This window comes from Vibrio sp. Vb0937, assembly GCF_033338855.1.
On sequence record NZ_JAWOTK010000001.1, the window covers coordinates 171,233 to 286,575 of the forward strand.

Annotated in this window: 87 protein-coding genes (2 of these 87 running past the window's edge); 43 read left to right on the forward strand and 44 right to left on the reverse strand. The window is 46.1% G+C overall.

The window, feature by feature from the left end; genetic code table 11:
• From R7P67_RS00835 to R7P67_RS00850, 4 genes are all read right to left on the reverse strand, one after another.
• Positions 1-448 carry the 5' portion of a lipocalin-like domain-containing protein gene (locus tag R7P67_RS00835; RefSeq protein WP_262653164.1) on the reverse strand. Its footprint begins 662 nt before the window's first position, so only the first 448 of its 1,110 coding nucleotides appear in the window; the start codon lies at positions 446-448; the stop codon falls past the left edge of the window.
• Positions 448-2,958 carry an ABC transporter permease gene (locus R7P67_RS00840; RefSeq protein ID WP_262653303.1) on the reverse strand — a complete coding sequence of 837 codons (2,511 nt, stop codon included), beginning with the start codon at positions 2,956-2,958 and terminating at the stop codon, positions 448-450. Before R7P67_RS00840 ends, R7P67_RS00835 begins: the two co-directional genes overlap by 1 nt.
• A complete protein-coding gene (locus tag R7P67_RS00845) occupies positions 2,945-3,655 on the reverse strand; it encodes an ABC transporter ATP-binding protein (RefSeq protein WP_154204082.1) in 711 nt (236 codons plus the stop codon). The genes R7P67_RS00840 and R7P67_RS00845 overlap by 14 nt, the downstream gene beginning before the upstream one ends.
• Before the next feature lie 226 nt (positions 3,656-3,881).
• Positions 3,882-4,127, reverse strand: a complete 246-nt coding sequence (locus R7P67_RS00850; RefSeq protein WP_005374689.1) for a DUF3297 family protein — start codon at positions 4,125-4,127, stop codon at positions 3,882-3,884.
• Between the two features lie 267 nt (positions 4,128-4,394).
• On the opposite strand from R7P67_RS00850, the gene R7P67_RS00855 reads away from it, so the two are divergent.
• From R7P67_RS00855 to R7P67_RS00875, 5 genes are read left to right on the forward strand one after another with little or no spacing between them, the layout of a single operon-like run.
• Positions 4,395-5,567: a glycosyltransferase gene (locus R7P67_RS00855; protein ID WP_239945510.1), complete on the forward strand. Its 1,173-nt coding sequence runs from the start codon at positions 4,395-4,397 to the stop codon at positions 5,565-5,567.
• A gap of 8 nt (positions 5,568-5,575) precedes the next feature.
• Positions 5,576-6,526, forward strand: a complete 951-nt coding sequence (locus tag R7P67_RS00860; protein ID WP_130545676.1) for a glycosyltransferase family 2 protein — start codon at positions 5,576-5,578, stop codon at positions 6,524-6,526.
• Positions 6,513-6,890: a GtrA family protein gene (locus tag R7P67_RS00865; protein ID WP_167415812.1), complete on the forward strand. Its 378-nt coding sequence runs from the start codon at positions 6,513-6,515 to the stop codon at positions 6,888-6,890. Before R7P67_RS00860 ends, R7P67_RS00865 begins: the two co-directional genes overlap by 14 nt.
• Positions 6,891-6,903: 13 nt before the next feature.
• A complete protein-coding gene (locus tag R7P67_RS00870; RefSeq protein ID WP_154204080.1) occupies positions 6,904-7,620 on the forward strand; it encodes a class I SAM-dependent methyltransferase in 717 nt (238 codons plus the stop codon).
• Positions 7,617-9,266: a glycosyltransferase family 39 protein gene (locus tag R7P67_RS00875; RefSeq protein WP_262653167.1), complete on the forward strand. Its 1,650-nt coding sequence runs from the start codon at positions 7,617-7,619 to the stop codon at positions 9,264-9,266. Before R7P67_RS00870 ends, R7P67_RS00875 begins: the two co-directional genes overlap by 4 nt.
• Positions 9,267-9,295: 29 nt before the next feature.
• Here R7P67_RS00875 and R7P67_RS00880 read toward each other — a convergent pair whose 3' ends face one another.
• The gene (locus tag R7P67_RS00880) at positions 9,296-11,287 is read right to left on the reverse strand and encodes a U32 family peptidase (RefSeq protein WP_239938460.1); all 1,992 of its coding nucleotides are present in this window, start codon (positions 11,285-11,287) and stop codon (positions 9,296-9,298) included.
• Positions 11,288-11,514: 227 nt separating this feature from the next.
• Between R7P67_RS00880 and R7P67_RS00885 the strand changes: the two genes are divergently transcribed.
• Positions 11,515-11,961, forward strand: a complete 447-nt coding sequence (locus tag R7P67_RS00885; RefSeq protein WP_023584460.1) for a DUF302 domain-containing protein — start codon at positions 11,515-11,517, stop codon at positions 11,959-11,961.
• A gap of 95 nt (positions 11,962-12,056) precedes the next feature.
• On the opposite strand, the gene ptsG is transcribed toward R7P67_RS00885, so the two are convergent.
• On the reverse strand, positions 12,057-13,499 hold the full coding sequence (gene ptsG / locus R7P67_RS00890) for a glucose-specific PTS transporter subunit IIBC (protein ID WP_025500127.1): 1,443 nt from the start codon (positions 13,497-13,499) through the stop codon (positions 12,057-12,059).
• 265 nt (positions 13,500-13,764) lie between these two features.
• Between ptsG and R7P67_RS00895 the strand changes: the two genes are divergently transcribed.
• From R7P67_RS00895 to R7P67_RS00905, 3 genes are read left to right on the forward strand one after another with little or no spacing between them, the layout of a single operon-like run.
• The gene (locus R7P67_RS00895; protein ID WP_005383484.1) at positions 13,765-14,472 is read left to right on the forward strand and encodes a response regulator; all 708 of its coding nucleotides are present in this window, start codon (positions 13,765-13,767) and stop codon (positions 14,470-14,472) included.
• The gene (locus R7P67_RS00900; protein WP_262653171.1) at positions 14,462-15,892 is read left to right on the forward strand and encodes a HAMP domain-containing histidine kinase; all 1,431 of its coding nucleotides are present in this window, start codon (positions 14,462-14,464) and stop codon (positions 15,890-15,892) included. Before R7P67_RS00895 ends, R7P67_RS00900 begins: the two co-directional genes overlap by 11 nt.
• Positions 15,893-15,894: 2 nt before the next feature.
• Positions 15,895-17,139, forward strand: coding sequence for an ABC transporter substrate-binding protein (locus tag R7P67_RS00905; RefSeq protein ID WP_057620153.1), 1,245 nt, complete (start codon positions 15,895-15,897; stop codon positions 17,137-17,139).
• Between the two features lie 73 nt (positions 17,140-17,212).
• On the opposite strand, the gene R7P67_RS00910 is transcribed toward R7P67_RS00905, so the two are convergent.
• From R7P67_RS00910 to R7P67_RS00930, 5 genes are read right to left on the reverse strand one after another with little or no spacing between them, the layout of a single operon-like run.
• Positions 17,213-18,415, reverse strand: coding sequence for a type III PLP-dependent enzyme (locus R7P67_RS00910; RefSeq protein WP_262653175.1), 1,203 nt, complete (start codon positions 18,413-18,415; stop codon positions 17,213-17,215).
• The gene (locus R7P67_RS00915) at positions 18,408-20,237 is read right to left on the reverse strand and encodes an IucA/IucC family protein (RefSeq protein WP_262653178.1); all 1,830 of its coding nucleotides are present in this window, start codon (positions 20,235-20,237) and stop codon (positions 18,408-18,410) included. Before R7P67_RS00915 ends, R7P67_RS00910 begins: the two co-directional genes overlap by 8 nt.
• Positions 20,209-21,414: an MFS transporter gene (locus R7P67_RS00920; protein ID WP_262653180.1), complete on the reverse strand. Its 1,206-nt coding sequence runs from the start codon at positions 21,412-21,414 to the stop codon at positions 20,209-20,211. The genes R7P67_RS00915 and R7P67_RS00920 overlap by 29 nt, the downstream gene beginning before the upstream one ends.
• Positions 21,415-21,420: 6 nt before the next feature.
• The gene (locus R7P67_RS00925; RefSeq protein WP_262653182.1) at positions 21,421-23,253 is read right to left on the reverse strand and encodes an IucA/IucC family protein; all 1,833 of its coding nucleotides are present in this window, start codon (positions 23,251-23,253) and stop codon (positions 21,421-21,423) included.
• A complete protein-coding gene (locus R7P67_RS00930; RefSeq protein ID WP_005374706.1) occupies positions 23,250-24,461 on the reverse strand; it encodes an acetyl-CoA carboxylase biotin carboxylase subunit family protein in 1,212 nt (403 codons plus the stop codon). The genes R7P67_RS00925 and R7P67_RS00930 overlap by 4 nt, the downstream gene beginning before the upstream one ends.
• A 250-nt stretch (positions 24,462-24,711) precedes the next feature.
• Between R7P67_RS00930 and R7P67_RS00935 the strand changes: the two genes are divergently transcribed.
• From R7P67_RS00935 to fecE, 6 genes are all read left to right on the forward strand, one after another.
• Entirely contained in the window at positions 24,712-26,748 is a 2,037-nt protein-coding gene (locus R7P67_RS00935) for a TonB-dependent receptor (protein ID WP_025768678.1), read from the forward strand.
• Between the two features lie 120 nt (positions 26,749-26,868).
• Positions 26,869-29,007 carry a TonB-dependent siderophore vibrioferrin receptor PvuA gene (pvuA, locus tag R7P67_RS00940; RefSeq protein ID WP_085569432.1) on the forward strand — a complete coding sequence of 713 codons (2,139 nt, stop codon included), beginning with the start codon at positions 26,869-26,871 and terminating at the stop codon, positions 29,005-29,007.
• Positions 29,008-29,107: 100 nt separating this feature from the next.
• Positions 29,108-30,031 (forward strand): Fe(3+) dicitrate ABC transporter substrate-binding protein FecB, encoded by a 924-nt coding sequence (locus R7P67_RS00945; RefSeq protein ID WP_085569431.1) that lies wholly within the window; start codon positions 29,108-29,110, stop codon positions 30,029-30,031.
• Positions 30,032-30,105: 74 nt separating this feature from the next.
• Positions 30,106-31,065, forward strand: a complete 960-nt coding sequence (locus R7P67_RS00950) for a FecCD family ABC transporter permease (RefSeq protein WP_411912803.1) — start codon at positions 30,106-30,108, stop codon at positions 31,063-31,065.
• The gene (locus R7P67_RS00955) at positions 31,062-32,033 is read left to right on the forward strand and encodes a FecCD family ABC transporter permease (RefSeq protein ID WP_262653186.1); all 972 of its coding nucleotides are present in this window, start codon (positions 31,062-31,064) and stop codon (positions 32,031-32,033) included. Before R7P67_RS00950 ends, R7P67_RS00955 begins: the two co-directional genes overlap by 4 nt.
• Before the next feature lie 2 nt (positions 32,034-32,035).
• The gene (gene fecE, locus R7P67_RS00960; protein WP_262653190.1) at positions 32,036-32,800 is read left to right on the forward strand and encodes a Fe(3+) dicitrate ABC transporter ATP-binding protein FecE; all 765 of its coding nucleotides are present in this window, start codon (positions 32,036-32,038) and stop codon (positions 32,798-32,800) included.
• 117 nt (positions 32,801-32,917) lie between these two features.
• On the opposite strand, the gene R7P67_RS00965 is transcribed toward fecE, so the two are convergent.
• The gene (locus tag R7P67_RS00965) at positions 32,918-34,804 is read right to left on the reverse strand and encodes a methyl-accepting chemotaxis protein (protein WP_262653192.1); all 1,887 of its coding nucleotides are present in this window, start codon (positions 34,802-34,804) and stop codon (positions 32,918-32,920) included.
• Between the two features lie 364 nt (positions 34,805-35,168).
• Between R7P67_RS00965 and R7P67_RS00970 the strand changes: the two genes are divergently transcribed.
• Complete coding sequence (locus R7P67_RS00970) at positions 35,169-37,919, forward strand: M16 family metallopeptidase (RefSeq protein WP_262653194.1); 2,751 nt, start codon at positions 35,169-35,171, stop codon at positions 37,917-37,919.
• Between the two features lie 86 nt (positions 37,920-38,005).
• Here R7P67_RS00970 and R7P67_RS00975 read toward each other — a convergent pair whose 3' ends face one another.
• Positions 38,006-38,458, reverse strand: coding sequence for a polymer-forming cytoskeletal protein (locus R7P67_RS00975; protein WP_080276973.1), 453 nt, complete (start codon positions 38,456-38,458; stop codon positions 38,006-38,008).
• Positions 38,362-39,315, reverse strand: coding sequence for a M23 family metallopeptidase (locus R7P67_RS00980; protein ID WP_005374721.1), 954 nt, complete (start codon positions 39,313-39,315; stop codon positions 38,362-38,364). The genes R7P67_RS00975 and R7P67_RS00980 overlap by 97 nt, the downstream gene beginning before the upstream one ends.
• 427 nt (positions 39,316-39,742) lie before the next feature.
• Between R7P67_RS00980 and R7P67_RS00985 the strand changes: the two genes are divergently transcribed.
• Positions 39,743-41,497, forward strand: a complete 1,755-nt coding sequence (locus R7P67_RS00985) for a hypothetical protein (RefSeq protein WP_262653196.1) — start codon at positions 39,743-39,745, stop codon at positions 41,495-41,497.
• A gap of 81 nt (positions 41,498-41,578) precedes the next feature.
• Here the strand turns inward: R7P67_RS00985 and R7P67_RS00990 are convergent, their stop codons facing one another.
• The 12 genes from R7P67_RS00990 to R7P67_RS01045 all read right to left on the reverse strand — a co-directional run bounded on the left by R7P67_RS00990 (position 41,579) and on the right by R7P67_RS01045 (position 54,784).
• On the reverse strand, positions 41,579-42,223 hold the full coding sequence (locus R7P67_RS00990; RefSeq protein ID WP_137282971.1) for an START domain-containing protein: 645 nt from the start codon (positions 42,221-42,223) through the stop codon (positions 41,579-41,581).
• A 77-nt stretch (positions 42,224-42,300) separates the two neighbouring features.
• Positions 42,301-43,485 carry a multidrug effflux MFS transporter gene (locus R7P67_RS00995; protein WP_262653199.1) on the reverse strand — a complete coding sequence of 395 codons (1,185 nt, stop codon included), beginning with the start codon at positions 43,483-43,485 and terminating at the stop codon, positions 42,301-42,303.
• Entirely contained in the window at positions 43,482-44,126 is a 645-nt protein-coding gene (locus R7P67_RS01000; RefSeq protein ID WP_053350170.1) for a recombinase family protein, read from the reverse strand. Before R7P67_RS01000 ends, R7P67_RS00995 begins: the two co-directional genes overlap by 4 nt.
• 144 nt (positions 44,127-44,270) lie before the next feature.
• Positions 44,271-45,278 carry a LacI family DNA-binding transcriptional regulator gene (locus tag R7P67_RS01005; protein WP_005374731.1) on the reverse strand — a complete coding sequence of 336 codons (1,008 nt, stop codon included), beginning with the start codon at positions 45,276-45,278 and terminating at the stop codon, positions 44,271-44,273.
• A gap of 216 nt (positions 45,279-45,494) precedes the next feature.
• Positions 45,495-47,228 carry a sodium:solute symporter family transporter gene (locus R7P67_RS01010; RefSeq protein WP_213906962.1) on the reverse strand — a complete coding sequence of 578 codons (1,734 nt, stop codon included), beginning with the start codon at positions 47,226-47,228 and terminating at the stop codon, positions 45,495-45,497.
• Positions 47,221-48,216, reverse strand: a complete 996-nt coding sequence (locus R7P67_RS01015) for an ester cyclase (protein WP_262653202.1) — start codon at positions 48,214-48,216, stop codon at positions 47,221-47,223. Before R7P67_RS01015 ends, R7P67_RS01010 begins: the two co-directional genes overlap by 8 nt.
• Before the next feature lie 49 nt (positions 48,217-48,265).
• On the reverse strand, positions 48,266-49,240 hold the full coding sequence (locus R7P67_RS01020) for an ester cyclase (protein ID WP_262653204.1): 975 nt from the start codon (positions 49,238-49,240) through the stop codon (positions 48,266-48,268).
• A gap of 525 nt (positions 49,241-49,765) precedes the next feature.
• On the reverse strand, positions 49,766-51,046 hold the full coding sequence (locus tag R7P67_RS01025) for a TRAP transporter large permease (RefSeq protein WP_262653206.1): 1,281 nt from the start codon (positions 51,044-51,046) through the stop codon (positions 49,766-49,768).
• Complete coding sequence (locus R7P67_RS01030) at positions 51,043-51,606, reverse strand: TRAP transporter small permease (protein WP_005383430.1); 564 nt, start codon at positions 51,604-51,606, stop codon at positions 51,043-51,045. The genes R7P67_RS01025 and R7P67_RS01030 overlap by 4 nt, the downstream gene beginning before the upstream one ends.
• A 58-nt stretch (positions 51,607-51,664) precedes the next feature.
• Complete coding sequence (locus R7P67_RS01035; protein ID WP_213867924.1) at positions 51,665-52,660, reverse strand: TRAP transporter substrate-binding protein; 996 nt, start codon at positions 52,658-52,660, stop codon at positions 51,665-51,667.
• Between the two features lie 267 nt (positions 52,661-52,927).
• A complete protein-coding gene (locus tag R7P67_RS01040; RefSeq protein ID WP_262653210.1) occupies positions 52,928-53,884 on the reverse strand; it encodes a LacI family DNA-binding transcriptional regulator in 957 nt (318 codons plus the stop codon).
• A 150-nt stretch (positions 53,885-54,034) separates the two neighbouring features.
• Complete coding sequence (locus R7P67_RS01045; RefSeq protein ID WP_262653212.1) at positions 54,035-54,784, reverse strand: HpcH/HpaI aldolase family protein; 750 nt, start codon at positions 54,782-54,784, stop codon at positions 54,035-54,037.
• Positions 54,785-55,073: 289 nt separating this feature from the next.
• Here R7P67_RS01045 and hisD point away from each other — a divergent pair, with 289 nt between their 5' ends.
• The 4 genes from hisD to R7P67_RS01065 are packed head-to-tail and all read left to right on the forward strand — an operon-like array spanning position 55,074 to position 58,869.
• Positions 55,074-56,366, forward strand: a complete 1,293-nt coding sequence (gene hisD, locus R7P67_RS01050) for a histidinol dehydrogenase (RefSeq protein WP_005374756.1) — start codon at positions 55,074-55,076, stop codon at positions 56,364-56,366.
• 1 nt (position 56,367) lies between these two features.
• Entirely contained in the window at positions 56,368-57,102 is a 735-nt protein-coding gene (locus R7P67_RS01055; RefSeq protein WP_213871301.1) for an SDR family NAD(P)-dependent oxidoreductase, read from the forward strand.
• A 47-nt stretch (positions 57,103-57,149) separates the two neighbouring features.
• Positions 57,150-58,154 (forward strand): cupin, encoded by a 1,005-nt coding sequence (locus R7P67_RS01060; RefSeq protein ID WP_005374765.1) that lies wholly within the window; start codon positions 57,150-57,152, stop codon positions 58,152-58,154.
• 1 nt (position 58,155) lies between these two features.
• On the forward strand, positions 58,156-58,869 hold the full coding sequence (locus R7P67_RS01065) for an alpha/beta fold hydrolase (protein WP_213871300.1): 714 nt from the start codon (positions 58,156-58,158) through the stop codon (positions 58,867-58,869).
• Positions 58,870-58,938: 69 nt separating this feature from the next.
• Here R7P67_RS01065 and R7P67_RS01070 read toward each other — a convergent pair whose 3' ends face one another.
• The 3 genes from R7P67_RS01070 to R7P67_RS01080 all read right to left on the reverse strand — a co-directional run bounded on the left by R7P67_RS01070 (position 58,939) and on the right by R7P67_RS01080 (position 62,615).
• The gene (locus tag R7P67_RS01070; RefSeq protein ID WP_213871370.1) at positions 58,939-60,024 is read right to left on the reverse strand and encodes a porin; all 1,086 of its coding nucleotides are present in this window, start codon (positions 60,022-60,024) and stop codon (positions 58,939-58,941) included.
• A gap of 177 nt (positions 60,025-60,201) precedes the next feature.
• Positions 60,202-61,218 (reverse strand): nuclear transport factor 2 family protein, encoded by a 1,017-nt coding sequence (locus R7P67_RS01075; protein WP_262653215.1) that lies wholly within the window; start codon positions 61,216-61,218, stop codon positions 60,202-60,204.
• Positions 61,219-61,319: 101 nt separating this feature from the next.
• Positions 61,320-62,615, reverse strand: coding sequence for an MFS transporter (locus tag R7P67_RS01080; protein ID WP_053307975.1), 1,296 nt, complete (start codon positions 62,613-62,615; stop codon positions 61,320-61,322).
• A gap of 339 nt (positions 62,616-62,954) precedes the next feature.
• Between R7P67_RS01080 and R7P67_RS01085 the strand changes: the two genes are divergently transcribed.
• On the forward strand, positions 62,955-64,496 hold the full coding sequence (locus tag R7P67_RS01085) for a sodium:solute symporter (protein ID WP_182038112.1): 1,542 nt from the start codon (positions 62,955-62,957) through the stop codon (positions 64,494-64,496).
• A gap of 11 nt (positions 64,497-64,507) precedes the next feature.
• Positions 64,508-65,878, forward strand: coding sequence for an L-serine ammonia-lyase (locus tag R7P67_RS01090; RefSeq protein ID WP_045484172.1), 1,371 nt, complete (start codon positions 64,508-64,510; stop codon positions 65,876-65,878).
• Positions 65,879-65,955: 77 nt separating this feature from the next.
• On the opposite strand, the gene glgX is transcribed toward R7P67_RS01090, so the two are convergent.
• Positions 65,956-67,947 carry a glycogen debranching protein GlgX gene (glgX, locus tag R7P67_RS01095; protein ID WP_213885242.1) on the reverse strand — a complete coding sequence of 664 codons (1,992 nt, stop codon included), beginning with the start codon at positions 67,945-67,947 and terminating at the stop codon, positions 65,956-65,958.
• A gap of 446 nt (positions 67,948-68,393) precedes the next feature.
• On the opposite strand from glgX, the gene R7P67_RS01100 reads away from it, so the two are divergent.
• The 5 genes from R7P67_RS01100 (at position 68,394) to R7P67_RS01120 (ending at position 75,080) form a co-directional block, all read left to right on the forward strand.
• On the forward strand, positions 68,394-69,665 hold the full coding sequence (locus tag R7P67_RS01100; RefSeq protein WP_005374784.1) for a maltoporin: 1,272 nt from the start codon (positions 68,394-68,396) through the stop codon (positions 69,663-69,665).
• Between the two features lie 100 nt (positions 69,666-69,765).
• Positions 69,766-70,575, forward strand: coding sequence for a MalM family protein (locus R7P67_RS01105; RefSeq protein ID WP_005374786.1), 810 nt, complete (start codon positions 69,766-69,768; stop codon positions 70,573-70,575).
• Between the two features lie 316 nt (positions 70,576-70,891).
• On the forward strand, positions 70,892-71,398 hold the full coding sequence (locus R7P67_RS01110) for a hypothetical protein (protein ID WP_005374788.1): 507 nt from the start codon (positions 70,892-70,894) through the stop codon (positions 71,396-71,398).
• Between the two features lie 120 nt (positions 71,399-71,518).
• The gene (locus tag R7P67_RS01115) at positions 71,519-73,132 is read left to right on the forward strand and encodes an alpha-amylase family glycosyl hydrolase (RefSeq protein ID WP_262653218.1); all 1,614 of its coding nucleotides are present in this window, start codon (positions 71,519-71,521) and stop codon (positions 73,130-73,132) included.
• Positions 73,133-73,463: 331 nt separating this feature from the next.
• On the forward strand, positions 73,464-75,080 hold the full coding sequence (locus R7P67_RS01120) for an endonuclease (protein ID WP_213897494.1): 1,617 nt from the start codon (positions 73,464-73,466) through the stop codon (positions 75,078-75,080).
• A 99-nt stretch (positions 75,081-75,179) separates the two neighbouring features.
• Here R7P67_RS01120 and pulA read toward each other — a convergent pair whose 3' ends face one another.
• Complete coding sequence (gene pulA / locus R7P67_RS01125) at positions 75,180-79,169, reverse strand: pullulanase-type alpha-1,6-glucosidase (RefSeq protein WP_239938921.1); 3,990 nt, start codon at positions 79,167-79,169, stop codon at positions 75,180-75,182.
• Positions 79,170-79,715: 546 nt separating this feature from the next.
• Between pulA and R7P67_RS01130 the strand changes: the two genes are divergently transcribed.
• From R7P67_RS01130 to pdxY, 6 genes are all read left to right on the forward strand, one after another.
• Entirely contained in the window at positions 79,716-80,912 is a 1,197-nt protein-coding gene (locus R7P67_RS01130; protein ID WP_213873745.1) for a tetratricopeptide repeat protein, read from the forward strand.
• Positions 80,913-81,450: 538 nt separating this feature from the next.
• The gene (locus R7P67_RS01135; RefSeq protein ID WP_005374797.1) at positions 81,451-81,897 is read left to right on the forward strand and encodes a helix-turn-helix transcriptional regulator; all 447 of its coding nucleotides are present in this window, start codon (positions 81,451-81,453) and stop codon (positions 81,895-81,897) included.
• Positions 81,898-82,307: 410 nt separating this feature from the next.
• The gene (gene speF / locus R7P67_RS01140) at positions 82,308-84,488 is read left to right on the forward strand and encodes an ornithine decarboxylase SpeF (RefSeq protein WP_011106546.1); all 2,181 of its coding nucleotides are present in this window, start codon (positions 82,308-82,310) and stop codon (positions 84,486-84,488) included.
• Between the two features lie 61 nt (positions 84,489-84,549).
• Positions 84,550-85,860 (forward strand): putrescine-ornithine antiporter, encoded by a 1,311-nt coding sequence (gene potE / locus R7P67_RS01145; protein WP_005374814.1) that lies wholly within the window; start codon positions 84,550-84,552, stop codon positions 85,858-85,860.
• A gap of 147 nt (positions 85,861-86,007) precedes the next feature.
• A complete protein-coding gene (locus R7P67_RS01150) occupies positions 86,008-86,196 on the forward strand; it encodes an AbrB/MazE/SpoVT family DNA-binding domain-containing protein (RefSeq protein ID WP_005458312.1) in 189 nt (62 codons plus the stop codon).
• Between the two features lie 101 nt (positions 86,197-86,297).
• On the forward strand, positions 86,298-87,167 hold the full coding sequence (pdxY, locus tag R7P67_RS01155; protein WP_213962302.1) for a pyridoxal kinase PdxY: 870 nt from the start codon (positions 86,298-86,300) through the stop codon (positions 87,165-87,167).
• Positions 87,168-87,232: 65 nt separating this feature from the next.
• On the opposite strand, the gene sstT is transcribed toward pdxY, so the two are convergent.
• The 7 genes from sstT to malT form a co-directional block, all read right to left on the reverse strand.
• On the reverse strand, positions 87,233-88,450 hold the full coding sequence (sstT, locus tag R7P67_RS01160; RefSeq protein ID WP_005374821.1) for a serine/threonine transporter SstT: 1,218 nt from the start codon (positions 88,448-88,450) through the stop codon (positions 87,233-87,235).
• Between the two features lie 356 nt (positions 88,451-88,806).
• Positions 88,807-89,883 carry a ribosome small subunit-dependent GTPase A gene (gene rsgA, locus R7P67_RS01165; protein ID WP_262653224.1) on the reverse strand — a complete coding sequence of 359 codons (1,077 nt, stop codon included), beginning with the start codon at positions 89,881-89,883 and terminating at the stop codon, positions 88,807-88,809.
• Positions 89,884-90,158: 275 nt separating this feature from the next.
• Positions 90,159-90,467, reverse strand: coding sequence for a PTS transporter subunit EIIB (locus R7P67_RS01170; RefSeq protein ID WP_262653226.1), 309 nt, complete (start codon positions 90,465-90,467; stop codon positions 90,159-90,161).
• Positions 90,457-91,071: an SCO family protein gene (locus R7P67_RS01175; RefSeq protein ID WP_042522188.1), complete on the reverse strand. Its 615-nt coding sequence runs from the start codon at positions 91,069-91,071 to the stop codon at positions 90,457-90,459. The genes R7P67_RS01170 and R7P67_RS01175 overlap by 11 nt, the downstream gene beginning before the upstream one ends.
• A gap of 9 nt (positions 91,072-91,080) precedes the next feature.
• Positions 91,081-91,506, reverse strand: coding sequence for a hypothetical protein (locus R7P67_RS01180; RefSeq protein ID WP_025768641.1), 426 nt, complete (start codon positions 91,504-91,506; stop codon positions 91,081-91,083).
• A 243-nt stretch (positions 91,507-91,749) separates the two neighbouring features.
• Positions 91,750-92,667 (reverse strand): DUF368 domain-containing protein, encoded by a 918-nt coding sequence (locus R7P67_RS01185; RefSeq protein WP_170893936.1) that lies wholly within the window; start codon positions 92,665-92,667, stop codon positions 91,750-91,752.
• 578 nt (positions 92,668-93,245) lie between these two features.
• Positions 93,246-95,954 (reverse strand): HTH-type transcriptional regulator MalT, encoded by a 2,709-nt coding sequence (malT, locus tag R7P67_RS01190; protein WP_318085850.1) that lies wholly within the window; start codon positions 95,952-95,954, stop codon positions 93,246-93,248.
• A 734-nt stretch (positions 95,955-96,688) separates the two neighbouring features.
• On the opposite strand from malT, the gene R7P67_RS01195 reads away from it, so the two are divergent.
• The 5 genes from R7P67_RS01195 (at position 96,689) to R7P67_RS01215 (ending at position 106,986) form a co-directional block, all read left to right on the forward strand.
• Positions 96,689-99,142: a glycogen/starch/alpha-glucan phosphorylase gene (locus R7P67_RS01195; protein ID WP_005374836.1), complete on the forward strand. Its 2,454-nt coding sequence runs from the start codon at positions 96,689-96,691 to the stop codon at positions 99,140-99,142.
• Positions 99,143-99,259: 117 nt separating this feature from the next.
• Positions 99,260-101,440, forward strand: a complete 2,181-nt coding sequence (gene malQ / locus R7P67_RS01200) for a 4-alpha-glucanotransferase (RefSeq protein WP_104980199.1) — start codon at positions 99,260-99,262, stop codon at positions 101,438-101,440.
• Positions 101,441-101,723: 283 nt separating this feature from the next.
• Positions 101,724-103,916 (forward strand): 1,4-alpha-glucan branching protein GlgB, encoded by a 2,193-nt coding sequence (glgB, locus tag R7P67_RS01205; RefSeq protein WP_250155487.1) that lies wholly within the window; start codon positions 101,724-101,726, stop codon positions 103,914-103,916.
• Between the two features lie 151 nt (positions 103,917-104,067).
• Entirely contained in the window at positions 104,068-104,745 is a 678-nt protein-coding gene (gene mtgA, locus R7P67_RS01210; RefSeq protein WP_062855380.1) for a monofunctional biosynthetic peptidoglycan transglycosylase, read from the forward strand.
• Between the two features lie 180 nt (positions 104,746-104,925).
• The gene (locus tag R7P67_RS01215; RefSeq protein ID WP_262653232.1) at positions 104,926-106,986 is read left to right on the forward strand and encodes an alpha-amylase; all 2,061 of its coding nucleotides are present in this window, start codon (positions 104,926-104,928) and stop codon (positions 106,984-106,986) included.
• 67 nt (positions 106,987-107,053) lie between these two features.
• On the opposite strand, the gene R7P67_RS01220 is transcribed toward R7P67_RS01215, so the two are convergent.
• Together R7P67_RS01220 and R7P67_RS01225 are read right to left on the reverse strand one after the other, a co-directional pair.
• Positions 107,054-107,770 (reverse strand): DsbA family protein, encoded by a 717-nt coding sequence (locus tag R7P67_RS01220; protein ID WP_005384623.1) that lies wholly within the window; start codon positions 107,768-107,770, stop codon positions 107,054-107,056.
• Positions 107,771-107,866: 96 nt separating this feature from the next.
• Positions 107,867-108,154, reverse strand: coding sequence for a hypothetical protein (locus R7P67_RS01225; protein ID WP_049872671.1), 288 nt, complete (start codon positions 108,152-108,154; stop codon positions 107,867-107,869).
• Positions 108,155-108,602: 448 nt separating this feature from the next.
• Here R7P67_RS01225 and R7P67_RS01230 point away from each other — a divergent pair, with 448 nt between their 5' ends.
• From R7P67_RS01230 to R7P67_RS01245, 4 genes are all read left to right on the forward strand, one after another.
• A complete protein-coding gene (locus R7P67_RS01230) occupies positions 108,603-109,340 on the forward strand; it encodes a nucleoside recognition domain-containing protein (RefSeq protein ID WP_005374846.1) in 738 nt (245 codons plus the stop codon).
• Positions 109,340-109,807 carry a YjiG family protein gene (locus tag R7P67_RS01235; RefSeq protein WP_053303905.1) on the forward strand — a complete coding sequence of 156 codons (468 nt, stop codon included), beginning with the start codon at positions 109,340-109,342 and terminating at the stop codon, positions 109,805-109,807. Before R7P67_RS01230 ends, R7P67_RS01235 begins: the two co-directional genes overlap by 1 nt.
• Positions 109,808-109,816: 9 nt before the next feature.
• A complete protein-coding gene (locus tag R7P67_RS01240; RefSeq protein ID WP_024702187.1) occupies positions 109,817-110,941 on the forward strand; it encodes a M20 family metallopeptidase in 1,125 nt (374 codons plus the stop codon).
• A gap of 211 nt (positions 110,942-111,152) precedes the next feature.
• Positions 111,153-111,527 (forward strand): YkvA family protein, encoded by a 375-nt coding sequence (locus R7P67_RS01245; RefSeq protein WP_262637806.1) that lies wholly within the window; start codon positions 111,153-111,155, stop codon positions 111,525-111,527.
• Positions 111,528-111,536: 9 nt separating this feature from the next.
• Here R7P67_RS01245 and R7P67_RS01250 read toward each other — a convergent pair whose 3' ends face one another.
• From R7P67_RS01250 to R7P67_RS01265, 4 genes are all read right to left on the reverse strand, one after another.
• Complete coding sequence (locus R7P67_RS01250) at positions 111,537-112,730, reverse strand: lipase family protein (protein WP_064354965.1); 1,194 nt, start codon at positions 112,728-112,730, stop codon at positions 111,537-111,539.
• Positions 112,730-113,203, reverse strand: a complete 474-nt coding sequence (locus tag R7P67_RS01255; RefSeq protein ID WP_232284613.1) for a DUF6795 domain-containing protein — start codon at positions 113,201-113,203, stop codon at positions 112,730-112,732. The genes R7P67_RS01250 and R7P67_RS01255 overlap by 1 nt, the downstream gene beginning before the upstream one ends.
• Positions 113,204-113,606: 403 nt before the next feature.
• The gene (locus tag R7P67_RS01260) at positions 113,607-114,911 is read right to left on the reverse strand and encodes a dicarboxylate/amino acid:cation symporter (RefSeq protein WP_064354964.1); all 1,305 of its coding nucleotides are present in this window, start codon (positions 114,909-114,911) and stop codon (positions 113,607-113,609) included.
• A gap of 389 nt (positions 114,912-115,300) precedes the next feature.
• Positions 115,301-115,343, reverse strand: the final stretch of a protein-coding gene (locus R7P67_RS01265; protein ID WP_167415841.1) for a DUF1835 domain-containing protein. Its footprint extends 1,223 nt past the window's final position; 43 of the gene's 1,266 nt are visible here — the last part of the coding sequence; its start codon lies off the right edge, out of view; it ends in the stop codon at positions 115,301-115,303.

Consider the following 115,343-nt stretch of genomic DNA (forward strand, 5'->3'; position numbering starts at 1 on the left):
CCCGAAATGGTGAAGAATCAACGCCGGCGAGAGAGGCTTGATCGCGCGACCATTTTTCATCGGCGTAGTGTTTGTCTGCGGTCGTCACTGCGCTGTGCGCCATGTAGATTTGCTGAGTTTGCCATTCGGTTTTCTTTACGTCATCTTCGTCCGTTGGCGGCGCAGCAGCAAAGCGAAATTGTGTCCACTGGACGCCAAGTGGAGTGCCATCTTCATCAATTAAGTTAGCGGTTAAGTACCACCATTCATGACGAAAGTTTGGGTGCGCTTGATGATCGGCAGGAAAGGTGAGTTCCACCCCTTTTTCTACGGGTGTGAATAGTTTGGTCTCGCTTTGCGTATCTCCGCTTCCCAGCAACGTGCCCATATTTTGTTGTTGGGGATCTTCACAACCGAACAGGAACAGACTGCTCATGAATAGAGTAAGTGTGCTTGCTATTCGAACCATCACAATACCTCGCTTTGCAAACTGGAAACGACAGGCTTGCTGACCAATCGCCACAGCGGAATCAAGGTTGCGATCACTGCCACTAAGATGGTGATCGCCGCAATGCTCAGCGCGTCACTCCAATTCCACAGATAATTTAAGCTCCAACCAAAAGCTCGTAAGGTGACGATGTCTGTCAGCACGTAACCCACCATGGCTCCGAGGGGCAGGGCGATAACCAGAGTAAAACTGACCAGAGCAACGATCTGTCCGACTACCATGGTCATTAATTTACGACGACTAACGCCAAGTGCGTACAGCCTTGCAATGGCGGCTTTGCGCGCGTCGAGCAACATGAAGCAAGCACTGAACAAGCCAATCACTGCGACCATCAACGTCACGCCGTTGAGTGCGCGTGTAATGGCGAAGGTCTGCGAGAATATATCAAACGCGATGGATTTGATTTGCGCCTGATCGTAGAGCTGACTTGGATGCAGATTCAGTTGCTCGCGCAGTTGGTCGTATACGATTTGTGGGTCTCCTGATACTTTAATGCCAAGGCTTGTTGGCAGGTCGGTAAAGCCACTCTCTTGCCATAACTTTGGTGCTAATAACACTTCACCGTTGGGTGAGCCGTAATCGTGAAATATCGCCCCCACAAGCAGGTTCTTATTTGGAACAGCATCAAGTGTGAGCTCGCTACCCAGTGATAAACCCAGTTTGACCGCGGTTGGTTCACTGATGGCGACTGACTCACCTTGGTAAAAACGCTGCCAGAAGTTCTCCAAATGCGATTTGAACACCATGGTTTGCTCTAAGGTGTCTTTGTCTTTGGTGCCAAGTAAAATCGGTAAGCCTTGCAGGTTATCGTCGACGTAGTATTGCTTGTAGACGGTCTCAACATTGTCGAACTGTCCTAATGCGCGCTCTACATCTGCGATTTCCCCTTGGGCAGGGCTGACGTAAATATCGGCGTGCAACCTTTGTTCTAACCACTGTTTTAGGGTGGATTCAAAGCTGCCCACTAAGGTGTTCATCCCCATATTGGCTGTAACAGCGAGTAGCAGTGCCATCATGGCGAGAGAAAGCGGAGAAATCAGCTCGCGCAACTCAGCAAACAGATACTGCATCAAACCGGAAGTGGTGCGCTTTTCACACCAATTGGCTAAGACGCTGAGTGTTTTAGGTAGATACAAAGGAATCGACACCACAAGCACGCCGAGCCACGCCATGGTAAAGCGATGATGCTCACTCAGCCATAACCCTGCGAGTGCGAGAGCCGTCAACGCAGCACCTATCACGAACAATTGGTTTTCGTTAGAGGCTTCCGGCGCTTGATAAAATCCGCCATGAGAGGAAAGCGGCTGGCGCACTCGCTGTTTAAAGTGCTGCCAACATGCCAATAGGGTTGCGGTTAACGTGAGTAGCAGGGCTTGCGCCCACCATTGCCACTGCCAAGTGCCGGGCAGCAGTGTCGCGCCATAAAGTTGTTCTAGAGTCAGTGCCACGGTCGGATGTAACCAGTGGCTAAGCTGCATGCCCAATACAAAACCGAGGGAAGCGCCGATGGTAACGAGAATAGTGAGTTCAACTAACAGCGCAGAGAACACAATGCTCGGCGCAACACCCGCTTGTTGAATTTGCACTAACAGCCGATTGCGTTTAAGCAAGCTGTACTTTACGCCGTTGTAAGCGATGAACAGCCCGACTAAAAACGCGAGTAAGCTCATTGCCGTGAGGTTGAGGTGAAAGCTGTCGGTCAGCGAACCAAGGTCGGTACTTTGATTATTGGCAATCCATTGTCCTTGCTCACCAATAAGGTTCTGCCAATTTGCTTGCGTGTCTTTATTCCCTTTATCACCCGAATGGAAAACCGCAATGTAACTGAGCTGTCCTTGTTTATTGAGCAGTTGCTGGGCAAAGCCAATGTCCATCAACATTCGGCTACCTAACTGCCATTCGTCAGGTAGCACCACCACTTGGGTTGGAATGTCGTCCAGAGTTAGGGTTTCTACCTCTCCTAAGTTTTGATGTTGAGATTGGCTCATCATCACGATTGGCTTGCCGGCTAAAAGCTCAGGCAAAGGTAAAGCACTATCGAACAAAGACACGTTCTGTTCACTATCTGATGAATAGCGAGAACGTGAAGAGATAGCGGCAATCAACTCGCTACCTTGTACTGACCAGCGTCGACCTTGTTCGTCTCTCACTCGCCCTTCGATTACAGGTAGCGCTGCACTGAGTCCGTTTTGTCTAAGGGTGAAGTAGAGCGATTCAGGCAGGTAGTTTTGCCCTGCTGGTGGAATAATTACGTTCTGAGCTTGTGCGCTGAGCTGCTCGGTAGACTCAGCATAACTGCGCTTGGCATTGAGGTTGATGGCTTGCACCGCAACAAACAAGGTCACGGCCAGCACTATACCGATCAGAATTGCGGCGGCTTGCAGTGGCGCCTGCCGATAGTGCGCTGCAAACAGATTCAGGGCGAGTCGAGTATGAGTGAATCTGTTGTTTGATGGCTTAGTTTGCTTCATGGTGAAGCTCATGTTTGTTTACTTGATGGCTGTTCTGTAGCTGACTGTTATCCAATCGCAGCCGTGCTTTCATAAATTCAGCGCATTCATGGCTGTGGGTCACCAAGAGCACGGCGGTATTGCCTTGGGTGGTGATTTCACTCAGCAGTTTCATCACTTCTAACCCTGCTTTTTGGTCAAGGTTACCTGTGGGTTCATCAGCAAGTAGCAGTTTAGGTTTGTGTGCTAAGGCGCGCGCAATAGCGACTCGTTGTTGTTGACCACCGGAAAGGGCAGAAACATGTCTATCGAGCAGTTGGCTGATGCCCAGAGTCTCGACCAAATAATCGCACCAGTCGTTCCATTTCTGCTGATTCAAATGCAGAGGGAAGGCGATGTTTTGCTGCACGTTGAGCGGCGTTAATAGATTGAATTGCTGAAAGATAACACCGAGTTTTTGGTGTCGAAATTGGCTCCATTGTGGGTCTTTCCAAGCCGCTGTGTTATCGCCATCTAACCACAACTCACCTTCGGAAAGTGGCTCAAAGCCAGCGATGACATTGAGTAAAGTACTTTTGCCGCTACCACTTGCGCCCGTTAGCGCAACACTCGCTCCTGTGTTCAACGTAAAGTCGACGCCTTCTAACACGCGATGTGTTTCTTTGCCATCAACAAAGCTTTTGCTGGCGTGTTTGAGTGTGACAAGTGGGCTTTCCATTTCCTCTCCCTGTATTCAAAAGGTGTCGTTTCTTTTGGCAATCACTATTGCAGTTAGTTCTCTAGAAATTTTAGACAACAATTAGATAAAAACAGCGATTTACATCGATTTCTTAATAACTTGTACTGAAAAGAGGAGGGAATAGATTAAACGAGGAAGGTATATGACAAGCATTAAAAAAGCCCGAGTCAAACTCGAGCTTTCAAATACATTCAGCATGGTCAGCTTACACGTAGTACGCTTCAACTTCGCCTTTAAGCTTGATTAGCATTGGGTTACCGAAACGGTCTTTTGCTTTAGGAGAAGCAATTTTTACCCAACCTTCGCTGATGCAGTATTCTTCTACGTCAGTACGCTCTTGACCGTTGATACGAATACCGATTTGGTGCTCGAAGCATTCTTTGATGAAGAATGGGCTACGTGGGTTACCCGCTAGGCGATCTGGTAGAGCTGGTTTAGCTGTATCTGTCATTTTGTTTGACCTTGAAGTCATTAAAAAAAGTGCGTCATTGTAGTCAGTGCAAGGCGAGTGTTCAAGGATTGTGACTGGTTTTTAATGGACTGAACTGCAATAAAGCCCTAATTTTTATCTATCTCCTTTTGCTCTTTCGGTGAGTCCTTTTAAAATTAATTCAATCATTGTCTTTTTATCATTTTGATTCTCTTACTAGTAAACAGTTTCTCAGGTTCTCGTTGTTTATACTATGGTTATTAGGTGCGATAAGTATTAGGAAAACAAATGGAACTTGTGATCTTAGCTATCGCTAGATTTCGAAGTGATCAAAAAGAAGCAATGAGTAAAAACTTCGTCAATTTAGCGCAGTGCTTAACTGAGAATGGACATCATGTTGTCACTGTTACTCCAACTGAGTTTCGTTCTCATATTAAGGTTGAACAACATACCTTTCGTAATGAGAGTCGATATGAATCTCTGTTTGAGGGGCTGATGAATCTTATTTACTTATGTAGAGAGCTCAACAGGCTGATCGAGAAAACCAACAGTGCGAAGGTTAACCTACATATTGCTACGCCTATAGAACTATTGGTGGTTTTTTTCTTTTTAAAATCTCGATATCAAAAGCAGACGACTTTATCCATTTGGCAGTCATATTTGACCTTAGACGAGGTCCGTAATAACAAGCATTATTTTTTTCGGAATTGGTTTAAGTATTTACATTTATTGCTATTTAATTCGTTTATCAGTGCGCCTTTATACAAGCGTTTGTTAGACAATTTTTGTCAAGCGATTGTGCACAGTAACTACCAGAAATTTCAGTTATCTTCTCTGTCTCATTTGCCAGTCTATTTCATTCAAAATGGGGTTTTTTCTGAGCACTTTTCGCGACCCATTCCTGCAAAGAAGACACAAAGAATGTCTTTACTTTATATCGGGCATTCTAAGCCATCAAAAGGCGTTGACGCTTTAATTGAATTGGCTGCAATACTAAAGAAGCGAGAATGTATCGATTTTGATCTAACGCTCTGTCTCAGTGGCTTCGGCGACCAAGCAAATATAGAGAAACTTGTTTCTAAACATGAGCTACATCACCAAATAGAGTTTAAAGAGAGCATTGATATTTCAGTTGAGATGGCGAGTGCAGATTTGTTGGTTTTACCACTAAGGACATGTGTCGGAACGAGCCTAACACCTAACCTAATCGTGGAGGCGGTATCTTGCGGATTACCGATTGCGATTCCGGATTTCGAGCAATTATCGGATGTCATTCAATTCGGTTCTAATGCCATTGAAATTGATCTGGATGATTTAGAAGCGAGTGCAAGTGCGATAGAGAACGGTTTTAAGTTGGGTCAACTTGACCAGATGTCTAGAAATCAAATAGAGCAGTTTAAAGTTCGTTATACGTTAGAAAGTTTTGTGTCTGGCTATGCGCAAACACTCGGCCTTGGGTAGGAGGGAGTATGGATAAAATTAGCTTTATCGCTCCGTGTTTTAATGAAGAGTCTGTCATCGAGGAGTATTACTCGCGTTTGTGCGAAATTGCTAAGCAATACGATCAGTATTTGTTTGAGTTTGTTGTAGTTAATGATGCTAGTGTTGATAAAAGTGCAGTAATTTTAGACAAGCTGGCTATGGCGGATGAACGATTAGTGATCGTGCATCTTGCTGCGAATGTTGGGCAGCAAACCGCTTTGTTTGCTGGAATCGAAGCTGCAACTGGAGATATTAATATTACCATTGATATCGATCTTCAAGATCCCCCAGAAGTTATTACACAGTTCTTGGAAGAGATCGATAAAGGCTTTGATATCGTCCATGCCCAACGCTTGTCGAGAAGAAATGAAACCGCTTTTAAGCTAATTAGTGCAAAATTGTTTTACCGCTTTTTATCCCTTACTTCTCCCGCTAATTTAATTGAAGATTGCGGTGATTTTCGAGCATTTACTAAGCCAGTTAGAGAGGCCATTTCATGTTACCGAGAGAAGCACAAATACTTGAGGGGTATTTTTGCCATTATCGGATTTAATCAAACCATTATTCAATATGAACGTGATGGTAGACATGCAGGAGAAACGAAGTATTCACTTACTAAGATGTTTGCTTTAGCGTCAGACGCGGTACTTAATTTTTCCCGCTTTCCTATTCAACTGATGTTTGTTATCTCAACATTGATGTGGTCACTTGGCTTGTTATATCTCACCAAAGCACTAGTAAGTAAGTTCGTTTTTGGCACAACTGTCGATGGTTGGACATCAATCATCTTTTTCCAAGTCTTTTTCTCAGGGATTTTATTGTTCTTTATTGCCTTAATCGGCTCTTACGTCGGGCGAATTTTCGAGCAAGGTCAAGACCGACCCGATTACATTATTCGTTACACAAGGAATATAAAGAGTAGCGATGAAGATAGTTAAGTTTGGTTCAGTGGGTATCATGAATACTCTGGTCAGTTACCTCGTTTTTTGTGTTCTTATTTATTTTGATGTCTATTATTTGACATCTTCTGTTTTGTCTTTTTTAGTGGGTTCTGCCTTTAGTTACATCATGAACTCAATATATACGTTTTCTGTTTGTACAAATGTAAGAAGCTTTTTTAAATTCATCACCATAACGGCAGGATCATTGTTCTTGAGTGTTTTGCTGCTTTATATCTTTAAAAGTATTGTAGGCATTCATGTTCTCATTTCGCAGATTTTGGTCGTGTTGATTCGTTTCCCAATTGTATATCTATTAATGAAACGCATCATCTTTAATCAAGCTCATTTGTTTCAGCGCTGAAAAGAGGTGACTTATGAAAACGAATCGGCAAGAAAAACAAGATTTCTACAGTGATTCTGAAACGGTGAAAAAGTATGAAGATCTACGTTTTTCAAATGTTGGTGGACAATTTGTACATCAGTCTGAAGTGTCTTTGTTTTCACAGTTTCTTAATATCTGCTCCTTGCAAGAGTCAATTCTAGATATACCCTGTGGCACGGGAAGAATGCTTCCAACTATTAAGGCGTCTGGCTTTAAAAAAGTTTATGCGGCAGATTACTCTGATGAGATGCTCGCAGTTTGTTACGAGAACCCTTTGTTCCAAAAAACACATTTTTCTAAACAAGACATCTATTCAACGACATATCCAGAGCAGCAGTTTTCAGTAGTATTATCTAGTCGTTTTCTGTTTCATTGCGATGATCAAGATCGGTTGTTTTCGGAGTTTGAACGGGTAATTGCACCAGAAGGATATCTTATTTTTGATAGCCTAAGGTGGTCTCCGCGAACTTGGACCCGACTTTTTTCTGAACAGCTAGGAGGAGATGTTTACACCAATAGCACATCTAGTATTTACAAGTTGGCAGATGCACACGGTTTCGAGGTTATAGACTCTCAAGTGATCCTGCTCTTTCCTAGCTTTGTCTATAACTTTATTCCAGGCATTTTAATGCGCCCGTTGATATGGCTTGAGTCAATTTGGCCGAGTTTACTCAAAACGAAACAAGTTTGGATACTTAAGAAGCGATGAGTGAAGCAAGAGTTAGATGGCTACTTGGGATTAACTTAAGTCTGTTATTCGGTTTTTATGTTTACATCATATTCAATCTCGCGCTCGTTAATGATGATTACATGGCGCTTTATACCACATGGTTAATGAGCGTTGGGAAACGGCCGAATCTTGACTTCAATGTTGATAGCTATACTTTGCTTTTTGATTGGATGACGCCAGTTTACTTTTTCTTTGGCGAACGATTCGAGCTTATTTACGTTTTTCGTTCGTTTTTTGTTTTGTTTTTGTTGGCGATAGGTTGGCAAGTCTATGTGCTTCTTCGCCAAATATTTACAGTCAATATTGCACTCACTACATTGTTATTGCTCTTTGCCTCTTCTGCGATGGTGATGCGTGGCATTGACCTTCGTCCTGACCTCGTTATTCTTTTTCTTTGGTTACAAATAATCATTGTGTTGTATGTGTGCCCAGGAAGTGATGCTCATAAATTGTTTTGGGTGGGGTTATTATTCGGGCTTGCGATACTCTTCAAATTTAAGGCGATTTTGATTGGCGTAGTGATTGGGCTCTTCGGGCTTATTCGGCTAATTCAAAAGCGCTCCGTACGTGACTTTGTCTTGGATGTCAGTGCGCTTTTGTTAGGCATTATCTCTTGCGTAGCTTTGTTTGTTGCGACCGTTGGAATCTCTTCACTTGAACTGTTTTTGTACACGACGTTTGATTTATTTCTGTATTCGACATCGCATGTTAGTGACGCAAACTCTCTGAAGGTTGATGTACTGATACAGTACTTTTTACATGATATTGTTTATTGGCTGTTTGCTCTCATAGGAGTGGGAATATGTGTCGATAAGTGGAAAGTACTGTCGTTTAAGCAAGCTCAGTTTTTGATAGCTTTGGTTATATTAGCTGTGTTGTCGGTTTTGGCTAACCCCCACTATCATGCATATAACTTGGTCACACTTTACCCTATACTTGCGGTATTTGTTGCGTTCTCAATCCAGTACGTTGTTTCATCTACTCGGGAGTGGTCGAAAGGGACGGTCGTCACTTGTATCGTACTATTCTTGATTGTGATTGCTCGTATCCTCCACTATCCGGTACAACATAATAATCAGCACCAAGTCGCCCTACAAACATTCATAGAAAGGCACACGCAAGTTGACGACGCTGTCTTTGCCTATGAAGGAATAGGTCTTTTTCGTCCATCTACTTATCATTGGCGAACATCTGCCATCAAGATAGACAACTACTATCGGGGTCAGTATGACGTTTGGCAGGAAATTCGTGCAGTAAAGCCGATACTCATCGTCGAAAGTTATCGAATTCCTGATTGGTTATTAGAGGAGGACCGTGATGCTCTTCGGCAACACTATGTATCTATTGCTCCGTTTATTCTGACTCTTGGGTTAAAAACACAATCTAGTGTTCGAGGCGATTTACTGCGCTCGGGTTGGTACGTGCTTGAGAGTGATCGCTTGAACCGTTGCTTTATTGATGGTGTTGGTGTGTCTGTCGGAGAGAAGATATGGCTCAACTCCGGAGCGTATACACTGATGTCCCAAGATGGTACTTGTACTCTTCATTGGTATTTTTCTCACCTTGGCATTGAGGCGCTCAGGCAAAGCAATCCTGAGAGTTCCCCCTATTTGTTTGGCCCTTAGCAAAAGTTGTAGAACCTAGTTTTGTTCCCCTATAACCCCTTCAAATACTGCGCGTTGGCTGTTGGTTGAATCATGGCATTCAGCGTTTGGACGGTTTGTTCGCTGTGTTCTTCAAGTAGAGCTAAGAACGCGTCAATCAACTCAGGTTTGCTTGCTGAGACTTTCGTTTCGGTCTGGATATCACGCAGATCGATCAACACATCGGTAAATAATTGAGGCAGATCGTGCAGCACTTGCAGGTTTAAGACGTTGTGTTCGCTGTAGATCGAATTGTGGCTGCCTTTCTGTTTTTGCACCACGTAAGGATTGTCTTTTAAGTTGATGATAGACGTGCGTTTATCACAGCGTTTCAAACAACCTTTGTTGACCTTCACCTTACGGCATCCTTCGGTTTGTTGGAACAAACATTGGCGGCTCGTGAGTAGGGTATTTGGATGATAAATGCTGTAGAAGCTGCGCATGTTTTTCGGACGCTTTATGTGACGCATCTGCTTCATATTCAGCTCGTTAGAAACAAACGCGCCACTTGCCGCGAACTCGTCTTGAAGGCATTTAAACGCGTATGAGTTCACCGTGTTCATTTGTGGGCCTGCCACCCAGCCTAAGCCGAGCTCTTTTGCGAGCATGCCGACGCCTGAGTTGTTGGTGATCAACAATTCAGGTTGGATGGTTTCCAAAAATACACGAGCGGATTGGTAGTCTTCGCCAATCAAAATGGCAGGGAACCAAGGTTTGAGCATTGGGTTGGCTTGGAACAATTCAATCATCGCGCTCAGTTCACCAGACAATCCCATTGGCAATTGATAGTAAACATCAATGTCGTGGTATTCGCACAGCATGGCTTCTTGTGCTGACGAGATCAGAACCGATAATTTTGGCGCACCTTGGCGAGGTTCTGGTTGAGGTAACGCTGGCAGAGTTGGCACATCAATCGACCCTTTCAAGCTGCTGCCGGATACTTGTGTTGAAGTGACATCGAACGACTTAGTTTGCTCTGCCACTTTCTCAATGATCGCGGTTTTGTCATCGTAGAGTTTCTTTTTCACCGCTTGTACATCATCAGCAGACTGGCATTGGTAAACCTTCGAAAAATGCTTTACAGCATGGTCGCGCGGGTTGTCGATGTACATCGCCTTGCCGAAATCACCTTGCAAAAATGCGTTGGAGAAATCACGGTTGAACACCGTGTATAACTCTGTGGTGTCTTCAGAGAGTTCCAAACCCTCGCACAAGCGATCAATCTGTTTACGCCAGTTATCGACCACGGTATAGACGTAGTGCGATTTCTTGATTCGTCCTTCCACTTTTAAGGAATACACACCCGCATCAGCAAGCGCTTCTAAATCGCTAAATGCGGAGTTGTCTTTCATATTGAGTGGGTAGTTGTTGCCTGTTTTGGTCGTTTCGTACTGTTCGCGACAAGGTTGGCTACAGCGTCCACGGTTACCTGATGCGCCATTGCGAGCTGAACTGATGTAGCAAATTCCGGAGAATCCGATGCAGTATGAGCCGTGGACAAACACTTCCATCATTACGTTGTGCTCGCGACCAAATTGCGCCAGATGTTTTATTTCATCGATGTTAAGTTCGCGAGATAAGTTTACTCGGCTTGCGGTGAGCTGGTTGAGAAAGAGGATTTGGCCTTCGTTATGCGTGTTCAGTTGCGTTGACGCGTGCACATCCAAATCGGGAAAGTGATGTTTGAGAATATAGGTCAGACCGAGATCTTGCACGATCACGCCATCGATTTTGGTGGTGTTCAGTTGGCTGAGTAAGCGAACAATCGCCGGAATTTCACTTTCTAAAATCAGCACATTCAATGTTAGGAAAATCTTACAGCTGTGCTGATGAGCCAACGTTAACACGCCATTTAAGTTATCTAAGGTGAGGTTGGTCGCTCGGTTACGAGCATTGAAGCGGTCGAGCCCACAGTAAATTGCATCGGCGCCAGCGGCAATGGCGGCTTTGATGGAATCTAAATCACCACCGGGTGCTAATAACTCAAATTGATCGCGTGTCACTACTTTTCTCTTTCTTACTAAAATAGGCTGCAAATGTTACGTATTTCACGCTTTTGATGCTCAGCTAGTTAATGCTTTATTAATCTGAATCAATTAATCCGTGTTACACGGTCGACTTTTGAGTGGGTAGAGTGCAATTCGCGATAGCGGAATCTGACTTCTATAGTTTTCCTACACTTGGTTTTTCTATATCTAGTTTTCGACTCAGAGAGAGGAAGGGACGACAAATGAAAAAAGTAATCATCGGGTTGGTCGTGGCGTTGACGTCATTAAGTGCGTTGGCTGGTGAGGGCGTGGTAACCGTTGCGAGCACGCATTCAGCAAAAGATACGGCGGATAAATTTGTCGCTATCGCGCAAGAAAAAGGGTTGAACGTCTTTGCGCGCATTAACCATCAAGAGAACGCAGTGAAAGTCGATATGACGTTGCGACCAACTGAAGTTATCGTGTTTGGGAACCCTAAAGTGGGCACACCACTGATGATCTGTGCGCAGGAGGTGGCGCTCGATTTACCCCAAAAAGTGTTGGTGTATGAAGATGCTGAAGGTAAAACGTGGTTAGCTTACAACGATCCGATGTATTTAAAACAGCGCCATCATATTGAAGGCTGCGACGAGGTATTGAACAAAATCAGCGGCGTGCTGGGCAATTTAACCAACGCGGCGGCGAAGTAGGGTTGGTTATTGGCTTCGCTTTTTTAACTCCGAAAACGAAAAAGCCAACCTCACAAGGAGGTTGGCAAATCTTACCTATATTGGGGGAGGTAAGATCAGGAGGTGGCGAGTACGCTGTGCACTTCTGACTTAATTGAGTCAGACTGCGTGCCGAAAATCGCTTGTAAACTGTCGCCAATCACTAACACATCTCGCGCGCCAAGTGCTTTTAGCTTAGCAACATCAACGTTAGCGATGTCTTTCACCGAGACACGCAGACGAGTGATACACGCATCGACTGACTTAATATTGGCTTTGCCGCCCAATGCAGCGACTACATCCACCGCAATTTCATCAGGCTGTCCGGCAATCTTCACTTCTGCAATGTCGGTTTCACGACCCGGCGTTTTCAGATCCAACTTCACAATTAGGAAGCGGAACAAGCCATAGTACAGCGTCGCCCAGATTGGACCGATGATGATGAACATCCACGCGTTGGTCGACATTGGGTAGTAAAGGAAGAACTGGATCGCGCCGTGCGCAAAGTCAGTACTGTGTTTGATTTCCAAAAACGCGGTGATCGCAAACGCAATACCGGTGAGGAAAATATGGATCACGTACAGCACTGGCGCGACGAATAGGAAGGTAAATTCGATTGGCTCTGTGATACCAGTCAACCAAGAGGTCAACGCCGCAGACATCATCAAACCGCCGACGATTTTCTTACGCTCAGGAGACGCGCAGTGGTAAATCGCCAGTGCCGCTGCTGGTAGTGCCCACATGGAGTACATAAAGCCACCAGACAGATAACCTGCGGTTTTATCGCCCGCGAAGAAGCGAGTGAGCTCACCGGTAAACTCTTTGCCGGTTTCTGGGTCTACATAGCTGCCGACTTCAAAGAAGAACGGCGCATTCCAGATGTGGTGCAAACCAACCGGGAGTAATGAACGTTCGCCCGCGCCGTAAACCGCCCACGCGAGTACAGGGTTTTGGTACGCTGCCCAATGAGAGAATGCATCAAGAAGTTGTCCGACAGGTGGCCATGCAAACGCGAGAATCGCACCAACGACGATCGCCGATAAACCGGTGACAATGGGCACAAATCGCTTACCCGCGAAGAAGCCCAAATACTCCGGCAGTTTGATGTTGTAGAAGCGGTTGTACATGATTGCCGCGACCGCACCGATAAAGATGCCGCCAAACACCCCGGTTTGCAGCGTCTCAACGCCCATGATGGTGGCGTCAGTTTCTAAGCCGCGCAAGCCAGTCACGATACCGAGCGATGCGTTCATAATAATTAGGCCAACTAAGCCAGCGAGCGCAGCGGCACCGTCATTGCCTTTTGATAACCCGAGCGCTACACCGACCGCAAACATCAACTGCATGTTGCCGAACACGCCTTCACCGGCGGCGAGCATCACTTTGTTGACCGCGTCTGGAATAAACGCAAACCCCGCGTTACCAATACCCAGCATCAAGCCGGCCACCGGTAACACCGCCACAGGCAGCATCAACGACCGCCCTATTTTTTGTAGTTGTCCAAATATACTTGCAAACATGGTTTCCTCCTGACGAATGCCAGTGTTGTAGGACCTGATTCCTTCAGGTCATGTTGTTTCACGTTAGGTCAGGATGATCATAGCGAGCAAGGCGGCGCCTAAGGTTACAAAAGGCAATCAGTTTGTAAGTGGCCGCTTACAAATCTCTTACACCGAGAAGTGAAAATTGTAATCGGCTCGATTGTGCATGGGCGTTTAAGAATGCATCATATTGGCCAGCGCCAAACTCAGGGGCAGACACAGGGACGGACACAGGGGAAATAGGATGGAAAACAAGCAGATACTGGTCGTCGATGACAACCTCGACCTTCGCGAAGCGTTGTCAGATTACCTTGGCCGCGCTGGGTTTGAAGTGCTTTGCGCAGAAAACGGCGGCGTGATGTGGCAACTGCTCAACGATCACCATCCTGATTTAATCATCCTCGATATTATGATGCCCGGTGAAGACGGCTTTACCCTGTGCCAGAAACTGCGCAAAAACTCCGATATCCCGATCATCATGCTGACCGCCGTCACTGAAGAAGCCGACCGAGTCGCAGGGCTAGAAATGGGCGCTGACGACTACATCACCAAATCATTCAGTCCGCGTGAACTGCTCGCACGCATCAAAACCATTCTGAGACGCAGCCAATCGACCGCCAATAGCAAACTGACGCGTAAAGTGCGTTTTGATGATTGGTTATTAGATACCGTAACCCGGCAACTGACCCACGTTGCTAGCCGCGAGGTTAAGCAACTGAGTGGCGCGGATTTGTCGCTGCTCGGTTTGTTCGTCAACCACGCGCAATCAATATTGTCTCGCGATGACATTGCGCGCGAGATCTGGGGACGCGATGCCGACCCGTTTGAACGCGGTATTGACGTGCAGATCAGCCGCTTGCGTCATCACCTTGAAGATAAAGATCGTTCGCTGATCCTAACAGTGCGCAACAAAGGCTACATGCTGACCACGGACGTGCATTATGAGAATTAAACGCTGGACGGGATCACTGGTCGTTCGCACCAGTGTGTTCTTGTTGCTGGTGATCATTTTGGCACAGGTATTATCCGGGATTATCTGGTATCAACACGCCAGCGAACGCGATAAAGAAGGCCTGACCACCACAGTCAAAAGCTTAGCATTGAGCGCTTCTTCCACCATCGCTTTCTTTCAAACCCTCCCTTCGGAATATCGCCACTTGGTGCTCAATCAACTACGCAACATGGGTGGTACGCGCTTTTTCGTCTCACTCAACAATCACCAGATTGACGTCGACCCACTGCCAGAGAGCGAGCGCAAAACGTTGGTCATCAACCAAGTTCGCGAGGTATTAGAAAGCGAGCTGAGCGGCATTCCTAATATCGAGGTGGAGTTCACCCAGCGCGACAAACTCAAAGTGTTCAACAACGAGCTACCTATCGACGAACTACCGCTATTGTGGGCGCATTATTCGCTTTCGTTTGGTGACCTCAATCCGCCTATTCTGGTGATGCAGGTCGAAGTCGCGCAGAACGAATGGTTTTATCTCGCGGCGGTGCTACCCGCGCCTTACATCAACCTAGAGACTAACTATTTTGAGCTGCGCCAATGGCTGACGCTATTGGTGTCCGCGCTAATGCTGTTGCTGTGTACCTGGTTTATCGTTCGCAAAGAAATTCAACCCATTCGAGAGCTGGCAAAAGCCGCAACCCTGATGTCGAGCCGATTAGACGTGCCCGAAGTCTCTGAACGCGGCAGTAACGAACTGAAAGCGGCGGTACGTGCGTTTAACAAAATGAACCGACGCATCGACAGCCACATTAAAGACCGCGAGATGCTGTTCAGTGCCATTTCACACGATCTGAAAACGCCGATTGCTTGCCTAAAACTACGGGCGGAAATGCTGGATGACGACGCCGACCGAGAACGCTTTATCCGCCTGAGTAACGACCTAGATTTGATGGTCAAAGGCGCATTGCAATGCATTAAAGAGACCGATATCCACGAGGAAATCGAGCCGATCAATTTCACCCAACTGATTCAGCACATTTCCGCCAATATCGCCGATGCGCCGGACACGATTCACATCCACGGTGAAATCCGCACCCACTTTGCTGGTAAACCGTTAGCGATTAAGCGCTGCATTCAGAATCTGGTCGATAACGCGCTCAAATACGGCCATCAAGCGGACATTACGCTGAGTGAAAGCCCAGAGTCGATCCAGATTGAAATTGAAGATCACGGTGACGGTGTTGACGATTTATTACTTGAAAAGCTCTGCCAGCCATACTTCCGCGCTAGCAACTATAAAGAAGGCAGTGGGCTGGGGTTAACCATTTCACAGAGTATTGCAAAGGCTCATGGCGGCAACTTGTTGCTGAGCCATTCTCAGTTTGGCGGCCTCTGCGCCACACTGACTTTCCCGAGAGACTGACTATGAACAAACTGGCATTCTTGTTCCCACTGTTGCTCACCCCTTGCGTCGCTCACGCTGAGTCGCCACAAGGGGTAGAGTTTTTACATTGGTGGACTTCTGACGGCGAACAGCAAGCGCTGCAAACACTCAAAGCTCAGCTAAAACGGCACGATATTGAGCTGCTGCAAAGCCCGGTGCTAGGCGGTGGTGGCGACAGCGCAATGACGGTACTGCAAGCTCGCGCGCTGGCGGGCAATCCACCGAGCTTCGCGCAAATCGAAGGGCCAAGTATTAAGGCGTGGGATGCCATCGGTATTTTGCACAACGTCAACGCGGTTGCCGATGAGCAGCGCTGGGACGAAGTGCTCTACCCGCTGTCTATTGAAATCAACAAAACACAAAACGGCTATATCGCCCTGCCACTTACGCTGCACCGTTTGAACTGGTTGTGGGTCAACCACAAACTGCTTAAACAACTGAATCTGTCAGCGCCGAAAAACTGGCAAGAGATGTTCGCTGCCATGGAGCTTGCGAAGCAAAATGGCATTGTACCGATCGCGGTCGGTGAGCAGCCGTGGCAAGTCGCCCAACTTTTCGAGAACTTAGTGATCTCCACTGGCGGCGTTGAGTTCTACACCAATGCAATGGTTAAACTAGAACGCGACAGCATCGACAGCGACACCCTGCGCCAAGCGCTGACGCAATTTCGCCGCCTGAGCTTGTTGATAGACAACCAATTACCCGACAGTAAGTGGGATACGGCGACCCAAGCGCTAGCCGACGGTCAAGCGCTGTTTCAAATCGGCGGAGATTGGATTTTGGGTGAGCTGCTCGCCAATCAAGTCTCAGTCCCGCAAGAGGTCGGCTGTTACCCAACGCCGGACAGCGATGGTGTATTCCTCTACAACATGGACAGCTTGGTGTTTATGTCGAGCAAGTCGTTTTCTGCCGAGGCGGCTCAGCAAACCGCAAGCGCGCTGGCAGATGTCGAGTTTCAAGCTAAGTTCAATAAGGTAAAAGGCTCGATTCCGGTACGTACCGATATCGACATCAGCGATTTTAATCCGTGTCAGGTCCAGTCATATCAAGACTTTCACTACGGCGTTAAACACAACCTCGCTGTGCCGAGTATGATTGATTCGATGGCGGTCAATCCGGTTGCCCAGCAAGCGATAAACTCGGAAATTTTCCGCTTTTACCGCAATCCCAAGATGGAACCCGACGAGCTGATAAAACGCATTATTGCTATTTCGCAAAGCGGTTAATGGCAATGAATTTGTGCCGAGTGGAATAAAAAAGCCCCAATGATTGGGGCTTGAGTAAAGCGAAGTATGCCGTTTAGAAATAGTGGAAGATCGGCGGTTCATGCATCAAGAAGTTTTGATGGGAGATGTTCCACGCATAGGCGCCCGCTAAGGTAAACACAACATAATCACCAATATCGACGTGGGCGACGTGTTGATTGCGTGCCAGCACATCTTTGGGCGTACAAAGCTGGCCGACAAAGGTCGCTTGTGCATGCTGAATTGGGTGAGAAATCTCATGGTGTTGCTCGCTTTTCAGGATGACGAATGGATGATCATGGCTCTGCGCTGCTGGCGTGCGGAAATGGTGGGTTCCTCCGCGTGCGATGACAAAGTTTTCGCCAAGATTTTGCTTAATATCCAGCACTTCCATCACGTAATAACCGCATGCCGCCGTGATGAAACGTCCGCATTCAAAACGCAGTGTCCAATCTTGCACTTGCTCTTTGGCGATGAGGAATTCCAACTTGTCGCAAAACTCCATCCACGGAAAGTGTTGCTCAGGGTTTTGGTAGTTAATCCCCATGCCTCCGCCTAAGTTGATCATCAGCTCACCGAGTTCAAACTCTTGTTGCCACGCTTTCACGACTTGGAAATAGCGCTGCATTAACGCTAAGTGACGTTCAACATCGAGCTGATGCGACATCAAGTGAAAATGGAAGCCTTTGAGTGACACTTGCGGGAAATCGCGCAGCAACATCAAAGCATTGCTCAGTTCGGACTCGTCAAAACCAAAAGGGGTCGGCTTGCCGCCCATCGCTAACTTGCTGAGCGTGATGTCGCCGATATCAATGTTCATACGCAAAAAGATCGAAGCAGGGCGGTTGAGGCGCTCGGTTAGTGCTCCAATGCGTTGTAGCTCGGTGAGGCTTTCGACGTGAATTGCATCGACATCAAGCTCAATCGCTTGTTGCAATTCACTTGGCATTTTTCCTGGGCCACCGAAGATCAATGGCTTATCGAGTTGTTGCTGGTGGAGGTGTGTCAACTCCCCGCCAGATGCCGCTTCAAAACCATCGACATACGGCGCGAGCGTTTTAAGAATCGGGCCCGATGGATTGGCTTTGGCCGCGTAAAATAGCTCGACATTTTTCGGCAAAACGTGACGCAGTTGTTTGATGTGTTCTTCTAAGGCGTTTAGGTCATACAAGTACGCGCACAAAGGTTGATTTTGCTGCTGTGCGAGCGTGTGAACTTGTTGGCTAACGCGTGTCGGTAGAGAGAGGGAATTAGACATGTTGCGCTCCTTTTTCGTGTTGCTGCCAAGGCGCGGCGACTTGGGTATAGCCCGACTCTTTATCGGCTTTTTGCATCAAGCGCGTGGTGAAATTATTTTTGCTTGGGAAGTGACCGCCATTCAGCAACGCTTCTAGTTCCGGCTGTTTTCCACTCACTGATTGCCAACGCACAATGGCACTTTGCACCGCATTCCACAGCGTTTGCTCTAGTGGCTCATCATCTTCTGCGATGAAGAAAATCGCTTCGCTGATGTTGTTGATAAAGGTGCAGTATCCGATGCGATTCCAGCCTTGTTCGCGACTGTAGTAAACCGATTGTCGCGCGCGTTCAGACAAATCAGTTAATGTTTCTGCTGGCCAGAACTCCGGCAGTAATTTAGTGCCTTCCAAATCACGAATCCAAACACAACACGGCATCTCTTGCTCAAAGCCAATCAAGGTGTTTTGCAAATGCGGCTCAAACGCCACCCCGTGTTTGAAGTAGTAATTAAACACGCCCGGAATTAGGCAATGCAAATAGCGTTCAAACCACAGTGTCGCGATGTCGGAATAGCGATTTTGCGTAGTACGCGCTTTGTTTTTAAGGCGTTGAGCAATGCAACTGTTGCCGTTTTTGTCGTAAGCAAACAGAGCGCCTGCGAGGGTTGGTTTTAAGATGTCGACTTCGCTCAGCGAGAAATTTTCGCGATACAAAATCCCAAACGATTCGCGCGCTTTGGTGTTGTCATCCCAATTGCGCTCAGCGACACTTTCTAGATTCAACGTGGTGGCGTAAGGCTCCGTCATCACCTTAAATACGGGGTTGTGCAGCTGTTCGTTTTCTCTAATTGGTTTAAGAATCGACGTGATCTGCACGGCGCTGTCGAGTTCGTACCACGCGTTTTTGCGCACGCAATTGGTTAATCGTACGTTGATGGAGAATTTCGAAAACCAGTCCATGTCTGGGTGGTAGAGGGTACGAACTGAAGAGGTTGGCTGCATCTTTTCACCACCTAACCCCAGTGGCGTGATCTTGCCTTGTTCAATGGCACGCTTCACGCTTGGGTTGCTCAAAATGGTGTAGCTTTCCCAAGGATGGCAAGGGTAGAGGGTCTTCCCATTGTTGGTGGCGTGTTGTGGCGCGAGCTGTTGTAGCATGCGCTGCGCAGGGTTAGCTTCTCCGTCAGAACTCAGCACATCAAGTAAGGACGTATCCACTTCAAACCAGTACAACGGGACTTGCGCGCCGACTTCTGGAGAAAACGCCAAGAGATCATCCATGGTGACGCCCGAACGACTTTTCGGGGTCGGATGGAAAGTATGCCCCCAAATCAGAGATTGTTCCGAAGCGATAAACTCGTTGTGATGCGATTTGGCCGCGACGTTGAGAAACTGCTCGGTAACCAGCACGCTATTTTCCAGTTGTTCGATCAGCTCATGGTTAAATGGGATCGCCAACACCTGCTTGAGATAGTTAAGCAAAAGCGTAAGAGTTTGCGTGGCATCCAATTTCGCCCAACCAGATCCCGGCATTTTCGCCCAAGGCAGTTCTGCCAATTTGATTTTGCCCAGTTTGCTCGCGTAGTGAATCGGCAAAACCAACACGCCATTTTGTTGAGACAGATGAACGGCTACCCGTTGTTTGGCGGAATAGTTGCGTTTTAACGTTTGGGGTAGCGATGTCGATTGGTAGTGCCATTCCACTTGTTGATTCGGTAGCGCAAATTCACGTAAGTAACAATTAAGAACACCCATTATCGTGTTGAGTTGGGCCTTCTCGCGATTGAGCTGCACATCATGCGCGCACAACTCGCTAGTCTGAGAGGATTGAGTTTGTAACATGTTGATTTCCAAATTTTGAATGGAGAACCAGCGCGATCAAGGTGATTACGCTGACTATCGCAGAAAGTAAGAAAGGAACCTCAAGTAGCCCCAAGCTAGAAATGAAAGAAGCGCAAAATCCCGCTGCCACGCCACCCCATTTGGACATGGCATCAAAGCGAGAAAATACTTTGCCACTGAGTTTGCGATCCAGATTGCTCGCAAGATGCTGATGCAATCCGTGATAACAACACACCATCGCGATGCCGAAGATAATTCTCGCAGCAATGAGTGCGATTTCGGACGCAATCAAATGCAAGACAGAGCTCACGGCAAGCAATGCAAACCCGAGCCACAACGTGCGCAGCGGTTGATGGCGATTCAGCCCATCTGACAACACGTGGATTTTGCCTGCCAGCAACAGATAGACGCCATGCGGCAGTGCGTACAAAAAACCGATCCATGCGTGGTTAGTGATGCCATATTGCTGCACAAACGGCGAGAAATAAGGAAAGGTCACCACCATGGAAAACGCAAACCCGAACTGAGCAAAGAAGATCCAACGAATGCCATGCATTGCGTTTTTCTGTGCAACCGGTTTTTCTTGCTGAGATTCTGAGTTTGGCTTTTCGAGGTTTCGTTCGGCAGGTTTATCCACTGGCAGTGTTAGCGTGATGCCCATAGCAATTAAAGGCAAAACGCATAACCAAAGGTACGCGTTGAGCGGGTTGGTCTCTGACAAGCTCCAGCCGAGCCCAATGGGCGCAACGATCAGCGCCAAGCGAGCAGATAGTTGGGTTTTATTGAGTGACTTGCCGAGTGTTTTGGCTTCTTTAATTTGACTAGATAAGTAGCTGTTCGAGGCGGCCATGGTGCCGCCAAAGGTTCCTTGAACAATAAGACCAAACACAAACATGGCGAGGTTGTCTGCCAAGCCGCACAGCGCAAACCCTGCTGCAAGGCCAAGTTGTGCACGCAAGAGTGAGCGGCGGCGACCGTAGCGATCGGCAAAGTTGCCCCAAAATCGCGCCGCCAACGCAGTACAAAACGTGGGTAGGATAAACAATACCCCTGCCCAGTCCGCATCAATGCTTGCGCCTAACGTTGGCAACACGACGGGTAGAAATAGCGGCATACCTAACGCGGCAAACGCAGCGATAAAGTGGCACAACAACACACTGTAGATGAGTTTGGTCATAATCGTTTAACGTACGCTTTTTTTGATGGCTTCTAAGTAGGCGCGTTGCGCTTCTTCGCTAGAAAGCAGCAAGAAGTTCGGAGCCGACAAACCATAGAACTTATTGATGTCGCTCGCGCCGGAGGCTTCTTTCGAGAGCAAACTGCCAGAGCTCAACAAGTACTTGGCGTACAAATCAGGTGCTTCTTGCAGTAACTCGCGTGCCAGTTTTGTCTCTAACCCTTCGCCTTCCAATCGGTTGAGTTGCTCTGCAATGCTTTTGGCCACGATGGCGTAAAGCGATGCTGAAGAGGCAATGCACTTCGCTGCCATAGCTTCTACAATCGCTGCAATATCCAGTTGTAATGTGATGGTGGTAAACATCTGACCGAGCGCCAATTCATTGTCGACTTTGATGCGTTGGTCGAGCAGTTCATCACAATCCACGGGAGTTGTTCCTGCGCCGTGTTTTTGGGCAGCATGCTCTGTTGCAAAGTGGAAGCGCTCTGGCCAAATTCGCGCTGCGTCGTTGTCTTTCATCGCGAGCGTCATTTTGCCCTGTTGATCAAATGCAACGATGGCGTTTTGCTGGTTGGACTCCAATGCGATGCCATAACGCAGCCACAAGGTAAGGTGTACTTGGCATAATAGGTCGACGTAATCTTTGAACCACGCCAGCGTATCTTGTTGATAGTACTGCTCCGCCAAATGTTCTAAGAACAAGCGACCATCAGGCATTGGGCTAGCCAGTGCTGCAACCGGAACTAACGCTTTGTCTTCGCAATGAGTAAGTGGGTACTCACGTACGATGTACGCGAAGGTTTTATCCTCGCCGACGTGTCCACCGTGCTTTTCGTTGCAATGGAACAAGCGACTGTTTAAGTCGGCGTCCGTTTGTTCAAGGTGGCTGAGTAGGCGTTCAAACCAGTGGCCGTCATACAGTGTTGAAGGCTTGATTAAGCGAATGTTTTTCGTGCCTAGCGATCGCATGATCAGCGGAACTTTGATGTGAATATGCGGCGCGTCGTTGACTACCACAGTACGAACGGAAAGCGTTGGCGTCACGTCTAGGTACGTAAACGGCGCTTCTATCATGCCTTCGGGTAAGGCTTCTAAAGAGCGAAGGGTGAGCGGATGCGCAGGGAACAGTACGTGGCTCAGTGCAAAATCAGCAGGAAGCCCCACTTGCTCCATCGTCGGCCAGCAATCAGGTTGTTCGCTGGTTAATGTCACCAGTGATTTTTCAATCGCAATCCAATGCAGAGCAAAGCTTTGTGCGAACTCGGGCGCGTACTTAGCAAGGTCTTCATCGCTCAGACCAAACTTCGCACGCGCAGTTGGATAGTACGGGTGGTCAAGGTAAGAAGCGATCTGGTCGGCAAGCAGCAGTTTTTGATGCCAAGAGCCAAGCTTGGATATTGGTTGAGAAATGTGGTCTGCGTGATGATGAAACGCTTGGTCACACAGCGCTTTGTGTTTCTCTGCACATTCCAGCTCTTGAAGATACCCCGCCAACAATTCGTGAGAGCTCTCATGCGCCAGTGCCGTTAGTAGCGCAATCCACTCTTTGTAATGCTGTTGATGCTCGACTTGGCCATTTTTCTCCACCCACCAACCTGGTGGTGTTTCGTCATTGGCGTGACCGTAGCGCCAGTGCTGCATGTAATACGTTGGCGCAACAGGTAAATACAACGTGAAATCAGAGTTGGCAAATATCAGCCAGACTTGCTCGTCTTGAGGAACAATTACCCCTTTTGGCGCGTCTCTACTGAACTTGGCCTTCGACAAAATGCCAAACATGTCTTCGCGCAAGCAAGTGTCGATCAATCGTTGCGTTAGATACAAAGCGTTGTCATTCATGCTGCCACCTCACGAGTCGGAGCGAGATCGAAATTGCTAAGCGCGTTCTGCAGCGCTTGGTCGAGGTTTCGCCCTGATGGTGAGACAATCGAAATTCGGGCGAGATAATCCTTATTGGAATAACTCTGTTGGAAGTGTTCTCCAGCGGTTTTTAGTACCTGTTGCTGGGTGATGATATCGTCATCGTGTTGGATGAACGACGTCGAACCTCCGTCAATCACACCACTGTGTCCCGCAACTACGTAGTGCACGTGCGCTGACCCATGAATTTGGTAATCGCCGTCCAATCTTCGACCCAGATGCAGACCCAAAATCGTGCTAAACCAGCCGAAGTGAGCGAGATTGTTGAGCAAGAATTCGCGGCCATCTCCAATACTGCGGTAGTTAATTTCCACCAGAACCGGGCCGTTTTCCGTGATGATAAATTCGCTGTGGCAAACTCCAAAACCAACGCCGAACGCTTTCAGTTGAGCCAAGCAAGCTTCTCGGTGAGCAATGCCGTTTGGTCCGTTCCAGTCTGCGGCGGTTTCGATAAAGTAAGGCGGCTCAGAGAGCGACACATCAAAACCGCCCACGGCGATAAGTTGGTTACCGTCTCCTAAAGTTTCGAGCGTAACCAACGGTCCTTGAAGAAACTGCTCCACCAGAATGGCGGCGTTTGGGTGCTTTTGCCAAAACGCCTCGCAGTAAGCATCGAGCTCGCTTTGGGAGTCACAGCGCTGTACATCTAAACTTGCCACGCCTTCTTTGGGTTTTGCTACGACAGGGAAGGCCATGCCTAATGCCGCATTCGAATGGCGGTGCAGCAAACAGCTTTGTGTGTTGGGTAGGGCTTTTTCATTTAACACTTGTCGAGTTAAGTGTTTGTTTTTGGCCTTTAACGTGACAGACCAATCTTTGGATGGGAGGCCAAAAAATTGCGCGCAGATGGCGGTGGAAGTTTGTAAGTGATCACTATTGCTAAAAATAGCGTCTGGCTTTAATTCATGCTCCGTGATGGTTTCGATGAGTTCTAATGGGTTGAAGACATCACATTCTAGAATGGTATCCGGATTAAAGTGACTATCACGACTCGCCAGCTCTAAATGGCTGAGCTTATGGTCGGTGATAAGAACGACGTGAAGGTCCATCGCTTTAGCTGCAGGCACGAAGCCGTGAGTGACTGCATCGTTAACGACATGACTTACGATAATCATCGTAGATTTCATGAGCTTTCCTAATTTTCTAACATTTTCTTCTAACGTTGATAAAGTCGCTCACGGTCGTCTTCCAATGTGCCTCTCGCGAGACGGAGGGCAGAAGTTTTAGTATTTATTGTTATGATGTTTGGTTTTTTTTGTTGTTAGTTGTGTTTTTAGGGTAAATAAATATAGAGCATAAAATTAATATTGCAAATAGAAATAATATTTGTTCTTATTTCCATCCGTTGGCTTTATAACAACTAAACGGAATTATGGAATGAATAAATTATTGACCCTGACCCCCTTGGCGGTCGCGATTGGTTCTTCACTAGTAGCACCAAGCGCAGTGGCTTCAGAAGAGACGAACTCAACCTCATCAGCAACTGAAACGATTCAAGTCTTCGGGCATCAGTACGAAGGTTATGCTGAACACATGCCTCAATCAGGCACCAAAACCGATGTGGAATGGCTTGATGTGCCACAAGCGGTATCCGTAGTAACGAAAACAGAAATGCAAGACCGAGGCGCGGTGCGCTTAGTGGATGCGCTAGATGGGGTAGCCGGGGTCAATAACACCTTGGGCGAAGGCAGCCGCGATCAGTTCATGATACGTGGTTTTGATTCACTCAACGATATGTACCGTGATGGCTTGCGAGATGACGGTACGTTGCAGTCTTACCGCAGCTTAGCGAACGTTGAACGCGTTGAAATTGTGAAAGGCCCTGCGGGTGCTTTGTATGGCCGTGGTTCGGCTGGGGGCATCATCAACTTGGTGACGAAACGCGCTAACGGTGAGAATTTTACTCACGTAAACGGTAGTGTAGGCAGCAACAACCAGTATGTTGGTCAGGTCGACAGCTCAATGGCGTTTACAGATAAGGTCAACGGGCGTATTAACTTGGAATACCGTCAAGCCGACTCGTACGTTGATCATGTTGATTCAAACGATTTCTTCATTGCACCGACCATTCGTGTGTTACCAGCGGAAGGTCACACCATTGATATTGACGTGGAATACGCCCATCAAGAACTAGTGCCGTATCGTGGTGTGCCATCAAAAAATGGCAAGCCAGTTGATTTGCCAGTAAGCACTTACTTTGGCGGCACAAACGACTATCAGGAGTCAGACAGTCTCCGTATTGCGGTGGATTACGAATGGCGTCTGAATGATCAATGGGTATGGAACAACCGAGCGGCGTTCAACCATATCGAACTTGAGCAAAAAGGCACGCGTCAGGGCAAAGTGACGGGTAATGAAGTGTCTCAAACCGTTAACAACTTTGGTTACGATCCACGTACTACGACCACTTTACAATCTGAGTTGGTTTGGGAAACCAGGGACAATCAATTGATGGTGGGTGCAGATTTCAACCAGATCGATATCGACCTAACGTTGGCAAGTGACAAAACGCTTCCTCCGCAAAATATCTACGACCCAGTCGTTGGTCCAACGCCTGATCCGGGCTTTAAGCCATTTCGTGACAATACCACCACCACGACAGGTTTGTATGTGCAAGACGTCTATACGTGGGGTGACCTTTCTTTGATCGGTAACGTGCGTTACGACTCGATGGAACTCGAACAACAAAAAGCGGGCTCAGATAAGGAAAAATTGGATGATGACAAAGTCAGCTACCGTGCTGGTTTGGTATACCGCATCAATTCCGACACATCCGTATACGCCAGTTTAGCGCGCTCTTGGCAGTTACCGTACGCTGGTATCTACATCAATCCAAAATTGGCGGAATTCTTCCACACCGACTTAAAAGAGGTGGGTGCGAAAGCGTACCTTTTGGATAACGCATTAATGTTGAATGCGGCACTGTTCCAGATTGATCAAGAGCAACCACAAACTAACGTGGACGGCGATGTGATCGATAAAATTGAAGTGCGTCACCAAGGTATTGAATTAGAGGCTCGCGGTCAAATCACCAAACAGTGGGACATCTCTGTGGGTTACAGCTACTTAGATGCGGAAGACAAAGCCACAGGCAAAAAGCCTAACGATGTATCAGACCACTTGTTCTCTCTTTGGAGCACTTACCAATTGGATGACAACTGGCGTTTAGGCGGTGGTGTGAAGTACGTGGGCGACCGTTACGCAGGTAACGACGAAGCCGTCGCACTTGGCGATTACACAACGGTGGATTTGATGGCGGCGTACACCACTGGTCGTCACAAAATCCAAGCGAACGCTTACAACATTTTGGATGAGAAATACATTCTTGGCGCAACAAACGGCACGTCTGGCTTAAACCAGATTGGCTATGGCGCACCAGCCGAGTTCATGCTCAGCTACGGATATCAGTTCTAGGCTTTTTGTGCGTAGTTAGCGCCTGTTAGCCGATTTTTGCCTCATATTGAGGATGTTTAGCCCCGAGAGCCTACGGGATATATTCTGCCCGAGGCTCAATTTCTCGCAAAGGAGATCTTAATGTCTTACCAGAATTTGGATGGTAAAGTGCGTGTACGTGCTGGTTTGTCTACCACTTACAGTGTGCTTGCGATTGCAATCGCTTCTGCCACATCCATGAGCGCGGTTGCCGCTCCTGCTAAAAAAGAACAAACTACCGCGATGGAAACCGTCGTTGTCACTGGTAGCGTGATTGGTAAATCTGAAATTGAAGACGTCAAAGAGTACCCAGGTGCTCGTACCGTCATTACCCGCGATCAAATCGAGAAAACCGCCGCAGGCTCGATTGATAACGCGCTACAGCGCGTGCCGGGTATTAAAGTTCAGGATGAAAGCGGAACGGGCGTATTGCCTAACATTTCCGTACGTGGTTTGAAAGCAAGCCGTAGTGGTCATGCTCAGTTCTTGATGGATGGTGTACCGCTAACACTTGCGCCATATGGTCACACTGGTCAGTCTATCTTCCCAGCAACACTGTCGATGCTTGATCGTATTGACATTGTACGCGGTGGTGCTGCAGTACAGTACGGCCCAAACAACGTCGGTGGTGTGATCAACTTAGTGACCAAACCGATTCCACACACGTGGCAAACTGAAATCAGTAACCGCCTTACCGTGTTTGATGGCGGTGATGCGCCGCTGAATGATTTTTACCTACGCACGGGCGGCTGGTTAAGCGACACATTTGCACTACAGTTGGAAGGTAACTTCCTAAAAGGTGAAAGCTTCCGTGAAAATTCCGATACGGACGTGAAGAACTTCCAAGCCAAAGCACAGTGGCTACTGAGTGACACTCAAGAGATTCAAGCATTCCTGCAACGTTACGATGCTGAAACGCAAATGCCGGGCGCACTTTCGCCACAAGATTACGAGCAAGATCGTCACCAATCGAAACGTCCTTACGATGATTATGAAGGTAAGTCGACGCGCTGGAGTGTTAAGTACATCCACGATTTGCCATTTGCCGACAGTGCTGAGCTAGAAGTGCTAACGTTTGGCCATAAGTCAGAGCGTCTTTTCAAGTGGGGCTTTAACAGCGCGGGTGGCCATTGGGCGGATCCGGCTCTGCCAGCGACGGACGTTCGTACCTCTCCACGTGAATTTACCGTGTATGGTATAGAGCCAAAAATGGCGATGTACTTTGGCGAAGGTAAATCCGTTACTCAAAACTGGATCGTGGGTACCCGTTATGTTAACGAAGACATCGACTACAAACTCACTCAGACTCCAATCGCCGGTGGTGCAACCAGCGTTCCGCGTGATTGGCATTTAGATACGGACGCGTTTGCTGGATACGTTAGCAACGAAATTGGTTTGTTCAATGATACATTGAAGGTAACGCCTGGGTTGCGTGTTGAGTCGGTTCGAATGACGTTTACCGATCGTGGTAAAAAACAAACAGCAGACAACACCGTGACGGAATGGTTGCCAGGTTTGACGGTGGCATACAACTTAACTGATCAGTGGGTGACGTATGCGAACGCGCAAAAATCACTTCGTGCGCCACAAATTGCCTACATCCGAGGCTTGGGTGAAGAAGGTAGCGAACTGGCTTGGAACTACGAAGTCGGCGCGCGTTACACCCAAGATGCGACCAGCTTTAACGCTGCACTTTATCGCATCGACTTTGAAGATCAATTGCAATGGCAAAGCTCAACGCAGACTTTCGATAACATCGGAAAAACACTTCACCAAGGCATAGAGCTTTCTGCTCGTTATGTGCCTGAAGTTCTACCTGCACTGAGTTTAGGCGCAAGCTACAATTATCTAGACGCTACGCTTGAAGAAGAAGGCGCGAATAAAGGTAATCAACTGCCTTACACCTCTAAGCATCAGCTTGGTTGGGATGCAACTTACGCATTTTACGGCATGGACACCACGCTATCGGGCTTCTACTTCAGTGATTCGTATACCGATAACGCCAACACCAGTGCCGAAGATGCAACAGGCGCAACGGGTAAAGTACCATCTTACATGGTGTGGAACTTCAACTTGGGGACGGATTTATACAAAGACGACAAAGGCAAGTTACGCATGAATGTTGCGGTGAACAACTTGTTTGACGAGGAGTATTACTTCCGCGGGATTGATACCAGCCCAGTTGGTCGGTACCCAGCTCCGGGACGCTCTTATACACTGGATCTGAACTATCAGTTTTAAGCGTTTCGTTCACCGAGTTTGAAAAGAAAAGTCGCCAATTTACCTTGGCGACTTTGCCGATCTTAGGTACTGGAAAACTCTTAGCACTGGAAAAAGCAAGATGAAAAATAAAAAACAATTTACGATCAAACACTTTTCAACCGTTTTGCTGATGCTACTGAGCTCAGCTTTGATGTCATTTAGCGCATTTTCTCAGGTGCGCAGCGTGCAAGATGAGCAAGGCACTTTTGAGCTAGAAGCGATACCTCAACGTATTGTGGTTTTAGAATTTTCGTTTGTCGATGCATTAGCGGCAGTCGATGTCTCACCGGTAGGCGTCGCCGATGACAACGATGCCACACGAGTCATTTCTGCTGTTCGTGCCAAGGTTGAGCCTTGGCAATCGGTCGGCATGCGCTCGCAACCGAGTTTAGAGGCGATTGCGGTGCTCAAGCCGGATTTGATCATTGCTGATGCAGAACGTCATCGTGCGATTTATCAAGATTTGCAGCGAATTGCGCCAACTTTGCTGTTAAAAAGCCGTGGTGAGACATATCAAGAAAATCTTGAATCCGCACACAAAATCGGCGTGGCAATTGGCAAACAAGCGAAAATGACACAACGAATTGAGCAGCACAAACAGACAATGGCGGAGTTCAAACAGCATTTTGCGACACAAGAAACCATTCAGTTTGGTGTGGTTTCTGACAAAGGGATGTGGCTGCATAGCCCGGTTTCTTACGCTGGGGGCGTTTTGAGTACGCTGGGCATCCAAAGCCCGCTGGCTCCATCTGAGCAAAAAGCGTATATCCCAACCAGTTTCGAACTTTTACTAAAAACCAACCCTGATTGGTTACTAGTTGGACTTTACTCTCAACCAAATATTGTGGATGAGTGGCGCAAAAACCCATTATTTAAGCTGCTAACCGCTGCGAAAAAACAGCAACTTGTTGAGGTATCTCCTGAACTGTGGTCGTTAAATCGCGGCATGTTGGCTGCGGAAGAAATTGCCCGCAATCTTGAAGCGTTATTGGAGCGCTCATGAGTTCGGCGATAAGCTCGGAAAGCGCGTCTTCGGTTAGCAAATCGCATTGGAAAGCGAGCTTGTTTGTCTGTGCTATGGCGTTGTGTACGCTCTCAGGCTATGCAGCCTCAATGATTGGCTGGTCCAACTTTTCTTTGAGCGTTAATGATCTGACAAGCTATTGGTTTGCGTTTGATGAGGGCAATATGCTGCATCAAATCCTCGCGACGCTGCGTGCGCCTCGTGCCTATGCTGGGTTATTAATTGGCGCTTCGCTTGCGGTATCCGGAGTGCTGATGCAAGGATTAACTCGTAACCCTTTGGCGTCGCCATCCATTCTCGGCATTAATGCTGGTGCGGCTTGTTTTATGGCCTTGGCGTCCATCGGCGTACCATTCTTTAGTCAATTGAACCCAATCATCAACGCAGTACTCGGCGCGCTACTAAGTGGTGGTGCGGTCATGTTGTTGGGTGGTTTTTTCTCCGCGCGTTCTCACCCATTGCGTTTAGTGCTAGCGGGCATTGCCATCAGTGCACTGCTGATAGGGTTAACTCGTGCGTCGGTAATTTTGGCGGATGACATGGCTTACAGCGTGTTGCATTGGTTAACGGGTTCACTCTCTGCGGTAGATTCTGAGCAGTTGCAGCAACTGTGGCCTTTTGCGACTTTAGGTTTGGTGCTCGCCATGGGCTTAGCGCGAAACTTAAATTTACTCGCGTTGGGGGACGAAGTTGCTGTTGGGCTAGGTGGTAACATTCGTCTTACTCGATTTATCAGTGGTTTAGCGGTTGTGCTGTTGGCAGGAACTAGCGTAGCGATTGCTGGGCCAATTGGCTTTGTCGGGTTGTTAGTGCCGCACTTGGTACGCCCGATTGTTGGTCACAACTATCACATTCTCATTCCGGTTTCCGCCTTGTGTGGCGCGGCATTGGTGACGTGGTCAGATGCTTTATCACGAGCGATTGCCTTTCCGGCTGAAACGCCAGTGGGCGTGATTACCGCGCTGTTGGGCACACCTTGCTTTATCGCGATTGCAATGAGGAAATCATCATGATGAATCAAACCAAACTGTTTGCATTAGTTGGATTGTTGCTGATTGCGTCTTCTCTCACGCTGTTTGTTGGCGCGGCGAACATGTCGGCTCAACAGGTTTTTGCATTACTGTTTTCTTTCTCTGAATCGGACTTTGTGATTCACCAATATCGATTACCGAGAATGTTGCTCGCCATTGGCGTGGGCGCTGGGTTGGGGCTGTCAGGCGTTTTAGTTCAAGGCGTCATCCGTAATCCACTTGCCTCACCAGATTTAATGGGGATAAGCGCCGGAGCAGGACTGGCGGCTACCGCTTGTTTGGTGCTGTATCCGAATGCGCCAGTGGCAATGTTGCCGATGGTCGCCATGGCGGGAGGCTTGCTTGCTGCTGGCTTTATTGCTGTGCTGGCTTACTGGTCGAAACCAACACCAGCACGTTTGGCGCTGATTGGTGTTGCTGTCAGCGCATTTTTAGCCAGCGGTATCGATTTTCTTCTGATTGTGCACCCTATCGAAATCAACACGGCGATGGTATGGCTAACCGGCAGTTTGTGGGGACGAAACTGGCAACAAGTGCCGTTTATTTGGAGTGCTTTATTGCTGCTACTACCATTGGCGTTTTGGCTGGCTTGGCGGCTAGATGTGATGGGACTGGGAGAAGAAAGCGCCACTACACTTGGCACGAAACCAAGACAGATCCAAATTATTGCGTTGATTGCTGCCGTGCTATTGGCGAGTATCAGTGTGTCTGTGGCAGGCACGATCAGCTTTGTTGGCCTGCTTGCGCCGCATCTTGCGCGTTTGCTGTTTGGCCACAACCACAAGTTGTTGACTCCAGCCGCTGCAACCCTTGGCGCTTTGTTGGTGATTTGCGCCGATGGTTTAGCGAGAGGCTTACAGCCGCCAATTGAGCTACCAGCGGGAGTGCTGACATCTGTTATTGGCGCACCATATTTCATTTTTCTTTTGTATCGTTATAGAGGTTGGTAAGCATGTTACGAACGCAGAACTTATCCGTCGCGTACGGCAAACAGACCATCATTCCAGATCTCTCTTTGTCGATTCCTCAAGGTAAAATTACCGCACTAGTTGGTCCAAATGGTTGCGGTAAATCGACACTATTAAAAACCTTGGTACGCATCAATAAACCCGCTTCTGGCCAAGTGTTGTATGACGACAAACCACTAAGCAGCTACGGTGATAAACGCTTGGCGCGTTCGTTGTCTTTGCTGCCGCAGATTCTTGTCAGTCCTGAAGGTATTACCGTCAGAAAACTGGTCGAATATGGCCGCTCGCCTTATCTCTCTCATTGGGGCAGGTTAAGTCAACAAGACAAAGCCTTGGTCGAGCAAGCAATGCAAGATACTGGCGTGATTGAGTTTGCTGACAAGCCAGTTGAATCGTTGTCTGGCGGTCAAAGGCAAAGAGCGTGGATTGCGATGGTAATGGCGCAAGATACCGACGTAGTGATGCTTGATGAGCCAACCACTTACTTGGATCTCTCTCACCAAGTTGAGCTGATGAAACTCATGAGGCAGATGAACGACAAAGGCAAAACAGTGGTCGTAGTGCTGCACGATCTAAACCAAGCGTGCCGTTACTGCGATCATTTGGTGGTGTTGGAAAAAGGTCAGTTAGTCACGCAGGGAACACCGCAAGAGGTAATGACAGAAGGCATGTTGTCATCGGTGTTTGATATACAAGCGAGAGTATTTAATGACCCAATCTCAGGCACGCCGATGTGTGTGGCGGTGTAGGTTTACGTCTTTGGAAAGCTATCTGCAATAAAAACGTCGATCCATAAAAACAAACCCCGCTAGTAACAAAGTTGCTAGCGGGGTTTGTTGTTTTTAAGAGCGTCCTTAATGTGGCGTTTAAGCCAGTTTAAACGTCGCCACTTTCGAGTTGAGATCCTCAGCTTGCGATTTCAGCTCAGCAGATTGATTCATCGATTCTTCGGCACCAACTACCAAGTGATCGGTCACATCTTTAATGGACGTGACATTTTGCGTGATTTCATTGGTTACGTGCGTTTGCTCTTCGGCGGCGGTCGCGATTTGCGTTGCCATATCGCTGATCAGCGCAACGGCCGCGTTGATTTCATCCAGAGCCAGTGCTGCGCGATCTGCATCTTCCACCGAACCTTGCGCGAGCTGAGAGCTTGTATCCATGATGGTCACAGCGCGTTGTGTGGTTTGCTGCAAGGTCTCGATCGTCGAGCGAATCTCTTCGGTTGAGGTGTGTGTGCGTTGTGATAGCACGCGAACCTCGTCTGCAACAACGGCAAAACCGCGACCTTGTTCACCTGCACGCGCCGCTTCAATCGCCGCATTCAGAGCCAGTAAGTTGGTTTGTTCTGCGATGTCTCGAATCGTTGATAGTACGGTTGAGATGTCTTGCGCGTGCTGGTTGAGCTCGCCGATGACAACGCTCGCTTGGTTGACTTCAGAAGACAAATTGTTGATGGATGACTTGGAGTTGACCACTAACTCATGACCATTTTGTGTGCTCGCTGAAGAGTCTTGAGCGGCTTTAGCCGTCTGCTCTGCATGTGCTGCAATCTCTTGCGTTGCTGATGCCATTTCAGTCACAGCGGTCGCCACCATAGTGATTTCTTGTTGCTGATGGTTCAGATCGGAAACCGATTGATTCGCGCGATTCGTGCTCAGCTCCGATTGTTGGCTCAGTTCTTCCGCTTGGTGACGAATATGACCAATAAGCTGCTGTAAACTTTCAACAAACTGGTTGAAGTTTTCAGCCAGTTCACCAACTTCGTCACGGTTTTCTACTTTGATGCGTTGAGTCAGATCGCCGCTACCGTTGGCGATTTGCGCAAGCGCATTCGAAACATTGTAGAGCGGACGGAACAAGATGTTACATAGCAGGTTAAACAAAGCCACACAGATAACGACGACGATAGTGGTTGCGATGATTTGATCCCAAACTGCATCGTAAAGTGGGGCAACCAACGAGTTTTGATCTAACACTGTGACCGTTGTGAGTTTGGTACCCTCTATGTGGCGCGCGTAAATCACATATTCGATGCCGTTAATAGAGACGCGACGTTCTGTACCTGAACGTGCGGCTGACGTAATGTCGTTGTTGTTGAGGCCTAGCTTGCTAACCGGTTGATTCAGCAGTTTACCGTTGTTATGAGTGAAAATATTGCCCTGTTCATTGGCAATAAACATATAACCTTCACCCGGTAGGATCACTTGGTTGAGGCTGTTCAGGATATCACCGATCTCTACGTCAGCACCCAGAACGACGGTTTGACCATGCAATTGCAGGGCTTTACCGAGCGACACCACATTCGCACCAGTTGCAGCAGCAACGGTCGGATTATCCATAAAGACTTTCGATGGATTGGCAATGGCGTTGGTGTACCAGCCCCACTTGCGAGGATCGTTATTACCTGGTGGCAAAACCACCCCATTAGCGTTGTCTTGTGACCCGTCCGGGTAAGCGAGGAAAACGTTATCGAACGCGCCAGAGTCTCGGACTTGTTTCAAATGTGTAACCAGAGAACGTTTCTCTGAATCAGAAGAGAGTGAAGTCAGTGCGCGCTCTTTAGAGAGTAGCCAGTCCTTTACGTATTGATTGTAAGATGCGCTAGTGCTTTCTAGTCGCTGTGCGACTTCGACATCGAGCCTATTTAATGAATCTCGAAAAGACAGCCCCTCTACCAGCACTCCCCCTAGAATGATGGCGGCACTGGCAGAGATTGCCAGTTTGTTTTTTAATGATAGATTTTTGAACATAAAGCGAATAATAGATCTTTGAATAATAGTTGTTGTGTTTTTATTCTCATCAGTGCTCTCTGCGCTGTTGAATATGCAGCAGAAAGTCAGATTCGAATCTGTTCAATAATTATATTTTATTGCTCAAAATAAATACTGACTCCATGTCGCGAATTTGAGTTTTACATCAAATAAGCAAAAGGATTTGGGACGATATTATTTATGTATTTGTAAAGTAAGGATTTGTCGATTTTTGTAAATGAGAATTCATTTCAATAAATGGTGATCTTTATCACATTTGCGTATTTGATAATCCATTAAAAATGTGAAGGTTATAGCACCGGATATATATTGATTAGCTTAATCATTGTTATGGGCAATCGTTATGCGCAGTATATTGTTAGTCCCCGCGTTATTAGTGTCAGGGTGTGCTCTGATACAACAGTCGACGCCGATTCAACCTGACGCCAACTGGCACGTGGACCAGTTATCGAACGGTATGAAATACCATCTTTATCCAACAGAAGACCAAGAAGTCTCGGTCCGTTTGGTGATGAATATCGGCTCATTCCAAGAAACATCCTCTCAAAAGGGTTACGCTCACTTTGTTGAGCATATGGCGTTTAATGGTAGTGAGCATTTTACCGGTAACGACGTTGTCAAACTTTTCGAGCAATCTGGTGGTAGCTTTGGCGCTGATATCAACGCTTTTACCAGTTATCAGCAAACGTCTTACCAACTTGACCTTGCGAATAATACGAAGCTAGAAGATGCCCTGAAGTGGATGAGAGATATCGGTAACGGGCTTGAGTTTGCTCCTGAGCAAGTAGAGAAAGAAAAAGGGGTGATTCTCGGTGAATGGCGACGTGCTAATCCGGATGATAAGTCCTTTTCTATGCATGCTTACCAAGCCTCGATTGAAGGCACTATGTATGGTGAGCATGACCCAATTGGTACTCGCGAAGCGATTCAAAACGCTTCCTCGAGTAAGTTAAAGGCGTTTTACGACAAGTGGTACCAGCCACAAAATGCCGAGTTGATTGTGACCGGTAATATCGACATAGATTCACTGTCCAAGATTATCAAAAGCAAGTTCTCGAACTGGGAAAGTACCTCGGATACGGTAATAGAGAAGCGCCGTGATATTCGAGTGAACAACGAAAACAGAATCTTGCCAAGTAACACGATGGAATCACCAAGTCTTCATTTAGTGATTGAGCGTGGTCTAAGTGGCGGTACGACGATTGAGCAACAACATGAAGTGTGGCGTGATGAAGTCGCAACACAACTCATTCAACAGCGTTTGATCCGTGTACTCAGTGATGCCGCTGAACCTTTTCAATACGCTTATGCAGAGCCCTATTACTCTAACTATCAGCGTATGATGTCGGCAGGGATTTCGTTTGCACCAGATCGCCGCGAACAAATGCACCAGACTTTCATTCGTACCTTGGCGTCGTTGAGAGATTATGGTGCGACTCAATCCGAGTTAGATAGCGTTATGTCAAATTGGCAAGGTGAACTTGCAAATATTGATTCAGATTGGAGTCAGCGTAAGCCAAACAGTTACGCAGAAGCACGTGTTTTTCAAATTGGACAAGACAGTGTCAGCCAATCAAAAGAGAATTATGCCCAGAGTTTGGCAGAATTCATCAACAACGAGAATTTAGAGAGCATTAACACACAATTGGATGCCTTGTTATCTCAGCAGCCAAGCTTTTTTATTGGTTTGGGGAAAAGCGAAACGTCAGAACAGTTCAATGGTGTATTTGCCGCTCTAAACAGTGCCTATCTTCAAACTGGCGAAAAACCGTTAGAGATGTATGACAAAGTGGATGGATTCTTAAAGCCTACCCAGGAAGGCAGCATCACGAGCATGCGTCAGGAAGCGGGTGGTTTTCAAGTCTATACGCTATCAAACGGTGTCGAAGTGTGGTTCCAAAAAGATACTAAAGCGGGTGGTCGAGCGTATATTTACTATGCGAGCCAAGGTGGTAAAGCCGCTGTTGATCCGACGTTGTATGCCGCTTATGAAATCGCAGCAACAACGGCAATACGCAGTGGGTTAGGGGCATTTTCTGGTTCAGAGCTAGATAGCTACTTACGCAAAAACAACATTGCGCTTGGCGCGATGCTTGATGCGACCAGTCACGGAGCGCAAATTACGGCGCCAAATACGCACCTAACCGATGCTTTGAATGGACTATACAACCTAGCGACGGAGATTAAAGTCGACGAGCACCAGATGGCGGCAGCGAAGCAAGAGTTTAAACAGCAGAGCGGCGCTTTTTTTGAATCACCGATGGGAAAACTGATTCAAAAAGCAAACGGCAATTCTTATTTGCCGGGGAGTCGTCATCGTATAGTGTCCAGTGATGATGTTGAACAAGTGACTTCCGAGCAGATACTAGCGGTGCATGAGCAACTTTTCAAAACCAATGATGGTTTTAAGATGGTTATTGTTGCAAACGTAGAGCCGGAAGAAATTACACCACTTTTGCGTAAGTATGTGGCCTCTATCGAAATGAAACCTAGTCGTTCGATTGATTATCGCGTTGCGTTTAACCCGGAAGTGCCGGAGCGAACTGTGGTTGCGGATGGGCATGAACCTTCATCGTTGTATGTAATGCGTTTGACTAATACGAGCGATTACCAACGTACGGCAAGAGACACGGTTATCGAAGATATTTTGCAACGTATTAGTAATGCGCGTGTTTTGGATATTGTGCGAGAAGAGTCTAGCCTTGATTACAGCCCGAGCATTTACACCATGACACAAGATCGCGAACCCATCTCTGATTGGCTCTTGGAGTCTCAAGTCGAGCCCGAAGACGTGGCTCTTTTAGAGAGTAAACTGGGCAAAGTGTTTGATGATTTAGCGTCAAATATTACCCAAGAAGAAGTGGATACGGCCGCGAAACAACTGGCAGTCGCGATGCAAGGATTGGATGATAACCCAGCACAGAGATCATGGGCATATACTCGTTATTTGGTGCATGATTACGGCGTCGATGTGTTACTTGACGTTGAGAAAGTGGCTAAAAGTGTGACGTTAGATGAAGTGAAAGCGCATGCAAAATCAGCTTTTGGCCCACAAGCAAAACGCTCGGTGATGGTTTTAAATCCGGCCGAATAATCACGTAGTTTCTGACGAAAATCGTGGCAATAGTAATAAAAAGACGGCGTGAAAGCCGTCTTTTTTAAGCACTTTAATCAAAGCTTTTATGCTGATTTACGCGAAAGTCGCTTTTCATTGTTGGTGTTGTTTTCTTTTGTGATCGCACTGTCTTGAGCCTTACCCTTTAACGTTACCACTTCCTTTTCAGGTAATTCGGCTGCTTCACCAAAGAATTTGCCACCAGGTTCAATGCTGAGGTTATTGCTCCAGATCCTACCGCTTACGCGTCCCTTGGCAAGCACTTGAATGTGTTCTGCGTGACAGTTTCCGTCCATCATGCCGTTAATGATCAGCTGTTTAGCGTAAATTTCACCGTTTACTCGCCCGCTTTCTGCGACAACGAGAGTGCCTTCCACGTTAATTTGACCATCGACGATGCCATCAATCTGGACATCGTTTTCTACTTTGAGTTCTCCGCTAAGAGAACAGCCTTTGGCGATGAGAGTTGAAGCTGCTGAGCTACTCGTTGTTCCACTGTTTTGATTAAAGATTCCCATCGTATTCTTCGCTCCTTAGTAAAAATGTCTTCGAAATCATTAAGGCTCCAATCGACAAATGGTTTCGGATTCAGTGCTCGCCCAACAAATCGCACCTCGTAATGCAGGTGAGGGCCAGAAGAGAGCCCACTGTTGCCGGAAATTGCAATCAGCTGCCCTTTTTTGACGAACTGACCACTTTTTACTTTGAACGCTTTCAAGTGCGAATAAGAACTCGAAAAACCGAAAGAATGTTGTAGCCTGAGGAAGTTACCAGAGCCTTTATTACTGCGGCGGGTGACTTCCACTACCCCATCGGCAGGGGCATAAATTTTGGTGCCGATATTTACGGCAAAATCGAGCCCACGATGCATCTTGGCAACTTTTGTCACCGGATGGATACGCTTACCGAATCCGGAAGATAGTCGTACGTTGCCGACTGGAGAGCCACTTGGTATTTGGTTTAATAACACCATGCGAACGTTTGAGGTTATCGCTGCTGCATCGAGCCTAGCATCCAAGTTATTTGTCGAGGTATGTTCTCCAACCCCAAGCACTTTCTCTAATTCACCCAAACGTTCCGAAACAAGTTGTACCCGTTCTTCCCGTTCTGAAAGGTCATTTTCTAGCTCTGATTTAAGTGTTTTCAGTGTGCTGAGCTCTTCACCCATGGTGCGTGAATGCTCTGTCAATTCAGCTTGTTTTAACGCTGCATTATCAACGCGAGTGTACAAGTGATGAATTAAGATTACGGTCGCGGCCAGAGCAACAACAAAAAAAACGAAAAACGTTTTTATGTTGCGTTGCATCCTTTTACTGAAGTACCAATGTCTTGAGCCATTGATAGTTGATATAGAGATCGTCAACTGGTCTTTCATCGTCTTCTATTGCTCGTATTTGGTATACGTCTCGTCACTGAGTTAGTAGGAATGTAAGGAAAACGAGTAGGGACCGCCAGAGGCAAATTGGAAAGAAGTGTCAGGTCGTGAGGCGTTTTCAGATATTAGATAAAAGACTCAATAAAGATTTAATATTCTGCTGATTTTGGTCGTAATTACTCCAAATCGCTTCATTTAACTGAATATTATGATTTTTAAGGCGGTTATCCGAGAAATTGGATTGTGAATATTGCCAATAGCATCCGCACGCAATTCAACTTACTTCACGGTTTGCCTTATAAATGTTGGATAATTTATCAAACCGACATTCATTACATCGATAACTTGTTTATGATAGCGGTTGATATAAAGCACTATTCATTGGCTTTAAACCTAAGCGTTACATTTCGTTTAGGAACACATAACTATGACAACGGAGTTGGTCGTGAAAAAACTACTATTGGCTACAGCAGTGGTCGCAGCAGCAGGGGGCGCTGGCTACCTGTACCAAAACAATACTACCGCGAGTGATGCAGGCTCACTGTTAACGCAAGTTCCTGCAGATTCACTTATGGTGACGTATCAGACAGAACCTTTTAACCATTATAAATACATGAACGCATTCGGTACGGCGAATCAAGGCTCGATTGCAGAACTTTTTGCCGATGAACCACTGTCTCCACAACAGCAGTTTGCAGTTAACTTATTCGATGGGTACCTAGAGAGTGCTGCGTCGCCAGAAACATTAAAAGCTTATTTGGGCACCGGGGAAAACATTAATCCTGTGTTGTACACAATTGGTATGGTACCGGTGTACAAAGTGGATATTGAAGACCCTGCCGCGTTATGGAAAACACTGGATCATGAAGAGCAGATGAGCGGCGCTAAGCATGAGTTGGTTAAGCTTGGTGACGTCGAGTATCGTCGTTACGAGATGACTGATTCAATTGACCCGCAGGACGGTATTGGCTTGGTTGTAGCCGTGGTTGATAACGTGCTTACGTTAACGGTTGATGTTCCGCAACTGGGCGTTCAAAACCCGATTAAAATGGCATTAGGGCTTGAAGCACCAAGTCAAAATATTGCTGACAGTGGACGCCTTGAGGCGTTGCAAGCCAAATACGGTGAAAACAACAACTCTTTTGGTTACTTTGATCATCGCGAAGTGATTAAAGGTTTGACGACGAAAGATGGCAATATGTTTGCTCGTCAAATCAGCACGTTGGATGCAATAGATCCTGAACCAACTATTGAGGAAATGCGTTCACCAGCCTGCCATACTGAGCTCACTCAAGTTGCAGAAAACTGGCCTCAGTCCGTCGCGTTTGCAGAATACAAGATGAAAGGCGATCAGGCGTTCATTAAAGGTTCTTTTGTTGTTGAGTCCAACAATAAAGTGATTCTAGATGCGCTCAAGTCGATTCGTGGTGTATTGGCAGAGTCTAAAAGTGATAAGAGTTTCTTTAGTATGGCGCTTGGTTTAGACATTAATACGCTAGCGCCATCGATTGGTCAGATTTGGGCTGACTTGACTCAGCCTCAATACCAATGCTCTTTATTGACACAAATGCAGCAAGAGATGGGCGGCCAGAATCCAGCAGCCGCTGTAAGCATGGGGTCAGGCATGGTTAATGGCCTTAAAGGGTTAAGCCTGCAAATGTTTGATATCAAAGTAGATACTAATGCTCAGCATGGTGAAGTATTTAGCCAGCTAGATGGTATGTTGTCTCTTTCTGCCAATGATCCAATGATGCTTATTCAAACTGCGCAAATGTTCGTTCCTGAACTTGCTCAATTGCAAATTCAACCGGATAACCAACCTGTTAATGTCAGTGAGCTATTAGAAATGCATACTGGCATGAAGGTGGACGTGTTTGCTCGTCTAAACGAAAACCATTTCACCCTTTACAGTGGTGATAGTGCTGCGGAAGCAAGCAAAGAAGTGATGGCGCAATCACTTTCTCCAAATGGCTTGTTCAGCTTTGATTTTGATTCAGAGCGTATTTTGGAAGTGTTAGAGAGTGCGTCGTCAATCACTGGGGAGCCGGTTCCGGATGATGTTGTCAAAAGCTTACAAGGCGAGCTTGTTGGTGGTATGACGATGGACGTGACAGACCAAGGTATTGGTTTTGAGTTTGATTACCGTGGTGCAACTAAATCTGTAACGGTTGCACAGCAGTAACACGTTGCGTAGAAAAAGGCGGCGCAATGCCGCCTTTTGTTATTATGTACCGTATTAAAAAGCGAGTGGGAAGAACGACGCTTACTCATCTATTTGAGGATGAGAGTATTGCTGATATTCAGGTAACTCTTTTCTTAAGTTACTAAATGTCGCCCATGCACTTTCTTTTGAAAGTTTGTTGATCAGCCAGTTTGGCAATAGACCTCCGGGATCAGCAAACGCCTTGTATTCCACGAGTGTTGTATCGTTTGTGAGTTTTTGTAACTCCCAAGTCGCATCAACCGAGCGAATTCGAACATAACCATTTTGTTCAGCAAGATATGAGTCAGGTGCGCTTTTGATTTCTATCGTGAATCCCAGCTCATCGACCCAGTACTTTGAGTAGGTGACCATATCCCGATTTTTGGCAGGCCATGGCGCTTTAAACTGGGTGTAAACGATGTTCTCGGTGGCCGATATTTGATTTAAAACCCGGCTATGACTGGCATTGTCAATCCAGTTCGGGATATTGTCACTGTCTTCCAGTAGCGTTAAAAATGCACCATAGCTGGTGGGTGTGAACATCCGGGCACGGATCTCAACTAAACCGTCACTATGTTCTCGGGAGTAAATTGTGATTCCATTCTTGTCACTCTCGAACTGCCAGTTCTCGTTGGCGCTCGCATCAGTACCAGCGGATATCAATGTGGCGAGTGTTAAGGCGCCAATTCTTAAATGCAACATCATGTTAGTATCCGCCAACTTTTCCTAAATTTAAGTTTATACGATTTGTCGTAACTATAAGGACAATAGTATGTTTTTTGTTATCGTTCTGAAGGTTGCTCTGCACTGAAGCCACGTTGAATGTTGGTGAAGGTAAGCGATGCAAATATTACGATAACGATCGCTAGATGCCATGCTTGACTCAATCCAAGCTGTACCAGAGTTAAGCTGACCAATGAGGAGACGACCATTTGTCCACCACCAGACATTGCCGCTGCGGCACCTGCTTGCTTTTTATAAGGTTGCATTACCATCGCTTGTGCACAAGGTAGGGCAATACCATTCCCCAAGATCATTAATAGCTGTCCTAGCATCAGAAATAGAGGCTCAACAGGACAGAAAAATAACCATATTGCGGCAGCGAGGTGAAGAAATGGGGTGCAGAGCAGCATTTTTTTATTGCCAATAATTGGCCTTACTCGGTTACAAATCGTGGTACCACATAACATACCCAAAGCGGGAATGAGCGCCCACATCGCGTATTGAGCGGAGGTCATGCCAATTTGATCTTGCATGATAAATGGCATCACAGAGACTGTCGTAATCATTAAGCTGAAGTTTAACCAACTGATACTGGTGAAACTCATAAAGTAACGAGACGTAAGTAAGCTCTTGTATTGGAGTAACATTTTTCGGGGTGACGGAATGACAGAACGTTTTGTGATGGTTTCTGTGAACTTAAAGGCGATGATTACCCAAGCCAGCGAGACATAGCCCAACAGAGAAATAAACACCATACTCCAACCGAAGTGGAAGTTGATAAAGCCGCCAATCACAGGTGCAATAAGTGGCGTGATTGAAGCCGCCATGGCGATGTAAGACATTGCCACTGGGAGTTCATCCCCGCTAAATCTATCTCGAGTCGACGCCCTCGCGAGTACCGCGCAGCATCCTGTACCTAACCCTTGTAAAAAGCGCCCCATCACCATCCCTGTAAATGTGTCACTGAAGAAAATAATCATCAGCAGACCAGACATCGCGATGAGTAAACCGGTAAGTAATACTCTTTTTCGTCCTAAAGCATCTGACACTGGCCCGTAGATAAATTGAGAGGGGCCAAAGCCGAGCAAATAAATACTCACAAGTAGTTGAGCTTGGTCGAGGGAGATGGAAAAGTCTTTTGCTATCCATGGCAAAGAGGGCATGACTAGCCCCATGCTCAACTGGCCAACGCTAATAATAAGACAGGCGAGTAGTATAGTATGAAAGTTGATTGGGCGACTCATGACTGGTCTCCATTCAAACAACCTTTTTGGCGTCGTGATCTTAAGCCGCCTTCGTCATCCACTTCATTTAGCTTTGCTTTGACCCGCTTCACAGTCGATAGACTGACTTCGCATTTCTCTGCTACGTTTTGCAATGTGTAGCCTTCTAGCAGTAACGTTGCGATCTGTTGGTGTTTGGTTTTGTTTGCGGGGCGGCCGCGAAACTTCTGTTTCCATAATTCTGGCTGCTCTTTAATGGCCTGTCGCCCTTGCTCTGCGGCAAACAGGCGATGTTCAGTCTGCACTTTCCCATATCCAGATAACACTGTGAGTAGTGTTTGAGTTTGAACAGAACCTGGCTCAAAAGTTAGTGATTCACATACGGTTTTCAATGTTACCCCTTTATCGAGTAGCATTTTTATCGTGTTCAATGCTTGACTAAAGTCGCGACCAAATGCGGTCAGCCACCAGAGCACAATCGTATCCCCAGCTCTGACGGAATCGAGCAGTCGTAAGAATGCCTCTCTCTCGGTTGGAGGCATGCAACCACGAACCTTATCCTCAAAATGCTGAGCTTCGGGCGCAAAAGCTTTTAGAGTATTAAGGTGCTCTTGGTAAGCTCGATTTTTTGGCGAATAACGAGTGTAAAGATACGTGGTCATAAGGATTATGAGCCTCTTTTTTTGGTTCATATAGTGTGATGGCTCATAAATATACATGGGTTCATTAATGCTTACAACACTAAATGAGCCGTTTGGGTGTCAGAGGCAAATAAAAAAGCCAACCGAATGGCTGGCTATAGCTATTTAAGCTTTTGTTGTCTGGCGCTCGATTAACTTCACTGGCACCATCATTTTTACTAGGCTGCCGTTTTTCGTATTAATTTGATCAACAATGATCTTCACGCACTCGCGAGCGAGGCGACGGAAATCCTGGCGGAATGTGGTTAGTTGATAGCTCAACCATTCTGTCTGAGGAATATTATCAAAGCCAATGACTTGTAAGTCCTGAGGAATGCTCAACCCGCATTCTATACGGGCGATATCCATGACCGCCATAGCAAGGTTATCGGTTGCACAGAACACCGCTTCAGGCCGATTTTTGTCTGCCAGTATGGCACGGACTTTATCAAGTGAGCTCGCGTAGTCATAACTGGCTTCAATGATGCGTGGCGTCTTGCCGGTTAGGTCTTCAAATTCAGAGCAGAAGCCGCTTTGGCGTTCGTCATTCGTAAAGGTTGGCACTTCTCCCGTCAAATAAACCGCGTTCTTCACGCCACTTTTGTGCAGAAGTTGCGCGGCTTGTTGGCCTGCTTCGTAGTTGTCACTGATAACGTAGCTACTCCTAGTACCTTCAACAACTCGTGCGTATTGAACAATTGGGATATTAAACTCTTCACATTCTTCATAAAGGGACTTATTGAAGGTTGCGGAAGCGGCAATGACACCATCGACGCGATACTGGAAGATATTTGGGATTGAGTGGCCCTCTTCTTCATCCACTTGCCATGGAATCAATACGGCAGAATAACCTTTTTTCTGTAACTCACTGGAAATTAATTGCAGTGTTTTCATATGGATAGGGTAATCCGCATCAGGAAACACTAAACCTATCAATTTCGATTCGTTTGTGGTCAGGCTACGTGCAAAGGCGTTAGGGCGGTAGTTAAGGGCTTTAGCCGCTTCAAAGACTTTTTGCTTGGTCTTTTCGGATACTGAGCTACCCGGAACAAACACGCGCGATACAGTAGATTGAGAGACGCCTGCCATCTTTGCCACATCTTTTGATGTGACTACGTGTTTAATTGATTTCATGAATAAAACTTAGTTGCCAGTAATTGAGGTCATAAGACTAGCATAAATAGGTACGTATTCATAAATGTTCTAACGGGTATCCTAAGTAGAATAATGGCTTTGGAGTATTAAAAAGCAAAATGTGGGTTAACCCATTCGATTTGCTTTGAGCTAGCACTAGATCTAGAGCGTAGATACTGTCCGTTTGTTAGACGTACAGTATCTACGTAAAGAACATTAATTTGCTTGTTTGACTGCAACTTTACGTTTCGGGGAGAGGAGTGAATACCCCATGTATCCGATGCAAGCGGTAGCGACAAGAATAGAGCAGCCACGCATAAAGTTAATCAGCATAGGAGCGTTGTCGGTAAACGCGTTGATCCCCCAAAGCATCACGAGAGAGAATACAAACATCACTAGTAAGCCATAACATGGAGCATCGATTTTGCCGGGAACGACATACCAACCATCTTCCTTGATTGGTTTATTTAGACGAGCATATTCCGCTTGCTGGCCTTTCACTGTGTAAAGATGCATTTCATCTTGTTTACCCGTCAGGAGAAGGCTAGCAATGTAAGCGACAACGGCATTCACAAGGACGCCAATCACGCAATACCAAGGCCACGCAATATCGGTCGCAACGGCTACATACCAGATCACCAAGAAGCTAGCAGCAACGCCAATTAACAAGCCTTTTTCCGTAATGTGTTTTGAGTAGAAACCAAGGACGAACATACAGAAGCTCGCACCGACAAAGTAAGAGCCTGCCTTACTCAGCACTTCCAGTACCGAGCCTGTGCTGGTGGCAAACATGATCGCTGGAATGATGACCAAAATCGCCCACGCCACCGTGAAGAAACGCGATACCTTTAAGTAATGCTCTTCCGACTCGTTTTGCTTGTAGAAGCGTTTGTAAAAGTCAGCCACAGAAACGGTCGCCATTGAGTTAAATGCGGAATCGAGACTCGACATACTTGCCGCCAGAATCGCAGCGGCAATGATGCCCATCAAGCCTGGCATTCCATATTCACTCGCATAATGAAGAATGATGGTGTTGCCGTTTTCGAACTCTTTACCGTCGTAATAAGCGTTGAACAGGACGCCAAGCAAGATAAAGACAAAGTAAATAAAGAAGGCCACGTAGCCCATCATCAGCATTGCCTTTTTCGCATCGCCCATGTTTTTCGCGGCCATACATCGTTGGACCATCATCTGGTTACCGCCATACACGGTGGTGTGGAACATCGTCATTGCGATAACACCAGCCCATACCGTCGTTACTTGGCTTAGGTCAAAACTTGTCTGTAGGGCATCGGTCATTCCTTTCGCTTTGAGTTCTGCCATGACCTCCGTCATTGGAGCAGGCATGCCATTCCAAACGGCTTCAATGATGATGAATGCGCCAATAAATAAGATTACTGCTTGAATCACATCGGTCCAAATGACAGCCGCGATACCGCCCATTACGGTGTAGATAAGGGCAATTGCAGTGACGATCATGATGCAGTACATCACGTCGATACCAGTAATGAACTCTAAAATCATTGCTGTCGCGTAGAGTACGGCTGCCGAGCTCAACGCTTGTTTGATAAGGAAGATAAACGACAAAGTCAGTCTTGAAGCCTTACCGAAGCGTCGTTCTTGATACTCGTAGATGGAGGTTAAACCGCTGTTGTAGAAAAACGGCATAAACACAGCCACGATGAAGAAGATCACCAGCGGATAATTGAGGTGAATCGCGATAACCGACAGGCCTTCTTTGTAAGACCAAGCTGGCCCGCCAAGGAACGACATGGCACTCACGTAAGTACAAACGACAGAAATACCGATCGCCCACCAAGGGATGCTCTTATCACCCAAGGCGAATTGGCTAGCTGAAGTGACTCGCTTTCCAATTACCGCCCCCAGTACTAGCGTGAGGGCGATGTATCCCCCAAGGATGCTCCAGTTAAGTGCGCCAAACTCATGCATAATTAGGTCCTTCTAACTGTTCTTTCATTTGTGCAAACACGTCATAGCCAAGTTGCAGTAGGATATGAACGATGTCGATCGCCACCCAGTTTTCCTTCAGTAAATCGCCTTCGCGTCGCCAAATGTCCATAACGCGAAGTTCGATGTGTTTTCCTGTCGGGGCGAGACCGAGCCAGCCACTGTGACCAGTGTGAGTACCATGCATATGTGGCCAACCACCTGTGGATACGTAGTCATTTTTGGCCAAAAAATTGACCTCAATATCGACACTTCGGTCAGGGAACGCAAACACGAAAGGGGCTTGGTGGTGGTTACGGAAACCTTTGATACCGCGCGTAGTACCAATACCAGCAGGGCCGTACCACATGAAGTCATTGTGCCAGTAGTTTTCAAGATCCATCGAGAAAAGATCTTTGCCATCAAAACGACCCAAGCAAGACAGCATATCTTCAACCAGCTGGGCGCTCTTTTCACTTTCTTCCAAAGACACAACAGAATGTTGGATACCATTAGAAGTCGCAGGAGAAGGGACCAACCCATCGTGGCCTAAGCTCTTTCTAAGAGGGTTGCTTCCAGCTTGATTCATCGCATCGATGAAGTCTGGAATCATGTATGATTCGGTGATTTGTTCGTTCTCCACACACACCATTTCGGTGTAACGTAAGTAGAGTGTTTTCCCTGTTGCTGGGATGCCAAACAGTGGCTGTTCAAACGTACCGATAAAGTAACCAGTAGAGTTGTACCAAGTGCGGCCTTCGTATTCGCCGTGCATCACAATCATTGGTCGGCGCTCGGCATCAGGTAAAGCATTAACAAGTGGTGAGAGGAAAGATTCGTGGGTTGCATCTGGGCCATTAAGATCGTTCACAGGGTGCGCCACGCACCATTTTACGTCAGGGTTCAAAGTTTGCAGAGCGGCCTGTTTTTGCTCGATGTCTGCGGCTTTGAAGTAGTTCTGGTAGAACTGTTCGATGATGTTGAGTGACATGTTGCTTCCTTACTGTCTGTGATTTTAATAAATAGTGTTTAGTCAACCGTTAGCCTTGCTGAAGCAGGATTTGCTTCCAGATTGCGGTCTCGTCAAACAAAGTGAATTCGCGACGAAGACCCCAAGGGCCAAACTCAGCGTGGCTGATCCCCATGATGTAAACTTCTTTTCCTGAAGGCTTACCAAACATCCCATATCCCTCATGCTTACCGTGCAAAGACCATCGAATTGCCGCGCGTGGTGACATCATGTCGTCATCTCGGCCAATACGATGGTGAACGGTAAATTGAGCATTTGGGAAAGACGAACGAAGTGCCATCCAAAAATGATCGACTTCCGAGTGTGATAGGGCAGTTTGACCTCCAGTGTATTCGCCGATGCAAGCGCGGTCGTACTCTTTCGGTACTATAGAGAACTCGGCATTCATAAGGCTTCTGAGAATTGCTTCATAGCGCTGACCATATTCGTTGTCGTTGCCTACGCCCAAATAAGGTCCAGGAATGTCGACTTCAGGTGTGAACGGAAATGGGCTTGATTCCACGCCACCTTCAAATTCGATTTGTTGGCGTGCAAACTCTTCTGACATCATACCCAGTTGTTTCGCGATATCGGCTTGATCGCGAACCAACCATTCGTCATTGATTTGGTTATTGATAGCGTGGCAATCTGCGATAATACGGAAACGAAGTTTGCGGTTCGAGGCTTGCCCGTAGAAGCCGTTGCCACTGTGTGTTGCAGTAGAGATGATTCGATGAGAAGAAAGCATGCCTTGTTCCGGGGTGCCTGACCAAATGACGTCTTCGCCATATAGCGTGCGATCGGGAAACTCGGCCAGTGTCGCCATTGTTGCACTGATCACCCCTTCGTTTCCTTGAACGATAGAGAGTGGAGTACGCACAACAATGTCGGGAGAGTAGTAGTGTTCTAAGGTGTTTAAACCTCGGTCTTCCCAAATCTCTTTTGTGATACCAAGAATGTAGTCGGGAAAATCACGCCACTTTTCATCGAAGCCAACCATGGCCATAAATCACCTCCGTAATTGAATAATTATGTTTTAATTTTGTTTTTGATTACGTATTCAAAATATATCATGTTGCCATTTTGTCAACGGATTGTTTTTCGATTGTTTAAATAGCGTGCTGATGATCAGGTTTTTAACAATTGAGCGGAAAATAAACTAAAAAAGTACAGGCGAGATGGAAGCTATCTCTTATCGAGACGTGTTAATAAGAAAGGAGGTCAAAGTTTTTTGTATGAATTTTCTAATATATTATTGTTTTTTAATCGTTTAATTTATTTTGCTCTGTTTGAATGGAACCAAATGATTAAGCCAAAACTGATAATCGTGCAGCTCAAGGCTCCCAAATGGACTTTATCGCTAATATTCAGCTATTTTGGTGTCAATTATCCTAATATCTTTCAGTTTTTCCTTTTGCATACGAATGCTTAAAGGGTTTTTTATTAAATCGGAAGTAGATAACGAATAAGCCACTAGAAAGGTGTTTATCTAGTGGCTATAACAGTCATAAGCGTCCTATGAGTGCAACGATCAGGATAAAAGCGCAGGTAATGATAGCGAGATGGCAGGGATGAAGGTAATCAACATCAAGGCCACTATCATTGCTCCAATCCAGCCCATAATGGCTTTAGAGAGCGACTCTATCGGTACTTTGCCTACCTGACTTGCCATAAACAGGTTGGCACCCAGAGGAGGCGTAACAAAGCCAATGGCCAAGTTCACGATCATCACGATCCCAAAATGAACGGGGTCCATGCCGAGTGCTGACGTAATGGGTAACAGAATTGGCGTGAGAATAACAATGGCTGCCAGCGTTTCCATAAAGGTACCGACAAGCAACAACAGGACATTGATGCAAAGCAGTATCAGAAGTTTGTTTTCAGTAATCGATAGAATGAACTGAGCAATCTCGGCCGGTAGACGTTCTAGGGTCAATATGCGGCCAAACGTCACGGACGCACCCACAATGACGAGTACTGCGCCAACTAGCAGTGACGACTCTAGAATGATTTTCACAACTTGCGCTGGTTTGAGCTCTTTATAAACAAACATGCCAAAGAATAAGCCATAGAGCACACCAATGGCGGCTGATTCGGTAGGTGTGAAGATACCGGAATAGATACCGCCGAGAATGATCACGGGGAGTAGCATTGCCCAACTGGCTTCTTTTAGCGCATCAAGACGCTCTGCCCAGGTCGCTTTGTGCTCGTTACCTGTGTAGCCCCGCAATTTTGAGACAATTAGACAATAGCCGATCAATACCATACCGACGACCAAGCCAGGAATGATGCCCGCCATGAACATCTTAGTTACCGAGACTTCAGCTGTGATCGCGTAGACGATCATCACCACAGAGGGTGGAATAATGACGCCAATTCCGCCGGAAGAGGCTATCAAGGCACCGGCAAAGCTGCGGTCGTAGCCTTTCTTCACCATCGAGGGAATCATCGTCAGGCCGATAGCGGCAACAGTGGCAGACCCCGTACCAGAGATGGAAGCGAAGAACATGCACGCCACAATGGCGACGATGCCAAGCCCACCAGTAAAGTGGCCAAAGAAGACCTCCGCCACGTGTAATAATCGTTTTGAGATCCCTCCTTGGCTCATAAGGTTACCTGCCAAGGTAAATAGAACGACGGCGAGGAGAGGGAAAGAGTCGAGCCCTGTTACCATTCCTTGGACTAAAAACTCGATGTTAAGAAACGGCAGACTGAGTATCGCGACCATACTGGCTGCCGCCAGAGCAATACCGACCGGAACGCCAATGAGCAGAAGCAGACCAAAGCTGCTAAACAAAAGTGCAGACGTCATGCGTTAAACTCCAATAGTCGGTTAGAAGTACGGTACTTTGCTTTGATATGGCGATAGCGTTGGCGAGAAAAGCGAACTCGTTCATTGCTGGTGGAGCACGCGTTCACACGTTGATAAATGCTTGTCACTAGGCGCGCGCAGCTTAATAGTGCGCAAACTAAAACAGAGGCATACAAACACGCAATAGGAATTTCCATTGCGGGTGCAATCTGACCGAGTTGCAGGCTGCGATTGATCACCTTAAATCCAAACCAGGCGACAGTGGCACTAAAGGCAAGGTAGATAAGATCAGAAACAATCAAACTGAATTGCGTCCAATTGCCCGGAAGTTTATCGATGAACACACGAATGCGGATGTGTCGATCATCTCGGATACAATAGCTGATGCTCAGGTACATCGCCCATACGAATAAATAACGTGCCAGCTCTTCAGCCCACGCGATCGTTGCGTCAAATAGGCGTAGTGTGATTTGCAAGCACAGTAAAGTTGTCATCGTCGAGATCGCGATAACGATAAGGGTAGGTTCTAGGTATTTGTCTAGTAAGCGAAACCACTTCATGTTCACCTCCAAAACGAGAAAGCACGACCTGTTGCCAGATCGTGCAAAAGAGTGGGAGTTATAAGCGTTCTATCTCGGCAATCACGTTGTCAAACAAGTCTTCACCTGTCTTGCTACGCAGATCTTGGTACACGGCTGCATTCATTTTTTCTTTCATGATGCTGCGTACCTCGTCTGGGACGATGTTAACCGTCATGCCTTTTGCTTCGAGCTCTTTGATTACTTCTTGGTTTTGCTTAGCGGCGAGCTCACGCTGTTTTGCGATGGTTTCTTTGCTTACTTCACTGATCAGCGCTTGTTGTGCGGCCGGCAGTGAATCCCAAAACGATTTGTTCATGAATAACACGTAGTTGGTGTATATATGGTTAGTTAAAGAGAGGTACTTTTGTGCCTCGTAAAAACGTTCGGCATAAATAGAGTAGATAGCACTTTCTTGAGCGTTAATCAGGCCTTGTTGTAACGAGGTGAAAATTTCTCCCCAAGACAGAGGTGTTGGCGCAGTACCAATAGATTTCCACGCGCTTATTTGAGTGGGGTTAGATGCCGAGCGAATCTTTAGCCCTTTCAGGTCCTCAATACTATCAATTGGCTGTTTGTTGTTGGTCACGCTACGAAAGCCGACCTCCATAAAGCCAAGTCCATGAAAGCCTTTTGATTCCATAGCATTCAACAATGGTTGTCCGATCTTCTCACTGTCGAGCGCTTTGTGTGCTTGCTCTTCGCTATCAAAAAGGTAGAACACGTCGAGCACGTTAAACTCTGGGACGTAGGGAGAGAGTAAAACTGACGCACCAAACGTCATTTGTAAGTTGCCTTGCTGTACTAGTTCAGTCGTCTCACGCACATCGCCTAGTTGTCTTGCCGGATAGATTTCAACTTCTATCTCACCGTTTGAGCGAGCTTCCACTTCTTGTTCGAAATAGAGCATTGCTTTGTGTACGGGAGAGGTTTCTTGACTGTCATGAGCAAGACGAATAACACTGGTTGCAAACGTATTCATACTGCTAAATGCAAGCCCCAGTGCGGTAAGTGAAGTAAGGATTACTTTCTTCATCGTTCTTCCTTGTTTCTGGTATGACCTGCCATTGGCATTCGTCGGCAAGTCACACAACTTTTTATGTTTTTATAAATTAGTTGAGCAATTCATATCCATTTTGCATACGAATCCAAAATAAAACATTAAAGTAACAAGTCAATAACAAGATTGATGAATTGATGAGGAGTTAAATAACGATTGGTGAAAATTTAATCGTGATCACAGAAAATGCCTTACTCGAAAGCAAGGCATTTTGTTTATGAAGAATGAATAAAAATGGATTTATTAAATGGTGCTACTACGTTCGATCAAGGTGCCTTGCTCGAAAAGGTATTCGCCAGTTGCATCCAGGTTGCCGTTGATTCGATTCATCAAATCTTCAACCGCTCGTTTAACAATTTTGTCGACTGGTTGAGCAATGGTGGTCAAATCATAGCTCGGCCATGCAGACATCGGAATGTTATCTACACCCATCACAGAGAAGTCTTGGGGGATCTTTGCTCCGGCTTGTCGCAAGCCATCCATCACACCCATGGCGAGGATGTCGTTTGCACAAAAAATTGCATCGGGTTTACTGGTATGTGACAAGATTTCTTTCGCCGCTTCTAGGCCAGCTTCAAAACTGTATTTGGCTTGAATAAAGGTCGGGGATGGAGCGCCGAGTTCTTGCAGCTTTGAAGAGAAGCCAAGCCAGCGCTCTTCACTGGTCATTGAACCTGCATCACCACTGATGTAAGCACATTGTTTTGCGCCTTTCTGTGTTAAATACTCAGCTGCTTGTTGGCCCGCTAATCGGTTATCAATACCAGAGCTGTTGGCATTAATGCCTTCGGCATAACGGTTGATCAGGCTTAAGTGAACGCCAAACTTTTCGCATTGGGCAAACGCGCGTGAAGTTAAACGGCTGGTGGCGATAACGAGTCCGTCCACTTGGTATTCAATGGCGCGTGAAATGGCGAGATCGAGGTCGTCCTTGTCGATAGGGCAAAGCACAACTTGTCCGCCTCGCTTTTGAATTTCGACAGCCAAAGCACGAGATTGCATGTCGTACATTGGGTTTGATTCGCTATCTAACGCAATCGCCACTAAGCCTGAACGATTCGAAATCAGACCTCGGGCGATGGCATTCGGTGTGTATCCGAGCTTAGCTGCGGCATCCATCACCATTTTGCGTTTCTTCTCGCTAATACTCGCAGTCGGGCTGAATGCTCTAGATACCGTCGATTGAGAGACGCCGAGCATCTTCGCGACGTCGATCGAAGTTACTTTCGCTTTAATGGTGATACTCCTTATTTAAGGCCATTGAACCTGCTCATACGTGCTGAGTGTATGGGCTAGGGGATTTCTGTGTCTAGAGCATTACATTGATAAGGCGTAAATATCAGAGAAAACTCAAGAATTCATCACATTTCTCTCTTGTTGGAAGCCATCAATGATCATTTTGTGTTCAGACCCAACACAAAAGAAGCTAACGCCGAGTTCACGCCATTCCCGAGCTTGTTGAGCCGTCGAGACAAACATGCCAACAGGTTTATTGGCGGCTCTGGCCGCTTCGATTACTCGCATACTTACTTGTGCGACTTTCTCATCATGAACGCTATCAGCACCATAAGCGACAGTGAGATCAACTTGGCCAATGAAGAGCGCATCAATTCCTTCAACATTGGCAATCGCTTCAACATTTTCGACCCCTTGAGGGTCTTCAATCTGTGCAATGACAATCGTATTCGCACGGCTGTCTTTTAAGTGTTCAACCATGGGCTTAGTGGCGTATTGCGCTGCTCGACTGGAACCAGCATACCCTCGGCCACCTTCTCCGTAATGGCAGATTTTCGCCAGTTGCGTCGCTTGCTCAGCAGTACAAACATGGGGAATTTGTACACCCGCCGCGCCACAGTCAAGCGCGTTCAAAATGGTTGAAGGGGCGCTGTCTTGTACTCGTACCACGCACGCGAGGTCATTCGCTCTGGCCGCCATGATGCACAGATCAAGCGAGGAGCGATCGAAAGGTGCGTGCTCTGCATCCAGTACCACAAAAGGCAACTCTGCCAGTGCCAATACCTCGATAATGTGAGGATGAGGGGTTTTAACAAATGTACCTAATAGCGTTTCTTTAGTCAGACGTTGCTTAAAATTGCTCATAATTCTCTCCTTTGCAAAGGTATGCAAAAACTAACACGGTGAAATGTAAATGATGAGTAAAAATGATGTGATCTAAAACTCATTTTTGATTAAAAATTAAACTCAATCAAGGTCCTTATTACTTACTTTTATTTGTTTAAATTAATCAATACAAAGGCTTAAGGGTGGTTTTTTTGGTTTGTTGACTTAACTTGTCAAATATTAATTAAGTGTTTAATCTGATTTTGCATTCGTATCCAAAAGCATGAAAATAACCGTTCGTCAGCCTCAATGTTCAAGGAGAAACCCAATGGCACGCATTTTAAAAAACGGAATCACTGAAGAAGCATCAGCATCAAACGACGCAAAAGTGCGTCAGATTGTTGAAAACATTCTTGCTGATATTGAATCGAAAGGTGATAGCGCTGTACGTGAGTTGTCTGAAAAGTTTGATAACTGGTCGCCGGAGCAATTCCGCCTGTCAGAAGAGCAAATCCAAGCCTGTGTGGATGCGCTTGATGAATCGACTCGTCATGATATCGAGTTCGCTCAGCAACAAGTTCGAAACTTTGCTCAAATTCAACGTGACTCAATGAAAGACGTCGAAGTAGAAACCATGCCTGGTGTGGTACTGGGGCATAAAAATATTCCAGTAAACAGCGTGGGTTGTTACATCCCTGGTGGAAAATACCCATTGGTTGCATCCGCTCACATGAGTGTACTGACGGCGAAAGTCGCGGGCGTAAAACGTGTTATTGCTTGTGCGCCTCCGTTTAACGGCCAGCCGAACGTCGCGATTGTCGCTGCGATGGCAATGGCGGGTGCGGATGAAATCTACTGCTTCGGTGGTGTTCAGGCGGTAGGTGCAATGGCTCTTGGTACAGAGACTATTGCGCCAGTCGATATGATTGTAGGGCCGGGTAACGCATTTGTGGCAGAGGCAAAACGTCAGTTGTTTGGTCGCGTTGGTATCGATTTGTTTGCAGGGCCAACGGAAACCTTGGTCATTGCTGATGAGAAAGGCTGTGACCCGGAATTGGCAGCGGCAGACTTGCTTGGTCAGGCTGAGCATGGTTACAACTCTCCCGCTGTATTGTTGACCAATAGCGAAACATTTGCGCAAGAGACCATCAAAGAGATCGAACGTCAGTTAACCATTCTCCCAACGGCTGAAGTTGCGGGTAAAGCGTGGGCAGATTACGGACAAGTGATTGTGTGTGATAGCTACGAAGAAATGGTGGAAGTGGCAGACGATATCGCTTCTGAACACGTTCAAGTGATGACGGAAGATCCTAAATACTTCCTAGATAACATGACCAACTACGGTGCCTTGTTCCTAGGTCGTGAAACCAACGTTTCTTACGGCGATAAATGTATTGGTACCAACCATACACTGCCAACGAAGAAAGCGGCGCGATACACCGGTGGTCTTTGGGTAGGTAAATTTATCAAGACCTGTACTTACCAGCGTGTAACGGAAGCTGCGTCGCTAAAAGTCGGTGAGTACTGCTCTCGCTTGTGTGCACTCGAAGGTTTCGCAGGTCACAAAGAGCAAGCGGATATTCGTGTACGCCGTTACAAAGGCAAAGTGGAAGAGGCGTAATATGTCGAAACTTGCCTTAGTCACAGGCGGCAGTGGCGGACTGGGTGCCGCCATTTGTCGCAAGCTAGCTGAATGGGGATATCGCGTAATTCTGACTTACAACAGTAATCAGAAAGCGGCCGAGGATGTGCTTTCTTCGCTGCCACGTAACGAGCATCTAGCATTCAAACTGAACGTGGCAGATTCTAGTGCGATTGAACAGCTTAAACATCAAGTCAGTGAAATAAGCGACAAGCTGGATCTGTTGGTCAACTGTGCGGGGATGACGAAATTCGTCGCGCACTCTGATTTGCAAAGCTTAGATGACCAGCTGTTTGACCAAATATTCCAAGTGAATGTTCGTGCGCCTTTTGCCATGGTTCGAGCGTTTGAGCCTTGGCTTAAGCAAGCCAATGGTTGTGTGGTGAACATTACCTCTATCGCGGCACAGACTGCGATGGGGAGCAACATTGCTTACTGTGCAAGTAAATCTGCCGCGGAGAACATGACCCGTTCTTTAGCTCGCGCTCTGTCTCCCGATGTTCGAGTTCTGGCTGTTGCTCCAGGGCTTGTCGACACTGAGTTTGTCAAAGGTTTGGATGACGCATGGCGTAATCAACAAGAACAATCCACACCGCTTAAGCGTTTAGCCAATGATGAAGAAGTCGCTCAAGCCGTGTACGCCGCAGCAGAAGTTTTGACCTTCTCGACAGGCAATACCATCGCGGTTGATGGTGGGCGACCTTTAGGTCTGTAACTAACAATTCAAAGGCTAGGTCCAAACAAGGACAACAAGGATTTACAATGACTCTACAATCTAAAATGAATAATAATCTGGTCCGCTACATGGAACTGATTCCGGGTACGAGTGCGTTTATTGATGCGCGCACGCCAGGCAGTGATCTGAAAGATAACTTCTGCATTATCGGTGCTGGGGTGGCAGAAAGCAGTCGTCAGCATGTTCATATTCGCGATACGGCGGGCTTTAACATTGGTGCCGCAGGCCAACCGCCGGGCATCAAAAATTCGTTGCACTCTCATCGCACCGCTGAGCTTTTCTTGGTGTTCAAAGGTCAGTTCCGTTTTTATTGGGGGAACGATGGAGAGCATGAGGCGGTGTTGTCTCACGGTGACGTCATCTCGATTCCAACCAATCTCTTCCGTGGATTTGAAGTGGTTGGCCGCGATTACGGCTTTATGTTCTCGGTACTTGGCGGCGACGATTCAGGTGGCGGCGTTATTTGGCATCCAAACGTTATTAAAGACAGTCAAGGTTATGGTTTATACCTCAAAGCCGATGGCACACTCGTGGACACCATTAATGGCGACCCGGTGCCACAAGAATCAGAATTGATGCCGCTGCTTACCGAAGAAGAGCTCGCGACCTTCGATACCTACACCGCAGAAGAGATGATGCCATTTGTCGCTCTGCAAAAAGATTATCGTGAAATCAAAGGCGATTTCGGCGGAAGCAACGTGAAACAATACGCCTTAACGGGTCATCCTTTGGCGAGTTATGACTTCCAAGTAAAGAGTGAAGATGAAGTGAGCATCATGGCTTATGAGCTTTCTGAAGGTGGCTCGATTCCTCAACACTGCCGAGAAGAAAAACAAGTGCTTATCAACTTTGATGGCGATACTGAAGTGGTCCTCACGCATCAAGGCGAACAAGCGAGTGTTGTTTTAACGCGCGGTGATGTGCTGAATGTTCCAGAAGGTGCGTCTTATTCACTGACGAACTTGCGGGGTAATAGTTTGACGTATTGCATTCTTGGCTCTGATCAACCAAAGCCGCTTGCAGGAGAATAAAATGACGCAACCCACCTCGTTAGTTTGGCTACCCGGACTACTTTGTGATGGCACATTGTTTGAGGATATCAACCGAGCGTTGCCAAGTTGGGTTGAGCCTTCATGCCCGACGCTGGCTTCATTGCCGTCAATGGAACAGCTGGCGCAGAGAGTGTTGCAAGACGCACCGCAGGAGTTTGTCTTGGGTGGCTTATCAATGGGTGGGATTCTTGCCTTTGAGGTGTACCGTCAAGCGCCAAACAGAGTCAAAGGCTTGATCCTCATGGATACCAATGCAGCAGATGAAAAGCCAGAGGTGACACAAAAGCGTGATGCACTGGTTAGCCGTGCGTTAAGTGGTGAGTTTGAACGCATTACGGCTGACACTCTGATGCCTGTGCTGATTCATCCAAGCCGTTTGCAAGACAAAGCGTTAACTGAGCGTATCGAAGGCATGGCGGTTAATGTAGGTTTGGAGGCATTTGAAGCACATGCTAAAGCGTTAGCAACTCGCCCGGATGCTCGACCTTTATTGGCGGACATTCAAGCTCCTACGTTGGTGATAACAGGTAAAGAAGATAAGCTTTGTCCGCTAGACAATCATCTGCTCATGGAGAGATGCATCCCAAACGTCACACTTCATGTTATCCCTGAGTGTGGGCATCTATCTACGCTTGAGCAGCCTTTAATTATTAGTGAAGTGATGGCTACTTGGCTTCAAGATAACTTTGCTTAGTGTTGATAAGAACTTCATCACTCACCACCTTAAGGTTACTTGGGTATAGGTGGTGAGCGATGAGTATTATCAGAAGTAGTAGCGAATACCTGCCGCGAATTGATCATCACGGTTTTCGAATTTGCTGCCATCGTACTGATCTTTACCTAGGTCGAACTGGTATTCAGTCCAAACTAGGAATTTGTTCTTCTGGAAGTGGTATTCAAGACCAGGGATCAGCAAGTTACGCTCGTAACCTTGTGTCTCGTCACCACTATCCTCCATGTAGTTGTAGTTCAACGTTGGGCGCAAGCCGTTGTCGAAGTGGTAGTAAGTGTAGATTTCGCCACCTAGGGTATCGAACATTACGTCCGTACCGCCTTGGCTCACTGCTTCCCAGTTTTCGCCAACGTGGAAAGTCGCACCTGCGTAGAAGCCACCGTTGCTGTAGTTTGCGCCCAATAGCATGATGCGCATGTTGTCGCCGTTTTCTACGCCAACCACGCTTGCGTCTAGATCCGCAACTTCATTTTGATGGTAAGCCGCACCAAGTGTTACGCCATCAACCGGTTTGTAAGTGATAGACGCACCCATGCCGTTTTTCAATGAGGCTGTCGCATTGCTTGCTAGAGCAACATCTTCACGCGTGGTTTGGTAAGTAAAGCCGTAGCTCACTTTTTCATTGATTGAATTACGGTACGTTATTGAGTTTTCTGCACGACCAGCACCGGATGCGATACCCCAGTCAGCTAGGTTGTAAACACCTGAGCCACGAGTACCGAATACACGACCTAAATCGGTGTACCATGCTACGTCGTAGAAGGTAGACCACTGCTTAGTACCCGCAGCAATCTTGCCATATTTTTCGTGATCAACACCTGCGTATAGCAAGCGGTCGTAAATGTTGTCGCCGTTCGCGCCAGAGTTGTAGCCCCATTCCGCGTGACCGAAACCAGTCCAGCCGTTATCCAGACCCATTTGGCCTCTCAAACCGAAACGTGAGCTGCCGCTGTTCCATTCGCCGTTGTCATCACCGCCACGGTCTTGGTAGCGAAGATCGAAACGGCCATCGATGGTTAGGCTGTCGCCAGCGTCATTAACAAAAGTGTGTGCAGCAAAGGCTGAGCTAGAAGTAAGCGCTGCTAAAATCACTGCAGAAAGGGTCGACTTTTTCATCATCAATCTCATTATTCAGGGCGCAGAAAGCCACCGTGCGTTCATGCCCGTTTTGAATAAGGGCTCTATCTTGAGGTTGTGCCCCATCCTTGAGGCACGAGTTGGGAGCATGTCGCCTGAACCGAGAGGGGATTCAGGCAACATAAAGGCGGGTTAACAATCCGCCCCTAGGACTTCTTATAGAGTAGGGTTTAGGATCTGTTGAGTACGCTCGAACACGTCTAGACCTTGCTGTTTTAGCCAGTAAGGAAGGTCGATCAGTACCCAGTTCTCAGATAGCTTGTCGCCGTCACGGTAGTAAACGTCAACCACTTGCATGTCTGCACGTACTTCACCACCTGTCATACCTAGGAAACCACCAATTGGTGTGTTAGATAGGTTTGGCCAGCCGAAGAAACAAGAGAAGTTACCTTCTGCGAAACGACATACGTGGCCGTTAAACTTCTTGTCTTTCAGGTTGTTACGGAACGGCAATTGGTGTTGCTGTTGGTAACGAGGGATTGTGTAAGACGCACCGATACCACATGGACCGTACCAGATCATGTCTTTAGACCAGCTCTTCTCAAGAACTTCTGGTGGGCAACCCATAGCGCCACTGTCGTTTAGTGCAGATAGGTCATCAACCATCTTGTTCACTAGTGCTAGTGTTGCTACGCCTTCTTCTGGTGCTGCGTCTTCGAACAGTAGACCATCGTGGTTACGAGGACCAGGGTATACGAAGTGCTTACCTGTTGATGGTGGTAGTGGGTAACAACCCGCTTGGTCCATTGCACCTAGAAGGTCTAGGAATAGGCCAGTCTTAGTGATCTTGCCGTTTTCAACACAGTTAAATTCTGCGTAGCGGATGTTCATGATTTTGCCAGTTGGGCGCATGCCTAGGTATTCAGCGTCGAATAGGCCCATGAAGTGACCCATGCTCATTACCCAGATTTCACCTGATGTTACTTCGTTCTCACCACCGATGAAGATGTCTTGACGACGCTGCATGCGAGTCATTGATTTCATCAAAGGAGCCCAGAAAACGTCAGCCGCTGCTTGAGCGCCTTGTTGCTCACGGAATGGGTAAACACCACGCCATAGGTAATCTTCTGAAGTGTGTGCTTTTAGTACTTCTGCCACGTTCTCGTGAGTTGCGTTTTCCATTGCGCTGAAGTATTCACGTACAACGCGTTTCGCTTCTTGATATTTAGACATAATAAACTCTCTTATTTGCTGTCGAGTCGGCTTTGGGAACAGGACTCGAAATTAAGTTTTTTCATCCGACCGGGGAGCCAGCCGGAGTTTTTGAAATTCAGTTACGCTTTTGCTGCTTCGGCTTTTTTGCTCTTATCGAGCACGCCGCCTTTTAGTGTCTCTGGCAGTGATAGCCATAGAAGACCAGCAAGGATCCATACGATTGGTGAACCCCACATTGCGGTTTGTAGGTCGGTACGCTCTTGGATGAAGATAAGTACCATTGGTGCCCACATACCCAGGATACGACCGCCGTGGAATAGCGCCGCGCCGTAGCTACGTAGGTGTGCTGGGAACAGTTCTGAGAAGTAACCACCCCATACCGCTGAAGAAGACAGGCCGAAGTTGTAAATCAGACCAAGTAGAGCCAGCATGTTTAGGCCGCCAATCACCATGTCGCCAGGTGCAACAAAGAAGATTGAAACCATGATGCCCGCTAGGATGAAGCCAAATGCGTTCACCTTACGACCGAATTTGTCAGCTACCCAACCCCAGAACCAAGCACCAAACAGTGAACCAAATGCTGAGATAGAGAAGATGAGACCGATAGTTGCACCGTCGAACATACGTACATCACGTAGGTAAGTGGTTACGAAGCCACCAAAGAATTGGAAACCATAGAAGTTAAGGCCAGCCAGTAATAGACAGGTTAGTGTGATCTTACGGTAGGGCTTGCTTAGCATTTCTCCCCAAGAGCCTTTTTTCGCTGGTGCATTTGATTCTTCTGCTTTTGCTTGCTCTTCTTCACCGTAAGCGATCACTTTGCTGTCGCTAGGTAGTACAAAGATCATGACAACAGCGGCTGCCAATGGTGGGATACCACCAACAAGCATTAGGCTTTCCCATGGTGCATCAATGCTTGCAATAAATGCCGCATACGCACCCATTACCATCAGTGCTACAGAGAACATAGAAGACGCGAATGCCGTCAACTTACCACGTACCGTTGGCGTAAATAGGCCGATCATCAAGCTTACTGCCACGGTGAAGTAACCACCCAGTGATAAACCAATGATGAAACGCATTGCTGCCCATGTTGTGTAGTCGGTGAACATCATATTGATGATCGTTGCGCCACCGTTTAGGGCTGTGATGGTAATAAGAGTGGATTTCTTACCAAATTTTGTTGCGAACCAAGCACAGCTCAATGCACCGATGAGTGCACCAACCGACTGCCATGTATAGAACTGGGCAGTGTCTGACAGGCTAATACCATCATACGCTTCAACAATGTATGGGCGTACGTAGTCAATAATTACAAAGTTATAACAATAGAAAAAGTAACCAACCAGTATCGCTAGATAGGCAGCTACCCTTTGAATCATAGGAACTTCGCTCATGTGTCTTTTGGCATTCATGACCGATAAACCTCTATTTCACTTAGGATTTGTTGCTATTCAAACTTAAAGAACACGATCTTATTGTGATCATCTTCGATTTCGTGTCGTGGTGAATCATAGTTTTTTTAAGGTCATTAGATCCGTGATCAATATCAATTTTAAAATGAATGCGTACCCAATTAGTGGTTTTTAGTGATGGGAGTCTCATTAAATCGGTCTTTTTGGCATTTTTGAATATATAACCGTCTATATTGGTGATTGTAGTCACAGTTATGGCGGGATTATCGTTTAGATATGCTTTTTTAAAGTAATATCCAAGCACAAATAATTAGCACCCAGAATTATGGAAACCCTGAAATGGTTACGTACTCAAGTTTTGTGGTGATTGCGTTATATGTAGCAATTACCATACTAATCAGCTATTTAGTGAATAAGCGCTACAGCAATGGTGGCGACTTTTCCACGGGTGGAAAGCAATTTGGTTGGTTTACGGCGGGTGTTTCGATACTTGCGACTTACATTAGTGCGATGACGTTTGTAGGGATGCCTGGTTGGGTTTATAGCTCTGGCATGGAAGCGATGAGTATTCACCTTAACTATCCCATCGTTATCTTTTTCACCGTCATTTTCTTTGTGCCTGTCTTCTATAAGCTGGGTCTGACTTCGATTTATGAATACCTTGAGCACCGCTTTGGGGTGTATGCAAGAACCATCAACTCGATTGTGTTCATTGTGGTTCAATGTATCTCTGCGGGTGTGATTTTGTATGCCGTGGCGCTGATCTTAGTGCAAGTTCTGCCTATCAGTATTTCTGAAGCCATTATCTACATTAGTATTTTCACCGCTTGCTATACCTATGCGGGCGGGATTTCCACGGTTATCTGGACCGATATGTTGCAATCTGCAGTATTGGTGGCAGGCAGCATCGCTATCTTTGCCATTCTAATGACAGAGATTAATGCGGCAGATTACCTTTCTCGTGATCACCTGAATATCATCAACTTAGACTTCGATTTAGGCGTAGATACCACACTCTGGGCAGGCGTGGTTGCCGTGAGCTTTTTGCATTTGAGTGTGTACGGCACCAACCAATTGATCATCCAACGCACGTTAGCGACGAGATGTGAAAAGACGGCGCAGAAGTCGATGCTGTTGTGTGGTTACGGTGCGTTTTTCGTGTACTTGTTCTTCGCGGTACTCGGTGTCCTTCTGAGTGTTTTCTATCAAGATCAATCGTTTGAAAACAGCAACGAAGTGATTTTGGATTTCGTCTTCAACCACACTAACCCAATCGTCGTTGGTTTGATCATTTCCGCATTGGCGGCGGCCGCAATGTCGACCTTGGATTCGACCTACAACTCGATGGCGACCGTCGCAACGTTCGATATCTACAAGCGTTTCGTTCGCAAAAGTGCCGATGATGAGCACTACGAAAAAGTCGCAAGAAAGATGAGTTTGCTTGCGGCGGCTACGGTGGTAGTGCCAGCTCTTCTGGCGGTATCGAATGAATCCGTACTCAAAACCATCGCTAGTCTGACTTCTATCTTTGTTGGTATCCGTTTGGGTTCATTCGTGCTTGGTTTATTCTGGGCGAAAGCCAATGAGAAAGGCGTGATCGTTGGGAGTATCATGAGTGTGATTGCGGTGTTTACTGCGATGTATCTCGACGTGGCTTGGCCGTGGTTCGCGCCAATTGGCACGTTCGTCTTCCTTTTGTTTGGTGTGTTAGTGAGCCGTCGTTGGGGCGCTGTGACTGCCGAGCAACAAGTCTTTATCAATAATCAAAAACATCTTTTTGCAAAGCCAACCGCAAGCCATTACGGGCTATTGGTGTTCGCTGTGGCGACCATCGCCGCTTGTATGGTTCTCCCTGATTGGCTTTATGCTGCATTGTCGTAATAGGTAGGTTTATGCTGTCCATCTTTGATATTTACAAGATTGGTGTGGGCCCTTCTAGCTCTCACACTAATGGTCCAATGATCGCGGGTTACCACTTCACTCGTTTGATTGAATCGAACTTGGCAAAAGTAGTTCGTATTCAAGTCGATTTATATGGCTCACTCTCGTTAACGGGGATTGGTCACCATACTGACCGTGCAACGATTTTGGGTCTGTTGGGTAACAAACCAGATACCATCAAAATCGCTTCTGCGAACAAAGCGATGCGCAAGGCGATTGAAGAGGGCATGATGTCTGTCGATGGCCGTCATGAAATCGAATTCAACTACAAAACGGACATGTTGTTCCATGAAGAGAACCTTCCTCTGCATGAGAATGGCATGACGATTACTGCGTTAGATGCGCATGGCAATCAGGTTGGGTTTGAAACTTACTACTCTATCGGTGGTGGGTTCATCGCAACGGCGGATGAACTGCAAAATGGCAGCGCGACTTCACCCGTAGAAGTTGAGTTTCCATTCTCCAGTGCGGACGAAATGTTGGCACAGGCAGAGAAGAACGGCATGAGCCTTGGCGGCATGATTCTGAAAAACGAACAAGCGTTTCAGGATATGGAAGCCATCAATCAACGTGCAGAACAGATCTGGCGTGTGATGACGCGTTGCATGGAGCGTGGTTTCGAGACAGAAGGTATCTTGGATGGCGGCTTGAACGTGACCCGCCGTGCGCCTAACTTGCTGAAGAAGCTTGAAGCAAATGCAGCAATCGAAAACGATCCAATGGAAATCATGGATTGGATTAACTTGTTTGCTTTTGCTGTGAGTGAAGAAAACGCGGCTGGTGGACAAGTCGTAACGTCGCCAACCAATGGTGCGGCGGGTGTGATTCCGGCGGTATTGATGTATTACCATCGCTTCATCAAAGAGCTCGATACCAAACAGCTTAAAGACTTCCTTGCTGTATCCGGTGCGATTGGCATCTTGTACAAAACCAATGCGTCTATCTCGGGTGCCGAAGTGGGTTGTCAGGGCGAAGTTGGCGTGTCTTCTTCCATGGCGGCAGCTGGCTTGACCGCGCTGCGTGGTGGTAGCAATGAGCAAATTTGTATTGCGGCCGAGATCGCCATGGAGCACTCACTAGGCATGACTTGTGACCCAATTGGTGGCTTAGTGCAAGTACCGTGTATTGAGCGTAATGCGATGGGGGCAATGAAAGCGATCAATGCTTCTCGCATGGCATTAAAGCGTAATAGTAAATGTTTGATCTCGTTGGATAAGGTGATTGAAACCATGTACCAAACGGGCAAGGACATGAACAAGAAATACCGCGAGACGTCACTGGGTGGGTTAGCTTTGATTCACCTAGCGCCGCCTTGCGAATAATGAGTTAGGCAAATCTAACCAAAAAAAAGCCGAAGCACTGAGATGCATCGGCTTTCCTTTTTTGGATCGTTTATAACTTAGCTATGCGTTTGCTCACCTTTTGGTGTGCTTTGGTTTGGTTGATAGTGCAAAATCACCATTGAGGTGGGTGACAGCAAGACTTCGCCTTCAGCATGTCCTGGGTTGAGGTTACGTACGTTTGTATCACAGATCGTCACCCACTCTTGCTTTCGCTCATTGGGGAGTTTAAAGCGCGCTGTGGCGTTAGTTTGGTTGATGAGGTAGACCAGTTCTTGTCCTTCTTTACCGATACCAAGGTGAAGTGCGACAGAGCTTAAACGGTTCCAATCATCGTGCTCCATTAAGCGACCGTCTGTACGGCGCCAGAAAATACGGTTGTTATTGCGGTTTTCGCCACTGAAAGCTCGGATAAATGGCACCATGTATTGATTTCGGTTGGCGACCATTTGTGACATCCATGCTTTGAAATGTTGCTTACGTTCTGTCTCTTCCCAGTTCAGCCAACTGGTTTCGTTATCTTGGCAATAGGCATTATTGTTACCGCCTTGGGTGTGAGACAGAACATCAGCAGTGAGAATGTGTGGGATACCGAAGGCAAACAGCAAGCTAGCAATAAGGTTGCGTTTTTGCTTCTCACGCGTGGCGATGATCATCAGATTTTCGGTCTCGCCTTCAACACCGTAGTTTTCTGAACGATTGTCGCCGTGACCGTCGCGATTTTCTTCGCCATTGGCTTCGTTATGTTTGTGCTTGTAAGACACTAAATCTTGCAGTGTGAAGCCATCGTGATACGTGATGTAATTTACGGTGAGTTTGTATGGCCAGTTCGCTGCACTATAAATGTCACGAGAGCCCATTAATCGAGTGGCAAACTCTTTTAAATAGCCTTGATCACCGCGCCAAAAACTGCGGGAAATATCACGCAGTTTGTCATTACATTCGTTCCAACCAAATGGAAAGTTACCCACTTGGTAGCCATTTGGACCAATATCCCAAGGTTCGGCAATCAATTTGGTTTCACGCAAAATTGGGTCTTGCGCAACGGCTTTAAAGAAAGCTGCTTCTGGGTTGTAATCATCGCCCTGTCGACCTAACGTTGCAGCCAAGTCAAAACGGAAGCCATCGACTTTAAATTCGCTAACCCAGTAGCGCAATGTATCCATCACAAGGTTTAAGGCTGGTTGGTAGGTGAGATCCACTGTATTTCCGCAGCCAGTGTAATTAGCGAAGTGGTTGCCATGTTTGATGTAAAAACAGGAATCGAGGGCCTTCAGGTTGAAAATTGTAGGCCCTTCACCACCTTCAGCAGTGTGGTTGTAAACCACGTCGAGAATCACTTCGATGCCGTTTTTATGCAATTCGCGAATTGTTGTTTTTAATTCCGTAACGGCGTCTTGTTCTGCGTAGCGCGGATCGGGCACCATAAAGAGATAAGGGTTGTATCCCCAATAATTGACCTTTTCCATCTCTAGTAGGTGAGGCTCATGCATGCATGCTGCGACAGGTAGCAATTGCAGCGTGTTGATGTTTTGCTGTTTGTAAAAGGCCAGCATTTCAGGTGATGCAAGACCTAAGTAGCGCCCCTTCAGCTTGTCTTCAACCTCTGGGTGGCGTTGGGTAAGCCCTTTGACGTGGGTCTCAAACAACACCATCTCTTCTCTGGGTATACGCGGGTGAACCGTGTTTTGCCAGTCAAAATCATCTTCGATAACGACGCACTTCGGCATATCGAAACTTTTGGCTGGAGAGTAGGGAGGGTGATAGTGGAGGGCTTTATCTATTGATTTTGCGTACGGATCAGAAATTAACAGTGGCTCGTCCTTGTGGGAGACAAGATAACCGTATTTTTGCCCCGGCTTAATATCTGGAATAAAAGTATGAAGTATGCCAGCGTATTCATTCGGTAAACCGTGAAGCTCGTAGCTGCCATCGTCTGCAAACAATGCCAGTTGAATGTCTTTTACGCCCGGAGCATGAATAGAGAAGTTACAGCCTTCTTTATTCAATGTTGCGCCCAGCGGGTAGGGGCGAGAGAGAAGTCGTGTCATCGGAGATACTTTATTTAATATTTATTGCTACCTTTAGGAAACTATAAGTTAAAAACTTTGTCTTACTAAGGTCAACCACCCTAAATATAAAAATATTCGTGTAATTTAATTACTTTATGTGACGGCTTAGAGTCAAAAATATGAAATGGCTATCACTTTGTAGCGGCTCAAAACCGAACAAACTTACTAATTCCTCCCTAGATTGGTGATCTGACTCGAAAAAACACCATTCGGTAAATTTTCTACTCCCTTCTCATCCCCCTTAAATTAGTTTAGGGCGGAGGAAGTCATCCTTGTACGCCTCGGGTAATCTCACAACTGTTGAAACAAACGGGGATTCGTTCCCATCTTACCTCTCTTTCTTTAGGTGTGTTTTTACTGCCTATATTCACCTAAAAGAGTGAGCAGGGAAGACAGAATTATAAATACCCTTAATGGAGTTAAGAATGAAAAAAGTAAGTGCAATTGCTGCTGCTGTAGCTGCAACTTTAGCTGCTGGTTCTGCATTCGCAGTGGATTTCCACGGTTACATGCGTGCTGGCGTTGGCGTGAACGCTGACGGTGGTCAACAATTAACATTCGAAAAGAACAAGATCGGTCGTCTAGGTAATGAAAGCGATATCTACGGCGAGATTCAACTAGGTAAAGAAGTTTACAACAACAACGGCAAAACGTTCTACGTAGACTCTATGGTTGCAATGACTTCTAACGGTTCAAACGACTGGGAAAGCACTTCTGCTAACTGTGGTTTGGATAACGGCGAAGTGAAATGTGTAGACGATGCACAATTCGCACTACGTCAGTTCAACGTTCAAGCTAAAGGCCTACTAAACTTTGCTCCTGAAGCAACGCTTTGGGCAGGTAAACGCTACTACCAACGTCACGACATTCATATCTCTGACTTCTACTACTGGAACATCTCTGGCGCGGGCGCTGGTGTTGAAGGTATCGAAGCTGGTCCTGGTAAAGTTTCTTTCGCTTGGGTTCGTAACGACCGCGGCGATATCGCAGACCCAGGCAACGATGGCGGCGCAACAAACGTAAACACTCTAGACGTACGTTACGCAGGTCTTCCTCTATGGGACAATGGCTCTCTAGAAATGGGCTTGAACTACGCAATTCTTAACGAAACTGACGCTGCGCCAAACGGCACTAAAGATGCGAAAAACGGCGTAATGTTCACAGCAGAATTGACTCAAGGTCTAGACGCTGGTTTCAACAAAACAGTGCTTCAGTACGGTACTGAAGGTTACTCTAAAACAATGGCATTCTACGGCGACGGCAGCTGGTACGGCGCAGAAGCTGACAACGGTGCATCTGGTTACCGCCTAATCAACTGGGGTGTAATCGGCATGGGCGACAGCTGGGAAATGGGTCACCAGCTAGTGTACGGTGTTGGTGAAGACATGTGGGCTGGCCAAGACAAGTGGGAAACAATGTCTGTTGTTGTTCGTCCAATGTACAAATGGGATGACAACCACAAAACTATTTTCGAAGCTGGTTACGCTATCGACGATAACGACGGCGAAGAAAACAAATACGGTAAGCTAACTGTTGCTCAAGCATGGTCTGCTGGCTCTAGCTTCTGGGCTCGTCCTGAGATCCGTGTTTACGCTTCTTACCTAACGGCTGACAAAGAAGACAACTCAAACACATTTGACAACGGTCGTTCAGACGATACGTTCCAGTTCGGTGTACAAGCTGAAGCTTGGTGGTAATCATCTAACCACTAAGTCCTAAATTGTCCTAGAATGATACAGCCAGAACTTATCTGGCTGTATTTATTTAAAAAACAATAAAGAGTCGAGGTAGACAGTAATGAAAAAATGGCTTGCTCCCGTACTGCTGGGCATGTTGGCTACTGGTTGTGCGTCTGTAGAACAAGTAGAGATGAGTCCAAAAGGTCAGCAACAAGTGATCACGCAATCGGGTGATATTCAATGGGTACCGCTTAACGTGCCTGTGGTTACTGAATTCGCTTTGACTGATAAAAGCCAAATGTTGTTGGATGGTAACAGTGCTGGCGCTATTGCAGCGTTTGCTCTTCCAGGTAACCGTGGCAGTCTCGATATCAAATTAGAGACATTCGTAAGTAAAGAACTTCAATTTTATGCTCCTAATGTCGCAGTGATGAACTCGGCAGGAGAAACCATTTACCAAGCAGATTTTTCAAAGTTTAAGTACGAACCAGCAAAACTGTTGGACAATGATAAATTCGTACTTGATCTCAATGTGATTCCAGACATGACAGGTAACGATCTGCATGTGTTGGTTTACACGACTTCCGCCGATCTAAAAGGAAGTACACAAGTTTTACACCCTGCAAAAGCCTTCGCCATGGCGCGCCACACTCAGCCGCCAGATATTGCAGACCCTCTAGCGAAACATAGCCCACTTGGTCAGTTCCGCTTTTCGGTATCCGCGAATGATATTGTGAATACTAAGATTGTTGCGAAAAACGATAACATTCCCCAAGGTACGGACCTTACTAGCTACTACTACAGCTCAATTGAAGCAGCAGTCGCAGCGAATGATATTCCGAAAGCGCTCACTTTGCTTGATGAAGCAAAAGAGCTGGGTATCGAAGGTGCGCAACAAGTGTTTGTGAAAGCCGTAAATAGAAAATAATCAGATAAAAAAGGTCAGCGAAATGCTGACCTTTTTCATAGAAAATAAACCAATAAAAATACCCCTACATAGAGTTACCTTATTCACATAATTATTTTTATTACTTTGTTTTTTATATAGGTTGGATCAATAATTAATGGCAGTTCCTAACTTATTTTTTGTACTTAGGAAATAAACAAACTTCTCGAAGTGATTTAAATTCGCAATCTGACGATATTTATTTGGCGTTTGATATTTCCATTTTAATAACGATTAATATTTCTTTTAACCGTTGAGTTTATTTTGCTTTGGATATACTAAAAAGGAATTACGTGAAATGAACATGATGAAGACCTCTCTTGCTGCTGCTCTACTTGTTGCCTTAGTGGGTTGTCAATCGACTGCAGAACCAGAAGCGGCCGCAGAGCCTGTTGTTAATATGTCTCAAGACGAAGTGGTTGCTTTCATGAAAGCGTGTGACAACCCAGATAGCACAGCGAAAGGACCTATTTCTAAACCACTATTTGTGGTGGGTACTTTTGCGGATTCCGATTGGAAACACGTGCCTCAGCGTCAATACACCTACAAAGGGAATAATTTCTACCAAGCCGTGGTTCAAGAAAAAGTAGGCTCCTACAAAATGCAGTACGCGACCGAGTTGTGGTTCCCACAATTTACCGCAAAAGGTAATAGAATGAACGTTGGTGAATTAACACCATTAACATTTGGTGGTTACGGTACGGATACTTCGGTTGATATTAAAGAAGATGGTAAATATGTATGGAGTCTTCAGTTTGAAGGAAAAGGCAAACCTGTTCATGTCATGGTAAATAAGTGCCAATAATATTCCATTCAGTTATTTAAAATCTATTTTTATTTATTAACCCCTGCATGAAACACATGTCGGGGTTAATTTTATTACTCAAATTTCCGTAGTTTATTTGAGTAAGTTAGGGAGAATAAAATGCGTAATATCCTACGTAACCATCGCCTGTCTCGATCGTTGCTTGCGTTAAGTGTGATTGGTGCTTTATCTGCGTGTAATTCTTCTGGTGGTGGCGACACTAATAGCAGCACTCCGCTACCGGATACCAGTTATGCTTGCCAAGCCAATGTCATGGCGCAAAGTAACCAACTTCGTACTTATCAAATCATGGTAGAGAGTTTTGTGGATGGTGATGCGAGCATTGGTCACGGTACAGGTTATGGCACCAGCCATCATAACGGCGATTTGCAAGGAGTGATTGATTCACTCGATTACATCCAAGATTTAGGGATGAACGCGATTTGGTTGACGCCAGTTTTTGAATCGGAAGCGATAGCGGGCCAAGAACACTGGGCCGATCGTCTGGATGCCACGGGCTACTTTGCAACGGATTACTTCACCATTGATCCACGTTTTGGTGATTTAGAAACGGCGAGAACCTTGGTCGAGGAAGCACACAAACGCGGCTTATACGTGTTTTTTGATGGTGTATTTGGTCATCACAAAGATGGTTTGATCAAACCATCTCCTTCCGGTTTGTTGCCATCGGGATCGAGCAATCCCGTTGATTACCCGGCCAGTCTCGATTTCTACAAAGAAGTGGCAACGTATTGGATCAAAGAACTGAAGATTGACGGCTGGCGTTTAGATCAAGCCTATCAAGTTCCGACAGACGCTTGGACACAACTTCGTAAAGCCGTCGATGAAGCCTCACAAAGTGTGACGTACACCAATAGCAAAGGCGAACAAGTGAATCCGTTGGGCTATATGGTGGCAGAGATTTGGAAAGGGGAGTCTGAAATCGCGAATGAGGCGTATGGATCGAACAGCGATCCAGCATTGTGCTCTGCGTTTGACTTCCCTATGCGATATCGCATCGTTGAAACTTTGGCCGTGAATGAGAGCGGCGTGGGTGGTCGCGGTGCGGATTGGTTAGACAACGGCTACAGCACACACAACCAATATCCAACACATGCGCAGTCGAATTTGATGATCGGCAACCATGATTTAGTGCGCTTTGGTGACTTGTTACAGCGCGGAAACTTGGCGGATGTGAATGATGCAGAATATTGGTTACGCCATAAAGCCGCGTTTGCTTTCCAAGCGGCGTACACAGGGCCAATCACGTTGTACTACGGTGATGAAATCGGGGATCAAGTGGATGGTTTTGCCGTAAAAGAAGACAACAGCACCTGCGCCATTCAAGGTTTGTGCGATGATCACGTTGCGCGCAGCAGTGCGAAAATTGAAGGCGTGACGGCGACGCTTGATGCAAACCAAGCCGATCTCAAATCTTATGTGACATCGCTGATGACAATGCGCGATGCGCATCCTGCACTTTATCAGGGGTCACGCACGAATTTAGTTGCGAGTAACGGCAGTTATGTGGATTTGAAACAATCTGGTTCGGACAAAGTCTTGTTTGCGCTAAATACCTTAGAGAGCGCTAGAAGCGTCACTCTTACTCAGGAGAGTGTTGGTACTGGTGAGTTGGTGGATTTGCTCACGAATGAAAAAATTACTCCGAGTAATGGTCAATATCAGATTCTGATGTCGCCACTACAAGGACGATTCTTTGCGGTAAAACCTTAAGGAATTATTCAGAATTGATGCTCACCAGTTGAGCTGACCACAAGCTTTCTTATAAACAAGCCAAGTGTTGTTGCTGACCCCCATAGGCGCACACTTGGCTTTTTTCTGTCTGTTTTACTTTTCCCTTAATGGTTTTGCGACGATGTAGCCAACAAGTTGCTTCGCTTTTTGTATTGGCGTTTGTTTTCAGCAGATGGATATTTGTGAGATAAGCTGCACATTAAAAAGTAAATTAACACTTGTGCAACGTAAAAATGTGACTGAAGGATTACTTATGCCCCACTAATATGTTTATCGTGTTTGGGATTTATATAACTAATGGAAAAGTATAATGAAATCCATAACGAACTCCCTCTGTCTCCTTGCTGCTGTTAGCTCGCCGTTTGCATATAGCCAAATTATCAACGGTGACTTTGAACAGTGGAATGGCAATGTACCTACGCAGTGGTCAGAGATTGACGCTGGCATTGCAGTGTCGCCAAGCAGCGAGCAAATCAAATCGGGTGGTCTGGCTGCCCAGGTCGTCGTGAATACAGGTACCCAAAGCAACACCGACTTTTTGCAAACCATTAATGTGGAGCAAGGGAAAACCTATCCGTTTTCTGTCTCGGTTTATCATACCGAAGGAAATGTAAAAGCACGTCTGGTGGTTGATGGTTATCACAATTACTCGAACCCACAACAGATAAACCAGTGGCAAGAGCTTGCGCACAACTACACAGCGAGCTCGAACAAGACCATCAACGTCGGTTTGCGTTTTTACGATGAAGCCAGTTTTGATGGCTCAGAAGTTGTCTACGTCGATAATTTTCAACCGACTGAGACGAGTACACAACCTCCTGTAGAAAGTTGTAGTGATCACCAAGTGGTCTTGACTCTCACAACAGATAATTATGGTTCAGAAACTAGCTGGACGTTAAAAAACAACCAAGCTGAAGTACTGTTTTCTGGTCAGGGATATGAGTCAGCAATCACCATTGAAAAGAGCATGTGCTTAGCTGACGGTAACTACCAATTCACGATTCAAGACGAGTATGGTGACGGCATTTGTTGTGGCAGTGGCGCGGGGTCGTACACGCTGACTGAGGGAGATAAGACTCTTGCTTCTGGCGCTGAATTCTCGAAAAGTGAAACCACCGATTTTAACTTAGGTGACACAACGACGACCCCACCAGTGGTTGATGGTTACTATCAAGCGGCATCTGGTAAGACGGGATACGCTCTAAAAACAGCGTTGTTTAACATTATCAATAATCACTCCAGCCGAGGCTATTCTGCGGTCTGGACCTTGGTAAAAGATGCCGATATTGATCGTTATTATGAAAATGATGGCTCTATTCTCGATATGTACTCTGAAAAGCCATCTGCTAGCGATACAGTAAGCTTTACCAAAGTCACAGACCAATGTGGCCAATACAAAACGGAAGGGGATTGCTACAACCGTGAGCACTCTTTTCCGAAAAGCTGGTTTGGCGGTAAGGTTGAGCCGATGAACTCAGACGGTCATCACTTGTTTGCGACTGATGGTTATGTAAACGCGAAGCGCAGTAATTGGCCATTTGGTGAAGTGGGCACCGCGACCTACGTGTCTAGTAATGGCTCTAAACTTGGCCAAGCAAGCACTAGTCTGGGCTACTCCGGTACGGTGTTTGAGCCGATTGATGAGTTTAAGGGCGACTTCGCCCGTGCTTATTTCTACATGGCGACCCGTTATGAAAATGTTGTAGGTAATTGGGAAGGTAACTCAAGCAATGCGGATGCTGTCCTTGATGGTTCAAGTTCGACGGTTTTTGAACCTTGGGTGTTAAACATGCTTAAGCGTTGGCACAAAAATGATCCCGTTAGTGAAAAAGAACGAAATCGCAATCAACAAGTGTTTGATTTTCAGGGCAATCGTAATCCATTCATTGATCATCCTGAGTTTGTTGAACAGATTTGGGGAAACTAACACCTTTTTGATTTTGGTATCCACCATTTAGTGACGCCAACAAAACAAAGGGGAAGCGTGATGCTTCCCCTTTTTCATTACGGATGTTTTTAAATGAAACTAGTTTTTGGTTACCGTCACGATTGGCGCCGACTTGTCAGCCGCGTTGAAGTGGAAGTTGTAATTTCCTGCTTCTGCAATCGCAATTTTCAGGTTTGCACTACCGCCACCGACTTCCATCGTTAGCGCTTTACCAAGCTCAACACTGCCTTCGCCACCGAAGTTGGTGTCTGCTGCCCAGTCTGCGCTCGCAACTTTCATCTCGTAGTTGCCCGCCGCTAGGGTAATGTCTAGCGAGTAAACGTCATTTGCTACATAGCTGAACTTCGCAGTTGAGTCTTGTGCTGGAGCATCCCATGTAGTGATAGTGCCACGTAAGTAAAGTGCTGTTTCACCGAATGTTGGTGCATCTGCTGACTTGGTCACTGACACGACCGGTTTTTCTACGCTTTCATCTTGAACATGTAGCGCGTTCAGAGTGAAGTTGTACTTACCTGTTTCAGCAACAGACAGCTTACAGTTACCTTCTGAACCTAAGTCTAGTGAACCAGAAGCTATATTCGCAATATCACAACCGATGTTTGGATTTGCCCAACCAGAGTCCGCGAATTTGAACTCGTGTTCACCAGCTTCAAGAACGCCAGTTACAGAGTACATACCGTTGCCAATAAAGGTCATCGCCCAATCACTGCTATCAGACCACTCGTTCATCGTGCCTTTCACGTAAACAACGGTTTCGCCGTAAGGAGGAATGCTCGATACGTCTTTGTTATCCGTGTTTACTGGTAGGCCAGCACCTTGTGCGCCGTTTTGTGGCTGCACGAATACCGCTGTTGTCAGTGCTGGTACTGTGAACGTTTCATTGGTGAAGCTTGCACCTTTCACGATGTCATCCGCAGAGTTTTGTTGAACTTCATGTAACTCGAAACCAGTTGCGCCAGCAACTTTGAAAGACTTCTCAGTTGATGTTGAGTTCACAACGGCCACGACAGCATCGTAGTTCGAATCTAAATCGGCACCTGCTGATGTACCATCGTCGATAGACATCACAATCAAGCCTTCCACTTGGTCTTTCCCTACGTTGCGGAAGTCCACACGGTTCATCACTTCTTGCGCGGTATCTAGGCGGAACAGTTCGCTTGTGCTACGGATTTTTAGTAGCTCTAGGAATTGTTGCTTAGTCAGCTCGATGTCGGTTGAATCTGGTTTCGCCGTGCTGTCACCAACGATGGTTTTGATCAGCTCCCAGTTTGCACCGTCTTTGTCTTCACGTGGTAGACCAACGTTCCAGTTATTGTCGCTTCCGTCGAAGAATACACGGTTGAACCAGTCACCAGAATCGTACGAGTCGCGCTGCATGGATTTAGAGCGCAATAGCTCAGAACCCATGTGGATGAATGGAATGCCTTGACCAAGCATCACCGTTGATAGGGACACAGCCTGCATACGTGCACGCTCGGCAGATGAAGTGCCAGTCGCAATCTTGTAGGCGTTGTTATCCCACAATGTTTGGTTGTCGTGCTTAGACACGTAAGAGATGTTCTCTGATGGCACTTTTGTGTAGCCTGCAGGCGCACCATTGTAATCAACGTTCTTACCCAGTTTGGTTTCGCCTTTGTAATCAAGAAGGATGTAGTCAGCCAAGTTACCAGCCATACCTAGACGAACCAGATCTTGGTTGTGTAAACGACCATTCACCGATTCTGCGTCAGTTTTGGTTTCTTCGTTAGGGTAAGCAGCATTACCAAAGCCTTGGTTAAAGCGAAGTGGGTGCTTACCTTCAGAATCTACACCGCCATCAAACGGGCTTCCGCCACGAACTGCGTCACGCAGACGATCAGAGAAAGTACCGATTTCTGTCCCTGCCATGTTGACTTGTGTCGCCTGATCGAAGCGAGCGTTTTGCGCGACTTCACCAAAGTCCCAACCTTCGCCGTAGAACAAGGTATTCGGGTCAATTTCACGGACTTTTTCAAGTGCGTAAACCATCACATCTTTCGGCTGGTGGCCCATAAGGTCAAAACGGAAACCATCGACTTTATAGTCATCCGCCCATACCATCAATGAGTCAACCATTAGTTTACCCATCATCAAGTTCTCGGTTGCGGTGTTATCACAACAGGTTGAGTTTTCGACGCCGCCAGTGTTGACGTTTAGGCGGTGGTAGTACCCAGGGACAATCTTATCCAGTACTGATTTTTCGTTCACACCAGATGCATTTGTGTGGTTGTACACGACGTCCATGACCAGTTTCAGATCCATTTTATGCGTCGCTTGAACCATTTCGCGGAACTCAAGAATACGCTTAGACCCGTTAGGATCGGTCGCATAACTGCCTTCCGGCACGGTGTAGTGGTAAGGGTCGTAACCCCAGTTGAAGCTGTCTAGCATGCGAAGATCGTTCATCAACGCTTGTGCTTTGCCCGTTGTTGGGTCGTAGCTATTTAATACCTCTTCAATTACTTTGCCGTCATCTTCGGTCTCACAAATGGAGGCTTCTGGCTTGATGCCACAAAGTTTACCCACGGTGTCGGTGATATCGACTCGCTGGTCAGCGTCTTCATCCACGGTTGCAATATCAAATGCTGGCAAGATATGTAGCGTTGTTAGGCCAGCATCTTTTAAAGCTTGTAAGTGAGATACAGACTCACGCTCAGGTTCTGTAAGCGCCAGATATTTGCCATCAAGACTTGGTGTGCCTTTGCTGTCGTTAAAGCTGAAATCACGAATGTGTGACTCGTAAAGGACGTGGTCTTCGTCTTTTTTAACCGTTGGGCGTGCGTAGTTTTTCCAATCTTGAGGCATTAAGCTTGGATCATCTAAATCAACCACTTGCGAGTATCGTGAGTTCTTAGACAAGCTCATTGAATATGGGTCTGTTACCAAACGCGTTTCAACGACGCCAGTTGTTGGGTGGTATACCTTAACTTGGTAGCGATAGTATTTGTTGACAACGTTGCTTTGTGCCTCAGAAACCCAGATACCTGTTGCTGGGTCTTCCGTCATGGCAACGGTCGCTTCTTCTGCTAAGTTTTCATCGTAGATTATCAGATCAACATCTTGGGCAGTTGGTGCCCATAGTTTGAAGGTTGCGGCACCGCCTTCCACAATCGCACCGAGTTCTTGACCGATCGCGTTACCTGTCTTGGAATCGGCAAACACCGCATCCAAAACGCCCGGTTTTTGCACTTCAGTTGCAGAAATGACGTCACCATTTGCGTTGTAAGCCACCATAACGATTTGTGACTTCAGGATCGTACGCAAGGTCGCGTCATCGACATCGATACCCGCAGCTTGAAGGCTAGCAAGGTGACGGAAGCGTGATTTCAGACCATCAGACAACTCACCAGCCTTTGTCAGCTCAACCGCTGTACCGCCAGAGATTTGCTTATCTTCATCCATTTTGATGTCATTGCTAAGGCTGTAGAACAGCTTCATGGAATCCGCATTGGCCGCCGCTTCCCACGCGATGGTGTTGGCATCTAGCCAATGCGCTTTTTGACCATCAATATCAACAGGGCGTTCTTCGATTGGCTCGTAGTAAAGCTCACTGCTGCCGTGGAAGCCAAACAAACCTTTCGATTCGCCGATTTTCGTCAGCTCCACTTTTGAGTTTGCACTGCCGAATGCTTTCTCATCACCTTTGTGCAGAATGAAGTTCATGCATTCGTGTGGGTCAGAGGCATCTGGGTTCACTTTCAGTACGTAGTAAGCACCGTAGGTGTCGTTGATGCCATCGAATGGGTGTGGCGCAGACCAATCCGTTCCTGTTCCCGGAATGCCCATTGCGTCTAAATCTGTGCTGGTACAGCCCTCACCGTTCCATAGGTGCAAGCCCCAACCTTCGTAGTCGCTTGCTGTTGAAGCTGATGCTACATCACGTTTGTAATAAATGACGACTTCGTTCTCTCCCGCAGGGTACAAGCCTGAGCCAGGGTTCGTCGTATCTTCGTTCGTGCTATCACTACCACAACCGCTGATTACCGCGACGGAAATCAAAGGCAGTACGGTTTTGGCAATTGTTGATAATTTAAATGTCTTATTGTCCACGTTTACAAATCCATTGTTATTGAATTGATATTGAGCTGCGCGCTGCCTTCGCTGACTCAATCATCAAGAAGGTTTTGCACACGCTAGAAAGGCAGATGCCAAAAAAGGAAATGTTCAATTAGATGCTAATACACTGAATCATCAGCAAAATGTGAGAGCAGGCTGTTAAGTTTTTTACAGATGCAAATTTTCTGTCACAGTCGATTTTGTTCACAAATTAAATAATAAAACAGGCGCATAGTGAGAGATTCTGCACATCATTAAAATGTAAATTTTTATGGGATGAGTAAGGGGGGATGATAGGGGATGAGAATGTCTCAGCCCCAAAACCGTGATTAAGTTCTATAAAAATGAGGGCTATATTTTTCTTTTAAAAATAAGTTGCAGTGATGTTGAATAAAATACCGCCATTAAGTCTTCGCAAGCTTCAGATTTTCGCTAAGTGGTCGTTATATAATGAAGGTAGTCGGCGTTATGTCGGCGCGTAATCATAAGATTTCCCTGAAAGGGAGTTGAATTGGGCCCTGAAACCAAAAGAGGCTATTTATGAGTAGTATGGGCATTGCCATTGCGGCAACTGGCCTTTCACTCGTCCTGATATTTGTGTGGATGATCTCGTTGTCGATGCGGAAACAGAGACTCGAGGCAGAGAGGAAAGCTCGCGAAGCCGCTTATCGAAAGGCGATGCATAAAGCGCGAGAGCAAGAGCGTAAAGAGCGAGAGTTCAAAGCAGAAACCGGGCATATCCCCACCATTTTATTTCTAGCGAAAGAAGCCGAAAAGGACAACATTCGTCAAGCGCTGTATTGGTATGATAAAGCCGCTAAACTGGACAACGTGACGGGGATGTACGGCATTGTTCGCTTAAGTGAACGCATGCGCGAAGATGTGATTTTAAAAGAGCAGGCAAACTTCTGGCGTACCGCAATTGCGGGAATGGAAGGGGATACCGAAGCGAAATTTTCGACGGGCAAGGCCTTGGTCTTTGGTCGAGGAACTGAAAAAAATATCCCAAAAGGTAACCAACTGATTGAAACTGCCGCCGAAGAAGGCTGCATTGATGCCATGATTTATATGGGGGAATGGCAGCTTTCACCAGACAATAGTGCAGGACGCAGTGCAGATGCGCTTTACTGGTTTATGAAAGCGGCGGAAAAAGACAGTGCAGATGGCAAGATCCAAGTCGGCTTATGTTACCTAAATGGCATTGGTACAGAAAAAAGCATGGTTAAAGGTTGCTACTGGCTGGAACGGGCCGCGGAAGGTGGCAGTGCTAAAGCGATGTATCATGCTGGCGAAGCGTGGAAGGATAAAGGTAAAACGGGTAATGCAATTGCTTACGTTTGGCTGTTTCTTGCTGCCAATATGGGCTACCAACCTGCACGTACGTTGCGTGATGAAGTGGCAACCAATATTGGTGTTGATGTTGTCGTTGGATTGCAGTCCATAGCGAAGCCGTTGCAAAGAAAGCTGGCATCAGGCATGGTGAGAAAGCACTCTATTATTCGAGCCCTTAACAAAGTGTACAAACGCGAAGCGTATTTTCCTGCGGAAGAGGAGCTCAATGCGGTGTTGAATGATGAGAATAAAGACGCCTCCGAAGCTTGGGAGGAGACATCAACACTAGATTTTCAGCCTAACATGACAACGGTAACAGCAGAAGACCAGGCAAGCACATCGCCCAACGAAAAAAAACTCTCTAAAGATGCGCTCGATTTCACTCAAAACTTCCTTCAGCCATAACCTATCTTATCCAGAAGCCTCAAGATTGAGGCTTTTCTTTTGCTCTTTTGCCAGTATCTCTATCAGTCACGACAACAGAATGTAAACTTACTTAAGCAGTCATTTTACTGATGTGCATACTATTTATGCGATTTTTCAACATATTTTTAGTACTTAACTAAGATGGGATCTGTGTACCTTAAAAAAGAGGTTTTTCCCTCTTTATTTACTTCCGCTATTGGGCTTAGATCAAGCCTTTTCAATTGATAGTAATAATGATTGAAGAGCAAGTGCTTGATGCCCCGATTTATAGATGAATAGTACTCATTACTTTATCTAATAATGTAAATTAAAAAATGTATTATAAATCTTAAATTGTTCTTTTATATTTAGGTGTTGATTATTGATTTTATGATTAATTAGGCGCAAGATAACGTAAAAATAAAATAGCATAGTTAATATGCAGAATTACACTAGGAAGTAACTTTTTCATTACATGTTTCATAATAAATAGAGATAATTTTTTATCTCTGTTTTTATTTATATTAGAGATTTGTGTATGTTGAGAATCATTAGTGCAGATAAATTTATCTCTTCAAGGTTTATCTTAGAGTACAGTAAGGCTGAGTTCGCTTCTTTATTAGGTGTTTCCGTCGCTAAAATAAGTAATATTGAAAGTGGAAAATCTTCAATCCCCCCGGTGTATGATTACGCCATTAATTACTTGTTGAGTGAACATCCATTTAAAGATAGTGCTGTTGATGCTTTATGCTCTCATGAAACGTTAAACTTTGCTCGTCGTATTGACGTCAATACCAAAGTAAAACGCTTGTCCTGTAAGCGTTGCGATAGCCGTAGACTGCACGTTATGGCTGGCATGAGTGGCTTGTATTTTGTCGAGTGCATGGATTGTAAACACACTATGTACTCGTCAGGCATGTCTGTAAAACGTTATCAGCAATGGTCGAATGATGGAGTCAAACTAGATAGTCATTTATTTAATTGAATTGTGTTTCCTTTGCACCTAAAGTAAAAAGCCATCAATACATGTGTTGATGGCTTTTTTATTATGTGTTTAAATTTAGTTAAAATTAAAATATTTATCATTCCTAATAATATAGTCCTAATAATTATATAGTGATGGAAATCTCAAAAAATTATTTTCTTGATATTTTATTTCTAACAACAATGGCTGTGGTCACACAATTTTTAATTATTTTTCCTTTTAAGCCTGGTTTCAATATCATTGGGCTATCAATTGGAAAGTGATGAAGATCGCGAAATTTTAATTCGAGAAAATAAGACTTTTAAATATGAAAATTTAATCACGAAATTTGTTTTTTGAATTTTAAATATCGTTTTCGTTTGTAATATCTGTACCTGTCAATTTTAAAGAACAAAAAAGAGATATTCCAAATGAAACGTTTAATTATAGGTGTTAGTAATTACATGCCAGAAGACTTCAGTTTATTAGCTGAATCTTTAGATGAACAATTTAATCGTCATTTACAACCTTTAGAGCAAGTTGAATTAACCGACGTTGGTGCGGCTATTATTACTTCAGCAGACATTAAAGCAGGTCTGCATAAAATGATTTCTGAAACGGGTTACGGTATTCCAGTTTTCTTAGTAACGGATGAAAACCCAGTTTCGGCAGAAGATTACGTTTGGCTAACTGGCGTTATCGATTTAGAAAGACAATCTATTGAGTACTACTGTCGTCAAATCAACGAAGCGGTAACCAAGTACGAATGTCGTCTGCTTCCTCCTTTCTTCAAGCAATTAACGCACTATGTTGAGATGGGTAACTCAGCGTTTGACTGTCCGGGACACCAAGGTGGTCAGTTCTTCAAAAAACACCCAGCTGGTAAACAATTCTACGATTTCTTCGGCGAAAACCTGTTCCGTAGTGACTTGTGTAACGCGGACGTGGATTTAGGTGACTTGCTGATCCACGAAGGTTCTGCACACCAAGCGCAAGCGCACGCTGCAAAAGTATTTAACGCGGACAAAACTTACTTCGTACTCAACGGTACTTCTGCTTCAAACAAAGTGGTGTGTAACGCGCTAGTAACTGAAGGTGATTTGGTACTGTTCGACCGTAACAACCACAAATCGAACCACCACGGTGCGTTAATCCAAGCGGGTGGTATGCCAGTTTACTTAGAAACGGCGCGTAACCCTTGGGGCTTCATCGGTGGTATGGATGAGCACTGTTTCGATGAAGAATACATTCGTGCTCAAATCGCGAAAGTGGATCCAGAACGTGCACGCGATGAACGTCCTTTCCGTCTTGCTATTATCCAGCTTGGTACTTACGACGGTACTATCTATAACGCTCGCTACGTGATGGATAAGATCGGTCATCTTTGTGACTACATCCTGTTTGACTCTGCGTGGGTTGGTTATGAGCAGTTCATCCCTATGATGAAAGACTGTTCACCACTGCTGCTGGATTTGAAACCAGAAGACGCAGGTGTGATCGTGACTCAGTCTGTTCACAAACAACAAGCTGGTTTCTCTCAAACATCGCAAATCCACAAAAAAGACCGCCATATCAAAGGTCAAGCTCGTTACTGTAACCACAAACGCTTTAACAACGCGTTTATGATGCACGCATCGACTTCACCATTCTACGCACTGTTCTCTGCGCTTGATGTGAACGCGAAGATCCACGACGGCGAAGCCGGTCTGCGTTTATGGCGCGATGCGGTTAAGACAGGTATCGAAGCGCGTAAAGAAATCCTTAAGAGTTGTGAATTGATTCGTCCGTTCATTCCAGACGAAGTCGAAGGTCAACCTTGGGGCAGCTACGACACTGACGTGATCGCAACGAACAAGAAATTCTTCATGTTTGAGCCAAACGCAAGCTGGCACAAATTTGAAGGTTACGGTGAAGGTCAATACTTCGTTGACCCATGTAAATTGTTGCTAACTACTGCGGGTATTGCAGAAGACGGCAGCTACGCAGATTTCGGTATTCCTGCAACGCTATTGGCGAACTTCCTTCGTGAAAACGGCATCATCCCTGAGAAGTGTGACTTGAACTCTATCTTGTTCCTACTCACTCCTGCGGAAGATATGGGTAAGATCCGTCACCTTGTGGCTCAAATTAACCGATTCGAAAAATTCATCCGTGATGATGCGCCTCTAAGTATCGTACTTCCAAGCGTCTACGAAGCGAATAAAGAACGCTACCGTGGCTACACCATCCGTCAGCTATGTCAGGAAATGCATGACATGTACAAAGAGCTGAACGTGAAACAGCTACAAAAAGCGATGTTCCGCAGCGAGTACTTCCCACAAATGGTTCACAAACCAGACGTGGCAACACGCAAATACTTCCGTGGTGAATGCGATTACCTACCACTTAAAGAGGCCGTTGGTCGCGTAGCCGCTGAGGGTGCACTTCCTTACCCTCCAGGCATCATCTGTGTGATCACTGGTGAAATCTGGACCCCACACGTGGTGGATTACTTCCTATCTCTAGAAGAAGGCATTAACCGCTTCCCAGGCTTCGCGCCAGAAATTCAAGGTGTGTACCTTGAAGATGTTAACGGTCGCACTACCGCACATTGTTATGTCCTAAAAGATTAATCTACCCGTTCGCACCACGCTCCGGCGTCGGTGCGAACCGCTTATTCGTGGAGAATAATTTATGAGTACTGAAACTAAAAAAATGTCGGTGGTGCAGTTAACCATTCTGACATTCATCAACATGGCCGGCTCCGGCATCATCATGCTGCCAAGTAAACTGGCGCAAGTGGGCACCATTTCTGTGTTGTCTTGGCTGATCACGGCGGCGGGCTCTTTGGCGTTGGCTTACGTGTTCGCAAAATGTGGTCGCTTTAGTAAACGTGACGGCGGTATGAACGGTTACGCGTCTTATGCATTCGGTAAATCGGGTGCATTTATGGCGGGCTGGACTTACGGTTTGTCACTCCTTATTGCGAACATTGCGATCGCGATTACTTGTGTGGGTTACGGCTCCGCATTCTTTGAAGTGACCCTATCTCCGGTCGAAACCTGTTTGTACACCATCGCCATTCTTTGGATTTGTACTTTCGCTAACTTCGGTGGTGCGAAAATCACAGGTCAAATTGGTACATTCACCGTGTGGGGCGTAATCCTACCAGTGTGTTCATTGGGTATTGTTGGTTGGTTCTGGTTTAACCCAACCATGTACATTGAAGCTTGGAACCCACACAGCTTGCCATTTGGTGAAGCAGTGAGTGCTTCTATTGCGATGACGCTATGGGCATTCCTTGGTCTTGAATCAGCTTGTGCGAACTCTGAAGCGGTAGAAAACCCAGAGAAGAACGTACCAATCGCAGTTCTGGGCGGTACACTAATCGCGGCTGTGGTTTACATTGTATCGACAAACATCTGTTCTGGTATCGTTGCAAACTCTGAGCTTGCTGCATCTACAGCGCCATTCTCAACTGTATGGACAGTGATGTTAGGTTCAGCCGCTGGTAAAGTGGTTGCGGGTATGGCGGTATTGGCTTGTGCGGGCTCTCTATTGGGTTGGCAATTCACTATCGCGTCAGTGTTCAAATCGTCTTCTGATGCTGGCTTCTTCCCTAAATTGTTCTCTCAAGTGGACAAACGTGGTACGCCAATCAAAGGTATGATCGCGATTACTATTATCCAATCTGTATTGTCTCTAATGACGATCTCTCCAACGCTGAACGAGCAGTTCGAAGCGCTGGTTAACCTAGCGGTAGTAACAAACGTTATTCCTTACATTCTATGTATGGGCGCAATCTTCATCATGCAGCAAGTGGCACACGTGCCGGAGCGCGAGATGAAAACCACCAACGTTATCGCTCTGATTGGCTCTCTGTACAGCTTCTACGCGCTTTACGGCTCCGGCTACGAAGCGATGATGTGGGGCTCTATTGTAACCTTCCTAGGCTGGAGTGCTTACGGTCTGATTGCTGCGAAGCATGAGCCTTTAGCAAATTAAAAAATAATACTGAAAGAGCCTTCCCAAACGCGGTGTGGAAGGCTCTTTGTTTTTAGGCATTTACGCCAAATCCAAGTCAGCTCAAAGTATTTGAGGCTAGACATCCAATGACGTGAAAACTCATTTTCGACATTTGGAGGACGAAAGATGATAAGTCAACCTGTTAAAATCGGTGACGATACCGCCGTAGTCATTCCAAGCGCAATCCTGGCTCAGCTCGGGATAAGGGAAGGAGATACCCTAGAAATCGCACTGAATAAAGACAAAATGGAAATTAAGAAGATGGTGTTGAAAACCAGCACTCCAACTTACTCTGAAGATATTGAGGAGAATTGAGTTAGAGAATCTTGGTTTGTCGGATACACTACTGGTTTCGCAAAACTGGCGCTTGCCGCTGTCTTTGAACTATCGATAACTACAATAAGAGGTAAGGTACTATGCAAGGTATCCTCTCTATACAATCTCATGTTTCTTTTGGTCATGCTGGTAACAGCAGTGCCGTTTTCCCAATGCAACGCATGGGTTTCGAAGTATGGCCGATTCATACCGTTCAATTTTCTAACCACACACAGTATCAAGAAGGCTGGACTGGGCGAGCGTTTGCGGCTGAAGACATCAGCGAGTTAGTTCGTGGCCTTGGTAACATCGGTGCATTGGAAAAGTGCCAAGCGGTATTGACGGGCTACCAAGGTAGCGCAGAGCAGTGTCTTGTTGTTGAAGATACCGTGACGAAAGTGAAGCAAGCGAACCCGAACGCACTTTATGTTTGCGACCCTGTGATGGGCGCGCCAGACAAAGGCTGCATTGTGGCTCCGGGCATTGCTGAAAATCTTCTAACGCGTTTGATGCCAATGGCGGACGTGATCGTTCCGAACCAATTCGAGCTAAGTCAATTTGCTGAGATGGAAATCCACTCACTAGACGATGCGATCACCGCATGCCAACGTGCGCTAGAGAAAGGTCCAAAAGTGGTGCTAGTTAAGCACCTTTACTGCCTAGAAAATGGCAGCTTCAACATGCTATTGGCTACGCAAGAAGGCATTTACCTTGCGAAGCGTCCTCAATTTGAGTTTGCTAAACAACCTGTTGGCGTGGGCGATCTTATTTCAGCTATCTTTACCGCGGGACTCTTAAAAGGCTGGTCTCCTAAACAAGCTTTCCAACATTGTCACGACGCGTGTTACGGGGTGTTGAGTGCAACGTACCATGCGGGTGAGTGGGAACTGCAAACTATTGCTGCGCAGCAAGAGTTTGTTGAACCAAGCAAACACTTCCTGATTGAAGAAGTGGCTTTGGTCACCGCGTAATTGAGCGCAATTAAACAAAAAAGGGGAGCCATCATCGGCTCCCCTTTCTATTTGTTCTGTCAGTCTTACTGAGCTTTTTGCTGCTCTGATTTACAAACTGCTGCTGTAAAGACAACGTCTGTTGAGCTGTTTAGCGCAGTTTCTGCAGAGTCTTGAATCACACCGATAATGAAGCCAACCGCTACAACCTGCATTGCTACGTCGTTTGAGATACCAAACAGGCCACACGCAAGTGGGATAAGTAGTAGAGAGCCACCTGCAACACCTGATGCGCCGCATGCAGAAACCGCAGCTACAATACTTAGAAGTAGCGCAGTCAGTAGATCAACTTCGATACCCATAGTGTGCACAGCTGCAAGCGTTAGTGTTGTGATAGTGATTGCAGCACCAGCCATGTTGATGGTCGCACCTAGAGGGATAGATACTGAGTATGTATCCTCGTCCAGTTTTAGTTTCTCACATAGTGCCATGTTTACTGGAATATTCGCCGCACTTGAACGAGTGAAGAACGCAGTTACACCACTTTCACGTAGACAACGGAATACAAGTGGGTAAGGGTTTTGTTTGGTTTTAACGAACACGATCGCTGGGTTTACAACGAGTGCGATGATCATCATTGCGCCAAGAAGAACCGCCAGAAGGTGTGCGTAGCTTGCTAGTGCGCTAAAGCCCGTTGTCGCAAACGTTGAAGCAACCAAGCCAAAGATACCAAATGGTGCAAGACGAATGATAAAGCGCACAATGTGAGACACGCTGTGGCTTAGATCTTCAAATACGGCCTTCGTTGTTGCCGATGCGTGGTGTAGTGCAAGACCCAGACCCACACCCCAAGCAAGAATGCCGATGTAGTTTGCTTCTACTAGTGCATTTACTGGGTTGTCGACCAGTTTAAACAACAATGTGCGTAGAATTTCAGCAATACCTTGAGGAGGCGTTGCACCTTCAGCGCCGGTGACAAGCGTTAAATTGGTCGGGAAAAGGAAGCTTAGAACCACTGCTGATAGCGCCGCGAAGAATGTACCCATCAGGTACAGTACAACGATTGGGCGCATGTAAGTGTGTTGGTTTTTCTTTTGGTTTGCAATTGAAGCGGCAACCAAAATAAACACAAGGATTGGCGCGATCGCTTTAAGCGCACCGACAAAAAGGCTACCAATTAATCCCGCGCTTTCGGCATGGCTTGGAGAAATTGTCGCGAGCAAAATACCAAAGACGATACCGACAAGGATCTGGACGACGAGGTTACCACGAGCATATCGGGCAACGAGGCTGTTGTGTTGCATACATCATTCCTGCAAATTTATGCCAGAGTGGCAGGGCAATAGTCCATCATTACACGGCGATAATGCCCTTATATTACAAGGGGTGAGCATTGCTTCTGGTCACTAAGACACATGATTATCAATTATCCTGTTTTTATAAATTCAGCCATTTTCTTGCTGAATATCACATATCTTAGCTTGGTAATATTTTGTGTCTAGTTTTAGTTTGTTTTTGGATTAAATGTTTGCTCAATGTTATTTAAATAAGATTTTTATGTTGAAAATTATCATTAGTTATGAGTAATGGTTTTTAATAAAGTTGTTAAAAAGGAGACTTTCGTCTCCTTTGATTTTATTGACAACTCAAACGCAACAAATTAATAACTTTGTTGGCGCCTGCGCTTATCATTCATGGCATTGCGAGCAAGTTTACCGAATTGTCGACTTTGTGCTCGTTGCTCTGCCAAAGTCGCGCCGTTAAAGGCTTGTTCTCGCAATAGTTTTTGATAGTTATTGAAACGACGAACCTCCAGTTTGCCATTTGCAATCGCAGCTTGAACCGCGCAGCCTGGCTCAGTTTGGTGCTTACAATTGCCAAAGCGACAACGCTGAGCGAGCGCCTCAATGTCAGAAAATGCCTCACTGACCCCCGATTCACAATCTGCTAGTTGAAGCTCGCGCATTCCCGGAGTATCAATCAAGATGCCGCCATCAGGTAATAGATGGATAGAGCGCGATGTAGTTGTATGTCGCCCTTTGCTATCGTCTTCACGAATATGCCCAGTTGCCTGTTCTTGTTGCCCGAGTAATGCATTAACAAGAGTTGATTTGCCAACGCCTGAAGAACCGATAAAAGCGAGGGTTTGTCCTTCTTTGCACCAGGTCATGAGTTTAGAAGCACTCTCTATTTCTAAGCCGTTGACTGTCTCTATAGCTAATAGAGGGTCGAGCTTCTGTACTTGGCTTTTTAGTTCATCAGTATTGTCACACAAATCGGCTTTGGAAAGCACGATGACGGGTTCGACTTCGGCTTCATGAGCCAAGGCAAGATAACGTTCAATACGACTTAAATTGAAGTCGTCGTTAAGGGAACAGACGATAAACACTGTATCCACATTGGCTGCGATGAGTTGCTCTGCCACTTTGCTGCCAGCGGCTTTGCGGCTAAAGAGGCTCAAGCGATCCAGTAAGCGAACAAATTGCTGATCTTCATTTAAGATTACCCAGTCTCCGACGGTCATATTGGGTAAAGAATGGTGGGCATTAAGATGAACTTGCCCAGTTTCTGTTGCCAATAAATAACCACTTCGGTGATGCGCAATTACACGAGCAAAGATAGTGTTGTCGTAATCGTCTAATGTCAGTTGTTGCTGAAAAAATGGTTTCCAACCCAATTGTTTTAGAGGGTTTGAAGTTGAAACTAATGTGTCACAAAAAGTATGTGTTTGATTCATTATTGAATTATCCCAGACGCAACAAAGCGCCTTAATACAAATCGCATTAGGGTCTAATTCGGATAGAGTTGACCCCGGTGAAGACCGGGCAGAGAAGGGGAGTTGTGGCTATGCCACAGAGTTGGTGCTGTTAGGATTACCCTTGCGATGCCCAGTTAGTGTTATTCAATACAATCATCTTGTGTCCTCTTCGTTGGTTAATAAATAAGTGAGTTAATTAAGCCAAAAGAGTATAGCTGCCCTTTTTTAAAGAGGGTAGCTATACTGCAAAAATATTAACTTTGTTTTGTGATGCGCTCTTCCATAATCTGCGAATACGTGTTGGCTTTTAAGCCGTATATGATTTGGACATAACGATCATCCAATATCACGACGCCATGCGCGCCATGATTTTTGAGTGCGTTCTTATCGATGACGGACGTCGCTCTGAGGGTAAGACGCAGCCGAGTCGCACATGCACCAGTTTCTAGCAGGTTCTCTATGCCCCCAATGGCGTCAATGATCGTATCGACGTCTTGTTCGACATTGGGGTTGGTATGAGTTAGGAAATTGAAAAATTGCTTCAGCGCTGACTTAACCGTCATTTGAAGAGCCTTCGGTCGTTAGTTTTGAAATGGCTTCAACAATCGGTGCCGGCGAGAGCGTATGCGGTACTTTAGTGATTAACGTGCCATCCGGCTTCAAGAAGTAAAAGTAAGAGCTATGATCCAGCGTGTACTTTAGTTCCGAGCCTTCCAATTCTGTCTTGCGGAAAATGACACCATAGTTGTGTGCCAAAGGTGTCGTTACATCAAGTGGTGCCGATAGGCCTTCAATCATTGGATGGAAGTAATGGGCATATTTTGCTGATGCATCGGCCTCATCACGCTCTGGGTCCAAAGAAATGAACATCGGGCGTAGTTGCGCTTTTTGCGCGTCGTCAATTTGATTCAGTGCTCCTGCCAGCATTGCAAGAGAAGTTGGGCAAACGTCTGGGCAGCGAGTAAAGCCAAAATAGACGACTCGGATGCGAGGGTCATTCACATCGAAGATATTGACGGCTTGGTTATTTTCCCCAAACAATACCGTTTGTTGAGAGGTGGAACTGTCCACTTGCTCTGGCTTCGTTTTCTGATTATCTAAATAGCTCTTTACGCCAAACCCGAGTGCGAAAGCAGCTACGAGAAATAGGGACCAATTGCGGCTCATAACGATTCCTTATCTTTGCATTTTTATAGCAGGGTAAACGGTATTCTCTCCATCACTGAGTTCACCAACCCAAGTCATTGCATCCTCCGTGCAAACCGGGAGAATGATGTCACCTTGATATTGGCCAGGAGCGATTTGCTTCAGCAAAAACTTAGGCTCACCCATCTCCATTTCTCTTCCCGAAAGACTTAGGATGAGTTGCTTAGCATCGCTTGTATGCCACTCAACATTTAGAGTGGTAGGAACCAAGGGTTGAGCAGTTTCTGAGTTTAGCGTCATCGTAACATTTTCTTGGACGCAAGAGGTTGTAGAGAGAAAGCAGTATTCATCTATTGACTTGCTTTGAGTGGAAGAAGAAAAGCTTTTTATTAGAGTCGGGGCATAAAATCCCGCAACTAATGCGGCTGAAACAGCGGCGATTTGTAACAGTTTCATTAAGGTTCAGCATTTATCACTTAACATTACGAGCATCGTAGCACAGATGCGCCGCTCGCCAACTCGTGACCTCGGTAAATTGTGCGTTATACCTCGGTGACCAGCTTCCTTATAACGCGACGGACTTTATTGCATCAAATACAGCAGAGTTTTCAATTGAGATGTTTTGCCCTTAGCCAATAAATAAAAACGGAGCCAATTGGCTCCGTTTTTATTTGGTTCAGTATGTGTTTGATACCAAAGTTATTTATCTGAGTCTGCGAATTTCTCTAGACCTAAAACCAGAGCAATGGCTGCAAGCATCATCACGACAGCAAGTACTAACTGAGAAGGTTGTGATGTCACGTGTTCAAATTCAAATGGTGATAGGTTGTGCTGTAGCAATGGCACTTGTTCGCCCTTCGAATTGGTGCGCCAAGTGATGGTTTCTTTCCATGGCCAAATCTTTGGCAACGTACCAATCATTAATCCAGTCAAAAACATCAGGGTGAAATCACGGAACTTGCGTAGTAACCACGACAATAAGTGAGAGAAAGACAGTAAACCGATCACGCAGCCAGACAAAAATAGCGCTAATGTATCGACTTGAAAACCTTTCACTGCGGCTAATACAGGAGCATACATGCCAATCAGCAGCAAAATAAAACTGCCAGAGATACCCGGCAAGATCATCGCACAAATCGCGATAGCTCCAGCGAATAAGGTGTTAATGGCCGTTGGTTCCATGTGTAAAGGTTTGAGCACAGTAATACTATAAGCAAACCCGACACCAACGAGCAGAATGACAAAGCGGACAAGATCGCGTTGCTCAACCTGACGAATAATGTGATACACAGAGACCAAAATCAGACCAAAGAAAAATGACCAAAGTGGGATCGGGTGTGTGTCAAGAAGCCAAGTAATCAACTTTGCTAGCGTTGCAATACTGGTGAAAATGCCGGCAAACAGAGCGATTAGGAAGAATCCGTTGATGTGATTAAACGCGGCTTTAAACCCTTTTTTTCTCCAGATAGAGAAAAGTGAGGGGTTAATGCGTCGAATGCTTTCAAGCAGCGTATCGTAAATACCAGTGATAAACGCGATGGTGCCGCCAGATACACCAGGTACAACATCTGCTGCACCCATGGCGATTCCCTTGAAGAAAGTAATTAAGTAGTTCATTGCTCTAATGCTAAGTCGTTTCGATGGCAGAGAGTATACAAACATTGCGATGAAAAAAGTATGAAATAGTGCTGTAACTACTTGGTTTTATATCCAATCTGTTGCCTATCTTTATTACCCGCCAAGAGACAATGCCGCCGTAACGAGCTTTTAATGCTTGGTTTACATTTTTGAGATGATTAACTCTACTATCAATTATCAATCTTGGTTGCATTATGCAATTGCAATTTGCATTATCAAATTGCATTTTGATAATTTGCGCGTGAATAAATCCAGCTTATATGAGATCTTGTGCCCAAAAATAAGTCTTTGCATTTTGGCATGATTAATGCATAATACTGCTCGACCCTTCTTAAGCCGAGGGTCACCTAGCCAACTGACGTTGTTAGTGAATACAATTTGTTCACACTAAATATAAGCCAATCGCGATTATTGCGGTTGGCTATTTTTTTATATGAACAACGTTACTTACGTGCTTTGCAAATTGCACTTCTCTTACTGTCAGTCATAAAAAAGGGCTGACGTGTTACGCCAACCCTTGTGTTTTACTTTACGTTTTAACCCGTTTATCGAGCAGTTCAGTATCCCATTAACTGTAGCAAATTTTCAGCTGTCACAATGGCTTCTTTACGATTAGCAATATTAAGCTTTTGGTACAGGTTGCGAATGTGGGTTTTAATTGTCGTACCTGCCACATCCAGCTCTTGTGCGATTTGCTCGTTACTAAAGCCTGAATAAATCAGCCCCAGAACCTGCCATTCGCGTTGTGTTAATGGGCTGGTACGTACTAGCTCTGGCACATTAGGGTGATTCACCAACTTTTCAATAAAGTCTTCATCAAAGTGAATTGACCGGCTACGTTGATTCGATGAAATGTCCTTCATTAACTGTTGAGCACGGTGACGCTCAAGATCGCCCAGTTCATGGCGGAGGCTCAACTTCTCCAGCAGACCGCCAATGGTTGCACCATCAATCAGGAAGTTTCCGACCATGCCAGTTTGGTTCGTCATTACTAATGCTTCTTTTAACAGAGCCTTGGCTTGCTCCTCATCTTTTTGGCGAGCAGAAAGGACCGCTTCAACCACTAAGTTGCGATTAGTATCTGTGATTAGGTTAGTGCGACGAGCTTCACCTTGGAGAAAATCTAACGCAGCACGAGCGTCGGTATATTGGCCTAAGTTAATGTGGGCGCGAGCAATGTTACGCCATTGCAATTGAGAAAAGTGGTTGCATGCCGATTCAGGACGAACCGCAGTGTTGAGCCATTCTTGCATTGCATCGGTATTCCCGCGCGCTTGCCAAAATAGAATCAACGATAGTGAAGCGTTTGCAGTCCAATCTACGTGGTAAGTCGACTGTTTCATCAAGTGCTTTATATGCTCAATGAATTTACCGGCTTTGTCTAATTCACCGCGTCCAATCGCAATACGCGCCAACATCGAATAGCTATGTAAGTGCTTGCTTGGTGAATGGTTTTCGAGAATTTGCAGACCTTTGTACGCGCATTCTTCCGCTTCATCAAGTCGGTTCCAGCACCAAAGTACTTGCGCGCGAATACGCAGCAAAAATTCATGAAGAGGAACATGCTGAAGCTGCTGATCTTCAATCAGACGAAATGCGGAATCTTGTAGTTCAAAGGCAGCTTGCACGTAACCTTGTGCAATTAAAATCTCGCTTTGCTGCAATATTGCCCATAACGCTTGGTGATATACCTGATACTGACGAGCTAGCTTTTCAGTTTGTTGCATCATCGGCAAAGCACGGTCTAGTTTACCTAGCACGTGGTTAACTTCACCAACAACCGAAGTCGCCACAATTCGGCTACGGTAAATTGTGTTATCAAGTTGGCTAAGCGCTAGCTCCGCTAATTCGAGAGCTTTTTCCGGCTGGTTACTGTTGATAGCCACTTGAGCAAGCAACGCGTTTGCTTGACCTTGATAATGAATATCTAACGCAATGTTACGCTTTTTGTGTTCCTCTTCCGCTTCTTCAAGCAGGTGGCCCACTTGGTTATAACGATGCTGACTTTGAGCCAACCATGCTCGGAGCATCGTAAGTTTTGGGTGGCTGAACAACAGATCATCGTCCAACTTGTTAATTGAGCTTTCCAGTGTGCTGAGTTCGCCTTGGTTAAACATCTTCCAGCCGAATTCGTTTAGGATCTCTACCACTAAGTCCTTATCATTCGATTTTTGTGCATGATGAATCGCTTGGTGTGGTGCTTTTTGCTGTAACCAAGCGATAGCAGCATTGCGGTGGAGATCTTTTTCTTGCTGAGGAATACGAGCTTGGCGCTCATGAGACAAAAACTCGCCAAATAAGTTATGGAACCGGAACCAGTTCTGTTCCCCTTCGAGCGGGTAAATGAATAAGCCGTAACGGTTAAGCGATTCAATCATTCCCAGTGCATCTTCGCGTTGGGTAAGGGCAAACACTAGCTCATCATTGAAGTGGTCAAGCACGGATACTTGCATTAAAAAGTGACGAGTTTCGTGATCGAGTAAGTCAAACACTTCTTCGACCAAGTAATCCCACAAGTGCGCGTGATTGAACTGCGATACCGACTCTACAGTTTGTGCCAATGTGCGGTTTTGATGTTGGGCTTGTAATGCGATCAACTGCATCGCCGATGGCCAACCTTCAACATAGGTTCTTAGGCTGTTCGCCATGTCTTCATCGATACCATCGGCGATACGCTGGTTAAAGAAGCGAGTGGTTTCTTCGGTATCGAACGCCAACATCTCGTTGCCGATTTCGATCATTAAATCACGAACACGTAAGTTTGCAGTGCCCAGAGGCGGCGCTGCACGACTGGTTACCACAACGGTGAGGTTGTCTGGCATGTGCTTTAAGAAGAAACGCATGGATTCATGGATTTCATCATTCGTGATTAAATGGTAGTCATCAAGTACCACGTAGCACTCTTGATGAAAGTCAGCCATTTCAGCGAATACTTCGCTAAATAGGGAGCGTAAAGACGAGATCTGACGTTTTTCCGCCAGTTTTTGTGCGTTAGCGCAACTGAAGTTGGTGGCTTTGTTTAATGCTTGAAGCAGATAGTTTACAAAGCGAAAGCCGTCGTTATCGCTGTCATCAATGCTGTACCAACCGACGTTTGGCTTATCGGATAGCCACTGCGCTGCCATTGTTGTTTTTCCGTAACCTGCTGGGGATCGGAATAAAACCAATTTGTAGTAAGGCGCTTGCTGTAGTAAGTCCAACACTCGTGGGCGCACGATGGCATTGTGCAGGCGTCCTGGTCGAGTAAGCTTAGATGGAATCCACATTAGTAGTTATGTCCTTATTTATGTATACCCAAATGACTGCAACGTGATCATTCTAGTAAAGCCCCCTTGAAAGCCGTCTTACTGAATGATGTCATCAGCATCAAAAACACTGTTTGAATACCGGATAATGTCGCTACTATTGGGGCTTGCGTCCGTCTGAAAAACCATTCCATACGGTCACTTAGATATAAAAGCTAGCGAAAACTAGAAATAACTCACATCGCCTAATTCTAGTTTGTATAAAAAGCGTACAATCCTGTGAGCTGAGAGGGATGTTACGACATCAGAAATGTTCGTTACTTTGATCCACTTCCTAATTCTCAAGGGTTGATGGATTTACCATCAACTACGCCCTTTATTTGTGATTGTCGTCACTTAAATGTCGTTTGTTTCGTTAGCGTTAAGATCGCGTTGCACATAGATTACGAAAAGTTCTTCTACGCTGACCGAGTTAATGTGACCGATATTACAATTTTCACATCATCAGATGAGTGGACTATAAAAAGCGTCATGAACGGGTTTTAACCTTTCTCACATTCCATTGTGATCAAAATCACTAAGAACTGGTGCAAAGTTCACTTTGTTGAGATTTGGATCACTAACCTAGCAATGGTACCCCCTCTACGCCCTCAGCCCTCCTCCTTCAAAGGATGAGAATTAGGAGGATGTTTATTCACAGAGGTAAATGCACGATGTATGGCAGATGAATTACCAAAAGACGTGAGAATTTCGTAATGAAACCTACTCAACAAAAACAATTTGACAAGAAGTCGTTCCAAGAAAGCGTAAAGAAACACTTATCTGTAACTTACGCTCATACGATTGAAAACGCAGACAGCCGCGCATGGTACCTAGCAATGGGGCATGCTCTGGCTGAATTTACTACTCTAGATTTGCTTGCGACAGAAGAAGATCCACGCATTAAAAGTGCGAAGAGCGTTAACTACCTTTCGCTAGAATTCCTTATCGGTCGTTTGACGGGTAACAACCTAATCAGCATGGGTCTGTATGAACAAGTAACAGAAGCAATGGCTGAACTGGGTTACAACCTAACTGATCTGCTAGAAGAAGAGCGCGACCCATCATTGGGTAACGGTGGCCTTGGTCGTCTGGCTGCGTGTTTCATGGATTCATGTGCGGCACAAGAATTCCCAACTGTCGGCTATGGTTTACATTACGAATACGGTCTATTTAAACAGTCATTCAAAGACGGTCGCCAGCAAGAAGCACCTGACGCATGGCGCGGTGTAGAAGGCTACCCTTGGGAAATTGCGCGTCCAGAACTTGCGCAAGAGATCGGTTTTTACGGTCACGTTGAAGTGATTAACGAGAACGGTAAAGAAGTCCGCAAATGGGTACCAGGCATGACAGTAAGAGCAATGCCTTGGGATCTTCCAATTGTGGGTTACGAATCAGACACGGTTTACCCGCTACGTCTTTGGGAATGTCAGGCGATTGCACCATTCTCACTAGCAAGCTTTAACAATGGTGATTACTTCGAAGCTCAGCACGCACTGATCGACGCAGGTAACATCACTAAAGTGCTTTACCCGAACGACAACCACGAGAAAGGTAAAACACTGCGTCTAATGCAGCAGTACTTCCACTCAGCAGCGTCTGTACGTGACATCCTACGTCGCCACGAAGCTGCGGGCTACTCGCTAGCGGATCTACCTAAGCAAGAGACTATCCAGCTTAACGATACGCACCCAACGATTGCGATTCCTGAACTAATGCGCATCCTGATGGATGAAAAAGGTTTAGCTTGGGAAGCGGCTTGGGAAATCAGCTCTAAGACATTTGCGTACACCAACCACACGCTACTTCCAGAAGCACTAGAGACATGGCCAGAGTCGCTAATCCAGCACCTGCTACCACGTCATATGGAGATCATTTACGAGATCAACCACCGCTTCCTACAAGACGTACGTGCAATGTGGCCGGGTGATGTCGCGAAACAACAGAAGCTTTCTATCATCGAAGAAGGTTTCCACCGCATGGTTCGCATGGCAAACCTATGTGTAATCGGCTCTTACGCAGTAAACGGTGTAGCAGCACTTCACTCTGAATTGGTTAAGAAAGACCTATTCCCAGAGTTCCACGAAATGTACCCGACACGTCTACACAACGTAACGAACGGTATTACGCCACGTCGCTGGTTGAAGTTCTGTAACCCAGGTCTGTCTCAGCTTATCACTGAGAAAGTCGGCCCAGAATGGCCAGCGAAACTAGAGCAACTTGAAGGTATTGCGAAGTACGCCACTGACGCGACATTCCAAAAAGAATTCATGGCAGTGAAGAAAGAGAACAAAGAACGCCTAGCAACTTGGGTGAAAGAGAACATGGGTATCGAGCTCGATACTAATGCAATCTTCGATGTTCAAATCAAGCGTCTGCACGAGTACAAACGTCAGCATCTAGACTTGCTACACGTACTGTCTCTGTACCACCGTATTCTTAATGAACCTGGTTTTGAGTGTACGCCACGCGTTGTGTTCTTCGCAGCAAAAGCAGCACCGGGTTACCACCTAGCGAAAGAAATCATCTTCGCAATCAATAAGATTGCAGACAAGGTGAACAACGATCCTCGCATCGGTAACAAGCTGAAAGTGGTATTCATCCCTGACTACCGCGTGAGCATGGCTGAAATCATTATCCCTGCGGCTGACGTTTCTCAACAAATCTCGCTAGCGGGTAAAGAAGCATCAGGTACAGGTAACATGAAGATGGCGCTAAACGGTGCGCTAACTATCGGTACAATGGATGGTGCAAACGTTGAGATTCGTGAGGAAGTAGGCGATGAGAACATCTACATCTTCGGTCTAGATGTTGAAGGTGTGAAAGCGCTGAAAGCTCAAGGTTACAACCCATTTGATTACTACAATGCGGATCACTTACTCAAAGCGTCAATGGACTTGCTATTGGGTGAAGAGTTCACACCAGGCCAACCGGGCTTACTGCGTGCCACATACGACAGCCTGCTAGACGGTGGTGACCCATACTTATGTCTCGCGGATTTCGCCTCTTACGTGAAAGCACACGAAGACATGAGCGAACAATATAAAGATCAAGCTGGCTGGGCGAAGAAGGCCATTCTTAATACCGCCCTTGTTGGCAAGTTCACGTCAGACCGCTCAATCCGCGACTACGTGAACAATATCTGGAAGCTTGAAGCGGTGAAACGCTAATAGAACCTAGTTAAGACCAAGGTAGCCAAGCGCTACCTTTGGTCATTTTCCAAAAGAAGTTATTGATAACAATAAAACCCTACATGGAAGGTGTTGGTATTACCTTCGGAGAAAGCGATGAAAGAACAAACAGCATTAAAGAAAGTCGCGGAAATGGCGAGATTGGCTGATAGCTATGTCAGTGCTTGGGGAGATGAGGCTAAAGTGTCTGAGGAGACGCTACGCCGCTTGCTCGCTTCGCTTGGCTACGATACTAGCAGTGATGAAAAACTACTGGCTTCTGCTGAAAAGAAACATAAAAAAGACGTACTAGCCCCTGTTCTTGTTTTACGCGACGGCGAACCAGTCGAAGTGGAACTAAACCTAGGTACGAGTGCTCGTGAGAGTGAATTCAGCTGGCGTTTAGAAACAGAACAAGGAGAGGTACTTGAAGGCTATCTTCAGTCCCAAATTGTTCGTGATGAGCGTGCTGAGGGTGGCCCTCTAGTGTTTGCATTGCCAAAGAACTTGGCTTGGGGTTATCACAAACTGATCATCAGTCGTAAGCGTCGTAAAACACCTTACGAGATGTCATTGATCATTACGCCGAAAGCGTGTTTCAAACAAGACGATCTAAACCAACACAAAAAGCTATGGGGTCCTAGTATCCAGCTTTACACACTGCGTACTCAGCATAACTGGGGCATCGGTGATTTTGGTGACCTAAAACAACTGGTGAGTGATATTGCCTCTCGTGGCGGTGACTTCATTGGCTTGAACCCTATTCACTCGCTGTTCCCTGCGAATCCAGAAGGGGCAAGCCCATACAGCCCGTCTTCTCGTCGTTGGTTGAACATCATGTACATCGACGTAAGCTCTGTACCTGAATTCGCGCTAAGTGCAGAAGCACAACAGCGTGTTGGTAGCGCAGAGTTCCAACAACGTCTACAAAAAGCGCGAGACTCTCATTGGGTGAATTACACCGAAGTTTCGCAACTAAAAATGAGCGTTCTTCCGCTGCTATTCAGTGAGTTTAAAGCTCGCCATTTAGACAAGAACACCGATCGCGCTCGTGCCTTCTTGGACTTTGTTGAAAAAGGCGGCGACAGCTTGCTACATCAAGCTGCATTCGATGCACTTCATGCTGATTTACATGCAGAAGATGCAAACATGTGGGGCTGGCCAGTATTCCCTGAGAAATACCGCACATTCGACGCAGCTGGTACTCAGAAGTACATTAAGGACAACCAAGATCGTGTTCACTTGTACATGTACCTGCAATGGATCGCAGACGATCAAATCAAAGAAGCGCAAGCGCTAGCCGAAGAAAAAGGCATGGCTGTGGGTTTGTACCGCGACCTTGCGGTTGGTGTTGCAGATTCAGGCAGCGAAACATGGGCTGACGAAGGCGCGCTAGTATTGGATGCAAGCATCGGTGCGCCACCAGATGTACTTGGTCCACTAGGCCAAAACTGGGGTCTGCCTCCGCTAAACCCTCAAGTGTTGGAAGCGACAGGCTACGATGCGTACATCAAGTTGCTACGTGCCAACATGAAGCATTGTGGTGCACTGCGTATCGACCACGTACTTGGCCTATTGCGTCTATGGTGGATTCCAAAAGGCGAGAAAGCGACAGAAGGCGCGTACTTGTACTACCCAGTGGAAGACATGCTCGCAATCCTAGCGCTTGAGTCGCACCGCCATCAGTGCTCTGTGATTGGTGAAGACTTAGGTACTGTGCCAGATGAAATCGTTGATATCCTACGTGATGCAGGTGTGCACTCTTACAAAGTCTTCTTCTTCGAAACCTCAAAAGAGGACGGCGGCTTTATTTCTCCGAAGCATTACGCAGAGCAGTCTATGGCTGCGCTGTGTACGCACGATATGCCAACACTACGCGGTTTCTGGCACTGTGATGACTTGAAGATGGGGCGTGAGATTGGTCTGTACCCTGATGAGCAGCAGTTGGAAGGCCTATTCGCTGACCGCTTGAAGTGCAAACAAGGCATTCTAGACAGTGTTCGCTGGCATGGCTATTTGCCAGAAGGCATTGGTCATGATGCTCAGTACGTGCCAATGGATTCATACCTAAGCGAAGCGCTGCAACTGCACGTAGCCGCGGGTGACTCTGCACTGCTTAGTGTTCAGCTTGAAGACTGGCTAGAAATGGATCAACCGGTCAATATTCCTGGTACGGTGGATGAGTATCCAAACTGGCGTCGTAAATTGTCGATGAACCTAGATGAAATCTTCAGCCGTGAAGATGTGAATCGTATTTCTAAACGCCTTACTGAAGTTCGTGCACAGGCGAGTAAGTAAGATGCCTAGAGTGGCGTAGATGGACGAGCTGATTACGAATTTTGTTAGCTCAGAGGTACGAAAGTTCCGTCTAGGTCACTCATTCCTAAAACACAATCCGTTAGGATGAAGTACCGTTATTATGCCCGCGACAATAGCGGGCATTTTTGTATTTTGACGCCGTTTACGCAACGAACGTGAGAAGCGGAGTCTTTTTGTGAGTTCACAACGTTGGCTGTGGAGAAACCGATGTTTGATTCAGATCTCTGGTCTTGAAAAGGATGTTGGCTCTAGGGAGAAAGATTTGAAAACCACCAAAACCAAGAAAATAAAGAAACAACACGAACGCGCATACGAACTGCTTGCTGAGGCGGCTTACTCAGATCCATTTGCGGCGCTGGGTCCATTCATTGACGACGAAGCTTCGCTGAGAGTTTGGATGCCGGGCGCAAACAAGGTTGAACTACTTGTTAATGGTGAACCTCGCGTGGCGCTTGAGCGTGATGGCGACAGCGGTTTCATCTTAAAAGAGCAACGCGATTTACACCTGACCCACTACCGTTTAGCGGTCGATTGGAATGGTGTTGAACAAATTATTGATGACCCGTACCAGTACCACAATATCTACCAAGAGTACGAGCATCTGCATACGCCAAAAGACATGTATCACTACATGGGCGCACACTTTGTCACGCTAGAACGTGGCGGTGAAAACATCTCTGGTGTGCGTTTCCTTGTTTATGCACCACATGCATCTGCTGTTAGCCTTGTGGGTTGCTTCAACCAATGGGATGGCCGTCGTCATCCAATGCAACGCCTAGACTACGGTATCTGGGGCCTATTTATTCCTGGCTTAGAAGAAGGCGTTCAGTACAAATTTGAGCTAAAAGGGCCAAATGGGGAAGGGCTGCCACACAAACAAGACCCTTGGGGTTTCTACTCTGAGCAATACCCATCGTTCGCATCCATCACCTACGATCACAAGCGTTACCAATGGCAAGATGCGAAATGGCAAAACCGCGCAGTGACACAAAAGCGTGATGAAGCGTTATCGTTTTATGAGCTGCATGCTGGATCATGGAAGCGCGACGAGAAAGGTGATTTCCTCAACTACCGCGAACTCGCGGAGCAGTTGGTGCCATACCTTGTGGATATGGGCTACACCCACGTTGAGCTGATGCCTGTGTCTGAGCATCCATTCTATGGTTCATGGGGCTATCAACCCGTTGGCTTATTTGCGCCAACTAGCCGCTTTGGCTCCCCTGATGATTTCAAATTCTTCGTGGATGCGTGTCACCAAGCTGGTATCGGTGTAGTGCTGGATTGGGTTCCTGCGCATTTCCCATCGGATGATCATGGTTTAGCGAACTTTGATGGTACGCCTCTGTTCCATGATCCAGATCCTCGTCGCGGTTGGCACCAAGATTGGAACTCCTACATTTACGATTTAGGCCGTGAACATGTACGTCGCTTCCTTGTCTCGAATGCGCTGTACTGGTTTGAACAATTCCATATTGATGGTATTCGCGTGGACGCTGTCGCGTCGATGCTCTATCTCGATTATTCACGTAGTCACGATCAGTGGGTACCAAACGTCGACGGTGGCAACGAAAACTACGACGCAATCGCAACCTTAAAATGGATGAACGAAGAAGTGTACAAGCACTTCCCGAATGCGATGACGATTGCGGAAGAGTCAACGGCGTTTCCTGGGGTGTCTGCGCCAACCTTTATGGGTGGTTTAGGTTTTGGCTTCAAGTGGAATATGGGGTGGATGCACGACAGTCTTTCATACATCAAAGAAGATCCTGTTCACCGCAAATACCACCACAATACCATCACATTCCCGCTGGTTTATGCTCATAGCGAGAACTACGTCTTGTCTCTCTCTCACGATGAGGTGGTGTACGGCAAAGGCTCTATCCATAACAAGATGCCGGGTGATGAATGGCAGCAAACTGCAAACCTACGTGCATACTACGGTTACATGTATGGTCAACCGGGCAAAAAGCTGAACTTCATGGGCGCGGAAATCGGCCAAACGGCGGAGTGGAACCACGATGATCAGTTACAATGGTTCTTGCTGGAATATGAGCGTCATCAAGGTGTCCAAAAGCTGATGCGAGATTTGAACCACTTGTACCGAAATGAAGCGGCGATGCACGATCAAGATTGTGTTCCTGCTGGTTTTGAGTGGCGTCTACAAGACGAAGCGGATGCGAGCATCCTAGCGCACGAGCGTATTAGTAAAGAAGGTGAGCGTATTCTGATCATCACCAACTTTACGCCCGTACCACACGAGCGCTTTCGTTTAGGCGTTCCAAATGCAGGTCAATACGAACTGCTACTGAATACAGACGATAGCAAATACGGCGGCAGCGATTTTAAAGTGCTGACCAGTGTGAAAACGGAAAAAGTTGAAAGTGAATCACTGCCTCAATCACTTGAGCTTCGTTTGCCTCCACTTTCAACCGTGTTCTACAAGCTGCACAAATAATTTAGTCTAATCAAATTCTAAGCCCGTTTTACATTGTAAATCGGGCTTTTTTTGACCTATTTTTTACCTCTAAAACTTGTTGTTCTTGATTGAATCAGGCAAGCTCACGGGTTTGTTTATCATCAATCGCTAATGCATTGGGGAACTACACATGTTGAAAAGGCTTAAGTCATTTCTATTTAAAATGGTGTTGATATTGCTGATCGCCCCAGTCGTTTTGGTTGGTTTGGTGAAATATGTCGATCCACCAATATGGGGATGGAAGTTAAGCCGCATTGTTGCGCCACCAAAGAACTATCCAGACAATAGTCAACACGAATGGGTATCCTTGTCGCGCATTTCAAAAAATATGCAGTTAGCGGTGATTGCGACCGAAGATCAAAAATTCCCTCATCATTATGGTGTCGATTTCGAATCGCTATTCGACGTGATTTCCGAGGCTGGTGATAATGGTCCGTCGAGAGGCGCGAGCACCATTACCCAACAAGCCGCGAAAAATGTGTTTTTGTTTCCGTCTCACTCCTACGTTCGCAAGGCTTATGAGCTTTACTTTGCTTTGCTGATGGAGCTGATGTGGAGCAAAGAGCGCATTCTCGAAGTGTATCTAAATGTGGTTGAATTTGGTCCCGGTATTTACGGCGCTGAAGCGGCGGCGCAGAATTATTTTGGTGTCAGTGCAAAGCAACTCTCGAAGTGGCAAGCAGCGCGTTTAGCCGTGGTGTTGCCAAATCCATATCGAATCAAAGTCTATCCACAAAGTGATTACACTGCTCGCCGCACAAGATGGGCGATGAATCAAATGAGCAATCTTGGCAGCGTGCAACTTTAACTCCCTCAATCTATTGCGCTTAAATAGAACTACGCCCCTATATCAATAAAATGTGAAGCGTCACAAGCTTTAGGGCGTAGCCTTTCAGAATGATGTGCTCAGTTTTTCATCCATTTACTATTAGTGTGAATAAAAATACAACACGAATACTGCGCCTATGCGCAACCAATGGACTGAACGATGAAACTGAATCTGATTACGACTACCTTATTGCTTGCATCGGCAAGTGCCATCGCCGAGCCAAACATCACCATTTCGACCACGACCAACAGCCGTGACTTTCCTTTAAATGCAGAGCAGCCTTTGGTTGTGCCCTTAACCAAAGATGGATACACGCTCAAAATTACGGGTGTTGAAGGCGACTGTGTCGCGCCTGATGGCCAGAAGGTCAAATTCAATAAACCTATCGCGCTGAACTGCGGAAAGCCAACGGAACTGCCGTTAAAAATCCGCTTTACTGGCGATTACTCTTTTGCTTTTGATGCGGAAGCGAAAACACTGCGCTTCAAGCGTGAACCTAAGAAAGCCGCGAAGACAGAATTCAAACGCCCAATCCCACAAGTGCAATGTGAGGTTTATCAAGGCGGCGAAGTCACCATTGCGCTGGGTGACAGTTTCCCCGATGGCACCAAGTTGCGTGATGCTTACTCTGGGCAAATGGTCGAAGTAAAAGATCAGCAAGTATCGCTGACGCCAAGCAAAGATTCAGGCGGGTTGGTGCTACTAGAGCCAGTGAAGAAAACCAAAGAAGCAGTATCGTTTGATTATCGCAATGCCAACATTTACTTCGTGATGGTCGACCGTTTCAAGAATGCTGATACGAGCAATGACAACAGCTATGGACGCAAGAAAGACGGCAAAGAAGAGATCGGCACCTTCCACGGCGGTGATCTAAAAGGCGTGATCGAAAAGCTAGATTACATCAAGAGCCTAGGTACAGATGCGATTTGGTTGTCGCCAATCGTTGAACAAGTGCACGGCTTTGTTAGCGGCGGCGATAGCGGCTCATTCCCATTCTACGCTTACCACGGTTACTGGACGCGTGACTTTACCAAGATTGATGAGAACTTCGGTAACGAAGCTGATCTGAAAAAGCTGGTGGAAGAGGCACACAAACGTGGCCTTAAAGTCTTGATGGACGCAGTAATCAACCACACCGGTTACTCAACGTTAGCCGATTTGCAATTTGACGGTATTGAGGTGTTAAAACCAAACGCTGATTTACCGAATAAGTGGGGTGACTGGCAACCAAAAGCGGGTGAAAATTGGCATAGCTATCACCAGAATATTGATTACCAGAGTCCAAACTGGTCGAAATGGTGGGGCGGTGACTGGGTAAGAACAGGTCTACCGGGATACCCAGCTCCGGGCAGCAGTGATATCACTATGTCATTGGCGGGTTTACCTGACTTTATCACCGAATCAGACAAAGCCGTGAAGCCCGCGCAGTGGCTATTGGATAACCCTGGTACTCGCGTAGAGGCGCGCGACAATTACACCGTCTCGGACTACCTAATTGAGTGGCAAACTGATTGGGTGAAACGCTTTGGCATTGATGGTTACCGTGTCGATACGGTGAAGCACGTTGAAGGCGATGTGTGGAAACGCTTGAAAGAAGAGGCTTCAAGCAGTCTTGAGCAGTGGCGCAAAGAGAATGGTAAGTCAGGTCAGCCATTCTGGATGATGGGTGAAGTATGGGGACATACCGCATATCGCAGTCCTTACTTTGAAGATGGCTTTGATGCGTTGATTAACTTCGACATGCAGAAGAAGTTAGACAAAGGCGCGGCGTGTTTCAGCCAAATGGCAGACACCTACCAAAGTTACGCAGATACTATCGCCAATGAAAAAGACTTCAACCCAGTGAGCTACATGTCTTCTCACGATACCGAGCTGTTCTTCTCTCGCTTCAAAGATTACGGCATGCAGCGTAACTCCGCGAATGCACTGCTTCTGAGCCCTGGTGCTGTTCAGGTTTACTATGGTGATGAAGTTGGTCGTAACATTGGTCCTTACGCGGACGATTTCCACCAAGGCACTCGTTCTGACATGGTGTGGAAGCTATCTGATGAGAAGCAAGCGCTGCTCAAACACTGGCAAACTCTTGGTCAGTTCCGTAAAGCGCACCCAGCGATTGGTGCGGGTCAGCATCAAGTAATTGAACAAGAAGGCGCGTACGTGTTCTCTCGCTCGCTTGGCAATGACAAAGTCGTTGTGGCGTTTGTAGGACGTGATAAGTAACTAAACGCTCTTTATGTCGATAAATAAAAAGCCCTTCCTTGAGTTATCAGGGAAGGGCTTTGTTGTTTTAGTTCGCCAGTTCTTGGTCGATGACTTTTTCTAGCTCGTCAAACGGCACATAGCCAGGAATAACTTGATCATTAATGATCAACGCAGGCGTGCCGCGTAAACCAAGTTGCGTGAAATACTGATAGTTTTTATCAAGCAACGCCTTGGTCTCTTTGTCGTCGACAAGCTGCGCTTCTGTCCCCGTTTTTTTCGCGATTTGATTTAAGGAACGTGCGTCATGTGCGCCCGGTTTTTTCACCAATAACTCATGCACTTGTTCGTACTTATCTCGCTGGTTTTGCCAAACATTTAATGCGTAACTTGCCGAGTTGTAGCCGTTTTTCTCGTATTGTTCTTTAAAAGAGACATTGAGGTTAAGCACTTTTACCTGCGGATATTCCTTACCAACTTTGACCAGCTCTCCTTCTAAACGTTTACAAAAAGGGCAGCTGTAGTCTGTTACGTTAATAATGGTTAACTCAGGGTTTTCAGCACCAAAAGAGGAATGTTTGCCATCACTTAGATATTGACGAACCTCCTTCAAGGTGTCGCCAAATGACTGTTGATACGCAATGTACTCTTGAAGGTTTTGGTGCAATGAATCAAGAATTTGAGGGTTATCTTTTAGTATCTGATTAACTTCCTCTAGCTTTTGTTCTGCGGTCTTTTCTGATGCGAAAGATACGGCAGATACGATAGCCATCGTTAACGCCAAAAGTGTACGAGTGAATGTCATAATATTTCCTAAAACTTTTAAATTTCGTTGTTTGTTATGTGAAGTGAATAAAATATGTACAAAAGTCAGGCAGAAAGGTCTCTCGCCTTGCTGGCTTTATTCTCTAAACACGCAAAGCTTTAGGTGAACCCGATACTTTTCCGGTATCGGTTCTGTGTATTCCAGATAGCGAATTGCTGTGGTTGTCATCGGCAGCGCCACAATCAAAGCAAACAGAAAAAATGGAATAAGAATATGATCAAACTGATGTTGGTACGCTTGAACCAACTTTTCTGAAAGGTCGCAAGATGGTGATAAATTCACGCTTTCATCTTGCTGACTCTGTATTTGGTGAGCCTTTGGGCAGCTTTTCGAGAAACCAGAATTTTGGCTTAAGCATATCATCACCACCCAAAGCACGAGGGCGAGTGTCCATTTGGCTATTTTATATTGTGAGCGTAACAATGGGTCGTATAGTCCTGTTAATTCTGGTTTATGCCGTTTACATATGACCGGACCATCCTAACCTAAATTTCGTGGCTGAATGTTACTTTCGAGTTAATCGATATTGCCTCAATGCCAAAGTATGAAGTACGTCATGAATGTTGTAGAAAGCAATATTCGTCAGAATCATTTTTTGAGTTGATGAAGAAGTCGTGAGCTATCGACATAGATTAATATACCTAATTGTTAGCACAAATTTTTATTATCTTTCAATTGTGATTGAAATCATAAAACAAAACTTCATAACTGAGTCGCGATAATGTTCGGCAGGCGGATTGATTTTGATCATCTCTCTAGCACATTATTCAGGTGAACATATGTGTTAAGTTCCACATGTGTAGGTAATGTTATGAAAATTCCTGTTCAAACTGAGCGTAAAGTTACACTGGGGTGCTACGTTGCTCTGGCGTTTGCGGTTGTGTTCTTTTCTGGCCTGATGCAATCTAGCGAATGGTACGGTGTATTCGACTTTACAACGCTCAATGGCTCTTTCGGCAAGGTGGCGTATGGTGTCACCGAAACGGCTGACGGTGTGCAAGTTGCAACAACGTCGCTTCGCGGTACTGGTGGTAGCGGTGCTCGTGACGGTTTCATTTTCGCACTTACTTTGATTCCAACTGTTATGTTCGCCTTAGGTATGATCAACGTACTTGAGCACTACGGTGCACTTGAAGCCGCTCGTAAGCTTCTTACTCCTCTACTACGTCCTCTAATGGGCATCCCTGGTAACTCTGGTCTGGCTTTAATTGCTTCTCTACAAAGTACCGATGCAGGTGCGGCTATGACGCGTCAACTAAAAGATGAAGGTCACCTAACTAAGCGTGAAACGGACGTATTTACCATGTTCCAGTTCACTGCGGGTGCAACCATCGTGAACTTCTTCTCATCGGGTGCGGTATTGTTCACGTTGACGATGGCTGACGGCTCTCTAGCAGTAACTTCTTCTATTGGTTTGGCGGTTGTGGTGATGTTCGCGTTTAAGATCATTGGTGCGAACCTGTTCCGTATCTACCTAAACATGACGGAAGGTAAAGAAGACAAGCAAGACCAAAACAAATCAGAGAACCTAAAAGAGGAGACGGCATAATGGGTGACGTTAAAGCGAAAAAACCAATGGTGACGGATATTTTCGTTGAAGGTGCTAAGAAAGGTTGGGTAATTGCGACTACCTCTACGGTTCCTAACGTATTAATGGCGTTCGTTATCATCAAAGCGCTGCAAATCACTGGTGCGCTGGATCTGATGGGCACTGTGTTTTCTCCAATCATGGCAGTGTTTGGTCTTCCGGGTGAAGCAGCAGCGGTATTGATCGGGGCTTGGATGTCGATGGGCGGCGCGGTTGGCGTAGTGATTACACTGTTTGACCAAGGTATCCTGAACGGCACGCACATTGCGATTCTTGCGCCTGCAATTTATCTAATGGGCTCTCAGGTTCAGTACATGGGTCGAATTATGGGACCTATCGGTACTGAAGGTCGTTATATCCCAATTATGATTGCGATTTCCGTATTGAACGCATTTGGCGCAATGCTAGTCATGAACTTGTTTGTTTAGGGGGCAATCATGCAGTTTTCTCTCAATGAATATCTCGAAGAACTTCGTCCTCTCATCAATGTCGATTGTGGCACGTACACGACTGATGGCATTGAGTTTATCGCTTCTCAATTTGAAGAGAAGTACCAAGCGATGTCAGGTTGGAGCGTAAAACGCATCGACTGTGGCAGAGCGGGCATCGGTCTTGAAGTTCGAAACAAGCCTGAGGCTGAGCAAGTTGACGTGATGCTGATTGGTCACATGGATACAGTGTTCCCTGTCGGCACCGCTGGATTACGTCCTATGTCTCAAGACGCTGACAAAGCGTACGGTCCGGGTGTCTCGGATATGAAATCTGGCTTGCTGAATATTGTGTACGCGATGCGTAACCTCGACCAAGCGGTGTTGGATAAACTGTCGATTTGTATCTGCATGAACCCAGACGAAGAAACTGGATCGTTAGATTCGGTCGACTGGATTCAATCTGTTGCAAAAAACGCGAAAAACGTATTGGTGGCAGAAGCAGCACGCGCAGACGGAGGTTTAGTCAAAGCGCGCAAAGGCATGGCGCGTTACAAAATCACGTTTAATGGCATTGCAGCCCACGCTGGCAACGAGCCAGAAAATGGCCGCAGTGCAATTACCGAGATGGCGAACTGGATTCTCGCAATCAATGCCATGACGAACTTCGAATCTGGCACCACATTAAACGTGGGTATTGTGTCTGGCGGTAACGGCGCAAACATCGTCCCTGAGCACGCTGAAGCGATCGTGGATGTGCGTTTCTGGAGTAATGAAGAATACGATGATGTCGATAGCAAGCTAAACGGCATGCTGGAAACACCATTCGTTGATGGCGTTAGCATCGAGTTGGTTCGTGAAGCTTACAAACCCTCTATGGTGCCAAGCACGCAAACTGAAAGCTTGATGGCATTAGTTGAAGAAGCAGCAAGTGAACTGTCTATTGACATCAACTGGAAAGAAGTGGGTGGCGGCTCTGATGCAAACAATACGGCAATTCTTGGCGTTCCAACTTTGGATGGTCTAGGACCTATCGGTGCAGGTTTCCACAGTGACCAAGAGTACTTGTTGCTTGAGTCTATCGAACCACGTATCAAAATGCTGATGCGTGTATTGGAGAAGATTGCTCAATAGGGCATTCTGCTTTTAAAGCTTGGTTCCCAAAGCTTTTGGCTTCAACCTTTTGGTTTGCAAAACTTTTTGTTTCCAAGGCAATAATCCCCGGACTTCGGTTTGGGGATTTTTCTATCTGTGTTTCACTTTACTATCATTTCTTGTTATTAATCTTGCGTTCAGGTTCGATTTATTAATATGTTGGACATAGTCATAAATTTCGGAGGCAACGATGACCACAACAATGTCTGTAAAATCGGCGCCGAAAGACGCCAAAGATCAAACGATGCAAGCGCCAGATGAGAAAACATTCTGGCGAAAAATGAAAGGGTCGGTTAAGAAAGCGGGTGAAGAAATTGCCGTAATGGGCATTAAATCATGGCTCGCGATGACAGATTCCAACACCTCTGTTCGCCACAAGGCAATCTTAGGTGGTGCGTTGGCTTACTTCGTCCTACCAACAGATATGGTGCCAGACGTGTTAGCAGGTGTCGGCTTTACCGATGACATGGCAGCGTTGACTCTAGCCGCGAACTCAGTCGGTAATGCCATCACTAAAGAACACGAAGCACAAGCCAGAGAAAAACTGAATTCGATGTCTGATTAAGTTGAAAGTTTATTTTACAGCACTAATAGCCATTTGTGCTGCTCGATAAAGTTTTCCAAATACCATAAGAAAAACGTTTCTAATAAACTTTGCAGACATATCTTCAATTGCTGTTACTGGTTTTCCAATAAACACCAGCATATGGCCTAACAGCCCTTTGACTTGTGATTCTCTTACTTTAGAAGCTTTAGCTACTTTTTCTATATTTCTGGCGAGTATATCATAAAATGTCATTCCAGTAGATACTGTGGCTTGGGCTGCTATTGCTGCAAACAAGCCAGTATCTTTTAATAAGGTTATTAATGCTGCTTGAATTCTTTCTGACCAATATTCTGTAAATGATGCTTGGTTTCTGTGCTCAAACTTAAATCTAGTAGGTGTATACAAGTACTTGTTAGATCTGACTTTTATTGCTCCCCACGTTTCGGAGTTAGCATTATCTAAATACCCTAAGCTTGTTTCGCTAGACATACTATGAGCATTTAAATTAAAGCCAGTACTAGCGTCTAAGCGGTACTCATCGCCATTATGTGGAGCATGAATAAATGGCCAGACAGGTACTTTAGGCACAGGATCTGCGCCGTGAGTACAGCGGTATACTTTGTCGTTGCTTTTACTAGATTTACGGGAATATTGTTCTAAACCAACTCTAGGTGCGCCAAAAGTATATAAATTCACTCTTAATGAATATTCTTCTCTCAGCCAATCAGAACATAATGAAGCCAGAGCTCCTCCTAAGCTATGCCCAACACAATGAATACGGTTAGGTAAATTTTGGCATTGCTGTAAATATTGTTTTATGCTTGGTTTGATACTTGAAAATGAATTAATAAATCCAGCATGAGCGATAGAGCCATTTGGAGAGCCTTTAAGGCCGACATTTAGGTTGGTTACCCAATCATTGGCGTTTTGCGTCCCTCTAATGGAAATTACTAAATCTCCCTTATATTTTCCTTTCCCAATACCAATTACCGCAAATGCTTCAGATGTTCTCATTACACCAGGTACCACTTTTCTAAACAATGGTATACGATCTAATCCTGTGATGCCTCCAGTTCGGCCACTAAAAACATCTTGCTGCGAAAATGCAAAGTGTTTTTCAAAACCTCCTTGTCCCCTAAACGCTAGTCTCCCTTGTCCCTGGTATACTCCATACGGTATGTTCGCGATCTCTGATGCAAGTTTTGGTGTTAAAGACGGCATTATGTATCCTCCGTAAACTCTGTTTTATATAAAAATCCATTTAAATTGCAGTTGCTAATAACCATTAGATCTCGAGCACTTTCTAGATTGATATTTTTGAAAAAATATCGGAATTCTTTATTTTTAAGCTCACAGTAAAGGTTATTTAAGTTATCTTTTATAAATATAGGCGGTGAAACGTAGCTTAACTGAGACTCCCAAATGTACTTCTTTTCTTCATTTATATAGGTATATATTCCGATATATGAATATGTTTGATTCAAAGCTGATTCTTTAAACCTTTGAGAATGTATGACTGGCTTAAAGTGAAATTCACCTAACTCATTAGTAATTGAACTCCTTTTGTAAGCATTCTTTAAAAAATTAGCTTCTAAGTAAACGGTTAAATTTTTTAGAGGTCTTTGGTCAAGAACTAAAGTACCTTTTATCTCTGGGCTTAATGTATATTTAAATTTCTTAAAAAAATCGAACATACTTTCGTTGAAACCTAATGCAAGTATTGGAAATGAGAATATGAATAAAAAAAGACTATTTTTAAACATGAAATTATGATGTATGTATCTTAGTACCAACTTAATTATCAGACTACTATCTATCGCGATTTGGTTTTGAACTTTAATTTGATAATGGAATTTGTATCTCTATATGATGAAAATGTCCCTTATATCATTTTCAAAGTGATAAACATAGGCGAGTTATCTTAACCCTGTAGATGAACTAATATAGAATCTAACTACTTACCGATTAGTAATTGAAACAACCTCGGGGGACGAGAGTTTTATCTAAACCTTTTTGATTTCGGGTTAATTGGAAACAAAAAACCACCTTAGAGTAAGGTGGTTTTTGCTTAGACAGGATAATTTAACTTGGAAGGGTTTATGCTTCCGTGCGCTTCAGGTGCACTTCTTCTTCGGCAACGCCTGCCATTGGGTCGTTGAAGCGAGCTTGATCCAATGCGCCTTCTGATTTCGCAACGATGACGGTTACTGCACTGTCACCAGTGATATTTACCGCGGTACGAATCATATCAAGAAGACGGTCAACACCCATGATGAGCGCGATACCTTCAAGCGGCAGACCAACTTGGTTCAATACCATAGCAAGCATGACAAGACCCACACCAGGAACACCTGCGGTACCGATAGACGCCAGAGTTGCCGTCATGATAACCATTAGGTAATCGCCCATAGTTAAATCAATATTGAAAGCTTGAGCAATAAACGCAGTTGCTACGCCTTGCATGATCGCCGTACCGTCCATGTTCACGGTTGCACCAAGTGGTACTGTGAACGATGATACACGGTTCTCAACACCCATGCGGTGCTTTGCTGTTTCCATTGTCACTGGAATCGTCGCGTTCGATGATGCTGTAGAAAAAGCAAACATGATCGCGTCTTCCATCTTGCGTAGGAACGTAATTGGGTTTAGACCTGTGAAACCTTTTAACATTAAGCTGTAAGTAACTAGACCGTGTAGGACAAGCGTACCAGCCAGTACTAAGAAGTACTCTGCCAGATTGACGATCGCGCCCAGACCAAGACCAGTAAATAGCTTCGCCATTAAGAAGAACACCCCATAAGGCGCCAAGTTCATCAAAATCGCGACCAGTTTCATGATCACTTCATTCAGATCAGAGAAGAATGCTGCGATGCGTTCGCCTGGTTTACCCGCTGCACTGATCGCGATACCGAATAGCACGGCGAACACGATAACTTGCAGAGTTTTACCTTCTGCCATTGCGCTGATTGGGTTGGTCGGGAACATATCGATGATCACCTGACCTAAAGATGGCGCTTCGGCTGATTTGAATGAACTTGCTGCCGTTAGATCTGCCCCTGCCCCTGGCTGGAATAGAGTACCCATAGTTAGAGCAAGCGTAATCGCGATAGCCGTTGTCGTAACGTAGAAAGCGAGGGTTTTACCGCCCATGCGACCCAGTGTAGAGAGGTCTTTGAGAGAGCTAGTACCACAAACTAACGAAACAAATACTAGCGGTACAACAAGCATTTTTAAGCTGGCAACGAAGATCTGTCCACCAACTTCGAATAATCCATTAACAATGTATGCGTCGACAAATCCGTTGTCGGCAAAAAGTGTGCGAATTGCAAATCCTGTCAAGATACCCGCAACCATACCTAAAATTACGCGGCTGGTAAGCGACATCGGTTTCTTGGTATTCATGAGAACACTCCTTATAGTTATGCACCTTGAGTTCACTTCAAAGCGGCGAGCAGATTAGCAGCGGAGTGAGAAAATACGAAAGAATAATCCTCTAAATGGTTAATAGATGTGAACTTTATCACTAATAAAAATGGGATTTTAACCAAATATTAACGAATTGGCCGGATTAAAAGTTTGTATTTTAACACTTTTATCGAATATACAACCGATAACAAAGAGGATTTACAATAAATTTTAATAAGAGATAGAGTGCATACTCTCTTTGAGTGGATGCATTTCTGCATAACTATTTAAGTTGTATTCAGACTAGCGGTCGCTTCTTTAGCGATACTTTAGTATTGAGTGTTCATCAGAGCCAACGAACCTTTTATGCTTTCATATTTGTCAACTCAATGATGGTTGGCAAGTGTAGTTAGTTGGAGGTGATCCCAG

Coding starts and splice junctions, on each gene's coding strand:
- R7P67_RS00840 (WP_262653303.1), bottom strand. CDS start 2,958: ATGAAGCAAACTAAGCCATCAAACAACAGATTCACTCATACTCGACTC.
- R7P67_RS00845 (WP_154204082.1), bottom strand. CDS start 3,655: ATGGAAAGCCCACTTGTCACACTCAAACACGCCAGCAAAAGCTTTGTT.
- R7P67_RS00850 (WP_005374689.1), bottom strand. CDS start 4,127: ATGACAGATACAGCTAAACCAGCTCTACCAGATCGCCTAGCGGGTAAC.
- R7P67_RS00855 (WP_239945510.1), top strand. CDS start 4,395: ATGGAACTTGTGATCTTAGCTATCGCTAGATTTCGAAGTGATCAAAAA.
- R7P67_RS00860 (WP_130545676.1), top strand. CDS start 5,576: ATGGATAAAATTAGCTTTATCGCTCCGTGTTTTAATGAAGAGTCTGTC.
- R7P67_RS00865 (WP_167415812.1), top strand. CDS start 6,513: ATGAAGATAGTTAAGTTTGGTTCAGTGGGTATCATGAATACTCTGGTC.
- R7P67_RS00870 (WP_154204080.1), top strand. CDS start 6,904: ATGAAAACGAATCGGCAAGAAAAACAAGATTTCTACAGTGATTCTGAA.
- R7P67_RS00875 (WP_262653167.1), top strand. CDS start 7,617: ATGAGTGAAGCAAGAGTTAGATGGCTACTTGGGATTAACTTAAGTCTG.
- R7P67_RS00885 (WP_023584460.1), top strand. CDS start 11,515: ATGAAAAAAGTAATCATCGGGTTGGTCGTGGCGTTGACGTCATTAAGT.
- ptsG (WP_025500127.1), bottom strand. CDS start 13,499: ATGTTTGCAAGTATATTTGGACAACTACAAAAAATAGGGCGGTCGTTG.
- R7P67_RS00895 (WP_005383484.1), top strand. CDS start 13,765: ATGGAAAACAAGCAGATACTGGTCGTCGATGACAACCTCGACCTTCGC.
- R7P67_RS00900 (WP_262653171.1), top strand. CDS start 14,462: ATGAGAATTAAACGCTGGACGGGATCACTGGTCGTTCGCACCAGTGTG.
- R7P67_RS00905 (WP_057620153.1), top strand. CDS start 15,895: ATGAACAAACTGGCATTCTTGTTCCCACTGTTGCTCACCCCTTGCGTC.
- R7P67_RS00910 (WP_262653175.1), bottom strand. CDS start 18,415: ATGTCTAATTCCCTCTCTCTACCGACACGCGTTAGCCAACAAGTTCAC.
- R7P67_RS00915 (WP_262653178.1), bottom strand. CDS start 20,237: ATGTTACAAACTCAATCCTCTCAGACTAGCGAGTTGTGCGCGCATGAT.
- R7P67_RS00920 (WP_262653180.1), bottom strand. CDS start 21,414: ATGACCAAACTCATCTACAGTGTGTTGTTGTGCCACTTTATCGCTGCG.
- R7P67_RS00925 (WP_262653182.1), bottom strand. CDS start 23,253: ATGAATGACAACGCTTTGTATCTAACGCAACGATTGATCGACACTTGC.
- R7P67_RS00930 (WP_005374706.1), bottom strand. CDS start 24,461: ATGAAATCTACGATGATTATCGTAAGTCATGTCGTTAACGATGCAGTC.
- R7P67_RS00935 (WP_025768678.1), top strand. CDS start 24,712: ATGAATAAATTATTGACCCTGACCCCCTTGGCGGTCGCGATTGGTTCT.
- pvuA (WP_085569432.1), top strand. CDS start 26,869: ATGTCTTACCAGAATTTGGATGGTAAAGTGCGTGTACGTGCTGGTTTG.
- R7P67_RS00945 (WP_085569431.1), top strand. CDS start 29,108: ATGAAAAATAAAAAACAATTTACGATCAAACACTTTTCAACCGTTTTG.
- R7P67_RS00950 (WP_411912803.1), top strand. CDS start 30,106: ATGGCGTTGTGTACGCTCTCAGGCTATGCAGCCTCAATGATTGGCTGG.
- R7P67_RS00955 (WP_262653186.1), top strand. CDS start 31,062: ATGATGAATCAAACCAAACTGTTTGCATTAGTTGGATTGTTGCTGATT.
- fecE (WP_262653190.1), top strand. CDS start 32,036: ATGTTACGAACGCAGAACTTATCCGTCGCGTACGGCAAACAGACCATC.
- R7P67_RS00965 (WP_262653192.1), bottom strand. CDS start 34,804: ATGTTCAAAAATCTATCATTAAAAAACAAACTGGCAATCTCTGCCAGT.
- R7P67_RS00970 (WP_262653194.1), top strand. CDS start 35,169: ATGCGCAGTATATTGTTAGTCCCCGCGTTATTAGTGTCAGGGTGTGCT.
- R7P67_RS00975 (WP_080276973.1), bottom strand. CDS start 38,458: ATGGGAATCTTTAATCAAAACAGTGGAACAACGAGTAGCTCAGCAGCT.
- R7P67_RS00980 (WP_005374721.1), bottom strand. CDS start 39,315: ATGAAAGACCAGTTGACGATCTCTATATCAACTATCAATGGCTCAAGA.
- R7P67_RS00985 (WP_262653196.1), top strand. CDS start 39,743: ATGACAACGGAGTTGGTCGTGAAAAAACTACTATTGGCTACAGCAGTG.
- R7P67_RS00990 (WP_137282971.1), bottom strand. CDS start 42,223: ATGATGTTGCATTTAAGAATTGGCGCCTTAACACTCGCCACATTGATA.
- R7P67_RS00995 (WP_262653199.1), bottom strand. CDS start 43,485: ATGAGTCGCCCAATCAACTTTCATACTATACTACTCGCCTGTCTTATT.
- R7P67_RS01000 (WP_053350170.1), bottom strand. CDS start 44,126: ATGACCACGTATCTTTACACTCGTTATTCGCCAAAAAATCGAGCTTAC.
- R7P67_RS01005 (WP_005374731.1), bottom strand. CDS start 45,278: ATGAAATCAATTAAACACGTAGTCACATCAAAAGATGTGGCAAAGATG.
- R7P67_RS01010 (WP_213906962.1), bottom strand. CDS start 47,228: ATGCATGAGTTTGGCGCACTTAACTGGAGCATCCTTGGGGGATACATC.
- R7P67_RS01015 (WP_262653202.1), bottom strand. CDS start 48,216: ATGTCACTCAACATCATCGAACAGTTCTACCAGAACTACTTCAAAGCC.
- R7P67_RS01020 (WP_262653204.1), bottom strand. CDS start 49,240: ATGGCCATGGTTGGCTTCGATGAAAAGTGGCGTGATTTTCCCGACTAC.
- R7P67_RS01025 (WP_262653206.1), bottom strand. CDS start 51,046: ATGACGTCTGCACTTTTGTTTAGCAGCTTTGGTCTGCTTCTGCTCATT.
- R7P67_RS01030 (WP_005383430.1), bottom strand. CDS start 51,606: ATGAAGTGGTTTCGCTTACTAGACAAATACCTAGAACCTACCCTTATC.
- R7P67_RS01035 (WP_213867924.1), bottom strand. CDS start 52,660: ATGAAGAAAGTAATCCTTACTTCACTTACCGCACTGGGGCTTGCATTT.
- R7P67_RS01040 (WP_262653210.1), bottom strand. CDS start 53,884: ATGCTCGGCGTCTCTCAATCGACGGTATCTAGAGCATTCAGCCCGACT.
- R7P67_RS01045 (WP_262653212.1), bottom strand. CDS start 54,784: ATGAGCAATTTTAAGCAACGTCTGACTAAAGAAACGCTATTAGGTACA.
- hisD (WP_005374756.1), top strand. CDS start 55,074: ATGGCACGCATTTTAAAAAACGGAATCACTGAAGAAGCATCAGCATCA.
- R7P67_RS01055 (WP_213871301.1), top strand. CDS start 56,368: ATGTCGAAACTTGCCTTAGTCACAGGCGGCAGTGGCGGACTGGGTGCC.
- R7P67_RS01060 (WP_005374765.1), top strand. CDS start 57,150: ATGACTCTACAATCTAAAATGAATAATAATCTGGTCCGCTACATGGAA.
- R7P67_RS01065 (WP_213871300.1), top strand. CDS start 58,156: ATGACGCAACCCACCTCGTTAGTTTGGCTACCCGGACTACTTTGTGAT.
- R7P67_RS01070 (WP_213871370.1), bottom strand. CDS start 60,024: ATGAAAAAGTCGACCCTTTCTGCAGTGATTTTAGCAGCGCTTACTTCT.
- R7P67_RS01075 (WP_262653215.1), bottom strand. CDS start 61,218: ATGTCTAAATATCAAGAAGCGAAACGCGTTGTACGTGAATACTTCAGC.
- R7P67_RS01080 (WP_053307975.1), bottom strand. CDS start 62,615: ATGAATGCCAAAAGACACATGAGCGAAGTTCCTATGATTCAAAGGGTA.
- R7P67_RS01085 (WP_182038112.1), top strand. CDS start 62,955: ATGGTTACGTACTCAAGTTTTGTGGTGATTGCGTTATATGTAGCAATT.
- R7P67_RS01090 (WP_045484172.1), top strand. CDS start 64,508: ATGCTGTCCATCTTTGATATTTACAAGATTGGTGTGGGCCCTTCTAGC.
- glgX (WP_213885242.1), bottom strand. CDS start 67,947: ATGACACGACTTCTCTCTCGCCCCTACCCGCTGGGCGCAACATTGAAT.
- R7P67_RS01100 (WP_005374784.1), top strand. CDS start 68,394: ATGAAAAAAGTAAGTGCAATTGCTGCTGCTGTAGCTGCAACTTTAGCT.
- R7P67_RS01105 (WP_005374786.1), top strand. CDS start 69,766: ATGAAAAAATGGCTTGCTCCCGTACTGCTGGGCATGTTGGCTACTGGT.
- R7P67_RS01110 (WP_005374788.1), top strand. CDS start 70,892: ATGAACATGATGAAGACCTCTCTTGCTGCTGCTCTACTTGTTGCCTTA.
- R7P67_RS01115 (WP_262653218.1), top strand. CDS start 71,519: ATGCGTAATATCCTACGTAACCATCGCCTGTCTCGATCGTTGCTTGCG.
- R7P67_RS01120 (WP_213897494.1), top strand. CDS start 73,464: ATGAAATCCATAACGAACTCCCTCTGTCTCCTTGCTGCTGTTAGCTCG.
- R7P67_RS01130 (WP_213873745.1), top strand. CDS start 79,716: ATGAGTAGTATGGGCATTGCCATTGCGGCAACTGGCCTTTCACTCGTC.
- R7P67_RS01135 (WP_005374797.1), top strand. CDS start 81,451: ATGTTGAGAATCATTAGTGCAGATAAATTTATCTCTTCAAGGTTTATC.
- speF (WP_011106546.1), top strand. CDS start 82,308: ATGAAACGTTTAATTATAGGTGTTAGTAATTACATGCCAGAAGACTTC.
- potE (WP_005374814.1), top strand. CDS start 84,550: ATGAGTACTGAAACTAAAAAAATGTCGGTGGTGCAGTTAACCATTCTG.
- R7P67_RS01150 (WP_005458312.1), top strand. CDS start 86,008: ATGATAAGTCAACCTGTTAAAATCGGTGACGATACCGCCGTAGTCATT.
- pdxY (WP_213962302.1), top strand. CDS start 86,298: ATGCAAGGTATCCTCTCTATACAATCTCATGTTTCTTTTGGTCATGCT.
- sstT (WP_005374821.1), bottom strand. CDS start 88,450: ATGCAACACAACAGCCTCGTTGCCCGATATGCTCGTGGTAACCTCGTC.
- rsgA (WP_262653224.1), bottom strand. CDS start 89,883: ATGAATCAAACACATACTTTTTGTGACACATTAGTTTCAACTTCAAAC.
- R7P67_RS01170 (WP_262653226.1), bottom strand. CDS start 90,467: ATGACGGTTAAGTCAGCGCTGAAGCAATTTTTCAATTTCCTAACTCAT.
- R7P67_RS01175 (WP_042522188.1), bottom strand. CDS start 91,071: ATGAGCCGCAATTGGTCCCTATTTCTCGTAGCTGCTTTCGCACTCGGG.
- R7P67_RS01180 (WP_025768641.1), bottom strand. CDS start 91,506: ATGAAACTGTTACAAATCGCCGCTGTTTCAGCCGCATTAGTTGCGGGA.
- R7P67_RS01185 (WP_170893936.1), bottom strand. CDS start 92,667: ATGAACTACTTAATTACTTTCTTCAAGGGAATCGCCATGGGTGCAGCA.
- malT (WP_318085850.1), bottom strand. CDS start 95,954: ATGTGGATTCCATCTAAGCTTACTCGACCAGGACGCCTGCACAATGCC.
- R7P67_RS01195 (WP_005374836.1), top strand. CDS start 96,689: ATGAAACCTACTCAACAAAAACAATTTGACAAGAAGTCGTTCCAAGAA.
- malQ (WP_104980199.1), top strand. CDS start 99,260: ATGAAAGAACAAACAGCATTAAAGAAAGTCGCGGAAATGGCGAGATTG.
- mtgA (WP_062855380.1), top strand. CDS start 104,068: ATGTTGAAAAGGCTTAAGTCATTTCTATTTAAAATGGTGTTGATATTG.
- R7P67_RS01215 (WP_262653232.1), top strand. CDS start 104,926: ATGAAACTGAATCTGATTACGACTACCTTATTGCTTGCATCGGCAAGT.
- R7P67_RS01220 (WP_005384623.1), bottom strand. CDS start 107,770: ATGACATTCACTCGTACACTTTTGGCGTTAACGATGGCTATCGTATCT.
- R7P67_RS01225 (WP_049872671.1), bottom strand. CDS start 108,154: ATGATATGCTTAAGCCAAAATTCTGGTTTCTCGAAAAGCTGCCCAAAG.
- R7P67_RS01230 (WP_005374846.1), top strand. CDS start 108,603: ATGAAAATTCCTGTTCAAACTGAGCGTAAAGTTACACTGGGGTGCTAC.
- R7P67_RS01235 (WP_053303905.1), top strand. CDS start 109,340: ATGGGTGACGTTAAAGCGAAAAAACCAATGGTGACGGATATTTTCGTT.
- R7P67_RS01240 (WP_024702187.1), top strand. CDS start 109,817: ATGCAGTTTTCTCTCAATGAATATCTCGAAGAACTTCGTCCTCTCATC.
- R7P67_RS01245 (WP_262637806.1), top strand. CDS start 111,153: ATGACCACAACAATGTCTGTAAAATCGGCGCCGAAAGACGCCAAAGAT.
- R7P67_RS01250 (WP_064354965.1), bottom strand. CDS start 112,730: ATGCCGTCTTTAACACCAAAACTTGCATCAGAGATCGCGAACATACCG.
- R7P67_RS01255 (WP_232284613.1), bottom strand. CDS start 113,203: ATGTTCGATTTTTTTAAGAAATTTAAATATACATTAAGCCCAGAGATA.
- R7P67_RS01260 (WP_064354964.1), bottom strand. CDS start 114,911: ATGAATACCAAGAAACCGATGTCGCTTACCAGCCGCGTAATTTTAGGT.